Below are 113,320 nucleotides of genomic sequence, written 5' to 3'. Positions count from 1 at the left end.
CGGACCCGCCCGCGCCCACACCGCCCCGCAGTCGCGGCGCCGACACCCGGGCGCTCACCCAGGTGCTCTTCGGCGAGCTGAAGGAGCTCCAGCCGGGCACTCCGGAGCACAACCGTGTGCGCGGGGCGCTCATCGAGGCGAACCTCCCGCTCGTGCGCTACGCGGCCGCCCGCTTCCGCTCCCGCAACGAGCCGATGGAGGACGTGATCCAGGTCGGCACCATCGGGCTCATCAACGCCATCGACCGCTTCGACCCGGACCGGGGCGTGCAGTTCCCGACCTTCGCGATGCCGACGGTCGTCGGCGAGATCAAGCGGTACTTCCGCGACAACGTCCGCACGGTCCACGTACCGCGCCGGCTGCACGAGCTGTGGGTCCAGGTCAACAGCGCGACCGAGGACCTGACGACCGCCTTCGGGCGCACCCCCACCACCGCCGAGATCGCCGAGCGGCTGCGCATCACCGAGGACGAGGTGCTGTCCTGTATCGAGGCCGGACGGTCGTACCACGCCACCTCGCTGGAGGCCGCGCAGGAGGGCGACGGGCTGCCCGGGCTGCTGGACCGGCTGGGCTACGAGGACCCGGCGCTGGACGGCGTGGAGCACCGGGACCTGGTCCGGCATCTGCTGGTGCAGCTCCCCGAACGCGAGCAGAGAATCCTGCTCCTGCGCTACTACAGCAACCTCACCCAATCGCAAATCAGTGCGGAACTCGGGGTCTCCCAGATGCACGTTTCGCGGCTACTCGCGCGTAGCTTCCAGCGGCTGCGTTCGGCGAACCGGATCGACGCGTAACCGCAAACAAGAGCGACCCGTAACCGTCCCGAGCGAATCGCTCACCAGGGCGGATCCCGACAGTTCTGCGTTGAAAGACCGTCAGACCCCCTTTATCCAGGGCGGATTCAAGTCTCACATGTCGACATGTCACTACAGCGTGTTGCCGACATGTGACATTCTTCGGGAAGCGCGTTTGCCGTGGCTTCGGCTCCGGTATTCAGGTGAAGGCTGGCGTTCCTCGATCGGAGCGTTCGCCGCGACCGTCCCGCGACCCAAAGGGGGTGGCATGTCCGCAGAACAGGGCAGCTCGAAGGTGCTCACGCTCACGAAGAGCGAGTCCGCGCCCGACGCCGCGCTCGACGATGTTCCGGCCCTTGAGGCCGTTCCGGCACCGGCCGTCCCGGTCGATGACGTCCCGGCCTGGCCGGCCACGGCGAATATCGACACCCGCACCCTCTCCCGCTCCCTGTTCCTGCGGCTCGCCACCCTGGACGAGAACAGTCCCGAGCGCGCGTACGTCCGGGACACCCTCATCGAGCTCAACCTCCCCCTCGTGCGCTACGCGGCGGCCCGTTTCCGCTCGCGCAACGAGCCGATGGAGGACATCGTCCAGGTCGGCACCATCGGCCTGATCAAGGCGATCGACCGCTTCGACTGCGAACGGGGCGTGGAGTTCCCGACGTTCGCGATGCCGACGGTCGTGGGCGAGATCAAGCGGTTCTTCCGCGACACCTCCTGGTCGGTGCGCGTGCCGCGCCGCCTGCAGGAGCTGCGCCTGGCCCTCACCAAGGCCAGCGACGAGCTCTCCCAGAAGCTGGACCGCTCTCCGACCGTCACCGAACTCGCCACCGTGCTGGGCGTCTCCGAGGAGGACGTCGTCGACGGCCTCGCGGTCGGCAACGCGTACACGGCCTCCTCGCTGGACTCCCCGGCCCCGGAGGACGACGGCGGCGAGGGCTCCCTGGCCGACCGGCTCGGCTACGAGGACACCGCCCTTGAGGGCGTCGAGTACCGCGAGTCCCTCAAGCCGCTGCTGGCCAAACTGCCGCCCCGCGAGCGGCGGATCATCATGCTGCGCTTCTTCGCCAACATGACCCAGTCGCAGATCGGCGAGGAGGTCGGCATCTCCCAGATGCACGTCTCCCGGCTGCTGACCCGGACCCTGGCGCAGCTGCGTGAGGGCCTCATCTCCGACTGACCCCTCCCGGCCTCTTCATAATTGACGGAGCGTCATCCACCATGGCCGGATGCTTCGCGCGACATGGTCGACGTGGACGACCTGGACACATGGCCGTCGGTGCGCCCTACTCGGCGCGTCGACGGCCGTCGTCTGCCTGGGCGGGGTACTGGCCGCGTGTGGGAGCGGCGGGAGCGGTGACGGCTACGTCGCCACGGGGGCGGCGGGAGGACCGCCCCGTGTCTCCGGTACGGCTGTCGCGCCGACGGGCGAGGTGACGCTGGTGCCGCTCGACGGGCCGGAGAGCAGCGGCGTCGGCGGCAGCGGTGAAGGGGGCGGTTCCGGCGATTCCCCCGGGCGGGACGGGAGCCGGGCGCCGGCACCCGCTCAGGGAACAGACCGCGAAGGGACGGAGAGTCCTGCCCGCCTCCCGAGCGGCACCCACAGCCCCGCGGCCACGCCGTCCGGTCCGGCCGCCCCGCCCAGCGGTTCACCCGCCCCCTCGACATCAGCGCCCGCGACATCCGCGCCCGCGAACCTCACCGTGAGCGACCCCGAACGGGAGCCCACCGACAAGCGCTGGTGCGAGAAGGTGACCCTCGACTTCCACAACGCGGGCGGCACAGCCGTGCGCTCCGGCACCGTCACCTTCGGCACCCACGTCATCGGCGCGCTCGGCATCGACTGGGCGACGGTCGAGTCCACGGAGGAACTCCCGGCGCCGATCGAAGCCGGGGCACGCAGGGAGAAGACCTGGACGGTGTGCGTGGACGCCTGGCGGGTGCCGCTGGGCATGCACATCGAGACGCGGGACGCCACCGTCCGATGGAAGTGACCCGGGAGTGAACCCGGAAGCGGGCCCGGCAGTGACTACTTGAGCGCCAGCCAGGCCACCGCCGCCACGATCACCACGGCGGCGATCACGCCGACGATCAGACCGATGCGCGGGCCCGAGGAGGCCTGCTGCTGCCGACCGCCCTGCGGGCCCTCGTCGACGAACGCGCGGAACATCTGGGTGCTGCCTGCGGGGTCGTGGTTGCCCTGGGGGCCCTGGGTGTTAGCCATGGCCTGAGACCCTAGCGAATCCGCCCGTTCGGCCCAAGTGGGGGCTCCCGCCCTGCACAGGGGGTCACAGGACCCACCCCACCTGCACATTTACGGTCGCAATACTTGCCTTTGCCAAGTTTTTGCGGCACGCCGAGCCCGTTCGTTTGCCTGTAGCAACCAATAACTCCTATGGTTGCCCTAAGCAACAAACGACGGAGGTGTGATGGCCCAGCAGGCGCAGTACGAGGAGCTGGTGCGCCAGTTCAGCGCCTTCGGCGCCGTGAAACGGGAGATGGGACGGACGCTGCCGTCCGACTGCCCCTCCGGTTCCGCCGCCGTACTGACGTTGCTGGCCCGCCACGGGGAGATGCGCATGAGCAAGCTCGCGGAGCTGCTCGCCGTGGACATGTCGGTCACCAGCCGCCATGTCGCCCACGTCGCCGAGCGCGGCTGGATCGAGCGCTCCCCCGACCCGGCGGACAAACGAAGCCGCATCCTCCGCCTCACCCCGGCCGGTGAGGGCCGGGTGCGGGAGATGTCCCGGCGGACCACGCAGCTGCTCGCCGAGCGGCTGAGCGACTGGACCGACGACGACGTCGCCGAACTCACCCGGCTCATGGCCCGGCTCAGGGCCAGCTTTGACGACTGCCGTACACCCGCGATCACCCAGTAGAAGCCTGTAAGAGAAGGAAGCCCATGGCAACGACCACACCAGCCGGTGTGCGGGCCCACGCCAAGCACTCGGGAGGCGCCCCCGCCGACGGCGCCCCGATGTCGCACCGGCAGATCCTGGAAGCGCTGACCGGGCTGCTGCTCGGCATGTTCGTCGCGATCCTGTCGTCGACGATCGTCTCCAACGCCCTGCCCGACATCATCAAGGACCTCGGCGGCGGCCAGAGCGCCTACACCTGGGTGGTCACCGCGTCGCTGCTGGCGATGACCGCGTCCACCCCGCTGTGGGGCAAGCTCGCCGACCTGTTCTCCAAGAAGCTGCTGGTCCAGCTGGCCCTCGTCATCTACGTCCTCGGTTCGGCGGCGGCCGGTCTGTCGCAGAACGCCGGCACGCTGATCACCTTCCGCGCGGTCCAGGGCATAGGCATGGGCGGTCTGTCCGCGCTGGCCCAGATCATCATGGCGGCGATGATCGCCCCGCGTGAGCGCGGCCGCTACAACGGCTACCTCGGCGCCACCTTCGCCACCGCCATGGTCGGCGGCCCGCTCATCGGCGGTGTCATCACCGACACCGACTGGCTCGGCTGGCGCTGGTGCTTCTACGTCGGCGTGCCCTTCGCCGTCATCGCCCTGATCGTGCTCCAGCGCACCCTGCACCTGCCGGTCGCCAGGCGGAAGGTCAAGGTCGACTGGGCGGGCGCCTTCTTCATCACCGCCGCGGTCTGCCTGCTGCTGATCTGGGTGACCTTCGCCGGTGACAAGTACGACTGGCTGTCCTGGCAGACGTACGCGATGACCGGCGGCGCGCTCGCCCTGCTGCTCGTCTTCGTGCTCGTCGAGACCCGGGCGAGCGAGCCGATCATCCCGCTGCGCCTGTTCCGCAACCGCACCATCACCCTCGCCTCGCTGGCCTCCCTCTTCGTCGGCGTCGCGATGTTCTCGGGCACCATCTTCTTCAGCCAGTACTTCCAGCTGGCCCGCGACAAGTCGCCGACCATGTCCGGCGTCATGACCATCCCGATGATCCTCGGCCTGTTCGTGTCGTCGACCGTCTCCGGCCAGGTCATCACCCGCACCGGACGCTGGAAGGCATGGCTGATCTCCGGCGGTGTCCTGGTCACCGCGGGCCTCGGCCTGCTGGGCACGATCCGCTACGACACCGAGTACTGGAAGGTCGGCGTCTTCATGGCGCTGCTGGGCCTCGGCATCGGCATGATGATGCAGAACCTGGTGCTCGCCACGCAGAACCAGGTGGCCCCGAGCGACCTGGGCGCCGCCAGCTCGGTGGTGAACTTCTTCCGCTCCCTCGGCGGTGCCATGGGCGTCTCGGCCCTGGGCGCGGTCCTCAGTCACCGGATCACGCACTACGCCGAGGAGGGCCTGACCAAGCTCGGCGTGCAGGGCTCGTCGGGCCACGGGGAGATCCCCGACCTCGACGCGCTGCCGGCTCCGGTGCGCACCGTCATCGAGAGCGCGTACGGCCACGGCGTCGCGGACGTCTTCCTGTACGCCGCGCCGATCGCCTTCCTCGCCCTCCTGTTCGCCCTGTTCATCAAGGAGGTCCCGTTGAAGACGAAGGGCGCCCTGGCCCAGGCCGCCGAGTCCGCGACTCCGCAGGCGCCGGAGGCTGCCGGGGCTGCCGCGCAGGCCGCCGCGCAGGAGCGGGTCCCGAGCTGGGCCGCCGCGTCCTCCGACACCGAGGCCGCTCCCGACGGCACCCAGAGGCTCGCCGCCGTGGCCACGGTGGCCCGTCCCGAGGAGACCACCGGTTCGTCCGGCGGCGTCCCGGTCCGCGGCTTCGTGCGGGGCGCCGAGAGTGCGCCCGTGCCGCAGGCGGCGGTCACGCTGATCTCGCTCGCCGGTCGGCAGCTCGGCCGCTCGGTGGCGCGGGCCGACGGGTCGTACGCCGTCGACGCCCCCGGCGCGGGGTCGTACGTCCTGATCGCCTCCGCCGACGGCTTCCAGCCGCAGGCCTCCACGGTCGTCGTCAACGGCGACGAGCCGGTGTCGTACGACGTCCTGCTCAGCGGTACGAGTGGCCTGACCGGTGTGGTGCGGGCCGCGCAGAACGCGCTGCCGGTGAAGGACGCGATGGTGATCGTCACCGACGTCCGCGGGGATCTGCTGGCCACCGCCGCCACCGGTGAACAGGGCGAGTTCGGCTTCGCCGAGCTGGTGCCGGGTGCCGTGACCGTCGCGGTGAACGCCGCCGGGTTCCGGCCGCGCGCCCTGCCCGTCGAGATCGGCGGCACCGGGGTCACCCGGATCGAGGTCGACCTCGAGTCGGGCGCCCAGGTCCAGGGCGTGGTCCGGGCACCGTACGGCGCGCTGGCCGACGCCCGCGTGAGCCTGGTCGACGCGGCGGGCAACGTCGTGGGCACCGCCACCACCGGCGCGGACGGGGCGTACGCCTTCACCGACCTGGACAGCGGCGAGTACACGGTCATCGCGACCGGTTACCCGCCGGTGGCGACGGCTCTGACGGTGACCGGCCGCGGCGTCGACGACCACGACATCGAACTCGCCCACCCCGGCGAGTAGCAGAACCCCGGCCCGTGGCGGGCGGCGCGCTCTGAGCGGAGGTGCGCCCGGCCACGGGCCGGTCTCTTTACGACCAATTTGTAAGTATTCGCAGGGAGTTGGACGGGATGGGACTGACCGCGAGGATCCGCACCCGGGACGGATGGGCCGTGTCGCACGCGGTCGTCACGGTGACCGACATGACCGGAACGCAGGTGCTGCGGGCGGAGGCGGACGCGGAGGGGGCCGTACGGGACGCCGATCCCCTGCCCCCGGGCGCGTACACCGTCATCGTCACCGCCGTCGGCTACGCGCCCGCCGCCGCGAGCGCGATCGTCACGGCGAGCGGACGGGCCGAGGTCGGCACGGTGACGCTGGCCCGGCAGGGCGGCACGGAACTGCCGCCACCGGGGCCCTGGACCATCGCCCCGGCGCACTCCAGCGTGGGCGCCGTCGCCCAGCACCTGGGCATCTCCAGCGTGCACGGCCGTTTCACCCACTTCTCCGGCACCATCGAGATCGCACCGGACGACGTCACCAAGTCCCGGGTGGAGGCGGCGATCCGGGCCGACTCGATCGACACGGGCAACGGCATGCGGGACGGGCATCTGAAGTCGCCGGACTTCCTGGATGTGGAGCAGTACCCCGAGATCACCTATCGGTCGACGGGGGTGACGGCGGCCGCGGGTCCGGACCGCTGGACGGTGCACGGCGAGCTGGGCATGCACGGTGTCGTACGGCCGGTGGACCTGGACCTGTCCTACCTCGGTACGGGGGCCGACCCGTGGGGCGGCACGCGGGCGGCGTTCCGGGCCACGGCGGAACTCCGTCGGGACGACTTCGCCATGAACTACAACCAGGTGGTGCAGGCGGGGATCGCGGCCATCGGTACGACACTGAAGGTGGAGCTCGACATCCAGGCGGTGCAAGGGGAATCGCTGCCCTCGGGCCTCTAGGCTGAGGCCATGGCACCGAACATCGCGACGAACACCCGAGTCTCGCTCGAAGAGTTGCTGGACTTCGTACGGCCCCGTCACCGGGCCATCCTGCTCACCCGGCGGGCGGACGGGAGCCCGCAGGCCTCGCCGCTGACCTGCGGGGTCGACGACTCGGGGCGGATCGTGGTCTCCACGTATCCCGAGCGGGCCAAGACGCGGAACGCGAAGCGGGATCCTCGGGTGAGTGTCCTGGTCATCAGCGATGACTGGAACGGGCCCTGGGTGCAGATCGAGGGTTCCGCGGAGGTGATCGACTCGCCGGAGTCCGTGGAGCCGCTCGTGGAGTACTACCGGAACATCGCCGGGGAGCATCCGGACTGGGACGAGTACCGGGCGGCGATGCTGAAGCAGGGGAAGTCGATCATTCGGGTCACGCCGGAGAAGTGGGGGCCGGTGGCCACCGGCGGCTTCCCGGCCCGCCTGGTGTCCGAGGACTAGTCACCGCCCGCCCAGCACCACTCGACGGACGGAGTCCGGCGCAGCGCTCCGAAGCCTGCCAAGCAGTGCGAGGAGCGCAGAAGGAAGGGGCCCGGGCGGCGATGCTGAAGCAGGGGAAGTCGATCATTCGGGTCACGCCGGAGAAGTGGGGGCCGGTGGCCACCGGCGGCTTCCCGGCCCGCCTGGTGTCCGAGGACTAGTCACCGCCCGCCCAGCACCACTCGACGGACGGAATCCGGCGCAGCGCTCCGAAGCCTGCCAAGCAGTGCGAGGAGCGCAGAAGGAAGGGGCCCGGGCGGCGATGCTGAAGCAGGGGAAGTCGATCATTCGGGTCACGCCGGAGAAGTGGGGGCCGGTGGCCACCGGTGGGTTTCCTTCGCGGCTTGTCGAGGGGGACGCCTGAGAGCTCGGGGCATACGGTTGTCGGGCGGCTGCGGGTGATCTGTGGTTTCTCGCGCCCACGCGGCGGAGCCGCATATCGATGCGGTCCCGCGCCCCTACGGGGCGCGCATCGCCTCGATGCCCGCCACCAGTAGGTCCAGGGCGAACTCGAAGTCCCGTCCCCACATCTCCTCGACCGTGTCGCCGCCTCGGGCCGCCATGAGTTCCGAGGCGTCCTGGACGATGTCGTCGGTGTCGGGAGCCTGCGAGACGGTGCTCATGGCGTGCTGGAAGTAGTCGTCCGGGGTCATGCCGAAGGCCGCGCTGCGGGTGATGAAGTGGCCCTCCATCGTGCCGAAGCCGTACACGAACTGGAAGACGGCGGAGATGGCGGCCACCAGACCGTGCGCCGGCAGGCCGGTTTCGCGGATGACGCGCTGGACGACCCGGGAGAAGGCGAGGCTGTTCGGACCGATGTTGACGTAGGTGCCGATCAGCGGCGACAGCCAAGGGTGGCGGACCAGCAGGTCACGGTAGCCGCGGGCCAGCGCGCGCAGTTGGTCGCGCCAGTCCTCGTCGGCCTCCGGATCGGGCAGGGTCAGTTCGCCGAACGCCGCGTCGAGGGCGAGTTCGAGGAGGTCGTCCTTGGTGTCGACGTACCAGTAGACGGACATCGCGGTCACGTTCAACTCGGCGGCCAGCCGCCGCATGGAGAACTTGGCCAGCCCGTCGGCGTCCAGCAGCCGAACGGTCACCGCGGTGATCCGGTCCCGGTCGAGCCCGGAGGGCTGTCCCCCACCACGCCCGCCCCGCCGCTCCTTGCCCTCCAACCAGACACTGGTCCGGGCGGACTGACGGGCTGCCCTGGCCATGGCGCACCTTCCTCGACTCCGTGAACTGATCAAGATGCTAGGCGGCAACGTCCCTCAGGGGCGCGGGGCTGCATCGATATGCGGCTCCGCCGCGTGGGCGCGATCAACCACGACGGACCCGCAGCCGCACACCGAGAGAGCCACCCGAGCTCTTAGGCCAACTCTGCCCGCTCAGCCCGCCGCAGCAACGCCCCCGCGACCAACCCCCCGGCCAACACAGCCCCCGCCCCCACCAACTGACTGGTCTCCAGCCCGGAGGCAAACGCCTCCGTGATCCGCACCCTCTCCGCATCCGATCCCGCCGCGGCCAACGCCCCCGGCAGGGACACCGCGGCGACCGGAATCAACGCCGCGAACCGCGAGTTCAGCACAGCGCCCAGCACCGCGACGCCCAGCCCCTGCCCGAACTCCGCCACGGTGCCGTTGATGCCCGCGCCGACCCCGGCCTTCTCCGGCGGAATCGCGCTCATGATCGCGTGCGCCATGGCGGGGCTGGCGATCGCGGCGCCCGCGCCGATCAGCACCAGGCCCAGCAGCGTGCCCGGGTACCCGTGCTCGGTGAGCGTGGCGATCGAGACGAGGCCGGCGGACATCGCCGTCATGCCCAGCCCTATGGAGAAGGGAGTTCCGAGCCTGCCCGACCACCTGGCCGACAGTCCGGTGAAGTTCAGGGCCACGATCATCAACGCGAGCGGCGCCGTGCGCAGCCCCGCCTCCAGCGGGCCGTAGCCGAGCACGAACTGCATGTGCTGGGTGAGCAGGAAGAGCGACCCGCCCATCCCGAAGGTGATCAGCACCGCCCCGGCCACCGCTCCCGTGAAACGGCGGTTCGTGAAGAAGTGCATGTCGAGCATGGGGTACGGGATCCGGCTCTCCCAGTACGCGAAGCCGGCCAGCACCACGACCGCGACGGCCGCCGACGCCAGCACACGGCCGGACGTCCAGCCGTGCTCGGGTCCGGAGATGATCGCGAAGACCAGGGAGGACATCCCGATCGTGGAGAGCAGGGCGCCGAACAGGTCGGGGCGGTCGCCCTGCGGGTTCTTGGACTCGGGGACCAGGATCACGACCGCGACCAGGGCGAGCGCGGCGACCGGCAGGTTGATGAGGAAGATCGCGCCCCACCAGAAGTGGTTCAGCATGAAGCCGCCGAGGAGGGGGCCGGCCGCGAAGCCCAGCGAGTTCACCGCCGCCCAGATCCCGATCGCCTTCGGCTGCTCCTCCGGCGAGAAGATCTGCATCGCCACGGCGAGCGTGGTGGTCATCAGCAACGCCCCGCCGACGCCCATCCCGGCCCGCGCCGCGATCAGCTGGCCGGTGGACTCCGCGAGGCCCGCGACCAGCGAGCCCACGCCGAACAGCACCAGTCCGGCGGCCAGCATCTTCTTGCGGCCGTAGCGGTCGGCCGCGCTGCCCGCGGTGAGCAGGAGCCCCGACTGCACCAGCGAGTACGCGTTGATCATCCACTGGATGTCCGAGGTCGCGGCGCCGAGTTCGCTGGTCAGCGAGGGGATCGCCACGTTCAGGATCGTGTTGTCGAGCAGCACGGTGAGCTGGGCGAGACAGATGACGCCGAGTATCAGCCAGCGCTGGGGATGGCCCTGGGAGACGGTGACGGAGGCGGGAGCGGTCATGCCGTACACCGTAGAACAGTTCCCATACGCTGTACAACGCGCTTTCCGGCCGTAGACAGCGGGAAGGGCCCGCGACAGGAGGAAGGGCGGCGACCCGAGCGGTCACCGCCCTTCCTCATCCAGCCTCAAGACCTACGTCAGCTGCTCGCCTTCTGCGTGAGGTCGTAGAAGGTGGCCGAACCGACCGTCACCTTCTTGAAGTTGGCCTCGACCCACGAGGTGATCTGCGAGGACGTACCGCTGCTGCTGCCGCCCATGCCGCCACCGGAGCCGCTGGAGATGAAGTAGTGGATCTTGCCATCCGCCACGTACTCCTTGAACTGCGCCAGCGTCGGGGACGGGTCGGTGCCGTTGAAGCCGCCGATCGCCATGACCGGGGCGCCGGTGGAGAGCTGGTAGCTCGCGGCGTTCTGGGCGCCGATGGCCGCGGCGGCCCAGGTGTAGTCGTCGACGTCGGTCTCCAGCAGCTTCTTGGCCTCGTCGCTGACGCTGGCGCCGTTGAGCAGACCGCCCACGCCGCCACCGCCGCCCATGCCGCCTTCGCCCCTCTGACCACCGCCGGGCATGCCGCCCTGCTGGCCCTGGCCCTGGCCCTGGCCCTGGCCCTGGCCCTGCTGGCGGGGCATGCCGCCACCGGGGAAGCCGTTGCCGTTCTGCTGGTTCTGGCCGCCCTGCTGGTTGTTCTGACCCTGCTGACCCTGCTGCCCCTGCTGGTTCTGCTGGTTCCGGCCGGGCATGCCGCCCCCGCCGGGGCCGCCCATGCCGCCACCGCCACCGCCACCGGGGCCGCCGCCACGGCCGCCCGCGACCGCGGGGCCGGCGGTGACGATCGAGCCGGTGTGGCCCTCGCTCAGCGTGGTGAGGGTGTACGCGGTCGGACCGGCCAGTGCCGCGGCGAGGCCCAAACCGACGACTCCCATGGTCAGTTGGCGTCCCAGCTTCGAGGCGAAGATCAGGCCCAGCGCGGCGGCCAGACCGCCGACCAGTACGACCCACTTCAGCCAGGGCAGATAGTCGGAGGAGCGGTTGAGCAGGACGTAGCCCCAGGCCGCGGTGGCCGTCATCGCGGCCGCCAGGGACAGCGACGCCCACATCTTGCCGCGCTCCTCCCAGAGCTTGGCCGCGCCCATGCCGATCAGCGGGGCGATGTAGGGGGCGAGGGCCACCGTGTAGTACTCGTGGAAGATGCCCTGCATGTAGCTGAAGACCAGCATGGTCGTGATCAGCGCGCCGCCCCAGACCAGGAACGAACCACGCGTCACCGACGTCCGCTTGGCCTTGCGCGTGGCCACCAGGCCCGCGATCAGCAGGATCAGCGCGGCCGGGATCAGCCAGGAGATCTGGCCGCCGATGCTGGAGCTGAACAGGCGGTCCCAGCCGGTCTCGCCCCAGTTGCCGCCACCGTTGCCACCGCCGCCGCCGACGCTGCCGGTCTCCTCGCCGTTGAGCCGGCCGAGGCCGTTGTAGCCGAAGGTCAGCTCCAGGAAGGAGTCGTTCTGAGAGCCGCCGATGTAGGGGCGGGAGGAGGCGGGCCACAGTTCGACGATCGCGACCCACCAGCCGCCGGAGACGACCAGTGCGAGCGTCGCCGCGGCCAGCTGTCCGAAGCGCTTCTTCACCGACACCGGCGCGCAGACCGCGTACACGATCGCCAGCGGCGGCAGGATCAGGAAGGCCTGCAGCGTCTTGGCGAGGAAGGCGAAGCCGATCGCGACACCGGCCCACACCAGCCACTTCGTACGGCCGTCCTCCAGAGCGCGGACCACGAAGTAGCAGGCCACGGCCATCAGCAGGGCCAGCATCGCGTCCGGGTTGTTGAACCGGAACATCAGCGCCGCGACGGGGGTGAGCGCGAGCACCGTGCCCGCGATCAGGCCGGCCACGGGGCTGAACCGGCGGCGTACGGAGGCGTAGACGACGGCGACCGTGCCGACGCCCATCAGGACCTCGGGCAGGAGGATCGCCCACGAGTGGAGGCCGAAGAGCCGCACCGACAGGGCCATCGGCCACAGCGCGGCCGGGGGCTTGTCGACGGTGATGGCGTTGGCCGCGTCCAGCGAGCCGAAGAAGAAGGCCTTCCAGGACTGGCTGCCGGCCTGGACGGCCGCCGAGTAGAAGGAGTTGGCGTAGCCGGAGGCGCTCAGGTTGTAGAGGTAGAGCAGGAGTGTGGCGAGCAGCAGGCCGAGGATGGCCGGGCGCGCCCAGCGCGGGTCCTCGGGGCGGCCGCGCCACAGCCGCCGTACGAAGGGCTGCTTGGGTTCACCGGCGTCGGGAACCGGGGCGGCGGGCGGGGGTGTCGGGGGCCGGTCCCAGGGGTCGGGACTCGCCTCTCTGTCGTGCGCGGTCTGGTCGTAGTGGGTCGTCATCGGGAGTCCCTCGAGTCGGTGTCGTGCGGGCGCACCGGCTGCGGCTGCATGGTGGCGTCCCGCCAGCTGCCGTCCGCGGCTTCACCGGCGCGGAACTGAGCGGTTTCGTACGGGTACTGGGGCGCGCGCTGGGCCACCGGACGCTGCGGGAGCGGGCCGTGGTGGCCGGAGGGCGCTGCGGAGACCGTGGAGTAGGTCCGCGAGGACGGGCTGGGGGCCGGGGCGTGCGGCGGGTGGTGCGAGGCGACCACCGTCGAACCGGTGTCGCCGTCGCTGTGGTCCGGGAACACCCACGCCCGGAAGAGCAGGAAGCGCAGCACCGTCGCGGCGAGGTTGGCGGCGATGAGGACCGCCAGTTCGGTGGAGTGCGCGGGGCTGCTGCCGGCCGCGTTCAGGGCGGCGAGCGAACCGCTGGTCAGGGCGAGGCCGATGCCGAAGACGACCAGGCCCTGCGCCTGGTGCCGTACGGCGCCGCTCCGGCCGCGCACCCCGAAGGTCAGGCGCCGGTTGGCCGCCGTGTTGGCGATCGCGGAGACCAGCAGGGCGAGCGCGTTGGCGATCTGCGAGCCGGTGAACACCCGGAAGCCGCTGTACAGCAGCAGGTAGAACAGGGTGGACAGGCCGCCGACGACGCAGAAGCCGACGAGCTGGCGGGCCAGGCCCTTGGGTACGTCCTTGATCTCGCGGTCGCGCGGGTCGTCGCCGAAGGGGCGGGTGAGCCGGTCCAGCGGGAGCGCACCGCCGGCCAGCGCCTTGCCGACCCGCCACACGCCCTTGAGGTCGTCGGTCGCCGTCTTCACGATGTGGACCGCGGAGTCCGGGTCGTCGACCCAGTCGACCGGCACCTCGTGGATCCGCAGTCCCGCGCGCTCGGCGAGCACCAGCATCTCCGTGTCGAAGAACCAGCCGGTGTCCTCCACCAGCGGCAGCAGCACCTGGGCCACGTCCCGGCGGATCGCCTTGAAGCCGCACTGGGCGTCGGAGAAGCGGGCCTGGAGCGAGCCGCGGAGGATGAGGTTGTAGGCGCGGCTGATGAACTCCCGCTTGGGTCCGCGTACGACGCGGGAGGTGCGGGCGAGCCGGGAGCCGATCGCCAGGTCCGAGTGACCGGAGATCAGCGGCGCCACCAGCGGCAGCAGGGCGTTGAGGTCGGTGGACAGGTCCACGTCCATGTAGGCGAGGACCGGGGAGTCCGAGGCGGACCAGACGGTCCGCAGCGCCCGGCCGCGGCCCTTCTGCTCCAGCCGGAAGGACTTGACCTCCGGTATCTCCGCCTCCAGCCGCGACGCCACCTGGGGGGTGGTGTCCGTCGACGCGTTGTCCGCGATCGTGATGCGGAACGCGTACGGGAAGGTGCGCTTGAGGTGATCATGCAGTCTCAGCACACACGGCTGGAGGTCCTTCTCCTCGTTGTAGACGGGGATCACTACGTCCAGGACAGGCGTACCGGCGTCGCCGGCCGGGAGGTGCTCCCGCGCCGGCAGGGTGCCGGGAGAAGAGTCGGTTCGCATGACACCGACTTTTGTCAGGCGCCCTGTTCCGCCGATGTGGTGACGCTGTGCTGTGCCTGTGAGTGCTGTTGCCAGCTCATTTCGGGGCTCGGCGGCGCGGGGAGCGCCGGCAGATGCACCGTGAAGACGGTGCGCCCGGGCACGCTGTCGACGGTCACGGCGCCGCCGTGCGCGGTCGCCACGGCCTGCACGATGGCCAGGCCGAGACCGGTCGAGCCGGAGGCACGCGAGCGCGAGGAGTCGCCGCGCGCGAACCGTTCGAAGACGTGCGGGAGCAGATCGGCCGGGATGCCCTGGCCGTTGTCCTCGACGTCCACGCACATCCATGGGCCGCGCCGCTGAACACGGGCAGTGACCGTCGTCCCGGGCGGGGTGTGGTTGCGGGCGTTGCCGAGCAGGTTGACGAGGACCTGTTGCAGCCGGGCCGCGTCCGCCGACACGAGCGCGGGCTCGTCCGGCAGGTCGAGGCGCCAGTTGTGATCCATGCCGGCCGCGCGGGCGTCGCTGATGGTGTCCACGACGAGCGGGATCAGGTCGGTCTGCTCGAACTGGAGCGGACGTCCGGCGTCGAGCCGGGCGAGCAGCAGCAGATCCTCCACGAGCAGCGTCATCCGGCCCGCCTCGGACTCGATACGGCCGAGCGCGTGCCGGGTGTCCGGCCCGACCTCTTCTCTGCCGCGTCTGGTCAGCTCGGCGTATCCGCGGATGGAGGCGAGGGGGGTGCGCAGCTCATGGCTGGCGTCGGCCACGAACTGCCGTACCCGCATCTCGCTCTGCTGGCGGGAGTGCAGGGCGGCGTGGACGTGGTCCAGCATGCGGTTCAGCGCGGCGCCGACCCGGCCGACCTCGGTGTGCGGGTCGGTCTCGGACTCGGGGACGCGCTCGCTGAGGTTGACCTCGCCGGTGTGGAGGGGGAGTTCGGAGACGCGGGTGGCGGTGGCCGCGACTCGGCGGAGGGGGCGGGTGGCTACGCCGACTATGACGGTGCCGGCGATGCCTGCGGCTACCAGGGCGGCGGCGGTGACGCTGGCTTCGATGAGCATCAGGGTGTTGAGGGTGCTGCTGACGTCCTTGGTGGGGATGGCGACGTAGTAGCTGCGGGTGCGGTCGGCGCTGGTCCGGTACAAGACGCGGTATTCGCCGAGGCTGCCCAGGTCGACGGTGTGCTGCTCGTCGTCCTGAGCGACCTTGTTGAGCGCCGCTTCCTGAGCGTCGGTGAGGTCGTTGGCCTCCATCCCGAAGTCGCCGGCGGCGGTGCTGTCGTTCGTCTTCTGCCCGACCTTGGCCTCGGTGATGACGCCGTTCCGGACCAAGGCGATGACCGTGCCGGACGACCCCGGGCCGCCTGCGCGCTTGGCGAACTCGCCGAGGTCGAAGGTCTGGGCGGCATTGTCAGGCTCGTCGTTCTTGTTGGGGTCACTCTTGTCGGGCTCGGCGCCGGGAGGCTTGCCTGCGGCCCGGTTGCCGACCTCGGTGAGCTGGGTGCCCAGTTGTTCGTACAGGTGCGAACGCAGCGCGAGCGTCGTCACCGTACCGATCACGGCGCACACGACAGCGATCAGCACCAGGGACGCGACGACGAGCCGCGCTCGCAGGGTGCGCGGCTGACCCGCTCGTCTCTTCTGCGTACGCGGTCGTCGTCGCCCGCTCATGACGCCGCGGGCTTGATCAGGTAACCGGCGCCACGCCGGGTGTGGATCATCGGCTCGCGACCGGCGTCGATCTTCCGGCGCAGGTAGGAGATGTACAGCTCGACGACATTGGCCTGCCCGCCGAAGTCGTACGACCACACGCGGTCGAGTATCTGGGCCTTGCTGAGCACGCGCCGCGGGTTGCGCATCAGGAAGCGCAGCAGTTCGAACTCGGTGGCGGTGAGGTGGATGTTCTCCCCGGCCCGCGAGACTTCGTGGCTGTCCTCGTCAAGCGTCAGGTCCCCGACGACCAGCACGGAGTCCGACCGCCGGTCGGCGGCACCGGAACGCCGGATGAGCCCACGCAGCCGGGCGACGACCTCCTCCAGGCTGAACGGCTTGGTGACGTAGTCGTCGCCACCGGCCGTGAGCCCGGCGATACGATCCTCGACCGCGTCCTTGGCCGTCAGGAACAGCACGGGCACGTCCGGCAGGTCCCGCCGCAGCCGCCCGAGGACGGCCAGCCCGTCCATGTCCGGCAGCATCATGTCCAGGACGACGGCGTCTGGCCGGAACTCACGCGCGGCCTGAACGGCACCCTGGCCGTCCCCCGCGCTGCGGATCTGCCAGCCCTCATAGCGAAGGGCCATCGACAGAAGTTCGGTGATCGACAGCTCGTCGTCCACCACAAGCACTCGGACGGGGCTCCCGTCCGGCCTCAGCAGTTCGGTGCGCCCCTGGGGCGAGGTCGTGGTCATGCTGGAAACTTTGTCTGAGTCCTCTGAGAACACGCTTTCTGCAACCTGTGATTTTCCTAAGAAACGCACAGGAGACTCTCAGGGGACGCTTGGGTCGACACCAGAGACCTGCGGGTCCGCGAGGACCCCAGAAGCCCTCTCACCCGGAAACCCGCAGGTCATTGGCGCGTCAGTGGTGGTGGCCGTGCCGACCGAGGGTCTTGACGGGGGTCGCGCCGGGGCGGGTCCACTGCGGCACGGGGCGGCTGGTCGGGCCCCAGGTGGCGTTCCCGTCCGCGTCCGAGCGCCAGGACCAGCACGGGCTGCCCCCCTCGGGCCAGTCCTCGGGCCAACCCTCGGGATTGTCCTCCCATGCCTCGCCGCGGCCGTAGGGCGTCATGTCGAGCAGGCCGAGGGACCCGTTGACCCGCTCGTTGCCACGGCCCGTCGTGGAGTAGGTGAGGAAGGCGCGGTCGCCGTCGCGCAGGAAGCAGGTGAGGTAACCCATCTCGCCGCCGACCGGCGCGTCCACGTCGAGCACCGAGTACCAGGGCTGGGTGTAGCCCATGAACTCGACATAGGCGGCCACCTCGTCCCAGGGGCCCGTGGTCAGGACGGCGAACGACACGCCACGGGCGTTGAGGTAGACGGCGTCCTGCAGATGCCAGGCCGTGGTGGTGCAGCCCTCGCACTGCCCCTGGTGCGGCGCGCCGTCGTACCACATGTGCTGGTAGACCACGAGCTCGTCGCGCCCCTGGAACAGGTCCAGGAACGGAACCGGGCCGTCGGCTCCGACGACCTCGACCGCCCCGTCGAACTCCACCATCGGCAGCCGACGGCGGGCCGCGGCGATGGCGTCGCCCTCGCGCGTGTGGGCCTTCTCGCGGATCAGCAGCTCGTCACGGGCGGTCTGCCAGGTGGCCAGGTCGACCACGGGTGGGCGGCCGGGCAGCGCGGTGGTCGGGTCGTCCGGCGTGGTCGTCATGGTGTCCTCCGTGATGTCTCGGGGCGGGCAGCGCCGTATGACGTCATGCGCGTCCCACGACACTCACCGGAACAGACTCCCGACCCGGCCGGAACTCATCGCTGCCGCGACTGATCAGTGGGCCGATCCCCATCGATCGGCCCACACCTCACCTCACCTCACCTCACCTCACCGCTGGACACCGTCCGGAGAGAGGAGCTCGCAGGACCCGGCGGTCAGGGTGCTCGCCCGCTCGAACCCACTGCTGTGCTCAACCCTGGCGATGTGCAGCGAGTAGCGCTCGTACCAGTGGGCACGCCCGTGCGCCTTGGCCGCGCGATGCTCCACGTGGCTTGACCAGTTCGCCCATCCGCTGGGCGGTCGCACCGTATCCGCCGTCGCCCTCTGTGCGTACGGAGGTGAACACCACGGCGTAGTACGGAGGTTCGTGAGCAGGAACAGGGACGACAGGTGCAATGCGGTGATCGCTCATGTCACCTACGGTCCGTTCCCGCACCCCACGGCGTCCAGGTTCCTTGCCGAAAGGGATCCCGGAGGGATCCAACTCTTTACCGTCCCCGTCCCCGTCCCCGCCCCTCCCGTCGGTCTCCCGGATCAGAACAAGCTGTCCTGTGCGCTCACCTCATGCTTGAACTCCCTTACGGGCAAGGTGAGTTCACCCCCTGCCACGAGTCCCTCGACAGCATTCAGCTCCCACCCCCGCATCAACCGCGTATCCAGCACGACGACCCCACCCCCGGCCGCCAGATGCAGATCCGGCCCCGCAGCCGCCACCAACCGCCCGCTCACCACCCCGCCCGCGACCAGCTCGGTCACCTCCCCCACCGCGTCCGGCAGCTCCGCGAGCCCGAACACCCCGGCGTGATCGACCGGTTGGCAGGGCTCACGGTCGAGTGACTCCGGCCAGCCGGGGAGGGCCACGGCCCGGGCGTGCAGGTCCTCCACGTCGGCGGCCCGCTCCGCCGCCGACGCCGGCAGCGCGGAGCGCACCGCCCGCTTGTGTGCGTACGGGATCCGGTCCGGCACCCGCAGGGCCGCGCGCAACAGCTCCTCGGCGCGCCGGGCCGCCATCAGTGGGCCGACGCCCAGCCAGGTGAAGCAGACGGCGCCCTGTTCCAGCAGCCGTGCCGAGCCGCGCTCAAGGCCGGTGATGCCGACTTTCACCATCCCGGGCCCGAACCACGCCAGATATACGTGGTACGGCCGGGGATCGTCCGCGATCGTGTCGGCCGCCACCGAGTGCGCCCGGTCCAGCCGCGCGCACTCCTCGCACCGCGCCCCCGTACTCCGCCCCGGCACGACCGCCCGTACCGGGCACGCATGCCCCCGTGCTCCCACGCATGTCCGCACGCCCCCTTCCGCGACCCCGAAGGCCACCCGTTTCCCCCAGGTCAGCGCGGAGCGCCGACCGCCGTCCCACGCCAGCTCGGGGCCGTCCGCGGACCACCGCAGCCCCTTGCATCTCCATGCCTGTGCCATCGCTCTTCGAGACTAGAGGCAGGCACTGACAACGGCGGTTCGGCGACTGGGGGCGCCGGTTCCGCAACCGACCTCGACGCCCCGACCTCGACGCCCCGACCTCAGCGGCCGGCCTCAGCGGCGGCGGGCTCGGGATCCCCGGTCACGACAACCACGTCGGACGCGGCGTCGGACGCCACCACGGACGCCACCACGGCCGTACGCCGTCGACCGCGCCCCGCCAGTCGGCACCCCCAACAATCCGCATGTCCGTCCCGCGCGGTCAGATCGCGCGACCCCATACGCCACTGACCGCGAGTCCGGACGCCCGGCGGCTTGCCCCAACCGGACAGGTGCAGGGCCCAGGTGACGAGGACGCTCGCCGCCAGGATCCCCAGCCCGCCCACCATCAGCGCAGCCGAAACCACACATGTCCCCGCCCCCAGCACAGCGGCGCCGACGCTCGCGATCGCGGTTCCGGTCCACCCCGCGACCGTGTGCCCCTCGTCATACTGACTCACGTGCCCACCTCCCGAGCATTTCGAGCATTCGGAGCATTCGGAGAATCTCTCACCTCGTGAGAAGTTTAGGCACTAAATCTCTCACAAGCTAAGGTAATCAGGAAGATGCAAGCCAAGCCGCGCCCCACCGCCACCCCGGCCCAGGCGCTGGAGGCGATGGACTCCCTCATCGCGGCCCACCTGCTCGGCCAGCAGGAAATGGCCCAGCGGCTGGGCCTGAACATCACCGACCTGCTCTGTTTCGCCTGCGTGCTGAAAGCCGGCGAGAACCTGCTCACGGCGGGCGACCTCGCGGAACACGCCCACGTCACGACCGGCGCGATGACCGGCATCCTCAACCGCCTGGAACGTGCCGGCTTCATCACCCGCCGCCCGGACCCGACCGACCGTCGCCGCGTCCGCGTGGCCGCCGTCCCAGCCGCGGTCACCCGGGTCGAGGAGCTCTACGGCCCCTACTACGCCCGCCTCAACGCCCTCTTCGCCGACTACTCCGCCGACGAGATCTCCGTACTCACGGACTGGTTCACCCGTACGACAGGGCTCGCGCAGGCCTACATCGACGAACTCCGCGACCAGGACAAGGCCTGATCAGCGACGGGCGTCGTACGCCGCCCGTGCCCGCTCGACCTCGGGCAGACGGGCGGACCACTCGGAGAGCGCGGCGAACAACGGCGCGAGGCTACGGCCGAGTTCGCTGATCTCGTACTCCACGCGGGGCGGCACTTCGGGGTGGTACGTGCGCACGACCAGGCCGTCCCGCTCCAGCTGCCGCAGTCGCTGGGTCAGCACCTTCGGTGTGATCGTGGCGATCCGGCGCTCCAGTTCGACGAAGCGCTGCCGGCCGTACTCGTGGAGCGCCCACAGGATCGGGGTGGTCCAGCGGCTGAAGACGATGTCGACGACGGGGGCGACCGGGCAGGCGTTCTCGGGATCGCCGCCGCGCGGGGCCCGCTTCTCCGACTTCCCTATGTCCTCGGTCACAACTACCCCCGTCTGCCAATACTTTCCTCTAGGTACCTACTACCTCCAGAACAGTAGCGTCGCCGTGCGAGACGAGAGCGAAAGACGAGATACGAGATCCGAGATCCGAGATCCGAACCTCGGCACCTCGGCACCTCGGAACCTCGGAAACCTCGGAACCGAACGGAGACCGATGATGATCGTGGTGACCGGAGCAACCGGCAATGTGGGACGGCCACTTGTGCGGGCCCTCGTCGAAGCGGGCGAGCAGGTGACGGCGGTCTCCCGCCGGATCTCCGCGCGGGACGTGCCGGAGGGGACCCGCCACCACCCGGCCGACCTCACCGAACCCGAACGCCTGGCACCCGCGCTCGACGGGGCCAAGGCCCTGTTCCTGCTGACCTCCGGCGACTTCATGGCGGCCGGCGGTGGCCTCGGGGCCGTCCTGGAGGTCGTACGGGGATCCGGCGTACGGCGTGTGGTCCTGCTGTCGTCCCAAGGGGTCGGCACCGGGGAGCACCCCTCGTTCCTGGAGGACGCCGTCAAGGCATCGGGCCTGGAGTGGACGGTGTTGCGCCCGGGTGGCTTCCACTCCAACGCCCTCCAGTGGGCCGACCTGATCCGCACCCGGCGGGAGGTGGCCGCCCCTTTCGGCGACGTGGCCCTGCCGACCGTCGACCCGGTCGACATCGCGGAGGTCGCGGCGTTGGCGCTGCGCGGGCCGGGCCACGACGGCGAGGTCTACGAACTGACCGGCCCCGCGCCCGTCTCGCCCCGGCAGCAGACGGCCGCGATCGAGGACGCCCTGGGTGAGGCCGTCCGGTTCGTCGAACTGACCCGCGCTGAGGCCCGGGAGCGGATGCTGGGGTTCATGCCCGAGCCGGTCGTGGAGAGCACGCTCGACATGCTCGGGGCTCCGGCGGCCGCGTTGCGACGGGTGAGCCCGGACGTGGAGCGCGTCCTCGGGCGGCCGGGCCGTGCGTTCGCGGACTGGGCCGGACGCAATGTCAGTGCCTACGCATAGCCTGCGGAGCAGTGCTGGACGGGGGCCGCGGAGTCGAGCTGGGCGCTGCCCCGACCTCCCATGGTGGAGCCTGCCCCACCTTCGGTCCGGTAGGTCACTCCATCGCTCCGACGTGCGGACAACGGCATCGTTGGCCTCAGTTGATCCCGGCTGAAATCCCGGCTGAGGCGCGGTCCGCACCGGCTGAAGCCCCGTCGAGACCGGCTGAAGCCCGACTGAGGCCCTGCTGAAGCCGTGCCGGGATGAGCTGAATCCGTCAGAGGTTCAGGTCAGCCCGGAAGGAAGCCGCCATGGAGTCGCAGCGCCCGTCGACGCCGGGCCCGTCGACACCGGGCCCCTTCTCCTCCTTCGCCCGGTTCGTGGTGTGCGGCGGCGGTGTCGGGCTCCTCTCCAGCGCAGCCGTCCCGCTGCTGGCCGCGGTGATGCCCTGGGCGCTCGCCAACGCCTTGATCACCGTCGCCGCCACCCTCCTGTGCACCGAGTTGCACGCCCTGTTCACCTTCGGCACCGGACGGCGCCCCGGCTGGCGGCAGCACCTGCAGTCCTCGGGGTCGGCCGTCGCCGCGTACCTGGCGACGACCGCCGCGATGCTCGTACTGCACGCCGTACGGCCGTCGCCCACCATGCTCCGCGAGCAGGCCGTCTACCTCACCGCCTCCGGGCTGGCCGGCATCGGCCGGTTCCTGGTCCTGCGGCTGTTCGTGTTCGCGGAGCGGAAGAAAGAGGCTGCCACGGCGAACGCCGGGCACCTCCCGGCCGCGACCCCGGCCCCAGCCCCCGTCCCGACGAACCTCGCGCACCCGGCGATCACGGCGACCCCAGCTCGGTCCCGCGGCCCCCTCTCCCTCGCCACCCGCGCCGCCGGAACCCTCGGCACCGACCCCCAGCGCTCCACGTACTCCCCGATGGTCCCGTCCGTCGCATAGCTGCTGTCCCTCAGATGCAGCGCGTCGAGAGTGCGCGAGGCGGATCACGGGCTGCCCGCAACCACCCCTGTCATCAAGGCCGTTCGTCTCCCCGCACGCCTCCGAGATACTCCTCCACCCGGCCCATCGGCCACACCTCACCGATCTTGTGCCGGATGTCGAAGAGGTTCGCCGCGTGCACGTCCGGATCCCGGTCACCCACCGCCTCCTCCACGACAACCGGGACGAACCCGTGCTGCATCGCGTCGAGCGCGGTGGCGCGCACGCAACCGCTCGTCGACAGCCCGCCGATGAGGAGCGTGTCGATGCGGTTGGCGGTGAGGTACGCCGCCAGGGACGTACCGAAGAAGGCGCTCGGGTACTGCTTCGTGACCGTCAACTCGGCTGCCGTCGGGGCCAGTCCGTCGATGAAGTCGCCGTACGGACTGCCCTCGGCGAACACCTTCAGCGTCGGCACCTTGCGGAAGAAGACGCCGCCGTCGCCGCCGTCGGGCCGGAACCGCACCCGCGTGACGACCACGGGGATGCCCGCTCGGCGGGCGCCCGCCAGCAGCTCCTTCATCGCCTCCACGGCCGGTTCGACCCCGGCATAGAGAGGGGAGTCGGGGTCCACGTAGGCCCGGGCGGGGTCCACCAGGAGCAGGGCCGGGGAGGTGCCGGGGGTGAGCCGGCCGCCCAAGCCGACCTGCTCGTAGTCGTCCTCGCGCTGCTGTAACCCGCTCATGCCCGCCGGCACTTCATCAGCGGCTGGATGCGCGTGCCGAAGTTCTCGATGCCCTCCAGGAAGTCGTCGAAGACCAGCATGATCCCCTTGGTGCCGTCGACTTCGGCGACCTCGTCGAGCATCTTCGCGACACTCTCGTACGACCCCACGAGCGTGCCCATGTTGAAGTTCACCGCGCCCTCGGGCAGCACGATGGTGCGGGCGGTCGAGGAGTCGTCGGCGGTCGTGTCCGAGGCGGACTCCCCGGCCATGTACGCCAGTGCCGCGCGGTCGGCGTTGTCGTGGTAGTCGCGCCACTTGGCCTGGGCGGCCTCGTCGGTCTCGTCCGCGATGACCATGAAGAGGGAGAGCGCGCCCACGTCCCGGCCGGTCTCCCGCGCCGCCTCCACCAGCGTGGCGGTGCTGTCCGAGAAGGCGAGCGGGGTGTTGACGCCGCTGCCGAGGATGAAGTTGTAGTCGGCGTGCTCGGCGGCGAACCGCATGCCCGTGCTGCTCTGGCCCGCGGCAACGATGTCGATGTGCCCGTTCGCCGGGCGCGGCGACAGCACGCAGTCGTCCATCTCGTAGAACTCGCCCTTGAAGTCGCTGACGCCCTCGCGCCACAGCTCCTTCATCACGGTGACGTACTCGACGGCCCGGGCGTAGCGGTTGCCGAAGTGCTCGTCGCCGGGCCACAGGCCCATCTGGGAGTACTCGCCGGGCGCCCAGCCGGTGACGATGTTGACGCCGAAGCGGCCGGGGGCGATCGAGTCGACCGTCGTGGCCATGCGGGCGACGATCGCCGGGGGCAGGACGAGGATGGGCGTGGAGGCGTACAGCTTGATCCGCTCGGTGACCGCGGCCAGGCCCGCCATCAGCGTGAACGACTCCAGACAGTGGTCCCAGAACTCGGTGTCGCCCCCGAACCCCTTCAGCTTGATCATCGACAGCGCGAAGTCGAGACCGTGCTCCTCGGCCTTCTGCACGATGGCCTTGTTGAGCTCGAAGGTCGGCAGGTACTGCGGGGAACTCTTCGATATGAGCCAGCCGTTGTTGCCGATGGGGATGAAGACACCGATGTCCATGCCGCTCCTCAAGGGGGTCGGGGGTCCCGGGTGATGCTAAGCCGTCGGTATCAACTCGACGTTAGGCCTCGGCTGTTGGCGTCCTGTCGACCGGCCGGGTGAGAGGCGTGAGGATCTTGCGAACCATCGAATCGGTTACGGCGGTGACGGTAAGGTCCCCGACATGAACGCTCGGCTGGCACTGCTCGGCACAGTGGCCCCCGGTGTCGCGGAAAGCGAGGTCTTCCGGCTGGCCCTGCAGCATGCGGTGGGCGAGCTGGGCGCCTTGGGCGGCATGATCCATCTCCGCGGCCCGATGTCCGCGCTGCGCCTGGTGTCGACGGCCGGGCTCCCCGCGGCCCTCACCCGCGACTGGGAGATCATCGACCAGGAAGGTCCGCTGGCCCCTGCCCGTGCACTGCACGAGGGCAGTGGGGTGTGGGTACCGCTGAAGCCGACCGAGCAGGCCACAGTCACCCTTTGCCCGAATGCCCTGAGCATCCAGGATGTCCTGAGTACTTCGCATGCCCCGAGCACCCCGCATGCCCCGAGCACCCCGCATGCCCTGAGCACTCCGCACACCCCGGACGCCGAGTGGCCCGGCACCGGCCTCGCCGCCTTACCGATGTACAGCGGCAACCGCACCACCGGCGCGCTCAGCGTCCTGATGGGCGACGGCGGCGAACCGGCCCCCGAACACTGGGAGTTCCTTCGGGCGGTGATCGCGTGGGCGCAGGACCGTATGGTCCACGCACGGCCACCGACGGGTCCCTCGCAGCTGGACGCGCCGAGCAGCGAGCGCGTGCGCCAGGCGCTGAAGGAGGTCAGCGTCGGCTCCTGGGACTGGAACATCCGCACCGGCGACCTGATCTGGGACGAGGCGGCTTTGGGGCTCTACGGCACCCGGCCGCAGGACTTCACCGGCAAGGTCGACGACTGGATGCGGTGCGTCCACCCCGACGACCTCGCGCCGACACTGGCGGCGGCGGACCGGGCGATCCGAGAGGGCGGCGTCTTCGAGGCCGAGTACCGGGTACGGAAACTGGACGGCGGCTGGGGCTGGACCCAGGCCCGCGGCAGGGCGACGTACGACGACCATGGCGAGCCCCTCCGGATGATCGGCGTGGGCTGGGACAGCGACGAGCCCCGTTCCGCCCGGGACGCGCTCGGCCGGGCCCTGCGCCACATGAGCGACGGCTTCCTCGCGGTGGACGACGACTGGCGGATCACCTTCGCCAACCTGGAGGCGGAACGCACCCTGGGCTACTCCGAGGAGGAGCTCTTCGGATGCCTGCTGTGGGACCTGCCCACCGCACAGCAGGTGCCCGGCCTGGAGATCCGCTGCCGGCAGGCCGCGGCCGCGGAGAAGTCGGTCGGTTTCGACGTACGGCTGCCGAACGGGCGCCTGTGCCACCTGCGGCTGGTGCCGGGCCCCGACGGCCGCACCATCTACTTCACGGACGTCACCGAGAAGCGGCGCCTGGAGGAGGACCGCCGCTCAGCCGAGCACGCGGCCGCCGAACGGGCGGCGCGGATAGGGGAGTTGACGGCCGCGCTCGCCAAGGCGACGACCTCGAAGGACGTGGTGGACGCGGTCGCCCGCCGGGTGCTGCCCCCGTTCGAGGCGACGGGACTGGTGGTGCAGACGGTGGAGTGCGACCGCCTGCACACCGTGGGCTCGGTCGGCTACCCGGAGGACATCCTCGCGCTACTGGACGGCCGCGAACGCACGGAACCCAGCCCGCTCTGGGACGCGATAGTGGCCGGCGCCCCGCTGTTCCTCTCCTCCCCCCGCGAGTTCGCCGCCCGCTACCCCGAACTCGCGGACCTCCCGGCCCGCGCCGGCAAGCAGGCCTGGGCATTGCTCCCCCTGACGGCCTCGGGCCACACCTTCGGCATCTGCGCGGTCACCTTCGACCACCCCCGCCGCCTCACCGACGAGGAACGCACCCTTCTCACCGCGACCAGCGCCCTGGTGGCCCAGGCCCTGGACCGGGCCCGCCTCTTCGACGCCGAGCACACCCGGTCCCGCGAACTCCAGCGCAGCCTGCTCCCTCGCGACCTGCCCACCGTCCCCGCCTGCACGGCAGCGGCCCGCTACCTGCCCGCCGGCCAGGGCATGGACGTGGGCGGCGACTGGTACGACATCATCCCGCTGTCGGGCGGCCAGGTGGCCCTCGTCGTCGGCGACGTCATGGGCCACGGCCTGCCGGAGGCCGCGACGATGGGCCGCCTGCGCACGGCGCTCCACACCCTGGCCGACCTCGAACTGCCCCCCGACGAGATCATGAGCCACCTCAACGACATCGTCGGCGCCATGGGCGAGGAGTCGTACGTGACGTGTCTGTACGCGCTGTACGACCCCACGACACGCGTCTGCTCCATAGCGAGGGCGGGCCACCCGCCGCCCGCCCTGCTCCACCCCGACGGCACCGTACTGTTCCCGGCCCTGGCGGCCGATCCGCCCCTGGGCGCGGCGGAACCCCCCTTCGAGACGACCGAGATCCCGGTCCCCGAAGGCAGCGTGCTGGCCCTGTACACCGACGGCCTGGTCGAGTCGTCGAAGCGCGAGATGGACGAGGGCATGGCGGCCCTCGCCGAAGTCCTGCGGACCTCGCACGCGGACGGCACCGCGAAGGACCTGGAGCACCTCTGCGAGCGGGTCACCTCCGCCCTCCTCCCCGCCGACCAGCAGGCGGCCGACGACGCGGCCTTCCTCCTGGCCCGCCTGCACGCCCTGCCCTCCTCCCGCATCGCCTCCTGGCCCCTCCCCGACGACCCCCGGGCAGCCGGCCAAGCCCGCAGCCTGATCCGCGACCAGCTGGCGGCCTGGGGCCTCCAGGCCCTGACCCCCACCACCGAACTCCTGGCCAGCGAACTCATAGGCAACGTCATCCGCCACGCCAAGGGCCCCCTGCGCCTACGGCTCCTCCACGGCGCCGACCTGATCTGCGAGGTCTTCGACGGCAGCCTGACGATGCCACGCATCCGCCGGGCGACGGACACCGACGAAGGGGGCCGGGGCCTGCAACTGGTCACCGCGCTCTCCCAGCGCTGGGGGACGCGCTACACCCCCACGGGCAAGTGCATCTGGACGGAACAGCCCCTCCGCACGACGCCGGACCCGACCGACGACGAACGGCCGTCCGACCACGCGCTGGAGCGGATGTTCCTGGGCCTGGCGGGCCTGGGGGAGGACTTCGACGGCGACTTGGACGCGCTGGCGTTCGGGGAGCAGGAGCTCTAGGTACGACGGCGGAGAGGCCCTGGACCACTCCAGGGCCCCGGTGACTAGGAACCGTCGGCGCGCACGGCGTAGACGTACCGCTTGCCGGTGTATTCGCTGACGTTCCAGATCACGGACTCGGCGAAGGCCCAGCCGGACGCCCCGCTGCTGTGGTAGCTGAGGTCCTCACAACCGATGGCCAGGTCACAGACGACGCTCGCGGTCGAGGCTCCGGACGTGAAGGTGCGCAGGGTGCCCTTGGTGGACGGTCCGGCGCTGGCCGCGAGGTAGTGCTTGCTGTTGCGGGAGACAACGCCCTGGATCTTCTGCTGGGCGACGGTCACGGCCTCCTTGGCGGTGAGCGAGCCCGGGTGCCGGTCGGTGTAGTCGAGCTCCCAACGGACCACCTTGGGCGTGGTGGTGGGCGCGCCCGTGCCGTTGAAGGTGCCGTCGGTGTAGCTGACGGTGCCGGAGAGGGAGTACTCGCTGACGACGAAGCTGTCCGGCGTGCTGGCGCGGTCGAGGCCGATGGTCGTGTAGCGCAGGTACTTCCCGGCGTTGTCGTAGGCGTGGCTCTGCGGCAGGACGTACTGGTAGCCGTAGCCGTAGTACGCGCCGTCGGTGTGCAGACCGCACACGTCCTTCTCACCGGTGGCGACCGTGAAAAGGGTGTTCAGGTCGAAGACCCGCAGCCCCTTGTACGTGTCGACGACGTACAGCAGGTTGCCGTACCACATGATCCCGCCCGCGTGCTTGCGGATGGGGTTGAAGGAGTACTCGCCGGTGCTGGTCCTGACGGGCTCGACGAGCAACACATGCCGATACGTCGGCGCGGTGGGGGTGTTGTAGTCGACGAAGGTGAGCCGCAGGCCCTTGTCGAGCGCGTACTCGTCCGCGTCCTCACCGTCGGGGTTCGTCTCGAAGTACCAGGAGACGAGAACGACCTTGTTGCTGCCGCCCTCCGGGTAGAGCCCGTTGCCGTAGGCGTCGGCGCTGGTGGTGACGCCCTGCGGAATCCAGTAGTCGACCGCCTGGTCGTCGGGGTCGAAGGCGAAGCCGGCCTGAAACGCCTCGGCCGTACTGGGGGCGCTGGTGAGCCGGGTGGCGCTGCGGTTGGTGTCGGCGAGGACGGCGGTCGCGTCCACCTCGGTGAGCTTGGTCGCCAACCCGGCGGTGAGGGCGGCGAATTCGCCGTGGCTGTTGGAGGAGCGGCTGGCGAGCGAGAACTGGCCGGCGTCAATGGTGGCCGCGTGGGCGGGAGTCGCGAGCACAGTGCCGGCGGCTGCGGCGAAGGGGGCGGCGGCTATGCCCTTGGTGATCGTTCTTCGTGACATGGTCATGCGCGGAAGCTATGGGGAGCCGAACACATGACACAAATACGTTTGTTCGCAAGCAGGTGGGGAGGACCCGAACACGGGGCGTCATCGGGCCCGCACCGCCGCTTGTGATCGCCGTGCGCTGAACGCCCGTCACCGGGGTGCCGTGCAGGCGGCGCATATGCCGCTCCGCAAGAACTCGGAGGACGGGCTGAAGAGGGTCGCCGACCCGTCGGCGACGCTCAGGCCCCCGACCCGGACGAGCCGGCCGCGCAGGTGATCAAGGTGGCGGGCCACACCAGCCGTCTTCAAGTGGTCCCCACGCAGTCCTCCCCGCTCGCGAGGTCCGCGACATCGCGCCGCCCCGTCATGCTTGGGTGAAGCTCAGGGCAAAGGCGCCGACGTCATCTACTCCAAGCGCCTCGGCTCGGCGAAGACCCGCCCCTGCATTCGCCTCGACGGCGATGCGCGAGTCCCGGGGCGCGAGTCACTTCGCATCGTCCGCCCCGACCAGCAGGGCTACGTCCTCCTCTGTGCATACTCCGCACTCAGCAACGGCTTCGGTTCCTTCCGCAGCTTCGGCGCAAAGGTCGTCATCACGGACGGACGCGGCTCCACCGTCACCGTCCCACTCTTCGAGAACACCAAGACCCGCTACCGGGTGGCCATCGCCCTCGTCGACTTCACCGCGCCCGACGGAGCAGCGATCCACCACATCGAGGCCTACAGCGCCCGCATGACCGAACGCCGCCCCGTCCTCCACCCGGACGGAACCATCGCGATGAACGCGGGACCAGTGGAGTTCAAGAGACGCTGACGGCCCAGAAACACCAGCACTCGCAGATCGCCATCACGTCGGAGGTGTACGCCGAAGCGGCCGAGGAAGATGTGCGCGCCGCCGCGTCCTTCGGGCTACTTCGATACGTCCTCGACGCTGAGGGAGTAGTCGACCCCGAGAGAGAAATCGCCGGACTCACCCCGGATCAACAGGGTGTGTTGCCCGGGGTCCAACGGCTGCATCTGAACCCACAGCCCACAACCGGTAGCCGTGAACGTTCCTGCGGATTGGGTGACAGGGTTGTCCGCAGCGCCCCGCACGGAGATCGTCACCCCCCGGTGTTCTTCCGGGTCGAGTTCCTTACCGTCCAGCACCGCGGTCCCCTCGGCCGCATCCATGAAGGCCGCGCAGTCCGAGGGCTCCCCTAATGAGGTTCACCAAGGGGAACGCGAGAGGCACTCCACCGGGGATGCTGCACGACCGCTTGACCTGCCCGCCGAAGGAGCCCGCCAAGAACCAGACGTCTGGTGCCTGGTTGCGCCCGCACGAGCTCCCATCCTGATCGGCGACGGGATTCGTCCCCTCCGGCTCCGAGGCCGCCCAGGTCCACCACCGGCGCTGCAGATCCTCGGAGGAGAGGCGCTCCTGTGCCGATGACGCCGCTGGAGAAGCAGAAGCCGTTTTATGCTCCGTTGCCGTTGATTCTGTGTTCTCGGCACCGCACCCCACGATCGCGGCGAACAGCACCCCCGTGACCACTGCTCTTCCAGCCTTGACCTTCATGAACGCCCCTCCCAGACGTCGCACGGATCCCTCGACTCCCCTGTCGATGTGCGACATGCGTGGACACCCTAGCGGCGGGCTCGGTGGCACTCGGGCTTCAGCCGGTTGCTGTACTTCGCTGCTGTAAGGCCCCAGAAACGCAAGGAGCCCCGGATCTCTCCGGGCTCCTTGCCTGTGTGCACTCGGCAGGATTCGAACCTGCAACCTTCTGATCCGTAGGATCGGGCAGGCGGTTGGGAGAGGGCTCCGCCTTCCTCCGGGCTGATCGCTGGTGGTCGTGATCAACGGTCTCTGTGTGCCGTCGTTGCCGTCAGGGTTGCCGTCATGGTCGAGCTTTGGGGTGTCCGGGCAAGGGTGCCCTTGCTCCTGCTGGACCCGGGCACTGCACGGGAGTCCCACGGCGAGACACTTCCGACCGACCCGCGGCTGCTTCATGTGCGGGTCGAAGTTCTCCTCGATGAAGATCAGCAGAAGCATCACAGAGCGATTCGGCCCTGATGCGGCTGTGACCAGCGACGATGAGGTCCGGGCGGGCATGATGGCCAAGTCCGCCGAGTTCGCCGCTCAGGGGAACCGGGTGTACCTACCAATTGCGGAGTGATCTTCTGGCCGGCTGAGTGTCCCCCGACATACGCGGGGGACACTCAGCTCGTTTGCATGCTGTCATCGCATGGCGTGGGTGCCAGACAGGACGGCCACGGACCAGTGCACATCGGTGCCGTCGACCTTTACGGACAGGTGCTTCCGCTCGTTGGGCGCGGTGTACACACGGCCGATGGTGACAGGACCCCCACACGCGATCTTGGAAGGATCTGAATCCTTGGGCCCGTACTGAATCGTCACGGTGCCCTTGCCCTTGCAGCGAGCGTGGATGGTGTAGACGTTTTCGGACGGTGTGAACGCGGGCAAAGCGCGACTGTCCGTGCCTTTGGTCACCGGAAGAAGGAAGTCGGGCTTCTCCGGTAGAGCCAGGGCGTCCTCTGATGCCTGCTTGGCGTTCGCCGCCGCAGTGCTCGGGGGCGAAGACGCCGAGGCCTTCGAGTTGACATCGCCATCATTAGCGGCGCACGCCGAGAGCAGGAGGGCGAGCAGGACCGGCGCGGCAAGATGTCGGCGCACGCGATGACTCCTTAGGTGGTTGGGATGCGCCTGGTGCCGCCGATCACGACAAGGCGCACAACTGTGGTGTAACCATCACTTGTGGATGTGCCAGCCCTCGCGGTACGGAGCCCATACGTTCATGTACTGCTTGTCGCCGATCCGGCAGTTGCTGTACTGCATCGCTACGTAGCCGTACACGTTCTCCTTCATGATGCCGTAGTCGCCCTTGACGGTTGAGTGGGCCTTCACTTTGCCGCCGGCTTCGACACCGAGCTCAGACGTCCAGCTCTTACTGACGTTGCCGTTGACCTCGACTTCCAGTTTGCCGAGCCACATCACCTTGACCGAGCCGCTGACGGTGATGGACGCACCCACGGTCGTTGTACCCGACTTCTTTGACGTGAACTTGAAGTCGATTGAGTGGTTCAAATCGTTCTTCACGAAGGTCGCGTACTTGACCGACATCGTGTTCTTAGTGTTCTTGGTGATGTCCACGAACTGGCCCGGCTCGCAAGCCGCTGCGTCGGGGTACAGCTCGTCGCCGGGCTTGCCCGGATATTCAAGCTCGGGAAGGGTGGTTTCCTCGGTCTCGCCCGGAATCGGGACGTCCTCCTCCAGTGCTTCACCACTGTCCGACCCGGTTACGGCGCCTGCGCTCGGATCGCTGGTCAAGCTTCCAGGTTCGACAGGCGCATCGTCTGTGACGACGGGCGGCGCCACTTGGCTGGTCCCGGTGGTCGACTCATCGGCCGCCAACGCTGGCGCGGTAGTCGCCATCAGGAGCAGCCCGGTAACGCCGACAAGCACGCTAGATCGTCTCCGCATGAATCCCCCTCAGGTGCGTCAACTATGTGAAGGTCGGTTGACGTTGAGGTGAAGCACATCATGTGCATGATCGACAGGAAAAGGGAGTTGAGCAACATCTGAGGAATGACCTGATGGGCAGTCAAAAACGCGTGCGGAACGGCAATGACACAGATGAAGACGGAGGCGTCTTGGTTCCTTGAGGGCGCAGGTGTCACTGTGGGCAGTCGGCTGACGAGGCGGCCACGGTTCACCGTCGTTTCCTTTCTTGGTGCCGTCGTGGTCGCGTCCTCGGGTGTCCCGTGCAGGCGGCCCTTGCTCGTGTTGGGCACTTCCTGCCCTGTGGCACTCCACACGGAGCGGGCGGTCTGGGTACCGTCAAGGGGAGAAGCCTCGACGGATGGAGCACGATGCCTCGCCGCCTGTTGGACCGCCGGCGCCTTACCGATAGGGGGGCGCGCTGATGCTGGAAGAAGCCGAAGAGATCGGCGACCGCGTACGCCGCGCCCGACTGCGTCTCGGCATGACTCAGGCTGATCTCGCTGCCGCCCTGGGCAAGACCCAGGGCTGGGTGTCCAAGATGGAACGCGGACACATCGAGCTGGATCGCGTCGGCCTGCTCAACCTGATCGCCTCGGAGCTGCACGTCCACCCGAACGACTTGATCGGACGGCCGTACAACAGCTCTCCGGCCGAGAACCAGTGGCAGGTCTCTGCCGCAGCGATCATGCGCGAACTGCGCCGCTACGACCTCGCTCCCGTCTTCGACGGGACACCCCGGCCCGCTCGTCAGCTGTGGCAGGAAACCACTCGGCTGCACCGCCTGCGCGATGCTGCGGCCAACACGGCCATCATGGAGGTACTCCCCGACCTCTTCCGTGAGACGCGCGCCCTGGCCGAAGTCGCCACGGGCCACGAGCGGGAAGAGGCGTACGCGATCTATGCGGTGTGCTGCAAGTTCGCTCACACGTCCGCGCACGCCCTGGGTCACCCTGAGCTGGTCGCCATGGCATGTGAACGGGCCGCTTGGTCCGCGCGGCTGTCGGGCGACCCGGTCATGCCTGCCGTCGCCGACTGGATGCGCGTGTGGGACATGTGGGCCACGGCGGACTGGGATGACGCCATTGCCCTGTCTGACCGAGCGCTCCGAAGCGTGCAGCAGGAATACGACCGCGGTGAGCCGCTGGCCGTGCGGGCGTGGGGGTCCCTGCAACTGCGTGCGGCTGTCTCGGCTGCGCGGGGTGGTCGCAAGGCCGAAGCGAAAGACCGGATCAAGCACGCGCGGGCTGCCGCCAAGCGGATGGTGGAGACCGTCGGCCCTCCGGTCTACGACCGCCACAGCCTCACCTTCTCGCCGGGCAACGTGCAGATCCACGCGATCAGCGTCGCCCTGGAGATGCACGAGCAACGCGAGGCGCTGTCGATAAACCGGCGCACGAGCAAGGAAGTGATCGAGTCGCTTCCCAACTCTCGTCAGGGACACCACCACATGGACCTGGCTCGGGCCTGGCTGTGGGACGGGAACCGCGACAAGGCGCTGAAGGAACTGGAGAAGGCCGAGCGCATCGCCCCCCAGCTCGTACGCAACCACCCCATCGCCCGGTCAACCCTGCGCAGCATCGTGTACGCCGAGCGGGCGAGCACCCGCGAGAAGCTGCGCCGCATGTCAAACCGCTTCCACCTCGACGGGTGAGGGTCGTATTCCTGCGGTTCATATTCAGCCCTGGAGATATTCCTAGCTTCGGGGCATGGCCGAACGAACCGCGAAGCAACTTCCCGCTCGTGGCGCTGAGTTAAGCGCTGGCGCCCCGTTCCACCCCCGCCTCGGCGACCTGGCACTCGACCTCGCCAAGGGCGGGAAGATCGGCGTATGCGTCGCCCTGCCGAGCGACACCTCGGCGTCGTACCACCTGCGCCCGCCGGGCGGGGGAGAAGACTGGCATGCCAAGTCGGACGGGACCACCCTGCGCCCCGTGCCGGTCCCGGTCACGCACGTCACGCCCATGCGGCGAGACGCCATCTACGACCACCGCGCCCAGCAGGCAGCGCTGCCCGTAACCGTCCACTACAAAGACGGCGGCGCCTGCGAGACGGTGCTCGTGCTCACCCCGGCGCAGGTTGAGCTGTACTCCATCCAGTTCACACAGCTCATTGCCGCGAGGGAATCGGCACGGGAGCACTCGCGGTGAGCCCGGCCCTGCTGACGCTCGTCCCGCCGGCCTCTGCACGTGCCCCGCTGCGGTCGCCCATAGCCTTCCGCTGCGAGGCGACCGCCCACGACCTCAGCGGTTCCCGCGAGTTCCTGCTCGCCACCTACCGTGGCCGCTCCCCGCGCCTCGCCACCCGCTGGCTCCGCGCGGAAGCTCACCGCCTCGCCGGGCTGCTGTCCCCGGCCCCTGATGCCGTGTTCCTCCAAGACGCGCCCCTCACAGCCGCTGGCCCGGACGTTCCTCGCCCTGACGTGGACCTGCGCGCGTGGGCCGACGACGACCGCGCCTACGAGTACGCGTTGCGCTCCCTCGCCACGGGCCGGGCGTTCGTGATCACCGTGACGGACTGCGACGCCCGCTACTCCCTCCGGGTGTATCCGTTGCCCACCCGCCGACCAGCGCCCCCGCAAGCTCCCGTCCCCGCCCGGTGCCCACATCACTCCCCGGCGGGGACGGGCCGCCATCGAAGACCTCGAGGGCGGCGCGCGTTCCGATGACTCCCGCCCCGCGCTTTTCCTGGTTCCCCCCAGCGCGGGGGCGGGTCCCTCACCGACCGCTCAAGCACACCCGCCGCTCTGCGGCGCAGTCCTGCCCATCTACCGAGGGGAAGACGCGGTGACCACCTATCCCGTATCGCCGAACACCGTGCTCGCCAACGCGCTCACAAGTGCGGAAGACCTGCTCAGGCCGTACATCGTCAACGCGGAGCCCGAGCGGATCGTGTTCGTGGTGGGAACGCAGATCAACGGAGCCCCGCACATCGGAACGTCCCTGGTCCAGTCGCTCACGTTCGCCACGGCGGCCCGCATCCGAGACCGGTTCGGCGTCCCGGCCGTTGTGCAGTTCGGTGCCCTCGACAACGCCCCGTACGCCCTCGTCACCGACAAGGAGAGCGGTCACCGCTACCAGCGCGCCTACGCTCACGCCCTCGGCGCGGCCGGTATCGCCGAGCAGATCGACAAGCTCTACCGACCGCTGTTCACCGCGCTCTCCGAGCGGCTGAAGCTGCCGTTCTCGGTCGAGACGTACTCCCAGCAGCAAGCGGCCCAGCACTTCCGGCGCACCTGGCTGCGCGTGCTGCCCCGCATGAACGCTGCCCGCTGGTACCTGTCCCCGTCGTCCGGCGTGCCCCATGTCCGCGTCCCCTGCCCGCGTCCCGGCTGCGGGTGGGCCGAGAAGTACGCCGAGCGCACCCGTGTACGTGACGACGGCTTCGAGCGGGCAACGGTCTCGGCCGTGTGCCTCCACCATGGCGAGTACGAGGTGGTCATCGAACCGGCGGACGGCGGCTACTTGGACCTGGCCACGCTCTACCGGAACCTGGTCAAGGAACTGATGATCAGCGGGGCAGCCGGCACGCTGTACGTCATGGTCAAGGGCAGCGACTGGATGCCTGGATGCATCCTCGTCGACGGTGCCCTACAGGCGGTCGGCCTCACCCGCGGGCAGTTGCCCGCCCGGCTGTTCTGCCCCCAGGTAGTCACGGATACGGGCGCGAAGCTGTCCAAGTCCCTCATCCGCGAGGGGCGCGCGCCCTTGCCGGACGGTGTGGCCCCCTGGATGCTCGACACCCGAGAGTGGCCCGGCTCGTTGGGTGAGTACGTCGACCGCTTGCTCGGTCTGGCTGACGTGTTACTCGCCGACCCTCGCCACTTCTTCCGCTCGTACTCGGCCGGTGAACTCGGCCGGCTCATGACCACTGCAACTGCTAGGAGCGTTCCCGCCCCATGACGGAAACTGCCGCCGCGCGCGTCCGCGAACTGAACCTCTACCGCCGGTACTTCGATCTCGTCGCCGCTGGTCAGAAGACGGTCGAGGTGCGGGTGAAGTACCCCCACCTCGAAGACTTGGCCGCCGGAGACGTCATCCGCTTCCGCATCAAGGGCACGGACGAGACCTGTGACGTCCTGGTGAAGAGGGTCACGGAGTACAAGACGTTCGAGGAACTGCTCGACGGGGAGGGCCCGGCGAACGTCAACCCGGCCTCCTCCCGCGAGCAGCAGCTCGCCAATATCCGCGAGATCTACCCGGCGGAGAAGGAAGCGCTCGGCGCGCTCGCCATCGAAATCGCGCTCCTGCCGGAGTAAGCCTGCCGTGCCGCCCTCGCTCCCCGAGAGGGCGATGCGGCTTCCCCGGGCGCCTGCCACTTGCGACCGTCCCGCGAGTGGCGGGCGCCCACAACAAACGACCGGACCACCCCCTCAGCCTGGACAGCAATCCGGGGTGGTCCGGTCTCGGAAGCCCTGTTCAGGACCCCGGTGCCGATGGTACCGGGGTGGTTGGCGTGCTCGAATGCGCGTGCGACTACAACCCCTGCTCTGAAATGGCGAGTTAGGGAGGATGCCTGTTGCCGTTCGATCGATGGATGCCCGGTTCTGAGCTGAGCCAGCGAAAGTCAGCCACGGTGGTGGGTGCGCCGACTGAGCACCCGTCACGTGTGCTTCCAGCAACCACGACCGGCCTCAACCACGCTTCTTCCATGCGTCACGGGCCGTACTTCGATCCGGTCTGGGCGTTGCCGACGGAGGTTGGGCGCTGGGCTCGGGCTGCGGCTCTGTGGGTCATGTGGTCTGGAGCGGTGGGCGGTTGGGTGGCGTGGCCGTGCTTGGTGGGTGTCGGCCTGGTCCTGGTGCTCGGACTGGTCGGGTTGCTTCCTGGTCTGTCTGTCCGCCTTGGTGGTGTCGCGCGCTGAGCGGGTGGGGGCCGCCGGAGCGGTGGCGGAGACATGGAGCGGCGGCGGCCCGTGGCCGCCAGCGCGCGCGGGCCGCCGTAGGCGGGCCGCCTTGATCCAGTAAAGAAACTCTGAACAGCTCCGCTGCGCTGGGCCCGTGGCCGGTTGCAGCGCCATGCGCTGTCCCCGTCTTCCCATCCGTTCCGCAGCTTCAATGCCCTTATGAACACTTGCAGCCGCATTTTCGCCTATTTGATCTGCGAGTCTGCGGAATTTACCCACAGGCTGGGGGCCGCATAGTTCCGGATGAGTGAAGCGCGATGAGCGGGCCACCTCTATCAAGTGACCCAGGCCACAAAGAGGAGTGTCACACGGACGGAGTTTTTGGCACCTGTAGCAAGTGAGTACGGGAGTCCGACCAGAGATGGAGAAGTGTCGTGGATCACAGAAATGGGGGTCACACCGATGCGGATTTCGGCACCCCTATAGGCGATCCAGGATGGGCCGAGCCGCGCAACATAGCACCGAAGTGCCGGTTACCCAAACCGGCGATTCTCCGGACTATTGATGCTCCTGGTCGACAGCTGGAAGGACGAGTGGCGTGCGCGCGCAGAATCGCGATTTCCCGCCTGCGGGGACGCTGACGAAATCGAAGGACGGATTCAGCCCGTCCGACGGGAGCGCGGCGCCGCAAGCCTCGTACGTGTCCAGTCCGGCCGGTAGACCTGTCGCAACAGCCGCGATGACGGCTTGCCGGGCGGTACGGGCAAGCCCAGATCCGGTGGCACATGGCCGCTGGGCAAGCCTTCGGGCAAGCCCCCGGCGGTTGGGTGAGGACCACACGAAACAACGGCACGCCAGTGAACGGGGAGAGATGACCGAGCAGATACCCAGCACAGGAAAGGAGCTGATCGAGATTCACAACCGGGAGTCGGTGGAGATGGCCGCACTGGTCCGCGAGATGACGGCCACAGTGGCAAGGCTCGGCCGTGAAGCGAGGGAAATGCGAGAAGAAGTCACGCGGCTCAGGAACGTGGCTGCTGCTGCGCCTTCTTCAACTCCTCGACCTCCCGGCGCAGTTCCTGATGCTCGGCGCTGAGCGCTCTGATCTCGTCGCGCAACGCGGTGAGCATGTCGGCGAGGGAGGGATCGGCGACGTTCGAGCTGCCGGCCTTCCCCTCACCGGAGTCACCGAAAGGAATCTTCTCGCCGGACGGCCAGACACGGGAGGAGCTGTCGGCAGCCTCCTCGGCAGGGGCCCCGGTCGAGTTCCGGAGGTACCAGGCCGGCGCGGTGTAGTCGACACCCGTGCCCTCGAAGTCACTGACGAAGCTGCCCCGGCCCTGGATGGTGTAGATCAGCCCTTCCTCCCGGAGCACCCCGAGTGCGCTGCGGGCGGTCATGTTCGCCACCCCGAAGCGCTCCTGCAACTCGCGGTAGGAGGGGAGCTGTTCGCCCGGCTTATAGCGGCCCGCCTTGATCTCGCGCCGGAGCTCGTCGGCCGCGTGCTGATAGGGCGGCCGACGGTCGGGCTTAGCAGAGCTAGCAGGCGTCATAGCTATCAGGGTAGCGAGATCTAGCTGCCCTAGCACACCCATCTGGCATACGCACACCTATAACCCAACCCACCTAGCACCCTCTACTCACTTGACACTGCTAGGTGAGCGAGGTTCTATTGATCACGCCCCGCCACCTGGCGGAGCACCTAGCGAAAGGACGTAACACCCATGGCTCGTATCCGTGTTGGCCTGCTCCCGTCCACGTCGTTCATGGTCGGCAACATGGCGGTTCCGAAGTACTCGGACGCCGAGAAGACCCAGTTCGCGACCGACCGTGAGACCGGCGCGAAGCTGTTCACGGTCACTCTCTTCCTCATGGAGGAGGACCGGGCGGAGGCCATGAAGGTCACCGTTCCGGAGACCGGTCTCCCCAACGGCCTCAAGCCCGGCGTGCCGGTCATCCCGGTGGAGCTGTTCGCCACCCCGTGGGCCCGGATCTTCAACGGGTCGCTCTCGGATGGCATCGCGTACCGCGCGGACCGTCTCGACCTGGTCGGCGGCTCGGCCCCGGCCGCTGAGACCGCGTGAGCGGCACCGACTTCTTCCGCACTGGCCGCGACACCCAGCTTCACAGTGTCGCGGCGGTGTGGGAGAGCGCGGGCTTTCCACCCACATCGGCTCTTCGTCATGCGGAGATCTGCCTGACGCTCGCCGGTCACGACGACAGGGTTCGCCTCGTCGCGGCGATGTGGGCGAACCACGGCTTTCCGCCTGCTGACGCGGTGCAGCGCGCGGAAATCTGTCTGATCCTCGCTGCGCCAACACCCTCAGCAGGCACCCGGAACCGGAATCGAAAGAAGGAAGCGAAGTGACCTTGAGCGACGTGAGTGAGGTGATGGGCTACGCCCCCGTTCTGGTCGGGGTGGGTCTGGCTGGCATCGCCGTGTGGGCGCTGGTGTGGGTGATCCGCTACCTGCGGGCCGACGCCATGACCCGGCAGTCGATTCGGCAGGCCGTTCGGGTTCGGCGGACCTGGAAGCGGCTCGCGCTGATGCTGGGCCTGTCGGCCACGGACAAGATGCCGACCGCCATGGCGTCGCTGGCGAACACGGACGGCAAGCCGATCAAGCCGCGCGTCCTGGTCCCGGCCCTGAAGGTCACGCATGACGCGTACGGGGTGATCGCGCGGGCGGGCTGCCTGCCAGGCGTCGGTCTGGCGGAGTTCCAGAAGGCCGCCCCCTACCTGGCGGACGCCTGGCGTATGACCCGTGTGTCAGCGCTGCCGGGGGACAGGCCCGGACAGGTCGTGTTGCGCGGGGTGCGCGTGGACCCGCTGATCACGCCGACGGTTCATGTGCCCACCGGACGCCCTCCGGAGGAGTACGCGAAGTGGGAGCTGGGGGTGGACGAGTACGGCATGCCCGTCTTCGTGCCCCTCAAGGAAGTGCCCGGGGTGGCGGTCGGCGGTCTGCCGGGCTTCGGGAAGACCTCGTGCGTGAACCGGCTGGTATGTGACTGGGCGCCCTCGCCGGCCGTTCAGTTCGTCTTCTTCGACGGGAAGGTCTCCCACGCCTACGAGGGCGACTACGCCGACCTCGTACACCGGGCGTTCGCCTTTTGCGGAGACGACCTGGAGGAAGCGAACAAGCTGTTCAAGGAGCTGGTGGAGCTGCGTCGCGCCCGCTCCGCGAACATCCGCAGCGTGCTGGGCAGGAAGAACATGTGGCACGTCGGCCCCTCGGCTGACTGGCCACTGGTCGTCATCGTCATCGACGAGGCCCACACCTACTTCCGCGACCACAAGGGCTCCGATCCGGTCACCAAGCGGCTGGCCGCGCTCGCGGCGGACAACGCCCGCCTCGTGGAGGACCTGGTCAAGAAGGGACGCTCAGTCGGCTTCCTGACCCTGCTCACCACGCAGAAGACCACCGGGGACGCCATCCCCACCTTCATCCGCGATGTCTGCCCGGTCGGCCTGTCCTTCGCGCAGAAGACCGCCGACGCCGCCGTGGCCGCCCTCGGCGACGACATCCGGGAGTGGCCCGACGCGAGCCCGGTCAACCTCCAAGACCCCGCGTACGTCGGTGTCGCGGTCATGTCCCAGCACGGCCGCCCCGGCTTCATCCGCATCCGTACCCCCTACGTCGGCGACGAGGACGCCGCCCACGTCGCCGCAGAAACCGGCCACCTGGTGCGTCACCCGGCCCGGCTCCTGGAGGACCTGACCGGACAGGACGTCGTGGACCTCACCAAGAACGACCCTGAGCCCCCGTCCATGGCGGCCTGACATGCGCCGCGTCGTGAGGATCTACATCCAGCACATGCGCAAGGCGATCACTGGCGGGGACCTCGACCGTGCCGGTCGGATCGGCATCGCCGCGTACCGCGTCGCGAACACCCACGACCGCCGAGTCCTGGAGACCTACCTCGGCCCGAACGCAGCTCACACGGCCGGCCTCACCCCGAAGCCCTGACCCAATCCCACCCAGCTTCCCCGCCGACACCGCGAAAGGAGGTGAACCCCCATGAGTGAGGACCGGATCACCCAGCGCACCGTGACCGTGGTCATGGGCATCATCGCCCTCCTGGCGTTCGTCTTCTCCTTCGGCAACGTCTGGGCCCTGGCCCTGCGCCTGGGCGTCCCCGCCCCCATCGCACCGTTGATCGCCCCCATGGTCGACCTGTCCGTGGTCGGGCTCCTGGTGGCCCTGCGCTACCTGTCCCTGCGCGGCGTCCCGCCCGAGCAGATGAAGGCGGCCACCCGGCTGATGCACGTCTCCGGCCTGCTGACCCTGGCCCTCAACATCGCCGAACCCGTCGTCGCCGGACACTACGGCCGCGCCGCCATCGACGCCGTGGCACCCCTGCTCCTCCTCGGCTGGGGAGCAGTTGGCCCACAGCTCCTCCGCTCGTTCCACGCGGTCGCCGCCCATGCAGCCGAACCGGCGCCCGCCACCGAGACGGAAGCGGCCCAAGAGCCCGCCCCGGCCCCCGCCGAGCCCGCGCACGTCGCAGCGACTGCCCCGCCAGTCGCGCCGGTACCGACCCCGGCCCCGGTCGCTCCGCTCACCGCTGCGGCTCCGGCCGGGCCTGCGGTCAAGGTCCCCGCACCGCTGCTGACCGAAGCACGGTCCATCGCGGCATCGCATTACGCCGAGCACGGAGAAACGATCACTCCGGCCCAGCTCAAGATGCGGCTCGGCATCGGTCTGCCCATGGCCACGGCCCTGCACGCCGCCCTGTAGAGCCGCGCTCTCCCCGCCGACCTTCCGGCACTTCCCACCCTCGCCCACTCCTGGGCCCGACCTGCCATGCCTGCGGGCAGCAGCCCGAGCGCTGATCGCTGCTGCCCGCAGGTCCCACCCTCACGCCAGAAGGGAGACCCCGCCACCCATGCGCCACCCCCTCGACCTGCGCCACGTGATCAGCCCCGGCCTGCGGGACCTGATCGAACTGGCCAACACCCACGACTTCGACCGCGTCACCGAACAGGTCCGCGACCTGCACGGCTGCACCAGCCCCGTCAACCTCCACGGCTGGTCAGTCACCACCGACCAGACCACCAAGCAAGTGGTCCGCTCCTACCGCTCCGAAGACGAGCCTTCCGGTCGCCTCCTGACCACCTGCGGCAACCGCCGCTCCTCCCGCTGCCCCGCCTGCTCCCGCGTCTACGCCGCCGACACCTACCACCTCATCAAGGCCGGACTGTCCGGCGGCAAGAACGTCGCCGAAACCGTCCGCGACCACCCCCGTGCCTTCGTCACCCTCACCGCCCCCTCGTTCGGCCCCGTCCACAACCGCAAGACCGACAGCACGGGCAAGGCCCGCTCCTGCGGCTGCGGCGCCCACCACGCCGAGGACGACCCGGCGTTGGGCACTCCGCTCGACCCGGCCACGTACGACTACACCGGCGCCGTGCTCTGGAACGCCCACGCCGGACAGCTCTGGGCACGCTTCACCACCTACCTGCGCCGCGCCTTGGCCGAACACCTCGGAATGACGCAGAAGGCACTCAACGCCGCCCTGCGCGTCTCCTTCGCCAAGGTCGCCGAGTACCAGAAGCGCGGCCTGGTCCACTTCCACGCCGTGATCCGCTTCGACGGACCCGACGGCCACACCACCGAGCCCCCGCCCTGGGCCACCTTCGACGCCCTGGGCGCCGCCGTGCGCCTGGCCGTCAAGCGCGCCCGCCTCACCATCGCCTCCGACGCCATCGGCGAACGCGTCATCGCCTGGGGCCGCCGGTTCAAGGTCGACCCCATCACCGCCTTGGGCAATGGCGAACTCACCGACGCCCGGGTTGCCGAGTACACAGACGCCAAGGTCGCCGGATACATCGCCAAGTACGCCACCAAGAACGCCGAAGGCACTGGCACCGTAGACCGCACCCTGATGTGCCGCCCCTGCGCCGGACGCGGCTACGTACACGGCCCGGACGGCTTCCACGACCGGTGCGCCAACTGTGACGGCACCGGGCAAGCCGAACCCATCAAGGCCCTGCCCGTGCAACAGCACGTACGCCAGATGATCCGCACGGCATGGGACCTCGGCCACCTCCCCGAGTTCGCCCACCTCAAGCTCTGGAAGTGGGCTCACATGCTCGGCTTCCGCGGCCACTTCTCCACCAAATCCCGCGCCTACTCCACCACCCTCGGCGCCCTTCGCGACGTACGCCGAGCCTGGCGCCTCGCCCAAGCCGAAGCCGTCCGCGCACGCGCCGGCCACCCCACCACCGACGAGACCACCACCCTCGTCACTGCCTCCTCGTGGACCTACCTAAGCAGCGGCTACCGCCCGGGTGAGGAACTCCTCGCCGCCCAGGTCCGCCACGACATCGCCAACACCCAACGCCTCAAGCACGAAGGGCTGGTGCCTGCATGACGACTGCCGTGCTCACCGTGGACCAGGTCGCCGAGCGTCTCGGCATCAGCCGCTGGAAGGTCCACGACCTGATCCGCTCGCGCGAACTCGCCTCCTTCAAGATCGGCCGCTGCCGCCGTATCAGCGAATCCGCCGTGCACGCCTACATATCCCTCCAGACCGAACAGGAAGCTGCCTGATGGCCACGCCGAAGAAGAACGCCAACAACGAGGGCACCATCTACCAGCGCAAGGACGGCCGTTGGGAGGGCAGTGCGTACGTCCTGACGACGGACGGCACGTACAAGCGGCGCAGCGTCTACGGCAAGACCTGGGACGAGGCGCACGAGAAGCTGACCAAGCTCAAGGCCGACTCCCTCAACGGCCTGCCCATCGCCACCAACAAGATGACGATCGCCGAGTACCTGGCGTACTGGCTGACGAACGTGGCCAAGGGAAAGGTCCGCCGGACGACCTACGTCAACTACGAATCCCTCGTCCGCAACTACGTCACCACGGAGTTCGGCAAGAAGAAGCTGGTCCGGCTCACCGCTCGCGACATCCGCGCCTTCCTCGCGAAGACGGCGGTCACCTGCCAGTGCTGCGCGCAGGGCAAGGACAAGAAGCGGCCGGAGCACAAGCGGCGCTGCTGCGCCCTCCGGAAGTGCTGCAAGAAGCTCCCGTCTGACCGGACCGTGCGCTTCCTGCTGGTGATCCTGCGTGCCGCCCTCCAGCACGCCGTACGCGAAGACGAGTTGCCCCGCAACGTGGCCCGGAACGTGGAGCTGAGCATGGGAACCAAGCGCGAGATCGAACCGCTCACCGCCAAGGAGGGGCGTCAGCTCCTGGCGGCGGCTCGGGACAACCGGCTGTGGGCCGCGTACGAACTGGCGGTCCGTATCGGCCTCCGGCGTGGTGAGCTGCTGGGGCTGCGCTGGTCGGACGTGGACCTTCACGAAGGCGTTCTCACTGTTCGGCAGGCCCTACAGCGAGTCGGCGGTGAACTGCTGATCGTCGCACCGAAGACTCAGCGCTCGGCTCGTCGCGTGGCCCTGCCGGCCGAGTGCGTGACCGCGCTCCGTGCCCAGCGCGCGCAGCAGATCGCCGACCGGAATGCGGCTGGTGCCAACTGGAAGGGGACGGGTCAGGGCCTCGTCTTCACCACCAAGAACGGGACCCCCATCGAGCCGCGCAACCTGAACCGCTCCTTCGAGGTTCTGTGCATCCGCGCCGGCGTCCGCAAGGTCCGCTTTCACGACCTGCGCCACACCTGCGCTTCGCTCCTCCACGAACAGGGCGCCGATGCCCGCATGATCATGGAAGTCCTCGGTCACAGCTCGATCCGCGTGACCATGGACATCTACACCTTCGTGCGGCTCGACTCCCAACGCTCCGCCTTCGACCGCGTGGGCGAGGCTCTCCGAGATCACGGTGGCAACGACCCGGGCGACGACGGGAGTCCTGCGAAGCCGAAGCCCTGAGTGCGCACGGTCTAGCTCCCCTACCCCAGTGATAAATCGAGGAGCTCCCGCCGACTCGGCAGGAGCTCCTCTTTGTTGTACTGCCTATGCGTCAGGCAGTGATCCGCTCGATGGTCTCCACTCGGGAAGCTCGGATCCTGAGCGTCACCACCGTGTCGCCGTGGCCGTCGACCTCATAGAAGTCGATGAACTCCCCAATAGTGGTGTACGCAGTGGCCTCGACCTCGCGCTCGCCTCCGAAGCCCTTGTTGATCACATACTTGTCCATCGTGATCAGCCCTTCGATCGCTTCGGGTCGTTGCCCGGCGGAACCGTGTTCTGCTCCCGCACCTGGCCGTTCCTGCCCCGGACCCTCAGTTCACCGCCACCGTCGTTGGCCAGGATTTCCTTGGCGCGCTCGACAGCTGCAGCCTGGGTAGGCAGAACGGCACTCGCCCTGTCGGCTCCGGGCCTCGTCACGGCCCAGCCGTCGTCGCGCGGCGATACATCCCGAGTATTGGGTCGCCCTGTCATCACACATCCGTTTCCGCGGAGGGACGCACGAGATGCCCTCTTGGAGTATCCAAGCGAGGGCGATAGGGTCCCAAGGCGCGACCAACGCATCAGGCCCCATGCCATGCGCCCAACCTCAAGTTGGGCCCCAGCTGGGGCCTGCTTTGGTTTGGCGGATCAAGTGAAGCACCACAGACGCCCCGTCAGCAAGCAAGGAACCCCTACATATACGGGGGTGTCAGCGAAATGCCACAACATCTTGTGCCTGACAGAGAGCTCAACACCAGACTACCGGCACCCACTGACAGTCCGGAGTCCCCGACAGGGACGATCCGACCGCGAAGCCCCCGGCACACCCGCACGCCGTCGATCGCGGAAGTCGAGGATCGGGCCTGGCGGCCGAGGACAGGATGGCGCCCCGCCGAGGACAGGGGCCGGCCCGCTAGACACCCACCATCCGCACTCCGGCATGACGGTCATGATCAAGGTCGACGGCTCCACGAATCCGAGGCGGAGGCGGTTGCCGTCAAACACTGCTGTCAAGGCATAAAGCAAAGGCCCTGTGGATCACTCCACAGGGCCTTTGACGTGCTGTGCACTCGGCAGGATTCGAACCTGCAACCTTCTGATCCGTAGTCAGATGCTCTATCCGTTAAGCTACGAGTGCTTGTTCTGTTTTCCCGCCGCTCCCGGCCCTTCCGGCCCGCTCGCGGCGACAGGAAGAACATTACATGACTGCCGCCGCCATGTGAAATCCGTTTGCCGCACCCCTTGTGACCTGCGGAAATGCCCCAAACTGCCCCTCTTCGGCCGCATGGCGTCGCACCGCCGAACGAACGAAACCAACGAAGCCCCGGTCCAGTGACCGGGGCTTCGTGATCAGGCGCGGAGGCGGAGGGATTTGAACCCTCGATGGGCTTTAAGGCCCAAACCGCATTAGCAGTGCGGCGCCATAGACCGGACTAGGCGACGCCTCCAGCACAGCCGCTCGCGCGAGCGCGAGTGGTGCGTGCAGATGATGACACAGTCGAGCGTGGTGTCACCAATCGGCTCCCACGGTACTAGGCAGGGAGGCCGCAGGGCAAAGCCCTTCCCGGCGTGCGTCGGGAGACTTCGGGCCGGTGGGGCGGTGCGCAACATCCGGGGGCGTACGGCGTTAGTCAGGTCATGTTGCAGGCCAACCGTTCCGCCCCGGCCCGGCGCCTTCGCCGGGTTCTCCTCGTCGCCGTCGGCTCCCTCGCGGCCGTCGGCTCCACCGCCGTCGTGCCCGCCTCCGCGCACGCCCAGGCCGCGCCCCTTCCCCTCGCGCCCCCGGCCCTGAAGGACCTGGGCCGCTCCGGCGATCACCTCACCGTCACCGTCCGCAACACCGTCCGCAACACCGGCGGCAGCGGCGGCGGCACCGGTGGCGGTGATCGGACCTATTCGCTGTCCTGCCATCCGGCGGGCGGCGATCACCCCGACGCCCACGGCGCCTGTGCCGCGCTCGACCGCGGTACTCGGTGGGGCAGGGACGTCTTCGCGCCCCCGTCGCAGGACGGTTTCTGCACCATGCAGTACGGCGGGCCGGCCACCGCGCATGTCACCGGGACCTGGGCCGGGCGCCCCGTCGACGCTCGGTACGACCGCAGTGACGGGTGCCAGATCGCCCGCTGGGACCGGCTCGTGCCGCTCCTTCCCGACCTGCGGGCGGAAGGGCAGCGGTCGTAGGACGGGGATGAGGGCTGCTGTGCGGTCGGCGGACCCGCGTTTCGTCATCGGTCGCACAGACTTTCCATACCGGACGCACCGAGTCCGTAAAACTCCCGCGAAGGTCTCGCAAAAGCTGGAGGGAAGCCGAAGGGGAGCTGGGGGGACGTCTACACAGGCGGTCATACGTTCTGGGTCACTTCGTCGTGCGACCTCTCTCTCATCCGGCGTCGCGAGCGCAACCCCAGCCCTTAGACTCCCTCGCGTGACACGCTGCGGGCCGGTTGGCAAGATGGCTTGAGCGGTCGGCAAGGTGCGGTAACAGGGAGGAAGCGTCTCGTGAGCAGCAGGCCATCCCGAGGCGCTGCTCGCCTCGCAGCCATACTCGACGCGCTTCCCGACGCATTGGTGCTGGTCAACGCCAATGGGACCGTCGTCAACGCCAACACCATCGCCCTGGAGACCTTCGAGGCACCGGGGACCGCTCTGGTCGGTCGCGGGCTGCTCGATCTGCTGCCCCACTTCGACTCCAAGCTGATCCCGGGGTCCATGCGGCGGCCCGAACACATGGATCCGCAGGGGCGGACCAAGCCGACCCGGATGATGGCCCGGCGGACCGACGGGAGCGAGTTCCCGGTCGAGGTCACGTCCGCGAATCTCGAGAACGGCCAGCAGGCCTACGACGGCTACGGCTACACGGGTGACGAGCTGCTCATGCTCGTCGTGCGGGATCTCTCCGGGACCGTCGACACCGAGGCGGAGCTGGCGCGTTCGCAGCGGCAGACCGAGATGATCCTGCGGGCCGCGTCGGAAGGTGTCGTGGGGACCGACACCGACGGGCGGATCGTCCTCGTCAATCCGGCCGCCGCTCAGATACTGGGTTATCGGGCCAGCGAGCTCGGTGGGCGTGAGCTGCACACGCTCGCCGTGCACTCCCGTGCCGACGGGTCCCCCTTCCCGTACGAGGAGTCTCCGCTCGCCGACACCCTGCGCTCGGGGCGCAAGCACCGGGTGCGTGGGCAGGTGCTGTGGTCCAAGGGCGGGGACAAGGTGTCCGTCGACCTGACGACCGCGCCCGTCCGCGACGGCGACCAGCTCGTCGGTGCCGTGATGACCTTCAGCGACCGGCGGCCCTACGACGCCCTCGCCGAGGAGAAGGCGGCAGAGGACGAGCGGCACGCTCAGGAACTGGAGCGGCTCGCCGAGGAGCACGCCTCCGAGCTGACCGCCCTGCGGCAGAAGCACGTGGCCGAACTCGAGGAGCTCAAGGAGCGGCACGAGGAGGAGCTCGCCGCGGGCGAGGAGCGGTACGCCGCGCTCGGGGAGCGGGAGAAGGACCGGTACGAGGCGCTTGCGGGCCGGCATGAGCAGTTGCTGACGCTGCTCGCGCGTTCGCTGCGGGGTCCGCTCGACGAACTCCGTCGTGAGCTGGCCGCACTCGCCGCGGACGACGCGGGGCAGTTGTGGCCCGAGGCCAACCAGGTGCTGCATCACCTGTCGGCCGGTTATTCGCGCATCACGACGCTGATCGACAACGTCCTCGGGTACCAGCGGCTCGACTCGGGCGGCGAGGGGGTCACCCGTACGAAGGTGATGCTCGACGCCGTCGTCGCCGCGGGTGTCGACGGGGCCGTCGAGCTCATCGGGCCGGGGCGGGTGCAGTTCGCCGTGCACGCGCCGCCCATCGAGGCCGAGGTCGACCCGCAGCGCCTCGCCACGGCACTCGCGCATCTCGTCGCGGATGTCGCCGGCGTCGACGCGACCGGCAACTCGCCCGTGTCGGCGGGCGGTTACATGGACAACACCGTCGTCGTCGCGGCGGCGCAGCGCGGCGAGGTCGTACGGATCGAGGTGCGTGGGCCGTACACCGGGGGAGACCCGGTGCACGAGCCGATCGTGCGCGGGATCGTGCGGGCTCACGGCGGTGTGCTCCAGACGCACGAGGTGCCGGGGATGAGCGGCAGTGCGTACGTCCTCGAAGTGCCGATCGGCGGTGGGGCCGGGGCCGTTCCCGCAGCTCCCGTCGAGGCCGCCCCCGCTGAGGCCGGTGACGGGGCCGAGGGTGCCGCCGAGGACGGCGAGCAGGGTGCCGGGGGCGGTCGGCGGCGGGCCCGGCGGTCCTCCGTCGACGCCTTCCTGGAGAGCGATACGCCCGGCGCCGAGGCCGAGGCCTCCGACGCCGAGGGCGCGGCGCCCACCGGACGGCGGCGCAGGCGCGCGGCCCCGCCTGCGCTGGAGCTCGCGCAGGGTGCGGGGGACGCCGGCGCCGAGGCCTCCGGCGGTACCGGGCGGCGACGCGGGCGACCGGCCGAGAGCGGTGACGGTGGCGAGGGCGGCCTGCACGGCCAGGACGGCCAGGACGGTCGGCACGGTGTCGCCGAGGGAGCCGTCGTCATGGCCGGCGAGCACGCTGCGGGGACCGCGGCCGCCGGGAACGGGCTCGGCGGGACCGTACCCCCGCAAGGTGTGCCCGCACCCAGTGGGCGACGTGCCCGGCGGGACGGCGGAGAGCAGCACGCGCTGCCGCCCGCGTTGCCTGCGGGCGGTGACGCCGCTCAGCCGGGTTCCGAGGCCGGTACGGCCGGTACGGGTGAGGGTCCTCAGCCGTCCGGGCGTCGGCGGCGTGCCCTGGCCGCGGCGGCCGAGCGTGGTGCCGCGCAGGCGCAGGCGCAGGAGGCGGGGCCCCGTCAGGTGTTCGCGCTGCCGCCCGCCGCGGCGGACCGGACTGCCGCCGCCGACGGTGTGGACGCTGTGGACGGTGTGGAGGGGCAGGGCGGCGCGGAGCCGACTCCGGCGCCGGGTTCGGCTCCGGGTTCGTCTCCGGGTTCGTCTCCGACCACGGGTGCGGGGGCGGATGCGGGTGCGGCCATGACTCCGGCTTCGCCTGTGGCTCCTGGGCAGATGCCGGGTGCGGTTCCGGTTCCGGTTCCGGGGCAGGTGCCGGCTCCTGTGCAGGGTCAGGCCCCGGGCCAGGCCCAGGTTCCGGGCCAGGCCCAGATTCCGGGTCAGGCCCAGATTCCGGGCCAGGTCCAGATTCCGGGCCAGGTCCAGGTTCCCGGCCAGGGAACCCCCGGTGACGTTCCCGTCGACGAAGGCCGGCACGATGCCGTGCCGCACGACCAGTCCGAGGATCACACCCCGCCGCAGCCGCATCCGACCAGCGCGCCGACCGGACGTCGTCGCCGGGCCATGGGCCAGCCGGCGGAAGCCGCCGGGGCGCCGGCGCAGAGCGTGCCCGTGCAGGGCGCTGCGGGGCAGGCGGCTCCGGCTGTTCCAGGGCAAGCGGCTCCGGGCCGGCCGGTTCCGGTGCAGCAGGGTCAGCCCCAGCCGGTACCTGGCCACCCCGCCCCCGCGCAGCCGGTGCCTGGCCAGCCCCTCCCCACCGAGGCAGCCCCGACGCAGGGCACCCCGGCCCCCCAGCCGTGGCCCGCTGCCGACGACACCTCCGGTGCCGGGACAGCCGTACCGGCGAACGTCGCTGCGGCGACCCCCGCGCCCCCGCACGCGGCCGGCGCTCCCGTCCCGCCGCAGGGCGCCGCCACCCCCGTACCGCCGAATCCGAACGCCCCCCAGCAGGCGCAGCCCCAGCCCGCCCCCGGTACGCCTGCTCCGGGCACCCCGCTGCCTCCCGAGGCGGCCGCGGCGGCCCAGGCCACCCAGCAGCAGCGTGCGGCGCAGCCTCTGCCTGCCGAAGCCGCCGCCGCTCCCGGCGCCCCCGTCGACCCGAACTCGACGCAGGGGCGGGCGATCAGTGTGCGGACGTTGGGGCAGGGGGTGCCCTTCACGCGGCAGGCGGCGCAGGTGCAGCAGCCGTCGGCGACGCCTCCCCCGCATCAGACCAACGGGGGACGGCGCCGCAAGCTGGGTACGCCGCCCGATCCCGCCACCCGGACCGGCGCGGCGGCGGAGCAGGCGGCACGGCCGCATCCGCAGGCCGAGCAGCCGACGCCCGCGCAGCCGGTTCCCTCCCCGGCGCCGCAGCCGTCGCTCGGCGGGCAGCCCCAGCCGTCGCAGGCCGGGCAGTCGCGGCTGGCGCCGATGACCGAGGGCGCCGGGCGGTCGTACGCCATAGGCGCGCCGGACGAGAACGCCGCCGAGGGGCCCGAGCCGTTGGACGGGCCGGGCGGCGCCATCGAGGTCGCCGACACGCCGCGCCCGCAGCCGATGGACGACGAGTTGCCGCCGGAGCCGCTCGACAACCCGCGGCGGCTGCTGGTGTGGCCGGCGCCGGACGTGACGACCCAGCAGGCGCTGAGCGACCGCGGCTACCGGCCCGTCATCGTGCACTCTCGCGAGGAGGTCGACGCGCAGATCGCGGCGTTCCCGGCCGCGCTGTTCGTCGACCCGCTGACCGGGCCGATCACGCGGACCGCGCTGCAGTCGCTGCGGCAGGCGGCGGTGGCCGCCGAGGTGCCGGTGATGGTGACGGCGGGGCTCGGACAGGCCTCGCGGGAGGCGGCGTACGGCGCCGATCCCGCCGTACTGCTGAAGGCGCTCGCGCCCCGGGACACCGAGCAGCACCCGCCGCGCGTCCTGCTCATCGAGGAGCACGCCGAGATCGCGCTGGCGTTGACCGCGACGCTGGAGCGGCGCGGGATGCAGGTGGCGCGGGCCGCGAGTGATGCCGACGCGGTGGCGCTGGCGGGCGACTTCCGGCCGAACCTGGTCGTGATGGACCTGATGCAGGTGCATCGGCGCCGGGCCGGGATCGTGGACTGGCTGCGTGCGAACGGGCAGCTCAACCGCACCCCGCTCGTCGTCTACACGGCCGCCGTCGACCAGGCCGACCTGCCGCGGCTGGCCTCCGGCGAGACCGTGCTGTTCCTCGCCGAGCGGTCCACCAGCGGTGAGGTGCAGTCCCGGATCGTGGACCTGCTGTCGCGGATCGGGACCAACTGACGACGCACGTCGTTGACGCGGTACCGGCTGGCGTACGTCAGCGCGCGATGAGCCTGCGCGCCGCCTCCTTGACCGAGGCGCGCAGGCGGTCCCGGTCGTCGTCCTCGCCGCCCACCAGGATGCGGCTCATCTGCGGCACGACGGTGGCCCAGTTGGCCATCGCGACCAGTAGGAACAGCAGGTCCTGGGGCGGGATCGCGTCGGTGATCACGCCGCGCTCCTGGCCGTCCCGGACCGCGGCGACCTTGTGGGCGTAGTGCTCCTGGCGCTCGGTCTCGTCGGGCAGTTCGGTGCTGCCGTACTGGATGCCCTCCCCGTAGAGGAGGCGCAGCAGTTCGGGGTGGGCGGCGTGGTAGTCCATCAGCCGGTCCAGCCAGCCCTCGATGTCTTCCGGGTTGGAGGGGGCGTGAGTCCTACGGCGGTGAAGGTGCCGTACCTCAGTGAAGTACTCGGCGGCCGGGACGAACCCATCTCGTCCCGGCCGCCGTATACCTGTCAGAGCTGGGTGACGTCCAGGCCGCCCTCGGCGTACTGCCTGCGCAGCACCTTCTTGTCGAACTTGCCGACGCTCGTCTTCGGCACCGCCGGGATGACCGTCCAGCGCTCCGGGAGCTGCCACTTGGCGATCTTGCCCTCGTCGGCGAGGAAGGCGCGCAGGGTCTCGAAGTCGGCGGTGGCGCCCTCCTTGAGGACGACCGTGGCCAACGGACGCTCGCCCCACTTGTCGTCGGGGACGGCGACGACGGCGGCCTCGGCTACGTCCGGGTGGGACATCAGCGCGTTCTCCAGCTCGACCGAGGAGATCCACTCGCCGCCGGACTTGATGACGTCCTTGGCGCGGTCGGTGAGGGTGAGGAAGCCGTCGGGGGAGATGGTGCCGACGTCGCCGGTCTTCAGCCAGCCGTCCTCGCTGAACTTGTCGGCGGGGCGCAGCAGTTCGGCGTCGGGGCCGTTGTAGTAGGCACCGGCGATCCAGGGGCCGCGCACCTCCAGCTCGCCGGCCGACTCGCCGTCCCAGGGGATGCGTTCGCCGCCGGGGCCGGTGAGGCGGGCCTCGACGCTCGTCGGGAAACGGCCCTGGGTGAGGCGGTACGCGAACTCCTCGGCCGTGCCGACCGCGTGGGCCGGCGGGCGGGCGACCGTGCCGAGCGGTGAGGTCTCCGTCATGCCCCAGGCGTGGCAGACCCGCATGCCCAGCTTGTCGAACGCCTCCATGAGCGAGGGCGGGCAGGCCGAGCCGCCGATCGTGACCTGGCCGAGGGTGGAGACGTCCCGCGGCTTCGCGGTGAGCTCGGCGAGCAGGCCCTGCCAGATGGTGGGCACGGCGGCCGCGTGGGTCGGCTTCTCGCCCTCGATCATCTCGGCGAGGGGGGCGGGCTGGAGGAAGCGGTCCGGCATCAGCATGTTGACGCCGGTCATGAAGGTGGCGTGCGGCAGGCCCCAGGCGTTGACGTGGAACTGCGGGACCACGATCAGCGACGTGTCCTGGTCCGTCAGGCCCATCGACTGGGTCATGTTGACCTGCATGGAGTGCAGGTAGACGGAGCGGTGGGAGTAGAGGACGCCCTTCGGGTCCCCGGTCGTCCCGGAGGTGTAGCACATGGAGGCGGCCTGACGCTCGTCCAGCTCCGGCCAGTCGTACGTGGTCGGCTTGCCGGCGATCAGTTCCTCGTACTCGTGCACCTGCACGGACGCGCCCGCCAGAGCGGAACGGTCACCCGGCCCCGACACGACCACATGCTCGACCGTCCTGAGGTGCGGCAGCAGCGGGGCGAGGAGGGGGAGGAGCGAACCGTTGGCGATGACCACCCGGTCGGCCGCGTGGTTGACGATCCAGGCCAGTTGCTCGGCCGGGAGGCGGAGGTTGAGGGTGTGCAGGATCGCGCCCATGGAGGGGATCGCGAAGTACGCCTCGACGTGCTCGGCGTTGTTCCACATCAGTGTGCCCAAAACATCGTCCTCACGTACTCCCAAATCGTCGCGGAGTGCGTGAGCCAGCTGGGCGGCTCGGTTGCCGATCTCGGCAAAGCTACGGCGGTGCGGTTCGGGCTCGCCGGTCCACGTGGTGACCTGCGACGAACCGTGGATCTGTCGGCCGTGCTCCAGAATTCGCGAGATCAGCAGCGGTACATCTTGCATTGTGCCGTACACCGGTGGGCCTCCCCATTGAGTTACGCGGCGGTAGTACCTGGCCGCGATTCTCGGGGCATACCACTCGGTATGTCACTACCTCGGGGGAATCTGTTCCCACGTGTCCGGACGTGTCCAGAGTTCGGCAGCGAGCCACAGGCCAGCCGTGACGGTACCGAACGGCCTTCGGCAGATGTGGGCCGGCTTCGGTAGTTGTCGCGTGCGCGCTCGAACGCTCCCGGTGGGTACTTCTTGGGGTTCTCGTTGGCGTCCATGATCAAGCGGGTGAGCGCGCCCTCGATCGTGTCGTACTCCCCTTTCAGCTTGGCCTGCGCCTGCTTGGCGAGGGCCCGCTCGTCGATCTGTGGCTCGTCGGTGCCCTCGGCGGGTGGCGCGGTGTCGATGCCGGGTGCGGCTTCGCGCATGAGCCACTCTGTGACCTCGCGCTCTACGTCCGCGCGAGGAATCCAGATGCCGTCGCATGCGGTGCTGCCGGACTGCGCACGCAGCGTGCAGCGTGCAGCGTGCAGCGTGCAGCGGTAGGCGTGTCCGGGCTTGTTGATGTACTTGCCGCCGGTGGTCGTGTGCCGGTGGTCATGCTGGTGCCGCCTCGGCATTGACCGTGCCGCGGGAGGCCGGTGAGTTCGTAGAGGGTGTCCATCTGGTGGGGCGGCATCCTGTGGTCGACCGTCTCGAAGGTCGACGAGCGCGGGTTCGCCTCCATTGAAGTGCAGGCCGGCACCTTCGACACCTACCTCGAACACCGCCGGCTGTTCGAGACGCTGAGCGCCGAGGCAATCGACCAACTCGACATAGCCCGCAACCTGGTCGACTACGCACAGTCGCTGCCGGGCGGCGACACCGGCATCGAGTACGACACCCACCTCTCGGGTGTGAAGCGGTCGCGCAGCTTCAGCAAGCACGATCAGCCGAGCGTTCGCGAACTGCTCGACAAGCTCGCCGCCGTCGACAACGGGTTCGAGTGGCGCATCCGCTGCGACCGCGGCCCCGAGACCGGCCACCGGCGCAAGCTGCTCGAACTCGGATACCCGCGCATCACCCGCGGCGAGGCCGACGTCGTGCTCACCCACCCCGGACCCGTGCTCACCTACGAACGCCCCCGAGGACGCGACCACCCTCGCCAACGTGTGGCAGGCCCGCGGCGCCTCGGACAACAGCAACCAGGCCGCCGCAAGCAAGCCCCTGCTGTCCGACCTCCGCATCGATGAGCAGGCCCTCGCCGACGGCTGGCCGCGCCTCGACGCCACGAGCGATCACTCAAGCGTGGACGACGCCGAAACCCTCGGCCAACGCGCGCGCCGAGGCCGCCGCCGCACGCACGCCCCAGGTGATTCCCGCGGTGACCGTGCGCCTCGACCAGGACGTCACCCCGACCTGCTCGGCCGCACGATCCGCTTGCGCATCCGCGACCTGCTCAACCCCGACGGCTACGACACCCGGCACCGCGTCGTCGGCATCTCCGTCACACCGCCCACCCGCGACCAAGGCGAAACCGCAACCCTGACTTTGGAGGCCGCCGCCTGATGGCTACCGTCCCGAACGACCTGCTCGACCGCATCCGCGACCTCGAACGCAAGGTGCGCGAGATCGCCGGCCGCGCGCAAACCCGCCCCGCCCTCGACGAGATCCGCGACGGCGGATGTGCGCATGGCCGGACTCGCCGCGAACGGCCCCGTCATCGCCGAGTGGGCCCGCACCCTGACCGGCTACCCGGGCGTGGTCGTGATGGTCACCAACCCGGTGGACATCTTCGCCCGCTACTTCGCCGATCTGTCCGGCGCGCGCCGCCAACCCCGATGAAGCCGTGTGGTTCCTGTGGAGTGAAACCGACCACCAATTCGTCACGCTCAGTTGGTGCCCGGACGAACGGGCCAATGGCGACGCATGCGGGCTGTACGCCGAGCATCCGTGGCCACACTCCTGGGGCGCGGTTGATCCCACGGTGAAAGCATTGAAGGCAGACGTCACCGCTAACCCGGAACGATGGAGTTTGCCCCGCAGGTACTAGCCGTCCTCACCCCGCCCGGAGACCACGGGCAGGGCGGGCGGATTGCGAATACGTGTCGAACCTGGGGCGCAAGCGTGAAGGCCCGACATTCCTGCCGCTAACCGGCACGAACATCAAGTCAGAAAAGGCCCAGTCTCAAATCCCAGTCAAATCCCTTCAGGCCCGAGCGATCTTGTGCGTAGGGTCATGCATGACCGGAAGGCGCGACTCCGGACCAGAGTCCGCCTGCCAAGCAAGAAGAATCGGGGATTCTCCAAAATGAAGCGCGTCATATCGAGCACGCTGTCCGCCGCCCTCCTCAGTGGCGCCCTCATAATGGGTGCGGGTACCGCGTCAGCCGCCACACAGTCGCAGCCTGTCGCCAAGGCTCCGACGGCCCACATTATGGTCGACCCGATCGGAGAACAGCGGTCGATGTGCACGGTCTACCACAGCAAGACTGCCTGCGCCTCACTTCTGCACAACAACAAGATGACCAAGATCGTCAAGAACTGCCTGGTCAAGGCCGCAATTGGCGGGGCAGCTGCGTTGGTCGTCGGCAAGTTCATCAGTAAGGACGCGGCCAAGGACATTGCCGGCAAGGTCGTCGTCGCAGGGGCGGCGGCCTGCCTTTCGTCCTTCGCGTAAAGCTAGGAGCACACCAATGACGGCCAAGATTCTTGTCACGCTCGCCTGGGCCGCCGTGCTCGTAGGAGCGAACAAACTACTCGCCGGCACCGAATGGGCTCAGTACGTGGCCACATTCGTTCTAGGCGGCGCCTACGTCCTGCTGATAAACAAAGTCAGCAAGCCCCCTGCGCGGAACGATCAAAACTAAAGGGTCGTTTTCAAATGAGTCTTGCACAAAGCAGGAATGACGCGGGCCGCTCTGCCCTTTAGAGCCACTGACATGAATGGACGTCTACACCTGTAGCAGAGCAGGCAAGCAGCCCCAGCTGGACGCCATGCGCCTGCCCCGCCCGGAAGCCCCGGGCGGGGCTTCGTCGTCTCCTCCGCCCTGCGCCTGCCCTCCCACGCGACACGGCGCCCAACAGACTGGGGCCCCGGTGTCCATGGGCATGGACACCGGGGCCCCTTGCCCCTCACTCGCGTTTCCGCAGGTCAAGCCGCGAGTGTTTTAGGCACGCCGCTCCACATCAGGGTCGCGACCCGCTCGTCGCCGGCCACACCCAGGTCCTCGCGCAGAGCGTGCGCCAGCTGCGCCGCACGCGCACCGACCTCCGCGAAGGAACAGCGGTGCGGCTCGGCCTCTCCGGTCCAGGTGATGACCTGCGATGAGCCGTAGATCGTCGACCCGTGGGTCAGGATTCTCGAGATCAGCAGCGGTACGTCCTGCATCGTGCTCAGCACGGCGTCCTCCCGGGGGCGACATTGCCTACGCGGCAGTAAGAGCTGCGCAGATTCTGCGCGCATACCGCGCGGTATGTCACTAGGGGGGCGATCGATCATGTCACGTTGCGTTCATGGGGCGTGACGATAACGAGGGAGGCGGGTTCGCCCTGAGCCACGCCTAGCGGACCAGCCCCAGCTCAGGATCCTCGCGCAGCTTCCCGAGCGCTCGGGACACCGCCGACTTCACCGTGCCGACGGAGACCCCGAGCACCTCGGCCGTCTGGACCTCGCTGAGATCCTCGTAGTACCGCAGGACGACCATCGCCCGCTGCCGCGCCGGCAGCCGCATGATCGCGCGCCACATCGCGTCGTGCAGCGCCTGCTTCTCCGCCGGGTCGTCGTGGCCGGGGGTGGGCTCCGGCTCGGGCAGTTCGTCGCAGGCGAACTCGTCGACCTTGCGCTTGCGCCACTGCGACGTCCGCGTGTTCAGCAGCGCCCTGCGCACATAGCCGTCGAGCGCGCGATGGTCCTCGATGCGCTCCCAGGCGACGTAGGTCTTGGTGAGCGCGGTCTGCAGCAGGTCCTCCGCGTCGCTCGGGTTCGCGGTCAGCGAGCGGGCGGTACGCAACAGCACCGGCTGGCGGGCCCGCACGTACGAGGCGAAGGAGGGATACGTCGCATTCGGCAGGGACCGCGTCGCGGCGTCGGAAGCGCTGGTGCAGACGGGTGTGGTCATGGCTCCACGCTATGAGCGGCCCCTGCTCCAGCGGATCGGCCGCAGGTGCCGAAGCGACGTCCGCCTCAGGTTGTAGGGGTGGTGCTGACTCCACCTCCTGAAGGTGGACGAGCGGGGGACGGATACTGCGGGATTACCCCTGGGGGTCACCCGTCGGCAGCAAGGACCAGACCCGACGTCGGCACGCCCGTACCCGCCGTCACCAGCACCCGCCCGGCCCCGGATATCTGGTTCACGGACGTCCCCCGCACCTGCCTCACCCCCTCCGCGATGCCGTTCATCCCGTGCAGATACGCCTCCCCCAGCTGCCCCCCGTGCGTGTTGAGCGGCAGCCGCTCCTCGGCCACGAAGGCCCCGGCCTCCCCCTTTCCGCAGAACCCGAACTCCTCCAACTGCATCAGCACGAAAGGAGTGAAGTGGTCGTACAGGATGCCCACGTCGATCTCCCCCGGCCCCAGCCCCGCCGTCCGCCACAGCTGCCGCGCCACCACGGCCATCTCCGGCAGACCGGTGAGGTCGTCCCGGTAGAAGCTCGTCATCTGCTCCTGCCCTCGGCCGGCGCCCTGGGCCGCCGCCGCTATGACGGCCGGGGGGCGGGGCAGGTCACGGGCCCGTTCGACGGACGTGACGACGAGTGCCTGGCCGCCGTCCGTCTCCTGGCAGCAGTCCAGCAGCCGCAGCGGCTCGACGATCCAGCGCGAGGCCGCGTGGTCGGCGAGGGTGATGGGTCTGCCGTGGAAGTACGCGGCCGGGTTGGTCGCCGCGTACTTGCGGTCGACGACGGCCACATGCCCGAACACCTCCGGCGTCAGCCCGTACGTATGCAGATACCGCTGGGCCGCCATCGCCACCCACGATGCGGGCGTGAGCAGCCCGAACGGCAGCGACCAGCCGAGCGCCGCACCCTCCGCCGACGGCTCCCGATGCCGCACCCCCGACCCGAAGCGCCGCCCCGACCGCTCGTTGAACGCGCGATAGCAGACCACCACCTCCGCGACGCCCGTCGCGACGGCGAGCGCCGCCTGCTGGACGGTCGCGCAGGCCGCGCCGCCGCCGTAGTGGACCCGGGAGAAGAAGGACAGCTCACCCATCCCGCAGGCCTGGGCCACGGTGATCTCCGGGCTGGTGTCCATCGTGAACGTCACCATCCCGTCCACGTCCCCGGGCGTCAGCCCCGCGTCGTCCAGCGCGGCCCGCACCGCCTCCACGGCCAGCCGGAGCTCACTGCGCCCCGAGTCCTTGGAGAACTCGGTGGCCCCGACACCGACAATCGCCGCCCGACCGGCGAGGGCGTCCCGCGCGCGAACGCTCATGCCGGGCCCTCCGACGACGCGGTGACCGCAGCCCCGGCCGGGACGGTCACCGTCACCGTGCCGGTCACGTGTCTGCCGATGCCGTTCGCGCCGACCACCCGTACCGTCACCGTGTCGCCGTCGACCTCCTCGACCGTGCCCGTCAACACCATCGCGTCTCCGGGGTAGTTGGGCGCCCCGAGTCGTATGGCCACCTTGCGCAGTACGGCCGTCGGTCCGAAGTGGTCGGTGATGTAGCGGCCGACCAGGCCATTGGTCGTGAGGATGTTCATGAAGATGTCGGGAGCGCCCTTCTGGCGGGCCAACTCGGCGTCGTGGTGCACGTCCTGGTAGTCGCGCGAGGCGATGGCCCCCGCGACGATCAGGGTGCGGGTGATCGGGACCTCCAGCGGCGGCAGTTCGTCACCGGCCTTGATACGGTTCCCCGCCACGCCCTCACCGGCCCTCATGCGACAACCTCCCCGAGGTGCTGGGACTCCTGAGCGCGCCAGACCGGCAGCACCAACCCCTCGTCGTGCTCCTGGAATTCGAGCCGCACCGGCAGCCCGATCCGCACCTTGTCGTACGGCACCCCCACCACGTTGCCGATCATCCGCACGCCCTCGGCCAGTTCGATCAGGCCGACCGCGTAGGGCGGGTCGAAGGCGGGGAACGGCGGGTGGTGCATCACGACGTACGAATAGACAGTCCCCTCGCCGCTCGCCTCGACCTTGTCCCACTCCAGGCCGCCGCAGGCGTTGCAGCCGGGCAGCCAGGGGTGGCGCAGGGTGCCGCAGCCGGTGCAGCGCTGAATGAGCAGGCTGTGCCGCTGGACGCCCTCCCAGAAGGCGGCGTTGTCACGGTTGACCACGGGGCGGGGGCGAGCGGGCTTGTTGCGTGGCCCCGACTGACCGGAGTGACGTGACTGACCGGACTGGCCGGCCAGACGTGACTGACCGGCGGGGCCTGACTGACCGGCGGGACGTGGCTGACCGGCGGGACGTATGGGTGCGTACTTGAGGATGCGGAAGCGGTGGGTGCCCGCCAGGTCGGTGCCGACGCGGATGTCCATGCGGGTCGTGACGAAGTACCCCGTGCCGAGCTTCGTCGTCTTCCTCTCCGACACCGACTCGATCACCGAGTCGAAGGTGATCTCGTCCCCGGGCCGCAGGGGCCGTAGATACTCCTGCTCGCAGTCGGTGGCGACCACCGAGGTGCAGCCCGCCTCGTCGAGCAGGCCGAGCAGCTCCTCGTACGCGTGCGCGCGGCCCGTATGGCCGGAGAGGCCGCTCATGGTCCACACCTGGAGCATGGTGGGCGGAGCGATGGCGTCCGGTCCCGAGTACGCCGGGTTGGTGTCGCCCATGGCCTCGCACCAGTGCCGGATCATGGGCGCGTTGACGGCGTCCTTGCCCGCACGCGACACAGCGGCGCGCTGCCCCTCGTAGGCCTTCAGCCGCGTCTCGAACTCCTCGCGCGCTTCCGCTTCATGGCTCACCACGGGCTCGTAGCCCACCGTCGCCCCCTCGTCCTCATCGCCCCACGGCGCATCGCACTGACGAAGATTTCTGACTGTCCGTCAGATGTGCAGCACTGTCAAGGCCGCAGCGGGCCGTCACAGGTCACCAGAAGGCCGTCGGAGGTCACCGGAAGGCCGCGAAAAGGCCAGGAGGGACACGGAAAGCCAGGAGGAACACGGAAAACGCCTGCGCGGCGGCACCGAAGTACCGCCGCGCAGACGCGTTGCACCCCACAGCACACCCCACAGATCCGAGAGGGCCGGCGCCTGAGCACCGGGGCGCCGGCCCCCTCAGCTCACCACCAGAGCGGAGTGAAGTTGACGGCCGTGTTGTCGTTGCCCTGGTTGACGGCCGTGAACGCCGAGCCGTTGACCTGGGCCGTGTTGCTCTGGTTCGAGGCACCGGAGCCGGTCGCCTGCTGCTGTGTGGTGGACGAGGTGCCGTAGTTGTCGCCGCCGACCCCGCTGCCGATGAGGCCCTGGGCGGCGTTCGTGACGGCCACGCTGGATCCGTCGTCCGCGAAGGCGCCGCTGTCCGCCGTCGCGACGCCGGTGAACAGTACGGCGGCGAGCGGGAGTGCGGAGACGGCTGCGATGACGCGGGCGGTACGGATGCTTGCCATGTTGTTCCTCCAGAACAGGTGCGCCCAGGCTCCCCAGCCGGACGCATAGGTAGTGCATGAAGTACTGCTTCTTCCAAGGCAGTTGGCCGACCACCCTGGAGCTGTGCACGACGTCGCGAGTTCAGAGTTGCCCACCGAATCCCCGGCGAACCACCCCGGAAGCGCCCATTCGCCCTGAAGCGTGATGACAAGTCGATAAACCCTTTCGCCACTTCTAGCCGCCCAAGACGGGCGGTACGGACAGCACCGCCTCAAGCCCCACAAGGGGCGAAAGGTTCCAGCAGTCCGCGGCGAACCCCCGCCGAACCGGCGAGTCGCCCGGCGAGTCGTCCGGCGAGTCGTCCGTCGGGTCACACCCCTCCCCCCTTTCTTTCTTCGAACATTCGTACGAACATAGAGTCATGGCCACCACCGACCGGCAGGCCACGACTCTGGCCCTCGCACACGCCCTGTCAGCCGCCGAACGCGGACTGGCCGTCATCCCCCTGTCCCGGACGAAGCTCCCGGCCCTGCGCTCCCCGCACCGCGACGACCCCGGCCCCGCCCCCTGCCACGGCGAGTGCGGCCGCTTCGGGCACGGGGTCTACGACGCCTCCACCGACCCCGCCCGCATCCGCGAACTCTTCGCGGCCGCCCCCTGGGCCACGGGCTACGGCATCGCGTGCGGCCTGCCGCCGCACCACCTGATCGGCATCGACCTCGACACCAAATCCGGTACGGACTCCTCGGCCGCCCTGCGCGAACTGGCGCTGCGCCACCTGTTCACGATTCCGCCCACGGTGGTCGTCCTGACCCCCAGCGGCGGCCGCCACCTCTGGCTGACCGGCCCGCCCGACGTCGTCGTCCCCAACTCGGCGGGCCGCCTCGCACCCGGCATCGACATCCGCGGCGCCGGCGGCTACCTCGTCGGCCCCGGCTCCCGCACCGACCACGGCGTCTACAGCACCGCCCCCGGCACCTCCCACATCACCCCCGCGCCCTGTCCGCGCGCCCTCCTGCGCCTTCTGCTCCCTCCGCCCCGCACGCACCACCCCACGCCCCCGTCGACCGGCGGTCACGGGCAAGGACTCGTCCAGTTCGTGCTCGCCGCCCACGAGGGCCAGCGCAACACCCGCCTGTTCTGGGCCGCCTGCCGCGCCTACGAGGACGGCATCGGCCCCGCCCTCACCGACCCCCTCGTCGAGGCGGCCCTCAACACCGGCCTGACCGAGCGCGAGGCCCGCGCGACGATCGCGTCGGCTGCGCGGATGACGGCGCACCGGCCCTGACGGGCGCGCCCGGGGTCCGGCACGCCCGACGGGGTGCCCGGGCCTCTCAGGCGCCGACAGGACAACCGAGGCTCGCAGGCGCCTGACAGACCTTGAAACGCACGGGAGCCAGATGCACCACCGCCCTGGAGTGCCGACCATGTCGCTGACCCGCGTCGTCCTCACGTCCGGCCGCTCGCTCGACCTCTCCGAGCTGCGGTTCTCCTCGACGTACGGCGGAATGCTGGAGGGCTACCCGTGCAAGCCGGTCAACGACATGAAGATCAAGGGCCTCCTCCGCGCCGCGGAGCACGCCCACCCCGCCGTGCCGGTGCACCTCGTTCCGCCGCCGCGCGAGTATCCCGACCAGTACGCGGGCGCGTTCGGCCCGGTCGAGGTGCTGCCGTGGGTGGCCTGCGTGGGCGCCTTCCACTCCACGGCCCTCGACCGCGACCGCGACCCGGTCCTGTATCGCTCCGCCCTCACGATCATCTGGTTCCAGCCCACCGCACGCGTGCCGTCCGGCTGCGACGCGGAGGAGGCACTGCGGGAAGTCGAGTGGGAGGGGCTGGCTCGGGACTACGAGCTCTGGACGGACTGCGAACTCCAGACGGGACTACGAGCTCCAGACGACCCTACGAGCCCCAGACCGGGCCTACCGCCTGGAACGGGACTACGACCTCTGGCCCCACGCCCCTCCAACGACAGCCGTGGCGGAGAAATCGACTTGCCCCGAGGGGGAACCCGTCTGCCAGGGTCGGCCGATGAGCATTTCCCGACGTGACCTGATGCGCTGGCAGTCCGATCTCACCTGGGCGTTGTTCGAGTACCACCTCGAACGGCTCCGCCCCGAGGACTTCCTGTGGGAACCGGGGCCGCACTGCTGGACGGTGCGTCCGGCAGCCGACGGCACCTGGGTACCGGACTGGGCGGACACCGAGCCCGATCCCGTCCCCGTGCCGACCATCGCCTGGGTGAGCTGGCACATCGGCTGGTGGTGGAGCGTGGCCACCGACCATCTGCGGGGCCGCCCGCCCCGGGAGCGGACCGACGTCACCTGGCCCGACGACGGGATGGCGACCGTCGCCTGGCTTCGGGACCTGCGTGCGGACTGGCTGGCCGCGCTGGAACGGCTCGACGACACGGACCTGGACGCCACGGCGCCGTTCCCCTGGCCGAACGACCCGCAGTACACCGTCGCCCACATGATCGGCTGGGTGAACGCCGAACTGATGAAGAACGTCGCGGAGATCGGGCAGTTGAGGCTGCTACGGGCGCAGCAGCCGGGACACTGATCCGTCGCCGCCGACGCCGCACCGGTGGGTGTGTCCCGGCAAGATGTCCGGCTTGGCAATCAGCACCAAAATGGTCTCTATCTGCTTGCTTTGCGCTGGATCGGAGACGCCATGCAGGTTCTCAAGCTTGAGCAGAAGCGCTCGCTGTCCCGCCTTGAGGCGGCCGATCAGCTCGATGCGCTCGCGACCGCACTGCGGGAAGGCGGGGATGCCGAACTGGAACTCGCCCCTTGGAAGCTGAGCCTGCCGATACCGGACGACCTTCGCGGCGAGATCGAGGTCGAGGTCAGTGACGGAGAGATCGAGCTGGAGATCGAGTTCAAGTGGCCGACCGCTCCAGGCCCAGCGAAGGCCGGAGGCAGCCGGAAGAACACGGCCGCCGGTCCCCCCGGGCGAACCCGCACCGGCGGAGGCAGAACCTCGAAGCGGACTACCGCGACGAAGTCGTGAGCCACACCAAAGCCCGCCTTCATGCTGTTGCCCGGCATACATGACGTGCCCAGCATGCGAACCGCTTCGGCCACTCCACGCGGCCCGACTGCAAGAAGGGGCGCCCGAAAATCCGGGCCCCCCTTCTCACCTGGCCTTATGCCGCCTGACAAGCGGTGGGTGTGGGATTTGAACCCACGGTGACTCGCGCCACGACGGTTTTCAAGACCGTTCCCTTAGGCCGCTCGGGCAACCCACCTGCGCACCGCCCACCAGGGGCGGAGCGGGTACAGCGTACCGGGCGCGGACGCCGCTCGGGGTACGTGGTCCACACGGGGTCCACTTGCCCTGCTCTCGGCCGCCAGTGATCAGCACACCGTCCACGGCCTCACGCCAGCATAGGGAAAGCACCGTACTCGCGGCGCTGGCACAGAGCAGGACTCCTCAGCGGCGCCGCCATGATCTTTCTCGTGGAGCACGACCTTCTGATCCGTAGGATCGGGCACCCCGTTGGGCTGGGACTTTACTTACATTCGCGCTGGTCACTGACCGTCGTGATCGTCAACCTCGGTGTGCTGTCGTTGCCGTCAATGCTGCCGTCAAACGGATCACGCCCAGACCCACTAACCCGGGCGGGCTGTGGAGCTGCCTGAGCGTGGCACGACGGGCCCGCCTGGTCTCGCCCCACGCTGGCCCCAGCCCGAACAGGTGGATAAGGACCGGGTCTGCGCCCCAGCCAGGGAATGCAGGAGTGCGCTGGCAACTGAATTGATTGGTGGTTGGAGGGCGGGCTGCCCATCAATGAACCGGCTGATTGGGTCAGGTCGACATCGACCTGACCTCGACGAAAGCCGGTCCGCCATTTCCGTCTCGCAGGCACTCCGCCCCATCTCCGGATCGCCGCCGTCCACCCGCTTGCTGGCACAGCGCTCACGTGGCCGAGTTGCTCGGCGGCTGGATCTCCTCGTCCCGTTCGTCCTCACCTTGGTCAGTGGGCTCTGGGGGATCCGGCGGCAGGGATCGTTGTGGATGGACGAGGCAGTCACATACGACATGGCCCACCGGCCACTGTCAGTGTTGTGGGCGACATTGGGTCATGCCGACGCCGTTCACGGTTTGTACTACCTGTTGATGCACGGCGTGTTCCGACTGTGGGAGGGCGGTGTCGTCGCCCTCCGGCTGCCGTCCGTAGTCGCTATGGCGTGTGCCGCGGCCGGGGTTGCCGCCATCGGCCGGCGGCTGGTTGGGCCGAGCTGCGGCTTATTGGCTGGCGTCGTGTTCACCCTCCTGCCAGTGGTTCAGCGCTATACGCAGGAGGGACGCTCCTACGCCCTCGTGACGGCACTGGTGGTCGCTGCCACCTGGGCTCTACTGAGAGCCTGCACGCGTCCCCGTTTCGCCGCATGGGTGGGATACGGACTGTTGACCTCTCTGGCGATTCTGTTGCACGAATTCGCCATTCTCGCTTTGGCCGCGCACGGTGTGACGCTGCTCGTCGCTCACGTGCCGCGTGCTGTGACCCGGGCTTGGGGAACAGTGGCCGCTTGTTCTGTCATGCTCGCCGCTCCACTGATGTTGTTGAGCATGCGGCAGGCACAGCAGGTCGCTTGGATCGAAGTGTCCTTTGCAAGCGATGTGGCCGGGTTCGCGCTGTTGGCCGTCGTCGGACTCGTCTGCGCGGCGCTGCTGACCCGGCTCGGCATGAGTGGACCTCGTGTACAGCCCGCGGCGTTGGACCTGCCGTCGCTCAGTCTGCCCCTGCTGCTGGTCCCGCCCGCGCTGCTCCTGCTGGCGTCCACGGTGAAGCCCCTCTATGTCGATCGGTACGTGCTGTATGCCCAGGCCGGGCTGGCTCTGTTGGCAGGTACGGCGCTGGAGGCGCTGTGGGGGGCGCTGCATCGTCGCCGCGAAATCATCCTTGTAACGGTGGTCGCCGCAGCTCTGGCAGTGGAGGTGCCAGCCGTTTCGCACCTGCGGAGTCCGGCCAGCCGCGCTGACGATGTCACGGCTATCTCACATGCGTTGGAGCAGGCTGCCAGGCTCGGTGACGGGGTGCTCTTTGTCCCCGGAAGTCGGCGGGTGTGGGCACTGCAACGAACTCCCAGGTCACTCGGGCTCACTGACCTCTCCGTGGCTTCATCCCCTCATGCCTCGCGCACTCTCTATGGCGCTGAAGCACCTCCCGAAGAGCTCCGACAGCGCATGTTGCATGCGTCACGCATTGTGGTGCTGCGTGAACCGGCGCGCGAGGCTGCTGAGTCAACTGAGGGGGAGCGTGTCAAACAGCGCCTGTTGAAACGGTGGTTCACACCGTGCAGCAGCCGAGCCCTGGGCACAGCCCGCATCGAGGTACACGTGCGCAAGGGGAAGTGCTGACCGACGGCTCCGCACGACCAGCCGCAGCAGCAGAGTCACACCGGCCCCGGGAGGGAATCATCAGCCAGCAGACGGAACGGAGTTCATCCTCCGCTGACAGCACTGGGACCGTCGTGCTTCGACCGTCACCACGTCACCGGCGTCTTGCCCTACGCCGACTCGCGCCGATGGGAATTCCCTTCGCAGCTTCTCTGGTCGTGGGAATGTGGGGAATTGACCGCCAGAACAGCATGTGGCGAGACGAGTCCGTTACGTACCAGGTGGCGCATCGGTCACTGAGCGACATCTGGACGCTGCTCGGGCACATTGATGCTGTGCACGGCTTGTACTACCTCGTCATGCACGTGGTCTTCAGCATGTGGGACGGAGGACTCGTCGCCCTTCGGGCGCCTTCGGTAGTGGCAGTGTCGATGGCCGCGGCCGGAGTAGGGGCGCTCGGGGCCCGTTTAGCCGGCTATCGGGTCGGTACCCTCGCCGGGCTGGTCTCTGCGGTGTTGCCGATGGTGCAGCAGTACGCTCAGGAGGGGCGCTCGTACGCGTTGGTGTACGCAGTAGTCGTCTGGTCAACGTACTTCGTCGTCCGCGCGTTGGCCCAACCGAAGAGTCGTTGGTGGTGGAGCTATGCCGGGGCTCTGATCCTGGCCTGTTGGCTCCATGAGTTCGCCGCGCTGGCCATGGTCGCGCATGGGGTAGCACTGTGGTTGCTGCACGCGACGCGTACGGTCTGGCATCGATGGTCCGCCTGTGGTGTCGGGGTACTCGTGGCAACTATCCCGCTGGCCGTGGTGAGCGCTGGACAATCCGAACGGCAACTGGGTTGGCTAGGTCGCCCGAGCCTCACGTCGTGGTGGCACTACGCCGCGATCTCAGGAGCCGGGTTGCTCCTTGCATGGGTGCTTCGGCGGGCACGTGCGACTCAAGACTCAGATGCCTCACGCCGCGTGCTGATTGTCTTCTCCGCCTCGTTGCTGGTCGTCCCATCCGGCTTGCTGATGACGGTGTCTCTAGTGAAGCCGTGGTATGTCGACCGCTACGTCATCTACACCATGGCGGGGCTGGCGCTACTTGTAGGGGCTGGACTGGACCTAGCGATCAGTCGGCGGCATCTGTTCTCTCGGCTTTGGCAGGTAGGTGTTGCCATTGTGGCGGTTGCAGCGGCATTGGCGATCCTGGTGCCGTGGTCCCTTCTTATGCGGACGCCGGAGAGCCGCAAGGACGATGTTGTCGCCATTGCAGAGGCCGTGGATCGTAGCGCAGCCGAAGGAGACGGAGTCCTGTTCATGCCGTCGCGGCGCCGCGAGTGGCTGCTGTCGCACCCCTCGGTGTACCAGCGGCTGAATGACTTGGCACTCGCTCAATCCCCTGCGGCCTCCGGCACGTTGCAAGGAACCGAGGACAGTGCAGCTGGGATCCGTCGGCAGATGCTGGCCTCTGGCCGGATCCTCGCGCTGATGGACCCCGCAGGCCAGCCCCTCGATCCGTATCCGCAGGAGGTGGTGAAGCGGAAGACGCTCAAGGACGACTTCCAGGTCTGCGAACGCACGCAGCTTCGGGGTGCTCAACTCGTGGTGTACGCCCGTCCCGGCAAGTGCGGGAAGGCGTGACTCCGTGGGTATGGGAGAAGAACCGAGTGGGCCCCGCCGTCGGACAAGGTGTTCTGCCCAAGCGACCTGTACAGGGATACCCTGCCGGCAGAACGCAGGGCACCTGTGCAGCGCCACACACCGACAGACAGGCGGGATGACGAAGTGGCCGGACGATTTATCGTGATTGCCCTGTTCGGGTGGGCCCTGGTCGGCACAGTGCTGGCCTTCGTGCTGAGCAGTCGACTGATCTCGAAGTTCGCGGAGTCAGCGCGCGCTCTACCGGACGATGTGGGCAACGACGTGCGTCAGCAGCGAAGTCGCCAACTATCACGCGAGATTGCCCCAGCTCGTAGGGTCCTGACTTCGGCACTCGTGTGCCTGCTCGCCGCGATCGCGATCACACTGCTGACCTGAGTGGGAGCGCATGCCGTGGGTGTCGGCTCACGGCATGCCCTTTTCCTCGATCACTTCGTTGACATGGTCGAGGTACTTGGTGCGGGCCTCCGCGAGCTTGTCAAAATATGCATCGTGCTGCTTGATAGCCTGATTCTGCAGTTTCGTCTCGGCCTCGAACAACGCACTCACCAGGTTCACGTGGCTCTTGCACTGAACATCCGCGACCGCTACCGCCTTTTCAGTGGATGAGGCGTCTTCCGATTCCTTCTTCCACCAGCGAGGGTCACCAATCGCCTCATCAGGCGTCCCGTATACGTATCCCTGACTCTTCATGCATTCAGACCACCGGCGGGTGATCCGCAGGACACCCGGATCCTTCTTCGCCGCGGTAAGTAGTTCTGAACTCAGCCGGTTGAAGAGGTGATAATCGGCGCTTACGCCACCGCGTTCTAGAACATTATTGGCCTTGTAGCCGCAACCGCTCTTCTCTTTGTATGCCGCCTGCATTCCGTCGCGGTCAAGATGCTTGTCGCGCTCATCGCGCTGCTGTTGGACATCTTGATTCCCAGAGAGGATGGCCGAGTTCGCATGGTAGCCAAATTCTCGCGCCACCTGCACTTCAATAACGCCATATCGGCGCCGATTCTTTATCTCATCTACCCGCGAGGGGTAGTGCAACATATTCCATTCCTGGCCGCGCTTCTCCATGCATTCCCCGATGAGGAAGTCGCGAGCCTTCGCTACTGTGTAGTTTTCCTGTTGGGTGAGCTCGTACTTGTCGAACGGCAGGACCAGGTCGAGCACTTCCCTGGTCGGTTTGGGCGCCCCTGCCTGCTGAAATGCTGCATCGGTAGGGCCTTCGGACGTGCAACCCGCCGTGAGCGTGAGACAGCCGAGCAGCAGGGCTGCATATCTCTTCTTCATCGAACACCTTGCGCGTGATCCGATAGCTGGCCTCAAGGGAGCGGGTGGTGCCGACAAAACGTCTGCACCACCCGTGGCATGCGATTAGCGGAAGTCCACGCAGCTGGCCTTGTTGTCGAAGCCGTTGTTGCTGAAATCCGAGTCGACGGAGTTCGGCCTCGCGAAGTACTGGTCACCGGAGCAGCCGTTGTCCTGCCACAGCACAACGTCGCTGCCCGTCTGGTTCTTCATCGAGCTGGCGCCGTTGTCGACGAGGCTGCTGGTGCCATTCCAGTAGGTGTTGTTGAGGTACCGGTCGTCACCGGAGAAGTTCTTGCTGGAGCCGCCGTAGCTGTCGTGCTGGAAGAGCCAGAAGTAGGTGGCCTGGACACCGGTCTCGCTGGCGTTGGCCGTCTGGGCGACACCCATCAGTGCCGCGCCGGCGAGCGCAACGGAGCTGAGACCAGCGATTATCGCTTTGCGCATTTGATTCTCCCGTTTTGATTGGCATCGGTCAGCGACCGCGCGCTGGCACAATGCGAAATGCATGCACCTTGCCCGTAGAACGAGCAATTGCGAGGTCTTTTCTTGCCGCCAACAATCCAATGCGAATGTCGCGATCACGTCAATGATCTATGGCTCAGATGGCTAAATCCGATAAGCAGGCCCAGCTGGATCAATGAGTCTGACTGGATGCGTGATCAGCGCATATATGACGGAATTACACATTCCGGATTACTGCGTTCCGGATCATCGTTGGCCAGATGAGGCGCTTGAGCAGCATGGGGCGAGCGAGCTGACGGCGACATAGGTGGCGATCCCAAGGTCGTGGTCAGGCGGGGACTGACGGACAGCGAACAGCTGTCACGGGTGCTCTCGGTTGAAGTACCACATGATCCAGATACTCAGCCCGCTCGCGACGAGAACTACAAGCAGGATCGTCAGAGCCTGCATGCGGCGAGCAGTCCGCGCGATTTCCGCCGCGGCACGGTCATGCTCGGTGATGCTGGCCATGAGGAAGTCGGCTTCGAGATCATTAAGGATCTCGGCAGGACGATTCTCTGGCGTCGCGAACTCTGTACGTGCCGCACTCAGGAGTATGCCTCGGTACAGGGCGCCGGGGTCCTCCCCGAGCACTTTCCAGGTCTGAGCCGCCTCGGTCAGTCGCCGATGGAGGTGCAGCCGCTCACGCTCCTCGTCCACCCAGCGTTTCAGCCGCGGCCATGCCGTGATCAGTGCTTCGTGGGCGAGCTCCACGCTGTCATCATCGACCGTCAACAACCTTGCTGCGATGAGCTGTTCCAAGACCTCCGCATGGACTTCGTTGGTCTGGAGCTCCGTCCGAGAAACTGGGCGCCGCGTGTCCGGGGCCCCTTCTCCCGGAGACACCAATCTGAGAAGCATGGCGCGAGCAGCGCTCGCCTGTTCCGGCCCGAGGCCAGTGAACACCCCCTCGGCTGTGTGCGCGACAGCCCCTCGAATGCCGCCGATCGCCTGGTAGGCAGCCAGGGTCAGGCGCCTTCCCGTACGACGCCGCCACAGCTCAAGCAACGTATGCGACATCAGCGGCAGCCCACCTGGTTCGTCCGTGACCTCCTCAAGGAGCTGATCAGTCACCATGCGTTCCACGAGGAGTCCAGCCTGTTGCGCCGGCCGGACAATCGCCTCACGCAATCGTTCCGGTGGCATCGACGAGATGAGCAAATGAGCCCTGTTCACCGCATCAGCCAGGCCCTGGTGGTCTGCGCAGTGCCCATAGAAGTCGGCCCGTACCGCGATGAGGACGCGCAGTTGGTTACGCGTCTTCTGTGCAGTCAGCAGCAGGTCGATGAACTCGACACGCTCCTGGGGGCTATGGCAAAGGGTGAAAATTTCCTCAAACTGGTCCACCAACAGGACAGTGTCGCGCCCTTCCTGGTCAGGTAGAGCTAGGAGAGAGCGAAGCGCGTGCACCGGGTCTGGCCCAGGGGTACAGATTCGAATGGCCCCCGGCTGTAAGCCATCTGCAGCACGCTGGAGTTGAGATACAAGACCCGCTCGCAGCAGCGAAGACTTACCACTGCCAGAGGCACCCACCAGGGCAACGACCCGGTGCTGGGCGATCAGATGGGCCAACCGCTCGACTTCGGGCGTGCGTCCGAAGAAGAGGTGTCGATCATCCGCGCCATAGCGGGTGAGTCCTCGGTACGGCGCTTCGCCGTCATCGTCATCTGCACTCTGCCCTGCGTGGGCGTCTGCTGCTGCCTGCCAGCGCCGGGCCCACTCGCCCTCGTCTCCGCCACACGCATGGACGTACGCGAGCGTAACGGGCAGGGTGGGGAGTTTGCGTCCTGCTGCTGCCTCGGACAATGTGGGCGCAGAGTAGCCAGCACGATGGGCTAGCTCTCGATACGTGGGACTTCCGGCCTCGGCTCTGAGCTGGCGCAGCTCATAGGCCAACCGCTGAACTGGTCCGTCGACATGATCAAGAGCCTTCTCCCGGCGCCCCACGTCACTCCACTCCCCTTATCGGCGCCTGCGGCGCCTTCACGGCAGACGCTTATGTCAACACACTCAATGACAAGTAGGCGCCAGCGATCGAGATACTGTCATCTTGACGCGAATAGCGTGCTGAGCTCCGGCCTGGTCTGAGATGCTGGACGCATCGCGTGAGAGGGGCGGCGTTCATGCAATGGAAGACCCATGGCGAGCGGCAGATCTACACCAACAAGTGGGTGAATCTGTGCTTGGTCGACGTCCAGCAGCCGGATGGACGCAGGTGGGAGTACCACGTTGTTCGTCTCCGGCACCTGGCCGTGGCTGCGGTGGTCAATGACCGAAAAGAGGTCCTGCTGATGTGGCGGCACCGCTTCATCACGGACTCGTGGGCCTGGGAGTTGCCCATGGGCCTCGTCGAGGAGGGCGAGACCCCGGAGGAGGCAGCGGCACGTGAAGTGCTGGAGGAGACGGGCTGGCGCCCGGGCCCCATCAAGCCCCTGATCTACGCCGAGCCGGCCAACGGGATCACCGACTCCCAGCACCACGTTTTCCGGATGGACGGCGCGACCTACGCCGGTCCGCCCACGGAGAAGAACGAGTCGGACCGCATCGAGTGGGTTCCTCTCTCAGAGGTGCGGGGCATGATCGACCGCCAGGAGGTCGTGAGCAGTGGTTCGCTGGTCGGTCTGCTGTACCTGCTCATGGATGAAGCGATCCGCTGACTGGCGGGAGGAGTGCCCGTAGTCGTGCCTCGAGGCCAGGGCTACGGGCTCCTGCCGATGTGGAGCCAACTGGTCGTAGAACTCCCGGAGATGGCCTGAGACTCGCTCGGAGGCTACTGCCGATGCTGGCTCCAGAGCTTGGGTGGCGGTGTTGCACGCCTGGTCGAGCTTGCCTTGATCCAGCTGCGTACGGGCAAGCCAGAACGAGTGGAATGCCCGGCCGCGCTGGTTGGTGTGGGCCTCTCGTCGTAACGCTTCCGCGATCAGGGGTTCGGCGGTGGCTGCTTCGCCCAGTCGGCCGTGGGCGATGCCCGTGTCCACGATCAGCTTCGTCTCGTCGAAGTACGCCACCCAGGACGGGTCCGGGTCGCTCGCCCGAATCCGCTCGAAATGGCAGTGCGCCTCCCCGATTGCCTGGTGTGTGGAGTCCCGGTTGCCAAGGGTGGCGTGAGCGAAGGCTTCGCGCATCGACAGCATCGACAGGACCCGCGGTGTGGTGTCGACGGCCGAGCGGGCCTGGTCCTGGGCGGCCGTCACGAAGGCCAGCGAGTCAGCGGGCTTGTCCTGGTACGTGCCCTGCAAGCTCATGCAGGCAAGGACGTTGGCCATGAATTGGCGGTCGTCGATCTCCTTGGCCAGTTGCAGGGCCTCGGTGAAGTACGCACGGGCTTGGTTGTACTGGCGGGCGTCGAAGTAGGTCCAGCCGGTGAGTCGTGCCAGCTCGGCGGCGATTCCGTACAGGCTCTTCTGGATGGACGGCGGCCGGTTTTCCTTTAAGAGACCGACGAGGTGGCGCAGTTGTCCGACGATGGCCGGCCGTAGTGCCTCCCCTCCGTGCTGGTCGTCTCGTCGCCAGTAGTCCTCAATAGAGGAGCGGAAGGCTTCAAGCGTGGCTGCGTTCAGGCTCGTTCGTGTGGCCAGCGCCAGGATGCTGTCCACATCGGGGCCAGGTAGGGCCGCGGGAGTCTGCGACTCAGGCTCCGGCTCCTGCGGCGCCTCTCGCTCGGTGACCACGAGGGCTTGAGGTGTCTCCCACACTCGACGGGCAAGCCCAGCATGTGTCCTGGGATGCGCAAACCATCTGCGATGCGCTCGATGACGTCCATGTGTTGCAACTGACGCTGCCCGGCGATGACTTCGCCGACTCGGCTGGGAGTCAGCTCACAGCGTCTGGCGATCATGGATGGGTAGATGCCCGCCTTGATCTTCACCAGCCGGAAGACTCGGGCGAAGTCCCGCACTCGACACGCGTCGATCATCTCGGGATCGGTGAGCAGCCTGGCTGGCAGTTCCTGCGGCCGGTCTGCGTCGGGCATCGGCAAGCTCCCACACTGCGAGGGCTACGCAACGTCGCTGGTTCTCTACTTGCCGCGATGTTACCCAAGTTGGGTAATCAGCCTGACCTTTTGGCAAGGGCCCTGGGATCGCGATGCTCCTTTCCATGGCGAGCAACCAGCAGACCAGACCAGGCATCGGTGCACTGGCGAAGGACAGTGCCCGAGACCGGATCGGCGTCGTCATGGGTGAGGTCGGCGGTCGGGTGCAGATAAGGCCGATCGGCGGCGGCACGGAATGGGATGCCATGCCGGACAACGTGGTGACGCCGACTGCGCGGGAGGAACTCAGCGCACGCCTGGCCATCGGGAACCGCAACAGTCGGAATGGACTGTGATGCGCACAATCGGCCGGTACGCAGGAGTCCTGTTCGTCATCGTGATCAGCGCCTCGTGCGGCCTGGTGATCGGCATGGCTCTCGCCATGGGCCAGTAGACGGGTCGCCCCGGACGGGTGCCAACTCCCCGGTTCCCTCTGCCCCGTTCGGGGCGGCCATCCAACCCACGCAGCGCCACAGACAAGGAGTATTCGCATGACGGCAACGGCGAAGGATCTGAAGACCGGTCGCGCGGTGGCTGGTGAGGAGTTGTTCGAGAGCCTCGCCCACTTCGTGGTCGTTCACAACGGGCAGTCGCGCGAGCGTGCCGAGCGGATCGCGGATCAGGCGGTCGCCTTCCTGGTCACCGCTGCCACGGCCACCGTCCCCATGGTCCCGTCGGACGACGTGGACCTCGGCCTGCACGCGCTCATCCTGCACACGAAGGAATACGCGAAGCTGTGCGAGCGGTACGCGGGCCGCTTCCTGCACCACAACCCGAAGCCGGGCGGCGGGCCCCGCGACCCGGAGAAGGTGATCACGTCGGCACGCGCCATGAAGGCGGCCGGGTTCATGGTCTTCGACGACCTGTGGACCATGGACGGCACGAACCTCGCGCAGTGCGACTCGGACTGCGGCCGACCGTACGGTCAGGACTTCCAGGACTAGCACAGGACAACAGCGGCGCGGCCGGCCTCGACTCGTGGTCGGCCGCGTTCGCCCGGAAGGAGAACAGACGTTGTCCGGGTCACCCCCTGAACTGCCGATCGTGGTGCTCGATGCGCTCATGCCCACAGCCCAACGTTTGGTCCTCAACCGCCGAGGCTCCATGGTCTGGGAGGTGGAGAGCCATCGGGGTCACTACGCCGGGAAGGTCGGCTATCCGATCGAGGCCACGGCCGACTGGTCCGCCCAACCCTGGACTGCCCTCGCGCCCGCACGCGAAGGGGCCGTGCTGCTTCGCCTCGGCCTGGTCGACCTCGCATACGGCGAATGGGAGCGCGGAACGTGGAACTTCCAGCCGTGGCACGAAGGACCGAACCTGTACCAGCTGTGGGAGCCGTGCCGTAGGCCGGGGTCGTCCATCACACCGCACACCAGCGTGGCGTTGGGTTGCGTCGAGGCACTGGCCGAACTCCACGCCAAGGGCTGGGCGCACGGTGATGTGCAGCCCGCCCACTTCATGTTCCTCGGAGAACGAAGGGAGATGTGTGATGTTGGCCGCGAAGTGCGGGGGCGGTGGGGCGTCCGTTCGGATTCAAGCGAAGCGCACTGGATGCAATCCGACTTCTTCGCCTCGCCGTGGGCCTGGATCTCCCGGTTCGCCCTGTCCGCCGAGTGGGGCGCCAGTTGGTCATGCCTCCCGCCATGCGGGCCGCGCAGAAAGGTTCTTGCCCGCTGGACGGGAGCGTGAGGCCGGAGCCTTCGAACGTGTCCGGTCGGAGCGGTAGACCTGACTCACCAGGCGCGATGGCTGCTAGTTGGCCTGCGCGGGCAAGCCCGGATTCGGCTGACTCTGGATGGCGCGATGACACGGAATAGGCACGGAAGCAAGGCGGGGAGCGGGAAATGACCGAGCATGAAATAGCCGTGCTGGATGCGGAGTTGACCGACGTGTGCGCGGCGGTTGCCCGGTTGGATGCAATGGTGCAGCGGTTGGCGACCGCTATTTCCGCTGCTGAGCCTCCACGATCTCCAGAAGCCGAGTCACCGTCTCCTCAAGCCGCTTGATGTCGGCCTTCATGGCCTTCATGTCCTCGGCGAGGGATTCCGCGCTGAGGCCGGGAGCGTCGCCGGCTGTCTCAGCCTGCTCCTCCTGGTCCTGCTCGCCGGGGGCTGCGTCGGCCGACGCGGTGGCGACGCTGTTGCGGACGAAGCTGCCCCGGCCCTGAACGCTGTAGACCAGCCCTTCGCTCTTGAGTAGCCGTAGCGCGTTCTGCACGGTGCTGCTGGCGATGCCGTAACGGTCCTGGAGGGCTCGAGACGAGGGCAGCTTGTCGCCGGGCTTCAGTCGCCCACTGCTGATCTCCCTGCGCAGGACCTCGGCCGCCTGGACGTAAGGCGGCCGGGAGTCGTCTTCAAGCGGCAGTGTCATGCCCGCAGGATACGGCGCTTACCCCACACGCGATACACCTGCGTCACCCTTGCGGCACGTGTGTAGCGCGTCAGTCGCTGTGCGGATGTTGCGCCTGTAGCGGGTGTCGTGGTTATGTAGTGACGCGGCCGGACCTACCGGCCCAGCTCGAAAGGAAGTGCACCCATGGCTCGTATCCGCGTTGGCCTGCTCCCGTCCGCGTCGTTCATGGTCGGCAACCTGCCCGTGCCGAAGTACGCGGACGCCGAGAAGACCCAGTTCGCCGTGGACCGCGAAACCGGCGCGAAGCTGTTCACGGTCACCCTCTTCTTCATGGAGGACGACCGCGCCGAAGCCCTGAAGATCACCGTCCCGGAGACCGGTCTCCCCAACGGCCTCAAGCCCGGTGTGCCGGTCATGCCGGTGGAGCTGTTCGCCACTCCGTGGGCCCGGATCTTCAACGGATCGCTCTCGGACGGCATCGCCTACCGCGCGGACCGCCTGGACCTGGTCGGCGGGTCCTCCTCGGCCGCTGAGGCAGCGTGAGCAGCACTGCTTTCCGGTCCGGCGTCGAGTGCAGCTACCCACTGCCTCACGCCGGGCCGGATGCCCGGCTCAGTGACTTCCTCATCAACTCGGTGGCGGCCGTGCTCGTCGGCTACGGCTTCCCCCGCCTCGCCGCCCCGGATCGGGCGGCTCTCGAAACGGCCCTCGTGCCCTTCCTCTACAACTCTCAGGAGAGCAGCACATGAAGGACAACGACCCGACGGGAGGGGCCTTCGGCTACGGCGCCCTGGTCGTCGGCGTGGTGCTGGCCGTGCTGGTCGGCTGGTCGGTGTGGTGGGTGGTCCGCTACCTGCGGGCCGATGCCATGACCCGGCAGTCCATCCGCCAGGCCGTGCGGGTACGGCGGACCTGGAAGCGGCTCGCGCAGATGCTGAAGCTGTGCGCCACGGACAAGATGCCGACCGCGCTGGGCTCGCTGGCGAACGCGGACGGCAAGCCCATCAAGCCCCGCATCCTGGTCCCCACGCTGAAGGTCACGCATGACGCGTACGGGGTGATCGCACGGGCGGCCTGCCTGCCCGGGGTCGGCCTGGAGCAGTACCAGAAGGCGGCCCCACATTTGGCGGACGCCTGGCGATGCACGCGCGTGGCGGTCACCCAGGATGAGCCGGGATCGGTTGTCATCCGGGGTGTGCGGCTCGATCCGCTGAAGTTCCCCACCGAACACCGTCCCACGGGCAAGGTGCCGGAGAAGGTGGCCCAGTTGGACCTTGGCGTGGACGAGTACGCACAGCCGGTGTCCGTCGACCTCAGGCATGTGCCCGGAATGGGTGTGGCCGGCCTTCCTGGCAAGGGCAAGACCCAACTGATCAACCGACTTCTGTCGGATTGGGCGCCCGCGCCGTGGGTTCAGTTCGCCTGCGCGGACGGCAAGGTGTCCGCCGCGTACATCATCGCCGCTCTGGCGTTCGTCTTCTCCTTCGGCAATGTCTGGGCCCTGGCCCTGCGCCTGGGCGTCCCCGCCCCTATCGCACCCCTGATCGCCCCCATGGTTGACCTGTCCGTGGTCGGGCTCCTGGTCGCCCTGCGCTACCTCTCCCTGCGGGGCGTCCCGCCTGAGCAGATGAAGGCGGCCACTCGGCTGATGCACTTCTCGGGGCTGCTGACCCTGGCCCTCAACGTCGCCGAACCCATCGTCGCCGGGCACTACGGCCGCGCCGCTGTCGACGCCGTGGCCCCGCTGCTGCTGCTCGGCTGGGGAGCGGTCGGCCCGCAGCTCCTACGCTCCTTCCACGCGGTCGCAAGCGATGCCACCGACCCGGCCCCCGCTGTCGACACGGATCCGGCCGAAGAGCCCGCCGCCTCATCCGTCGAGACGGAACCCGCGCCGACGCCTGCCCCGTCCGTGACGACCGACCCGGCTCCAGCCGCTCCGATCACCACCCCGGCCCCCGCCGCACCTGTGGCTGCCGTGACTGCGCCTGGGATCAAGGTCCCTGAGCCGCTGCTGACGGAAGCACGCTCCATCGCCGCGTCCCACCACGCCGAGCACGGCGAACCCATCACAGCGGCCCAGCTCAAGAGGCGACTCGGCATCGGCCTCTCCATGGCCACCGCCCTCCACGCCGCTCTGTAGGGCCGCGCCCTCCGCCGGCCTCCCCGGCACCTCCCACCCTCGCCCATACGTGGGCCGACCCGTCATGCCTGCGGGCAGCAGCCCGAGCGCACTGTTTGCTGCTGCCCGCAGGTCCCACCCTCGCGCCGGAAAGGAGACTCCGCCACCAATGCGCCGCCCCCTCGACCTGCGGCACGTCATCAGCCCCGGCCTGCGGGACCTGATCGAACTGGCCAACACCCACGACTTCGACCGCGTACAGCAGCAAGTCCGCGACCTGCGCGGCTGCACCAGCCCCATCAACCTCCACGGCTTCACCATCACCACCGACCCGGCCACCAAGGAAGTGGTCCGCTCCTACCACTCCGAAGACGAACCCACCGGACGGCTCCTGACCACCTGCGGCAACCGCCGCGCCTCCCGCTGCCCCGCCTGCTCCCGCGTCTACGCCGCCGACACCTACCACCTGATCAAGGCCGGACTGTCCGGCGGCAAGAACGTCGCCGAAACCGTCCGCGACCACCCCCGCGCCTTCGTCACCCTCACCGCCCCCTCCTTCGGCCCCGTCCACCGCAGCACCGACAGTGCAGGCCAGCCCCGCCGCTGCCGCTGCGGCGCCCAGCACGCCGACAACGACCCGGTTCTGAGCACCCCGCTGGACCCGGCCACGTACGACTACACGGGCGCCGTGCTCTGGAACGCACACGCAGGACAGCTGTGGGCACGCTTCACCACCTACCTGCGCCGCGCCCTGGCCAAGCACTTCGGTATGACCCAGAAGGCGCTGAACGCTGCTCTCCGCGTCTCCTTCGCCAAGGTCGCCGAGTACCAGAAGCGCGGTCTGGTCCACTTCCACGCCGTGATCCGCTTCGACGGACCCGACGGCCACACCACCCCGCCCCCGCCCTGGGCCACCTTCAACGCCCTCCGCGCCGCCGTGGGCCTGGCCGTCGACCGCGCACAGCTCACCATCGAGTCCGACTCCATCGGCGAGCGCGTCATCAGTTGGGGCAAGCGGTTCAAGGTCGACCCCATCTCGGCCCTGGGCAACGGCGAACTCACCGATGCCAAGGTCGCCGGATACGTCGCCAAGTACGCCACCAAGAACGCTGAAGGCGCGGGCACCGTGGACCGCACGCTCATGTGCCGCCCTTGCGCCGGACGTGGCTACGTACGCGGCCCCGACCGCTTCCACGACCGGTGCCCCGACTGCGACGGCACCGGACAGGCCCAACCCATCAAGGCCCTGCCCGTCCAGCAGCACGTACGGCAGATGATCCGCACCGCCTGGGCCCTCGGCCACCTGCCAGAGTTCGCCGAACTCAAGCTCTGGAAGTGGGCCCACATGCTCGGCTTCCGCGGCCACTTCTCCAGCAAATCCCGCGCTTACTCCACCACCCTCGGCGCCCTCCGCGACGTACGCCGCGCCTGGCGCCTCGTCCAGGCCGACGCCGCCCGCGCTCGCGCCGGCCACCCCACCACCCACGAGACCACGCTCGTCACCACCTCCTCCTGGACCTACCTCAGCAGCGGCTACCGCCCCGGAGAAGAACTCCTTGCCGCTCAGGTCCGCCACGACATCGCCCACGTCGAACGCATCAAGTCCGAAGGAGAACCCTGGCTGTGACCACTCCGACCAAGGCCGACAGGCAGACGCTGAAGCTGGTCGATGCGCTGGCTGAGATCGGGGTGTCCCGCGCAGCCTTCTACCGCATGCGCGCTCGGGGCCAGGCGCCCAGGCACCTAAAGCTTCCCAACGGGCAGATCCGCATACGCCGGGCCGACCTCGACGCCTGGTTCGACGCCTGCGAGGTGCAGGAAGCGTGCTGACCTACGACGTTCAGATCTGGGGCATCCGCAAGCGGCCCAACCGCGCGGCTGCCTATCAGCTCCGGTGGCGCGTCGGTCCCCGGCCCTTCTCCAAGAGCTACAAGATCAAGGCTCAGGCTGACGGTCGACGCTCGGAGCTGCTGACCGCGCTGCGCAACCGCGAGCAGTTCGACACGGAAACCGGCCTGCCCGCCTCGGAGGCACAGGCGCTCAACTCCACCACCTGGTACGCCCATACTCGCGCGTACGCGGAGATGAAGTGGCCCGGCGCTTCAGCCAAGCACCGCGCGAGCATCGCCGACACGCTGGCCACCATCACGCCGAAGCTGGTCAAGGACAACCGTGGGGCTCCGGCTCCAAAGGTCCTCCGCATCGCCCTCTACTCGTGGGTCTACCGCTTCATCCTCGGCGACGACGGGACGCTGAAGCCCCGTATCGTCGTCGAGCAGCCGCCCGCTGACATCGTGTCGGCGCTGGACTGGATCAGCCGGAAGTCCGTCGACATCACCGCGCTCAATACGCCCTCGGTGGTGCGCACAGCGCTCGACGCTCTGAAGCTGAAGCAAGACGGCACGGCCGCTGCCGAGAACACGGTGAATCGCAAGCGAACGGTCTTCAGCAACTGCCTCCGGTACGCGGTGGAACGGGAGTTGCTAGCAACCATGCCCCTCGACAAGGTCGACTGGACCCCGCCCGAAACTGACGACGAGATCGACTTCCGGTTCGTCCCCGGCCCCAAGCTGGCGAAGGCGCTGATCGACGCTGTAGGCGAGCAGGGGGCACGCGGACGCCACCTGATGGCGTTCTTCGGCTGCCTCTACTACGCGGCCAACCGCCCTGGGGAGGCGGCCAATCTCCGGGAAGAAGACTTCACCTTGCCCGAAGAGGGCTGGGGAGAAGTGCTGCTGTCCACGAGCACGCCCCGCGTCGGCTCCGGGTGGACCGACACGGGCGAGTCGTTCGATACGCGCGGCCTGAAGAAGCGGGCCCGCAAGGCGACCCGGCCCGTGCCGATTCCCCCCGTCCTCGTGCGCCTGGTCCGCGAGCACATCAAGGAGTTCGGTACCGCTGAAGACGGCCGGCTGTTCCGCGCAGCCCAGGGCGGCGGCCTGCTGTCCAAGGAGTACGGGGAGGCTTGGAAGGCGGCTCGACTCGCAGTGCTGACCGAATCTGAAGCGGCTTCCCCCTGGCTCACGTGCCGTACTCCCTGCGTCACGCGGGCGTCTCACTCTGGCTTGAGTCCGGAGTCTCCCCGGCTGAGGTCGCGCGGCGGGCTGGCCACAGCATCGCTGTCCTCTTCCGCTTCTACGCCAAAGCGATTCACCGGAACCAGCAGTGTTCGAACGAACAGATCGAGCGCGCCCTTGACGCTGCTGACGAGCAGTAACCTCGCCCTTCTACCGAAGTAACAGCGGCGCCGCTCTGCCCGCCCCGGCAGGGTGGCGCCCACGCACGCACCATGGATGTCAGACCCTCGTGGCACAGTCACCGCGAGGTGATGATCCGGTGATCGACGATTTCCCACCCCCAAAGGGCCTGCCCGCATGGGCCCGAGGCAGCACTCCCCGCCACTTCCAAGAGGACCTGCTGTTGCCCTCAAGCGCCCGTCAGCCAGGCTTTCCGAGTCGTGCCGTGATTCAAATGGCTACGGGCGCCGGTAAGACACGTGCCACTCTCGCGACGTACCACCGCTGGCTGTGCGAAGACCAGGGCATGCCTGTCCTGCTGCTCGATGAGGCCCACCGTCTGGTGATCCGAGACGGCAATACCCGAACAGCAGCAGCCTTTCGGCAACTAGCGTCGATTCCGCAGCCCTTGGCTCCGCCCAAGATGATCGCCCTGCCGTTCCAGCCACGCCGGCTTCGCGTCCTGAACGATGACGAGCTGTATGCGAAGTGGATGACGCAGGCTGAGGAGTGGGAGCACACGGGACGTGATCAGAGGCGCACTGAGAGCACCACCGTTCACAGAGTCCGCAACCCTCTCGTACGCAGGGCTGTGCTGAAGCGGTCAAAGGGGCGTTGCGAGAACCCGCGATGCATGAACCCTGAACCCGTCGGCTACACCGACAACGGCGATCCCATCCTGGAGGTCGACCACGTCGTCGAGCACGCGCAAGGCGGCCGGGATCACGGCAGCAACACAATCGCCCTATGCCCCAACTGCCATGCGCTGAAGACTCGGGGCAGGGACCGACATGAACTTGGGGCATTCCTCCAAGAAGTCGCCCAACGGCTCCACCAAGATCCTTCCGCACGCAACCGATAGGCAGCCTGTCAGCGAGCGGTCCAAAACGCCTGGTGGAAGACCTGGCGCGGGCAGCGATCTGGTCCACGCCTGGTCCACACGCACTGATCCACAACGCGACAGGGCCGGATCAAGGTGAGACAGGCCCCATGCAGAAGGGGCGCCTTCATCAAGGGACACCGTTCTGACCAGCACGTCTCTGACCTGCGGAGGCGGTGGGATTCGAACCCACGGTGACGCTTTCACGTCACTACGGTTTTCAAGACCGTTCCCTTAGGCCGCTCGGGCAACCCACCTGCGCACCGCCCACCAGGGGCGGAGCGGGTACAGCGTACCGGCCGCGAGCGTGTCGCGGGGGTCGTGGTCCGTGTGGGGTGCGGTTGCTCCGGTGCCGGGGGGACTGGGCGGGCCGGCAAGGGCGCGCCGTCAGCCGTCGTCGCTCAGGCGGACCCCGTTGACGGCGGTGTCGAAGACCGGCCGGTACTCGTGCCATTGCCCGTCCGGCGCGGAGAGGTAGATCACGTACTGGGTGCCGTCGGAGCTCGCGAAGGCCAGCTCCGCCGCGCGGTACTTCCGTGCTCTGCCGTCGAAGGTGAACTCCCAGTACCCGGCAGGCCGTCCCCGGAAGGTCGTTTCGGCCATCCTCACCCGTTCATAGCCGGGATTGTCGCGGGCGGTCTGTTCCTCTTCCGTCTCACGCCAGTGCCGCAGCGGATCGGTGCCCGCGAACTCGACGACGTTGACGCGCAGGCCCACCAGTTCCGACGGGTCTATGTAGCCCACTTCGCCGCCGGGCAACGTCTTGCGGGTCCAGCCGTCCCGCACGGGCACGGAGATGCCGGTGTCCGGCTTCTCGAGGTGGTAACCGGCGGGCACCGGCGGCACGGTGGGGCTGGGACTGGGACGGGGGCCGGTGGGGGAGGGAGTGGACGCCTCGGAGCCGGACGCGTGCGTGCTCGGATCGCCGGCGCTGTCCTTGAGCCACCACAGTGCGCCGCCCGCCAGACAGGCGGCGAGTGTCACCGCCAGGACCGACCGCATCACCGTACGGCGGCGGTTGCCCTTGCCGTTGCCCTTGCCGCCGGGAGGCGCGAGACCCTCGGCGCGGTCCGGTCGCGTGGGTGCGTCGAGGCGGGCGGTCTGGCGGCCGGTCACCTCGCCCAGGTGGCGTTCGACCTCGTGTACGTCCATGCGCTGTTCGGGATCCTTGACGAGCAGACCCTCGATCACCGGGGTCAGTTCCCCGGCCCTGCGCGAGGGCTCGTACGGATCGGTGGCGATGGCGTACGCCGTCTCGATCGGGGTGTCGCGGCGGAACGGGTCCCGCCCCTCGACCGCCTGGTACAGCGTCGCCCCCAGGGCCCACAGATCACTGGCGGGACCGGTCTCGGGATGCGCGCCCCTGAGCCGTTCGGGGGCCAGGTAGCAGATGGAGCCGATCAACTCGCCGGGCTTGGTCAGCGAGGACGTACCCGCCTCCATGGCGATCCCGAAGTCGGTGAGGACGATCCGCCCGTCGTCGCCGAGCAGAACGTTGGCGGGTTTGACGTCCCGGTGCAGGACCCCGGCGTCATGGGCGGCGCGCAATGCGGCGGCCATGGCCATGCCGATCCGGGCTGCCTCCTCGGGTGGCAACGCACCCCGCCGCTCCAGTACGTCGCTCAGCGTGACCGAGGGGATGTACTCCATGACGATGCACGGCAGGCCCTCGTCATCGACGACGTCGTGCACCACGATCACGTTGGGGTGGGTGATCCGGGCGGCGCTGCGGGCCTCGCGGCGGGTGCGCTCGTAGAGCGTGCGGACCTCGTCGTCCTGCAGGTGCGGTGGGATGTGCAGCTTCTTCACGGCGACGTGGCGGCCGAGCAGTTTGTCCTCGGCACGCCAGACGGTTCCCATACCGCCGCTGCCCACCCGCTCCACCAGCAGGTACCTGCCGGCGACGAGCCGCCCGAGATCGGACACCGCGAGACCGCCCCCTTGTCTGCTTACCATTCGCGGCTCCGCTTCCCATTCGCGAACAGTCGAGGTCGAGAAGGCACCATAGCCCATCCGAACGTGTGGACACCGTCGCCCCCGAACGGCAACTCCCCGCGCGCGCAACGCAATCCACACCCGTTGTCGGCCGCCGAGCAGCTCCCTGGCCGGCCGTCCATGCCGTCGCCTCGGCGAACGACAGTGCGGGCGCCCTCCCGGCGGCGAGGACGCCGGTGCACCGCGTCCTGGTTCCCGCCCATCGGCGCCCTCCCGAAGGCGCCCGCCCCTCCCCAGCACCAGGGCGGCAAACAGGGCAACAAACGAACACGCGCGCGTGCCGTCGGCTCTGGTCGGAGCCGGACGTACGCGCGCGCGTGGCCGTGGTGTCAGCTGTCGCCCGTGCGGGAGCCCAGGGTGAGTTCGACCGTGTGGGACTGGCCGCCGCGTTCGTAGGTGATCGTCACCTTGTCGCCGGGCTTGTGGGTCCAGATCTCGCCGATCAGGGTGGGGCCGGAGTCGATCACCCTGTCGTCGAGCTTGGTGATGACGTCGCCCGGCTTGAGGCCGGCCTTGGCGGCGGGGCCGCCCGCCTCTACGGCGTCCGAGCCGCTGGCGCCCTGTTCGGTGATCTTGGCGCCGTCGGTGGTGTCCTCCAGGGAGACGGAGGCGCCGATCTTGGCGTACACCGGCTTGCCGGTCTTGATCAGCTGCTGGGCGACGTACTTGGCCTGGTTGATCGGGATGGCGAAGCCAAGGCCGATCGAGCCGGACTGGCTGGTGCCGCCCAGGCCGTTGGCGGAGGACTGGATCGCGGAGTTGATGCCGATGACGTTGCCCTGCGCGTCCAGCAGCGGGCCGCCGGAGTTGCCGGGGTTGATCGAGGCGTCCGTCTGCAGGGCGCTCATGTAGGAGGCGTTGCTGCCGGTGCCGTCGCTGGAGGCCACCGGGCGGTTCTTGGCGCTGATGATGCCCGTCGTGACCGTGTTGGAGAGGCCGAAGGGGGCGCCGATCGCGATCGTCGAGTCGCCGACCGCCACGTCGTCGGAGTTGCCCAGCGTCAGCGGCTTGAGGTCCGACGGGGCGTTCTTGAGCTTGATCACCGCCACGTCGTAGCCCTGCGCGTGGCCGACGACCTCGGCGTCGTACTTCTTGCCGTTCGGGAACGTCGCCGTGAGCTTGCCGCCGTCCACCGCGTCGGCCACCACGTGGTTGTTGGTGACGATGTGGCCCTCGGTGTCGAAGACGAAGCCGGTGCCGGTGCCGCCCTCGCCGCTGCTGCTCTCGGCCTCGATGGTGACGGTGCTCGGCAGTGCCTTGGCGGTCACGGACGCGACCGTGCCCGGGTCACGCTTGATGTCGCCACCGCTGTCGGCGGCGGAGACGGTCGTCGAGGAGCTGTTGTCGTCGTTCTTCGCCAGGGTGTAGCCGAGGCCGCCACCGAGGCCGCCCGCGACCAGCGCGGCGATGAGGACCGCGGCGAGCAGTCCGCCGCGCCCGCGGCCGGACTTCGGCGCCGGCTGCTGGTAGGTGGCACCCCAGCCGGAGCCCGCACCGTCACCGGCACCAGAACCGGCACCGGCATCACCGGCGGCACCGCTGTCGGCGTACGGCGGGGTGGGCGGCGGCGGAGGCGGCCAGGAGGCGTCGGGGGCCGAACCCTGGGCGGCGGGCGGCTGGGCGCCGTTCGAAGCCGCTTCGGCGGCGTACGGCTGAGACCCGTTCGCGGCAGCGTCGGCGGCGTACGGCTGCAGGCCGTTCGAGTTCGCCGGGGCGCCGTTCGGCACCGGTGGGAGCGGAGTGGTCGGTGCGGCATCGCCCTCGGGAGCCGGGCGCTCCTGGGGTGCCGAAGCAGCAGGAGCATCCACCGGCACGGGAGGTGCGGACGGGGCCGGGGGTACCGCGGCGCCCTCGTTCTCGGTGCTCACAGCTTCTCTCCTCGATCCACGGCTGTAGTTTTCGGTCGCACTCGGTCACGCCCGTTCACGCCGACCAGTACTCGTCGGCGGTAGGTGCGCTTCAGCTGTGCATGTCTTTTTGTATGCCGTCAGCTTTTCCCACAAGCCGTCAGAGCACCATAAGCGGTGGCTGTGGGCCCACGGCCACTCCTTATACAGGGCACCTACGACTAAACAGGAACAATCCCAGCATCCTCAAGACTGCTCCGGCCGCACGTCTACCCGGCTGCGGTGGGACCATGACGCGGTGACCCACGCACGGCAGCAGCAGATCCAAGTCGTCGCTCATCGCGGAGCCTCCGAAGACGCTCCCGAGCACACCCTGGCCGCGTACAAGAAGGCGATCGAGGACGGTGCGGACGCCCTCGAGTGCGACGTACGCCTCACCGCGGACGGTCATCTCGTCTGTGTCCACGACCGCCGCGTCAACCGTACGTCCAACGGCCGCGGCGCGGTCTCCGCCCTGGAGCTCGCCGAGCTCGCCGCCCTGGACTTCGGCTCCCGCAAGAACCGCGACTCGTGGAAGAACCGGACCGAGGAGCCCGACTGGGAGTTCCGGCCGGAGGACCCCGAGGACACCTCCGTACTCACCCTGGAGCGACTGCTGGAGCTCGTCGCCGACGCGGGGCGGCGCGTGGAGATGGCGATCGAGACCAAGCATCCGACCCGGTGGGCAGGGCAGGTCGAGGAGCGGTTGCTGGTCCTGCTGAAGCGGTTCGGGCTCGACGCGCCCGTCTCGGCCGACGAGTCCCCGGTGCGGGTCATGAGCTTCTCGGCGCGCTCGCTGCATCGCGTGCGTGCCGCCTCGCCGACGCTGCCGACCGTCTATCTGATGCAGTTCGTCTCGCCCAGACTCCGGGACGGACGGTTGCCCGCCGGCGTCGGTATCGCCGGTCCCTCGATCCGGATCGTGCGCAGTCACCCGGCGTATGTGGAGCGCCTGAAGCGGGCCGGCCACCAGGTGCACGTCTGGACCGTGAACGAGCCCCAGGACGTCGACCTCTGCGTCGAACTGGGCGTCGACGCCATCATCACCAACCGCCCGCGCGCGGTGCTGCGCCAGCTCGGCCGCTGACACACGCGCGCGTGGCCGACGTACGACCAAACACGACCAAAAGCGTGGTCGGCGCCCGGACCAGAGCAAGTGGCCCCGGCAAACCGCACACCCGGAAACCCCTAAAACCTCATCAACCTCTGCACAACCTCTTGACCCCGGAGTCCCTTCAGCTCCATCCTCCACTCTCGCTCACACCGTCGAATTCCAGCCATCCCGATTACAGGGAGTGCTCCGGCGCGTTCGGTCCGTATTCGATCGTTGCGAGTGCGTCACCGGACGTTGATTGGCCGGTTTCCGGTACAGGCCAATGGGGCATCCACTCCGTGGCGTGGGGCAAAGGAGGTCTCGGGGGTGGCGTTGGTGGTGGCACAGGAGGTGCCCACGTCGTCGAGCATGGCCGTACCCCATGGCCCTGCGGGCGTGGGGAAGGCGAGACACCGTATGCGCTCGCAGTTGCGCAGGGGTGGCGTGTCGGAATCGGTCATCGACGATGCCGTACTGATTCTTTCCGAACTCTTGAGCAACGCCTGCAAACACGGCCGGCCGCTCGGTGACGCACTGTCCGGGGACGGTGACGTACGGGCCGCCTGGCGCGTGGACGCGGGCGGCAGGCTCACCGTGGAGGTGACGGACGGCGGCGGGCCCACCCGCCCCGCTCCGGCCACACCCTCGGTCACCGCGCACGGCGGCCGCGGGCTGAACATCATCACCGCCCTCGCCGACGACTGGGGCATACGGGACGACCCCCGGGGTGAGGTCACGGTCTGGGTCGTGGTCCACGACGACGTTCATGATCCGGATGCCGGGCACCGCCGCGACGACTTCGCTACGCGCGTCGCAGCGCCGACGGTGGGCGCGATATCCGGCCTCGACTTCGCGGACGCCTTCGACGACCTGGACTGACGGGGCGACCTGACCCGACGGAACGACCTGGTCTGACGGCACGGGTTCCGGCACAGGCACTGCTCCGCCAGAGGCCCTGCTTCCGGCACGACCCGGTGGGTTGTCCACAGGCTCCCGTCGCGCATGGTGGGAACGGCTAGGCTCGCGCCGTACGAGACGAGCCGTAACCGGGAGACACCCACGATGGCCAAGAAGCGACCCCAGACCAAGGCCCGCCCGCAGCTCAGCGATGGAGAGATCCCGGTTGTCGGCGCACGCGAGCCGTGCCCCTGCGGCAGCGACCGTCGCTACAAGGCCTGCCACGGCCGGGCCGCCGCGCACGCGGTGACCGAGCTGGTGCACCGCCCGTTCGAAGGGCTGCCGGGCGAGTGCGACTGGGTGGCACTGCGCGAACTGGTGCCGGCCGCCACCGTCGAGCTGCCCCTGAAGGGCGGCCTCCCCGAGGGCGTCCCGTCCGTCACCCTGGCCACGGTCCTGCCGATGGCCTGGCCGGCCCTGCGCCGCGACGACGGCTCGGTCCTGCTCGGCCTGCAGAACGACACGGCATCGGGCGACATCAGCCGCGACCTCGCCGACACGCTCCAGCAGGCCCTCATCGCACCGCCCGGCACCCCGGTCCAGGGCCGCCGTGCCCCGGCCGACGGTCCGCGGCTGCAGGATCTGCTCGACCCCGAAGGCGCGTTCGAGCCAGTTGTGCACGCGGGCTTCGAGTTCTGGGTGCCGGACGCGGAGAACGCCACCCCGGAGGTGGCCGCCTCCCTGGAGCGGGCCAACGCCGCGGCCATCCCGACCGTGCGGCTGACCGGCGTGGACTCCGCCTACTGGTGCGAGACGCCGGACAAGAACCACCTGCGCTGGGTCATGCCGCACCCCGAGGAGCAGCTTCTGGACGCCCTCGCGCGGCTGCACGCGGCAGGGAAGTCGAACCTCGGCGAAGGCACCCGTCTCGTGGGCTCCTTCCGCGCTCACGGCCTCACCGTGCCGGTCTGGGACCTGCCGAGCGGCGTCGGCGCGGAGGACGTGGAGAAGCCGGCGGCGGAGTTCGCCGAGCGCCTCGCCGCGGCCCTGGCCACCGACGCGCCGCTCACCGCGGACGAGCGGCGCGCGCGTGGCGGCCTGACCAACCGGCAGGTCACGCTCAGCTGACGAGCGCTGCGGAGATCGGGTTCGGCTGAACGGCCGTTCAGCCGAACCGGCTCGCGCGGGAAGGGTGAGTCACCTCACAACTCCCATGCGGAGCAAGGGAATCCGTGACTGGAAAGCCCGGATCGAATTTGCGAACCGCCGATCTCTTGTTACCGTTCCAGTAGCCCGGTTGCTGGTGCATCCCCCGTCGCCAGCAACCGGGTCTTTCCATGTGCGCACTCCTTTACGGAATGACGCCGCCTGTCAACTGCCCGCGGCCCTCTAGGAATTGTCCGGCGAGGAGTTGCTCGCGGAGCGCAGCAGCAGCGGCCCGCTCCCGGCCCGGGACGCGAACTCCGCGACCGCCGTGTAGGCGTCCAGGTTCCCCCGAGTGCGCTCCCGGGGCGTCTCACACGTCCCCGGCTCGTCCTCGGCGCCCCCGCCGCAGCGCATCTGCACCGTGCGGCCACCGGGCCCCATGAGGCTCAGTACGGAGTCCAGCGCGCCGCCGGTCGCGTTGCGGAAGTAGGTGCGCGCCCAGGTCTCGTCGCCCTGCGTGAGGACGCAGGTCTGCGCCTCGACGCCTTCGGGGGAGGTGAGTTCGGGACCGCAGCGGGCGGCGGTGGCAAGGCCCAGGCCGAGCAGCAGCGAGGAGTCGACGGGCTCGGCGGCGGGCGCCTTGGCGTCGGTGGGGCGGGACGGGCGTACGGCACCGTCCTCAGGAGCATGGGGGGAGGGCCGTACGGCCTCACGAGCGGACGTGCGTCCGGCGGCCCGGCTCGCCTCGACGACCTGGCCGGCGGCCGCCCAGGCCAGCGGCAGGGCGACCGCGGCCGCCGCGACGGACGCGAAGGCGATCAGACGGACTCTTCTACGATTCGGCCCGCGGCGATGCGACGACGGTGCCCTATTTCCCCTGGTTTGACGCGGCATACAGCGGAATGTAACGACCGCTCGGGCATGTGCCGTTCCACGCGCGCCGTTCGGCCCTACAACTCGGGCGCGCTCACACCCGTACGAGTGAGGGCCTCAACCACGGCGTCCACCACCGCCTCCACGTCCGGCACCCACGGGGAGGCCGAGCCGGGCAGCGGGGCGCGCTGCCAGGTGATGGGGCCCTGGCCCGTCTCGGACGGGGGAAGGGCGATGTAGCCGCCCTCGCCGTGGAAGCGGAGGGAACCGGGGACGAAGTCCTTGGCGTAGAGCAGTTCGCCCAGCTGCTCCATGGAGTACGGCTTCACCAGGATCGCCCAGCGGGCGGGCGAGGCGACGACCGGGCCGAGGCGCATGCCCATGCGGTCGAGTGCGGTGAGGGCGTGAGCGGCCGGCAGCGCGGGGAGGCTGACCGCGCAGGGTGCCGTGCCGCCGGTGGCGAGGATGATCGGCGCCGCGGGCCGGTTGGTCCACCACCAGCGCACCATGCGCTCGTCGGTGGTGGCCGCGAGGAGGCCGGGGTCGAAGGGGTGGGCGCCGGGCACCGTGCACTCCGGGTCGGGGCAGCCGCAGCGGGCATGCCCCTGCGGGTGCGTCGTCACGCCCGGGAGTACCGGCCAGCGCCATTCCGTCGCGAAGGACAGGGCCGCGCTGATCAATTCAGGCCTCCCGTCGCCGCGCAGGAGCCTGCGTCGCCTTCCGAGGATCTCGCGCATGAGCGCTCGTTCCTTTCCGTTGCACCGCTGGCAACACCGTGGTCACATCACACCATGTGTCGATCACTTCACTGTGCGTACCTGTTGGCGCATCACACCCCCTGCCTTGGGCAAGGGAAACCCCTATGGGCCGAGCGTTGACTGCTTCCGCGGCCACCTCGTCCATACCGCTTCTGTCAAAAGCATGGGCGTGGCGTGGGGTGGCGAAGTCTGGCGTTTAGCGTCGCGCGTATTTCTCTTCGCCTCCGCCGCGGGAGGATGGGGCCGGCCGTCGGTGGCTAAGACGCCCGGGTCCGTCACCAGGTTCCGGGTGGTTGTCAACCACCCCTGGTCTTCACCGAGTACGTACCCATCACGACCGCTGTGACGCTCCGTGGAGCGAAACCAGTCGACCGCAATACCCTGTTCCCTGAGGCAGTTTTAGGCCAACTTTGCCTTTATGCAAGAGGTCTACGCCGAGTGCTCTGGTTACCCACGGACACCAGGAATCCCGGCAGGACAATGCTGGACATCCCCTCACGAGTGCGTGTACATGTGGAGACACTGCTACCGGCGCAGAATGACATGGGGGTTTGCGATGCCTTTGAGCAATACGCACCGGCCGGAAAGCCGGACGCCATGAACGCCCCTCACCCTCCGAAAGTGGCCGGAATCGATTCAACGGTTCCCTCGCCCGCACACACTGTCGCGCCCGCGCCCGCGGCCTCGGGAACCTCAGCGGTCCCGCCACCTCACGCACCAGGGGCGCTGCTTCAGGACCGTCTCGCCGGGTGGGTCTCGGACCTCACGACACTCCACGAGCTCACCGAGCGCCTGGCCCGCACGGACGCACTCGCCGAAGCCCTCCAGGAACTGCTGCGCGCCGGAGCCGCCCTCGTGGGTGCCCGGCGCGGCCTCGTCGTGCTGGAACCGGCCGACGGGCTCGGCCCGGACAAGACGATCGGACTGGGCCTCGCCCGCGCCGACCTCGGCCACCTCGAGACCGTCCCGCGCAGCTCCCTGTCGTTCGGCAGGATCCTCGACGGCCTTCCGGGTGGTGACGGCGAGATCGCCGAGCCCGACCTGTTCGCCGCGGACGGACTCGACCCGCGCCACCGCGAGGTGGCCGCACGCCTCGGCTACGCCGCGAGCTACGCGCTCCCCCTGTCCACCGAGGCCGCCGGCCGTCTCGGCGCCGCCGTGTGGCTGTACGACGAGCCCGCCGAACCGGCCGAACGCCAACGCCACCTCATCGGTCTGTACGCCCGCTACGCCACCGAGCACCTCGCCCGGCTCCTCGAAGTCGAGCGCACACGCGCGTGCATGAAGACGATGGCCGAGGAACTGCTCCCCTCCCGCCTGCCCCGCATGGCCGGCGTGCAGCTCGCCGCGCGGCACCGCACCGGCCCGCGCGGCGGCGGCGACTGGTACGACGCGCTGCCGCTGCCGGACGCCGCGCTCGGCCTGGCGGTCGGCTCGGTGACCGGGTCCGGGCCCAGCGCCATCGCCGCGATGGGACGACTGAGGGCCAGCCTGCGGGCGTACGCCGTCATGGAGGGCGAGGACCCGGTCGCGGTCCTGTCCGACCTGGAACTGCTGCTCAGACTCACCGAGCCGGCCCGCTGCGCCACCGCCCTGTTCGCCTACTGCGAGCCCGCCCTGCGCAAGATCACGCTCGCGGGCGCCGGGCACACCCCGCCGCTGCTGATCGGTGATCGGCGCACGGAGTTCGTGGAGACCTCCGTGTCCGCGCCGCTGGGCATGCTGGCCTGCTGGGAGGCGCCGAGCGTGGAGCTGACGGCGGAAGCCGGAGAGACGGTTCTGCTCTACACCGACGGGCTGCTGCACCGCACCGGCGACCCCACCGACCGGGCGTTCACCCGGCTGCACGCGGCGGCGGCCGGGGTGCCGAGGGCCCTGCGGCACGATCCGGACGCGGTCGTCGACCACGTCCTGCGGACGGTCCTGCCGAACGGGCTGGACCGGGCGGACAGCGAGGAGGACGTGGTGCTGCTGGCGGCTCGGTTCGAGTAGCCGGCCATAACAGGGTCCGAGGTCGTCGGCATAGCAGCTCTCGGTAATGGTCCTTTCCCCCCGGGGCCCCCTTCTGTACGACCGTACGATGGACGGGGTCCAGTGCCGTATCGAGGAGGATGACCGCCGTGGCAGAAGAGCTCTCGGACTCTGTTGATCTTGCTGCTACCGCAGCGGGGCCGGAGACTGCCGAAGAGGAGCCCATCAAGCAGCGCAAGAACGGCCTGTACCCGGGCGTGTCCGACGAGCTCGCCGAGAACATGAAGTCCGGCTGGGCCGACACGGAGCTGCGCGGCCTGGAGCCGATCCCCCAGGCCACCCAGACCGCCGCGCGGCGCGCCGCGCTGTCCGCGCACTTCCCGGGTGAGCGTCTGGTGATTCCCGCGGGCAATCTGAAGACCCGCTCGAACGACACCGAGTACGCCTTCCGGGCGTCGGTCGAGTACGCGTATCTCACTGGCGGCCGGCCCGATGAAAGCGCAGACGGCGTCCTCGTCCTGGAGCCCGTCGCCGACGGGCACAAGGCGACGATCTACCTCCTGCCGCGCTCCGACCGGGAGAACGGCGAGTTCTGGCTGTCCGGCCAGGGCGAGCTGTGGGTCGGCCGCCGGCACTCGCTCACCGAGGCGGAGAAGCTGTACGGCATCCCGGCCGCCGACGTGCGCGAGCTGACGGACAAGCTCCGCGAGGCGACGGGGCCCGTGCGCGTCGTGCGCGGCTACGACGCCGGCATCGAGGCCGCGCTGACCGACAAGGTCACCGCCGAGCGGGACGAGGAGCTGCGGGTCTTCCTGTCCGAGGCGCGGCTGGTCAAGGACGACTTCGAGATCGGCGAGCTGCAGAAGGCCGTCGACTCGACCGTGCGCGGCTTCGAGGACGTCGTGAAGGTCCTCGACAAGGCCGAGGCGACCTCCGAGCGCTACATCGAGGGCACGTTCTTCCTCCGCGCGCGCGTGGAGGGCAACGACGTCGGCTACGGCTCCATCTGCGCGGCCGGTCCGCACGCCTGCACGCTGCACTGGGTGCGCAACGACGGGCCCGTGCGTTCGGGTGATCTGCTGCTGCTCGACGCGGGCGTCGAAACGCACACGTACTACACCGCCGACGTCACGCGGACGCTGCCGATCAACGGCCGGTACAGCGAGATCCAGAAGAAGATCTACGACGCCGTGTACGAGGCGCAGGAGGCCGGTATCGCGGCGGTGAAGCCGGGTGCGAAGTACCGGGACTTCCATGACGCGGCCCAGCGTGTGCTGACCGAACGGCTCGTCGAGTGGGGGCTCGTCAAGGGGCCCGTGGAGCGGGTGCTGGAGCTGGGGCTGCAGCGGCGGTGGACGCTGCACGGGACGGGGCACATGCTCGGCATGGACGTCCATGACTGCTCTGCGGCGCGGACGGAGACGTATGTGGAGGGTGTGCTGGAGCCGGGGATGGTGCTGACCGTCGAGCCCGGGCTGTACTTCCAGGCCGATGACCTCACGGTCCCCGAGGAGTACCGGGGCATTGGGGTGCGGATCGAGGACGACATTCTGGTGACCGAGGACGGGAACCGGAATCTGTCGGCTGGGCTGCCTCGGCGGTCGGACGAGGTTGAGAGCTGGATGGCCGCGCTGAAGGGCTGAACGTCGCATTGTTGGCCGGGGACCGAAGGGGTGTCCGGCCATCGATGCGGTCTGCGGGGTGTGGGGGCTGGTCGCGCCCACGCGGCGGAGCCGCATATCGATCCAGCCCCGCGCCCCTAGGGGGTTGGGGTGGACCTGCATCTGGAACTGGCCGTCGGTGACGGTCGTCGTGCGGGGCTTGAGCGGGCGCTGCGGGATGCCGTGCGGGACGGGCGGCTCACGCCCGGCGAGCGGTTGCCTGCCACTCGGCAGCTCGCCTGTGAGCTCGGGATCTCTCGGAACACCGTGAAGGCGGCGTACGACCAGCTTGTCGCCGAGGGGTATCTCACCGCCCGGCAGGGGTCCGGTACGCGAGTCGCCTCCTTGCCTCCCGTCGGCTCCGAAGCGCCGGAGGCCGTCGCACGCGCGCGTACGCCGGACCCCACTCGCCCCGCGCGTGCGCCGCGTTTCGATCTGCGCCCCGGGAGTCCGGACGTGGGGGCGTTTCCGGCAGCCGCCTGGCTGCGGGCGTTGCGCAGGGCCATCGCCACGGCGCCCTCGCGGGCGTACGACTACGGCGATCCGCGCGGTCGGACGAGCTGCGGACCGCGCTGTCGGGGTATCTGGGGCGGGCGCGTGGGGTGATCGCGCCGCCGGAGCGGATCGTGATCACCTCCGGGTATGTGCAGGGGCCGGCGCTCCTCACGCGCGTGCTGGAGGGCGGCGGCGTCGCCATGGAGGATCCGGGGCTGCCGTTCCATCGCGAGGTGGTGCGGCGGGGCGGGGGCGCCGTCGTGCCCGTGCGGGTGGACGAACGGGGTGTGTGTGCCGAGGAGTTGGGGGACTGCGCGGCCGTTGTCGTCACGCCCGCGCATCAGTACCCGACCGGCGTGACCCTGCACCCGGAGCGGCGCCGGGCGATCGGCGACTGGGCACGCGCGCGTGGAGGGCTGATCGTCGAGGACGACTACGACGGGGAGTTCCGATACGACCGTCAGCCCGTCGGCGCGCTGCAGGGGATGGCGCCGGGGCAGGTGGTGTACCTGGGCACGGCCTCGAAGACTGTCGGGCCCGCGCTGCGGCTCGGCTGGATGGTGCTGCCGCCGCACCTGGTCGACGCCGTGGCCGACGCCAAGCTGCACAGTGACCATCACACCGAGTCCCTCGGCCAGTTGGCGCTCGCCGAGCTGATCGACAGCCACGCGTACGACCGTCATGTGCGTGCCTGCCGGCTGCGGTACCGGCGCCGGGACCAGCTCCTGGATCGGCTGGGGGCGCGTTGGCATGTGCGGGGAATCGCGGCCGGGCTGCACGCGCTGGTGAGGTCGACGACGAGGCGCGGGTGCTGGCGCGGGCGGAGGAGGAGGGGCTCGCGGTGGGGCATCTGGGGGAGCACTGGCATACGCCGGGCGGCGGCGAGGGGCGGCCGCAGGGGCTCGTCGTGGGGTACGGGACGCCTCGGGAGCGGGTGTATCCGCAGGCGTTGGAGGTGCTGGGGAAAGTACTGGGGAAAGTGCCGGAGAGCGGTTGAATCGGGGCAGTGAAAGGGTCGGCGATTGGGCCTGATGAAGGGCCCACAGCTTCCCTGGCGTCGTCTGCGTGACGAACTTCCTCGTACCGCCCGCAGGTCCCCGACGTCTCCTCGCCCTCGCCCAGTTGAGCAACTCTGTCGGGGATGGCGCCTACTACACGACATCGGCCCTGTACTTCACCCAGGTCGTGGGCCTCGCCCCCGCGCGCGTGGGGCTCGGGCTGACCGTCGGGTGGGCCGTCGGCTCGCTGGTCGGGGTTCCGCTGGGGCGGCTCGCCGATCGGCGTGGTCCGCGCGGTACGGCGGTGCTGCTGGCCCTCGCGACGGGGCTCGCGGTGGCGTCCTTCACGGTCGTGCGCGGCTTCGTGCCCTTCGTGCCGGCCGCGTGCGCGTACGCCGCCGCGCAGTCCGGGCTCGGGGCCGCCCGGCAGGCGTTGCTGGCGGGGCTGGTGCCCGCCGGGGAGCGGACCGGGCTGCTCGCGCATCTGCAGGCGACGCTCAACGCCGGGCTCGCGGTGGGTGCGGGGCTGGGCGGGCTGGCGTTGCATGCCGGGACGCGAGCGGCGTATCTCGGGGTGTTCGCGCTGGACGCGGTGAGCTTCGTGGTGTGTGCGGGGCTGTTGACGCGGGTGCCGGCCGTGCGGCCGGGGCCGGTGCGGAAACGTCCCAGCGGCGGCGTCCTGCGCGAACGGCCGTACGCCCTCGTCGCACTCCTCAACACCGTGCTGCTGCTCCGGCTGCCGCTGCTCAGCCTCGTGCTGCCGCTGTGGATCACCCGCAGGACCGACGCGCCCGCCTGGCTGGTCTCCGCGCTGTTCGTGCTCAACACCGGTGCGGTGATGGTCTTCCAGGTCAGGGCGGCGCGCGGCGTCACGGGCCTGGCCACCGCCACGCGCGCGGTGCGGCGTGCGGGCTGGGTGATGCTCGCCGCGTGCGTGGTGTTCGCGCTGTCGGCGGGCGCCTCGCTGTGGGTGGCCGTCGGTTTCCTGGTGGTGGGCGCGGTGCTTCAAGTGGTCGCCGAGATGGGGCAGTCGGCGGGTTCCTGGCAGCTGTCGTTCGACCTGGCTCCGGAGAGTCGCGTCGGCGAGTACCAGGGCCTGTTCGGGACCGGCGTCACGATCGCCCGCACCCTCGGCCCGCTCCTGCTGACGGCCCTGCTCGTGGAGTGGGGGACGCCGGGCTGGCTGCTGCTGGGCGGCGCGATGCCGGCGGCGTCGTACGCGATGGGACCGGCGGCTCGGTGGGCCGCCGGTCGCCGGGCGCGAGAGGCCGTCAGGCGGCCCGTGCTCGTGCCGTGACGGGCAGCGCGTCCAGGAACAGCGCCCCCGCGAGCAGCCCCGCGCTCCCCCGTGGGCTCCACGCGCGCGTGTGCAGGTCGGTGTCGAGGGCGACCAGGGCCGCCGCGCCGGCCTCGGTGGCCGTACCGCCCGCTTCCAGGACCGCGCGGGCGCCCGCCTGGACCTGCCGTAGGCCGAGGGGGCCCGCGGTGTAGAGCAGTTCGGTGTCCTGGAGGGTGGACATCACGGTGAGCAGGGCGTCCAGGCGGGCCTGCTCCTCCGTGGCACCGGCCGAGCGGGCGGTGGCCAGCGCGTCCAGCGCCCGCCGTACGTGCGGGAATCCGGCCCGCGCCTCGCCCCGGGCCCCGGCGGCGCCGTACTTCGCGGACACCGAGGAGCCCCTGGAGGGCCTGCGCGGGGAGCGTTTGTCGGTGTGGGCGGCGATCCGCTTGGCGGTGGCGGCTACGTCCCGCGCCCCGGCCCGGGGGTCGAGCGCGGCTGCGGCGACCAGGAGGCCGAGCGCCCAGAGCGCGCCCCGGTGGCCGCCGCCCGCCAGGTGCACCGAGTGCCCGGTGCACCTGCCGATCGCGCCCAGTTCGCTGCGGAGCCCGGGCGTCGGCTCGCCCGTGCGCCGGGCCGCGGCGGCCATCGCCGTGAGGCCCGGTGCGAGCGCCTTGGCCGACCAGCGCAGCAGGCGGTGGTCCCGGCGGGTAGCGCGGGCGCCGAGGTCGCGCGGGTCGGGCAGGCCCGGCTTGGGAGCCAGGGCCAGCTGCCCGGTCAGCGCGGTCACGGCGGCCCGCGCCAGCGCCTCGTCCTCGCGGCTGCTCATGGCCGTACCCCCTACGAGGAGGCCGAGGCCGACGGGGCGTCGCTGGGCGGGGTGCCCGTCGGGGCACCGCTCGGCGGCGTACCGCCCTCGCCGCCACCGCCGCCGCTGCCCGCGCCGGTTCTCGGCGTCCGGGTCGACGCCGATGGTCAGGAAGCCCTTGTAGCCCTTGGAGGGGTCCTTCTTGTGCACGGCCTTGAGAGTGAGCAGGCCGCTGGAGGCGCCGCCGTCGTAGACCATGTCGTTGTCGAGGGTGGTGTAACTGCCGGAGTGCTTCGAGTAGGGCTCCAGCGTGAAGATCTCCTCGGCGTAGGGGCCTTCGGTGACGCTCGACATCAGCGTCATGCAGTGGCCGGCGCTCTCCGAGGCGGTGGTGGAGGCTGTCGTCGCGGCGTCGGCCGTGGTCGTCGTCGTGCCGGTGTCGGCGAAGGCCGCCTGATAACCGGCGACGGCGAGCCCGCCCGCCGCGACCGTCCCTCCGGTCACCGCGATCGCGCGGCGCCGGGTGATCGACTTGTCCTTGGGGTTTCCCGTCATGACCAGGAAATTAGGGACGCCGTCCGTCAGGAGCATGGGGTGGCGCTGTGTGGGGGCTGTGAGTCCTGAGGAAGCTGAAGTCGGCGGCGCGCACTGGCCGTTTGCGGGTCGGTCACCGGAGAACTCACCGATTGATCCGACCCGTCCAGCGGCCGCACGCGGTGGCGCGCGCTACACCGCCACCAGCGGAGCGTCTTCCCTCCATTTGAGGATCTTGTCGAAGCTCACCACCGCCCCGCCCCGCCCCGGCTTGTTGCCGATCTGGACGTGGTCGGCGAGTTCCGCGATGAGGCAGAGTCCCCGGCCATGCTCGGCGTCGCTGGCCACCGGGCGCGGGGCGCGGGACGGTGCGGCGAAGCCGGGGCCCGAGTCGGTGACCTCGATGTGGCACTTCTCGCCGTCGAGATAGGCCGTGACGCGGTAGGCCTGGGGGGAGCCGTCGGGCGCGGTGTCGCCGCCGTGCTCGACGGCGTTCGCGCAGGCCTCGCTGAGGGCGACGGAGAGGTCGTACGACACATCGGGGTCGACGCCCGCGGTCTCCATGGTGCCGATCAGCAACCGCCGGGCGAGCGGCACGCTCGCGGCTTCCCGCCGCAGATGGAGTGACCACCAGATGCTCATGCTCCAGCCTCCTGGCCGCGGCTCGACATACCGTTACGTATTGCCGCGAGTGCCCCGCTGTAAGCACATCATTGACGTGATGCCGCCCATATGGTCGATGCGCCCACACCGGAATCGGTGTATGTCGGGGCGCCTCACACCAGAGGGTGATCTTCCGGTCGTACGGCCCCTATCGCCTCCTACGTCCTCAACCGCCCGTACGTCATCTTGCGGACCTGCCGTATGGCGGCCATAAGGCCAGTGCGATGATGACCCCGCCATGACTGCCCCCCACCCGCGCACGGCGCGCTCCGGAAGTGATCTCCGGATCCTGCGGGCCGCGGTGTTCGCCGCGGTCTGCGTCGTGCTGGCCGCGGTGGGGCACGTGCTGGGCTCCTGCGCCACGATCCCGCTGTGGACCCTGGGCGCCGGGTTCCTCGGTGTGCTTCTGGTCACGGTGCCGTTCGCGGGACGTGAGCGTTCGCTGCCCGGGATCGCGGTGCTGCTCGCGGTCGGTCAGACCGCCCTGCACACGCTGTTCGGGCTCGGACAGCACGGGGCGAGTGCCGGGGCGGCCACCGGAGCCTCCTCCGTGTCCGGGGCCGCGTCCGACGCCGCGCTCGTGGAGCAGGCGGCGCGGCTCCTCTGCGGTACCGCCGCGGCGGCGATCAGCCCGGCCCAGGCCCAGCGGATCCTCACCGAGGCGCGGATCGGCCCGGCCACCGGGGCGCATGCCTCACACCCGTCGATGGACGCTCTGTCGACCGTCACGGACTCCGCCACCGGCTCCAGCGCTTCGCTGCTGCCGTCCCTGCCCATGGTGCTCGCCCACGTTCTCGCGGCGGTCGTCGCGGGGTGGCTGCTGCGGCGCGGGGACCTGGCCCTGCTGCGGATCGTCGAGATGTCCGCGCTGTCGGCGCATTCGGTCGCCGAGGGGGCGTCCGTACGATCCCTGCGCGGGGCGCTCGCGCTGGTGCGCGCCCTGCGTGCCGGGCTGCCGGGCGCGCCCGAGGCGGGCCCGCGCATCCAGTGCGCCGACTGGTTCGGCCCGTCCGAGCCCCGCACCCTCGCACTCCAGCACACGGTGGTCAGGCGGGGCCCGCCGGCCACCGCACTCGTCCTCGCCGCCTGACACGACGCGACCGCCACTCCACCGAGGTGGGGTTGAGGGACCGCCGTCGTGCGGCACGCGCGTGTGCCCGAGTTTCCGATCGAGGGACAGCTCCTTTCCGCCGTTCCGCTGCTTTCCCGCCCGATCGGGCACCCCTGCGCACGCGTACTCCTCTTCACCACCGGAATCTCGAATCTCACCCACAGTGGAGTGCTCCGAATGAAGGCCTCTCGCATCGCCGCCGCAGGCGCCCTCGCCGGCACGGCCGTGCTCGCCCTGTCCGTCCCCGCCTTCGCCCACGTCAGCGTGCAGCCGGAGGGAACCGCCGCCAAGGGCGGTTACGCGGTCGTCGACTTCAAGGTGCCCAACGAACGCGACAACGCCTCGACCACCAAGCTCGAGGTCACCTTCCCGACCGACCACCCGCTGGCCTCGGCGATGCCTGAGGCGATCAACGGCTGGGACATCAAGGTCACCAAGTCCACGCTGGACAAGCCGATCGAGATGCACGGCGAGAAGATCTCCGAGGCGGTCACCAAGATCACCTGGACGGCCACCGGAGACGGCATCGAGGCGGGCTTCTTCCAGAAGTTCCCGGTCGCCGTCGGCCAGCTCCCCGAGGACGCCGACGAACTGGTCTTCAAGGCGATCCAGACGTACTCCAACAAGGAGGTCGTGCGCTGGATCGAGGTCCCGCAGGACGGCCAGGAGGAGCCGGAGAACCCGGCCCCGGTGCTCGAACTGTCGGCCGCCGAGGACAGCCACCACGGCTCGTCGTCGTCCGACGAGGCCTCCGACTCCGACGACGCCGAGGCCGCCTCCGCGAAGACCTCCGCCGCCGAACCCGCCGACAGCAGTGACACCACCGCCCGCGTCCTGGGCGTGGTCGGCATCGTCGTCGGCGCGCTGGGCGTGGCGTACGGCGTGGTCGCCGGCCGTCGGCGCACCGACGCCTGACGCCCCCTTCGGTTCACGGTGCGCGCCGGGGCACGCCCCCGGTGCGCGCCGGAGCTCTCACTACCGGGACATTTTTTTCTATGTGTAAGAAGACTCGTCATGCGTAAGAAGACCTTCGCCGCGGCCGCACTGCTCGCCGCCGCCACCCTGACCCTCTCCGCCTGCGGCAGCGGCTCCGACAGCAGCGACTCGCCCGTCTCCGTGGTCTCCGAGGACACCGGCTCGGACAAGGCCGCCATCGTCCTCGACAAGCCGTTCGAGAAGCCCGACCTGGTCCTCACCGACACGAACGGCAAGAAGTACGACCTCCGCAAGGAGACCCAGGGCAAGCCGACGTTGATCTACTTCGGCTACACCAACTGCCCCGACGTCTGCCCGCTGACGATGAACAACGTCGCCGTCGCCAAGAAGCAGCTGCCCAAGGCTCAGCAGGACGAGCTGCGCGTGGTGTTCGTCACCACCGACCCGGAGCGCGACACCCCGTCCGCGCTCGGCAAGTGGCTCAAGGGCATCGACCCGCAGGTCGTCGGGCTGACCGGCGACTTCGCCACCATCCAGGCCGGCGCCCGCACCCTCGGCATCACCATCGAGCCGCCGCACAAGGACAAGAACGGCAAGATGGTCTCCACCCACGGCACCCAGGTCGTCGCGTTCTCACCGAAGACCGACGCCGGCTACGTCCTCTACACCGAGGACGCCACCGTCGACGACTACACCAAGGACCTCCCCAAGCTCATCAAGGGGGAGAAGCCGTGAGGCGGTTCGCCCCGGTGACCGTGGTGATGAGCGCAGCCCTCGTCCTGGCGGGCTGCGGCTCCGGCGATTCCAAGGCCGAACTGTCCGTCAGCGGCGCCTACATGCCGCAGCCGGTCTCCGACTCCATGGCGGCCGGCTTTCTGACGGTCACCAACAAGGGCGGTACGAAGGACGAGTTGACCTCCGTCACCAGTGACGTCGGCGAGGTGACCGCCCACGAGACCGTCGGTTCGTCGATGCGGGAGGTCAAGGACATCGATGTCCCCGCGCACGGCCGGCTCGTGTTCAAGAGCGGCGGCAACCACCTGATGTTCGAGAACCTGAAGCGGAAGCCGAAGCAGGGCGAGAAGGTGACCGTGCAGCTCCACTTCGCCGAGTCCGGCACGGTGACGGTCGAGATACCGGTGAAGTCGGCGACGTACAGCCCGAAGACCGGACACTGAGGGAGAGACCGCCTTGACCCAGACCATCGCCCCCCGCGTCCGGACCCTCGTGCTGCTCTCCCGTGCCCGGACCCTGGTGCTGCTCTCGCGTGCCCGGACCCTGGTGCTGCTGCTCCTGGCCGCCACGGGGCTGCTCCTCGCCGGTGCCGGGCCGGTCTCCGCGCACGCCGCGCTGACCGGCAGCGACCCCCAGCAGGGGGCGGTGGTCGACAAGGCCCCGACGCAGGTCTCGCTGACCTTCTCCGAGAAGGTCGCCCTGTCCGACGACTCCCTGCGCGTGCTCGACCCCAAGGGCAAGCGCATCGACCGCGGCGCCCCGGCCAACCTGAGCGGCACGACGTACGCCGTGAAACTCCACAGCGGCCTGCCCGACGGCACGTACACCGTCACCTACCAGGTGGTGTCCGAGGACAGCCATCCCGTCGCCGGCGCCTACACCTTCTCCATCGGCGCCCCCTCCCAGACCACCGTCTCCGTCTCCGGCCAGACGGCGGGCGGCGGGATCGTCGGCGCCCTCTACGGGTTCGGGCGGTACGTGTCGTACGCCGGCTTCATCGTCATGGTCGGCGCCGCCGCCTTCGTGCTCGCCTGCTGGCAGCGCGGGTCGGGGGTGCGGGCGCTGCAGCGGCTCGTCGTCTCCGGCTGGCTGGCGCTGACCGCCGCCACGCTCGGGCTGCTGCTCCTGCGTGGCTCGTACACCAGCACCGGGAAGATCGGCGACCTCTTCGACCTGGACCTGCTCGGACAGGTGCTGCAGACCAAGACGGGTGCGGCGCTGGTCTCCCGGCTGCTGCTGCTCGCCGCTGCGGCGCTGTTCATCGCCGTGCTGTTCGGGGCGTACGACAAGCAGGAGGACGAGGAGAAGCGGGACCTCACCTTCGGGCTCGCGATCGGCGGGACCGTCGTGGCGGCGGGGCTCGCGGCGAGCTGGGCGATGTCCGAGCACGCCTCGACCGGGCTCCAGGCCGGGATCGCGATGCCGGTCGACGTCGTCCACCTGCTGGCCGTCGCGGGCTGGCTCGGCGGGCTCGCCGCGCTGCTCGTGGCGCTCTACCGGGCGCCCGCGGACACACCGCTCGACGCCTCCGCCGTACGACGGTTCTCCCGCGTCGCCTTCGGCAGCGTGCTCGCGCTGGTCGCGACCGGGATCTACCAGTCGTGGCGGCAACTCGGGTCATGGTCGGCGTTCACCGGGACGCGGTACGGGCAGTTGCTGCTGGTCAAGATCGGGCTCGTGGTGCTGCTGGTCGGGATCGCGTGGATCTCGCGGCGGTGGACGGCGCGGCTGACCGAGGCAGTCGTGGTGAAGCCGCGGAAGGCGGAGAGTGCGGCTGAGGGCGGGAAGGGAGCGGTCGAGGACGGGGCGGACACGGCCGAGGGGGAAGCCGGCGAGAACGGGACGGACACAGTCGAGGGCGTCGAGGGCGAGGACAAGGCTGGCGAGGGCGAGGCTGGCGAGGGCGAGCGGGAGCACGCCACCGCGCGGGCCACCACCTCCGCCTCCGACAACCGGGACTCCGCTTCCGCTTCCGCTTCCGGCAAGGAGGGCGCCTCGGCCGCCACCCCCGGCAAGAACGGCGGCGAATCCAAGGCGGGCGACTCCCAGCGCGCCGCCCAGCTCGCCCGGCAGCAGGCCGCGATCGACACGGCACGGCAGAAGCAGCAGCGGGACGCCGACCCGAACCGGTTCGGACTGCGCCGCTCGGTGCTCGCCGAGGCAGGGGTCGCCGTCGTCCTGCTCGCCGTCACCACCATGCTGACGTCGACCGAACCGGGGCGAACGGAAGAGGAGGCCAGGGCGGCCACGTCGGCCTCTTCCGCCGACGCCTCGGCGGCCGGGGCGCTGACCCTGGACATGTCGTTCGACACCGGCGGCGAGGACGGCAAGGGCGTCGTACGGGTCGACCTCGATCCCGCGCGCGTGGGCGGCAACGAGATGCACGTCTACGCGGAGCGGCCCAACGGCCGCGCCTTCGACGTCCCCGAGGTGAAGGTCGCCTTCACCCTTGAGTCCCAGGACATCGGTCCGCTGCCCGTGGTCCCCGACCACATCACCACCGGACACTGGTCGGCGAACGGAGTGCAGATCCCCATGGCGGGCGAGTGGAAGATCGCCGTCACCGTGCGGACCTCCGACATCGACCAGACCACCGTTTCCAAGAACGCGCAGATCGGCTGAACCGCACCATGGCTGACCAGTCCATTCCGGAGGCCCGTCGCCCCGAGAAGGCACTTAATGACGGCGTTTGGGAAAGCGCCTCTCCAGGGGACGGCGCCTCCCCCAAGGAGGGCGTCTCGCGGCGTCGGCTGCTCGGGACCGCCGGTGCCACCGGGCTGGTACTCGGTGCGGCCGGCGGCACCGTGGGATACGCCGCCCGGCCGGCCGAGGCGACACCGCTCGCCTCTCTGGGCGCCGGTCAGGTGATGTTTCACGGGAAACATCAGCCCGGCATCCTCCAGCTGCTCCAGGCGCGCGGCCACGTCGTCGCCTTCGACCTGACGGCGGGCGCGGGCCGCAAGGAAGCCGCGGCATTGCTGCGCCGCTGGTCGGAGACGGCGCGGCGGCTGATGGCGGGCGAGGCGGCCAAGCAGGACGACACGGATGTGGCCCGGGACGCCGGGCCGTCGTCGCTGACGATCACCTTCGGCTTCGGGTACAGCTTCTTCGCGCGGACCAGCCTGGAGAAGCAGCGGCCGGTCTCCCTGGACCCGCTGCCCGACTTCTCCTCCGACCAGCTCGACAAGGCGCGCAGCAACGGCGACCTGTGGGTGCAGATCGGCGCCAACGACGCCCTGGTCGCCTTCCACGCCCTGCGCGCGATCCAGAAGGACGCCGGCCAGGCCGCCAAGGTGCGCTGGCAGATGAACGGCTTCAACCGGTCGCCGGGCGCCACCGCTCATCCGATGACGGCGCGCAACCTGATGGGCCAGATGGACGGCACGCGCAACCCGAAGCCGACGGACGCCGACTTCGACCAGCGCATCTTCGTGCCGGAGTCCGGTTCGAAGGACCCGGCCTGGATGGCGAACGGCTCCTACGCCGTCGTACGCCGTATCCGCATGCTCCTCGACGACTGGGAGCAGCTCTCGGTCAAGGAGCAGGAGGACGTCATCGGGCGCCGCAAGTCCGACGGGGCACCGCTGTCCGGGGGCGCCGAGACGACCGAGATGGACCTGGAGAAGACGGACAAGGCAGGGAACCTGGTCGTTCCCATCAACGCCCACGCGCGCATCACCCGCCCCGACCAGAACGGCGGCGCGGCGATGCTGCGGCGCCCCTTCTCGTACCACGACGGCATCGACGCGGACGGGGTACCCGACGCGGGGCTGCTGTTCATCTGCTGGCAGGCCGACCCCCTGCGCGGCTTCGTCACCGTCCAGCGCAAGCTCGACCGCGGCGACGCGCTGTCGAAGTTCATCCGGCACGAGGCGAGCGGGCTGTTCGCGGTGCCGGGCGGGGCGGCGGAGGGCGAGTACGTGGGGCAGCGGTTGCTGGAAGGGTGACGCCGGGGGCGGGGCAGGCAAGGCTGCTGGGGTGAGCTGGACTTGGGTAGGGGTCAGCCAGGCCGGGCCGGGCTTGGCGCATCCCGTGAGCCGGCGTCCGGATCCCCTTGGTGCGGCCGGGTGAGATATGTCCACCGCGTTTCGCAAGGCCCATTAGGGTGAGGTCATGCCAGCGAGCTATGCCTATCTCGGCCCCGAGGGCACCTTCACCGAGGTCGCCCTGCGCACGCTTCCCGAGGCCGCGACCCGGGAGCTGATCCCGTACGTGTCCGTCCAGTCCGCGCTCGACGCGGTGCGCGTCGGCGAGGCCGAGGCCGCGTTCGTACCGATCGAGAACTCCGTCGAGGGCGGGATCACGACCACGCTCGACGAGCTGGTCGCGGGCAAGCCGTTGATGATCTACCGCGAGGTGCTGCTGTCGATCACCTTCGCGCTGCTGGTCAGGCCCGGCACCAAGCTGTCGGACATCAAGACGGTCTCCGCACACCCGGCCGCCCAGCCGCAGGTGCGCAACTGGCTGAAGAAGAACCTCCCGGACGCCCACTGGGAGTCCGCCGCCTCGAACGCGGACGCCGCGCGCCTGGTCCAGGAGGGCCAGTACGACGCCGCCTTCGCGGGCGAGTTCGCGGCTGCCCGGTACGGCCTGGAGGCCCTGGAGACCGAGATCCACGACGCGGAGAACGCCCAGACACGGTTCGTGCTGGTGGGCCGGCCGGCCCGGCCCGCGGCGCCGACCGGCGCGGACAAGACCTCCGTCGTGCTGTGGCAGCGCGACGACCATCCCGGCGGGCTGCGCGACCTCCTGGGCGAGTTCGCCACGCGCGGCATCAACCTGATGCTGCTGCAGTCCCGGCCCACCGGCGCGGGCATCGGCAACTATTGCTTCTGCATCGACGCCGAGGGGCACATCTCCGACCGTCGGGTGGCCGAGGCGCTGATGGGGCTGAAGCGGATCTGCCTGGAGGTGCGGTTCCTGGGCTCGTATCCGCGCGCGGACATGACGCCGGGAGATGTACGGCCGCCGCGCCTGGGGACGTCGGACGAGGCGTTCGTGTCTGCGGCGGACTGGGTGACGCGGTGCCAGGACGGGCGGTTCTGAGCGGCCCGTGACGAGCGCTTGGGACCGGCCCGGTGGCGGCCGGTTCCGACGGCTCCCGCGCAGGTTTCACGCCAGTACTACCAGCTGATTGTCGTTATCCACAGGCGTTATCCACAGGTACTCTTCTCGACCTGGGGACAAGTCGACAAGCAAGGGTGAGTCTGTCGACAAATCGGTCCCCTGGGGGCCTCGGCGTCCACCCTTGCGCAAGTCACCCTTCGTCCACTCTTTTCCTTTGGGCAATCCTTTGGGGCGACCGCTTTCCACTCGAAAGTGCGGATGGATAGAGTTTGTCCTGGGAATCCTCGACTTGCTCGACACGTTGTGGAGTGATCGATTCCGGCATCCACAGCCCATCCACACACCCTGTGGATAACTCTTCCCCGGCTGGGGATTCCTGTGGACAACGGCGGCCCAAATCCCGTTCTCCACAAGGGAATCGAGTCAACCGGCCGCCTCGCGCCTGCCCCGTTCCAGGGAGTGAGACGCCTTTTATTGACACAGCTCGCAATTCACCCATAACGGCACGTAAGCCATGGTCCGGATAGTGAGTCGTGGGCTGTCACCCCGCCCCGGTAGCCTTGAGCGCGTGATTGACCTTCGCCTGCTCCGTGAGGACCCCGACCGAGTGCGCGCCTCGCAGCGCGCCCGTGGAGAGGACGTCGCGCTCGTCGACGCCCTCCTGTCTGCCGACGAGCGGCGCAGGTCGTCCGGCGTCCGCTTCGACGAGCTGCGTTCCGAGCAGAAGAACCTCGGCAAGCTCATCCCCAAGGCCTCCGGCGACGAGAAGGCCGAGCTGCTGAAGAAGGCGAGCCAGCTGGCCGCCGACGTCAAGGCGGCCGACGCCGAGCAGACCGAGGCCGACGAGGAGACCAAGCGCCTCGCGCTCCAGCTCGGCAACCTCGTGCACCCCGACGTCCCGGTCGGCGGCGAGGAGGACTTCGTCGTCCTGGAGACGCACGGCACCATCCGCGACTTCGGCGCCGAGGGCTTCGAGCCCAAGGACCACCTGGAGCTCGGCGAGGCGCTGGGCGCCATCGACGTCGAGCGCGGCGCCAAGGTGTCCGGCTCGCGCTTCTACTACCTGACCGGCGTCGGCGCCCTGCTGGAACTGGCCCTGGTCAACGCGGCGATCGCCCAGGCCACCGAGGCCGGCTTCACTCCGATGCTCACCCCCGCGCTGGTCCGCCCGCGCGCCATGGAGGGCACCGGCTTCCTCGGCCAGGCCGCGGAGAACGTCTACCACCTGGAGAAGGACGACTACTACCTGGTCGGCACCTCCGAGGTCCCGCTCGCCGCGTACCACATGGACGAGATCCTCGACGCCGAGAAGCTGCCGCTGCGCTACGCGGGCTTCTCGCCCTGCTTCCGCCGCGAGGCCGGAACATACGGCAAGGACACGCGCGGCATCTTCCGCGTGCACCAGTTCGGCAAGGTCGAGATGTTCTCGTACGTCGCCCCCGAGGACGCGGAGAACGAGCACAAGCGGCTCCTGGACTGGGAGAAGCAGTGGCTCACCGGCCTCGAGCTGCCCTTCCAGGTCATCGACGTGGCCTCGGGCGACCTGGGCGCGTCGGCCTCCCGCAAGTTCGACTGCGAGGCGTGGATCCCCACCCAGGGCAAGTACCGCGAGCTGACCTCGGCCTCCAACTGCGACGGCTTCCAGGCGCGCCGGCTGTCCGTCCGCATGCGTGACGGCAAGAAGGTGCAGCCGCTGGCGACGCTCAACGGCACGCTGTGCGCCGTACCGCGCACGATTGTGGCGATCCTGGAGAACCACCAGCAGGCCGACGGCTCCGTCCGGGTCCCCGAGGTGCTGCGCCCGTATCTGGGCGGCCGGGAAGTCCTGGAGCCGGTGGCCAAGTGAGCGAGGCGGCCCCCGAGGCTTCCGGCGAGGTATCCGGGGGCTTCCCGTACAAGCTGATCGCGACCGACCTCGACGGAACGCTCCTGCGCTCCGACGAGTCGGTCTCGCAGCGCACCCGTGACGCCCTCACCGCGGCCACCGCGGCGGGCGCCGCACACATCGTCGTGACGGGCCGCTCGGCTCCGTGGACGCGGCACATCCTCGACGACCTCGGCTACCGGGGCCTCGCGGTGTGCGGCCAGGGAGCACAGGTCTACGACGCCGGCGAGCACCGCCTGCTGACGTCGGTGACCCTGGACCGCCAACTGGCGGGTGTGGCGCTGGCCAAGATCGAGGCGGAGGTCGGGCCGCTGTTCCTGGCGGCGAGCCGCGACGGCCTGGACGGCGCTGTCCTGGTGGGACCCGGCTACGCGGTGACCGGCGCGCTCCCGTCGACTCCGTTCACGGACGCGTCGGATCTGTGGTCCGCCCCGCTGAACAAGATCTACATACAGCATCCGGACCTGTCGGACGACGAGCTGGCAGAGGCCGCCCGCCAGGCCGCCGGCGGCTTCGTCACGGTGGCCATGGCGGGCGAGGGCATCGTCGAGCTGCTGCCGCTTGGCCTGTCCAAGGCCACGGGCCTGTCGCTGGCGACCCGGCGCCTGGGCCTGAAGGCCGCCGACACGATCGCCTTCGGCGACATGCCGAACGACATCCCGATGTTCGCGTGGTCGGCCCGGGGCGTGGCGATGGCCAACGCCCATGAGGAGCTCAGGGCCGTGGCGGACGAGGTGACGTCTTCCAACGAGGAGGACGGGATCGCGGTGGTGCTGGAGCGGTTGCTGGGCTGACTGCGGCCGGCGGTTGCTGGACTGGCGCTGGCCGGCGGTTGCTGGACTGGCGCTGGCCGGCGGCCGCGCGGCTGTCGACCGTCGTAGCTGCGCGGCTGCGAGCAGAGCCGTTCGCTCGCGTAGCTGCGGGCAGTGGTGCCGCTGGGGCGGCACGGGTGGGCGCAGCGGCACCTCGTAGCGCCGAGTTACGCGACCCACCCGCCCGGCCCAGCGCAGGTCGCCCCTTTTGAGAGGCGGAAGTTGGGAAGGCGGCCCACGTCGGCGCAGCGCGCCGCGTGCTCGAAGCGGCCGCCCGGGCAGCTCCCCGTGCGGTACGGACTCTACGGAGGGGTAGCGATTACTCCGGGGTCCGCCGCCGACTGCCCTGTCGGGAGCTCGACGTACTGCCGTGCATGGACATCGTCGAACTCCTCTCCCAGTACGTGGCGCCGAACTCGTCGTCCGGCGGTGTGGACACAACCACTGTGCCTGTACGACGAGTTGGGCGCCACTGATTAAAGCCCTGGTAAGGCGCCGCACGCCCCTTACCGGCGGCGCTCCTCACCGGCGGCGCCACTTGCGTCGGCGCCCCTTGCTGAAGAACCATCCGGCGGGCGGCTCGTCGGAGCGCCACGGCTGCGGCTCGGGCTTCTCGCGGCGCCAGCGGGCGGCCAGCATGCGGGCCCGGGCGGACGGTTCGGACGTCTCGGCGGACCGTATGAAGTCCTCGTCCAGGACGAGGTCGTCCCAGTCGTCTGCCATCCCCGTTCCTCTCAGCCGGCCATTCCCATGTACTCAGTGTGCCCGGACAGCGGTGAAGCCTCCGTCAAGAGCGGGCCCGGTCAGGGGCCCGGCTCTTTACGTCTCACGGACGTGTCACTCTTCCCCGGCGAGCGTCAGCGACCGCAGCTTCTGCCCGGCGTACCAGGTCGCCACCACCGTGACCACGGCCAGCAGCACCGTCGCCGTCGTCAGGCCGACGTCCGACGTCACCATCTCCCCGCCTGCGACCTTCTGCGCCACCGCCAGCGCCCACTGCTGGACGCTCAGCGTGCGCGCCCCCTCCACCAGGGAGCCGAACAGCGCCTCCCAGACGAGCGCGTAGACGAGCCCGAAGACCACGGCGTGCCGGGACACCGTGCCGAGCAGCAGGAAGAGGGCGGCGTAGGCGATGGAGGCGACCAGCGCGGCCACCGTGTAGGCGACGGCGATCTGCTGGCCGTTGCCGTTCAGGATGAACCCGGCGATGAAGGTGGGCAGCGCCGAGAACACCATCGTCACGGCGATCGCCACGATCAGCTTGGTGAAGATGATCGTCGACCGTTTCACCGGCTTGGACAGCAGGTACACCACCGAGCCGTCGTCGATCTCGGGCCCGATCGCGCCCGTGCCGGCGATGACACCGATGATCGGCACCATGGTGGCAAGGGCGAGCCCGCCGAGCAGGTCCGACGCGGTCTGGTCGTCGGCTCCGGCGAGACCGCGCACCACCACGGAGACGGCGATGAGCAGCAGCGGCAGCGCGCCCAGGATGAGGGCCCGGCGGCGGCCGAGCAGGGCCCGGTAGGTGAGTCGGGCGACTGTGGGGTCGTACATCTTTCGGCCTCCTACGCCGCGACGAGATACGAGAAGACGGACTCGAGGGACTCGTCGGACGGCGAGACCGTGAGCAGACGGATGCCGTGGTCGCGCGCCACCCTCGGCAGCAGGGCCGTGAAGCGGCCGAAGTCGACGGCCTGGATGTGCAACACGCCCTCGGCCAGGTCGACCTCGATCCCGGACGTCGACGGGTCGGCGATCAGCGCGGCCGCGAGGGCGCGGTCGTCGCTGGAGCGCACCAGGTAGCGGTGCGGGCGGTCGGTCATCAGGCGGCGGATCTTGCGGAAGTCGCCGCTGGCGGCGTGCCGCCCGGCGACGACGACCTCGATGTGCCAGGCGAGTTGCTCGACCTCTTCGAGGATGTGGGAGGAGAACAGCACCGTGCGGCCCTCGTCGCCCATGCGGCGCAGCAGGTCCATGAGCTGCATGCGCTGGCGCGGGTCCATGCCGTTGAAGGGCTCGTCGAGCAGGAGCAGCGAGGGGGCGTGCACGAGGGCGCTCGCCATCTTCACGCGCTGGCGCATGCCCTTGGAGTACGTGGAGATCTTGCGGTCCTGCGCGTACTCCATCTCGACCGTGGCCAGGGCATTTTGGGCGGCCTTGGCGCCCAGGCCGTGCAACTCGGCGTTGGCGACGACGAATTCGCGGCCGGTGAGGAAGTCGTACATCGCCTCGCGTTCGGGGACGATGCCGATGTGCTTGTAGATCGCCTCGTTGCGCCAGACCGGCTGTCCGTCGAGGGTGACGGTGCCGGTGGAGGGGGCGAGGAAGCCGCCCATCATGTTGATGAGGGTGGACTTTCCGGCGCCGTTGGGGCCGAGGAGGCCGGTGACGCCGGGGCCGATCGTCATGGTGATGTCGTTGACGGCGACCACGTTGCCGAACCAGCGGGAGA

General features: G+C 69.3%; 104 protein-coding genes, 4 tRNA genes and 9 pseudogenes (2 of these 117 only partly in view). 69 read left to right on the top strand and 48 right to left on the bottom strand.

Features of this window, described 5'->3' with window-relative positions; translation table 11 throughout:
- From QQM39_RS23145 to QQM39_RS23135, 3 genes are all read left to right on the top strand, one after another.
- Positions 1–794 carry the 3' portion of an RNA polymerase sigma factor SigF gene (locus tag QQM39_RS23145; protein WP_301999386.1) on the top strand. It extends 73 nt beyond the left edge of the window, so 794 of the gene's 867 nt are visible here — the last part of the coding sequence; the start codon falls outside the window, past its left edge; it ends in the stop codon at positions 792–794.
- Between the two features lie 268 nt (positions 795–1,062).
- Entirely contained in the window at positions 1,063–1,974 is a 912-nt protein-coding gene (locus QQM39_RS23140) for an RNA polymerase sigma factor SigF (RefSeq protein ID WP_301999385.1), read from the top strand.
- 49 nt (positions 1,975–2,023) lie between these two features.
- Complete coding sequence (locus tag QQM39_RS23135) at positions 2,024–2,788, top strand: hypothetical protein (protein WP_301999384.1); 765 nt, start codon at positions 2,024–2,026, stop codon at positions 2,786–2,788.
- Between the two features lie 35 nt (positions 2,789–2,823).
- On the opposite strand, the gene QQM39_RS23130 is transcribed toward QQM39_RS23135, so the two are convergent.
- Positions 2,824–3,018: a hypothetical protein gene (locus QQM39_RS23130; RefSeq protein WP_301999382.1), complete on the bottom strand. Its 195-nt coding sequence runs from the start codon at positions 3,016–3,018 to the stop codon at positions 2,824–2,826.
- 205 nt (positions 3,019–3,223) lie between these two features.
- On the opposite strand from QQM39_RS23130, the gene QQM39_RS23125 reads away from it, so the two are divergent.
- The 6 genes and pseudogenes from QQM39_RS23125 to QQM39_RS23100 form a co-directional block, all read left to right on the top strand.
- Complete coding sequence (locus QQM39_RS23125; protein WP_301999381.1) at positions 3,224–3,673, top strand: MarR family winged helix-turn-helix transcriptional regulator; 450 nt, start codon at positions 3,224–3,226, stop codon at positions 3,671–3,673.
- A 23-nt stretch (positions 3,674–3,696) separates the two neighbouring features.
- The gene (locus QQM39_RS23120) at positions 3,697–6,213 is read left to right on the top strand and encodes an MFS transporter (protein WP_301999380.1); all 2,517 of its coding nucleotides are present in this window, start codon (positions 3,697–3,699) and stop codon (positions 6,211–6,213) included.
- A 107-nt stretch (positions 6,214–6,320) separates the two neighbouring features.
- On the top strand, positions 6,321–7,148 hold the full coding sequence (locus tag QQM39_RS23115; protein WP_301999378.1) for a YceI family protein: 828 nt from the start codon (positions 6,321–6,323) through the stop codon (positions 7,146–7,148).
- Between the two features lie 9 nt (positions 7,149–7,157).
- A complete protein-coding gene (locus QQM39_RS23110) occupies positions 7,158–7,628 on the top strand; it encodes a PPOX class F420-dependent oxidoreductase (RefSeq protein ID WP_301999376.1) in 471 nt (156 codons plus the stop codon).
- A gap of 92 nt (positions 7,629–7,720) precedes the next feature.
- Positions 7,721–7,828, top strand: a pseudogene (locus tag QQM39_RS23105) (PPOX class F420-dependent oxidoreductase); the annotation flags it as partial.
- Positions 7,829–7,920: 92 nt separating this feature from the next.
- Positions 7,921–8,031, top strand: a pseudogene (locus QQM39_RS23100) (PPOX class F420-dependent oxidoreductase); the annotation flags it as partial.
- A 94-nt stretch (positions 8,032–8,125) separates the two neighbouring features.
- On the opposite strand, the gene QQM39_RS23095 reads toward QQM39_RS23100, so the two are convergent.
- From QQM39_RS23095 to QQM39_RS23050, 10 genes are all read right to left on the bottom strand, one after another.
- Complete coding sequence (locus QQM39_RS23095) at positions 8,126–8,881, bottom strand: TetR/AcrR family transcriptional regulator (protein WP_301999375.1); 756 nt, start codon at positions 8,879–8,881, stop codon at positions 8,126–8,128.
- A gap of 152 nt (positions 8,882–9,033) precedes the next feature.
- Entirely contained in the window at positions 9,034–10,515 is a 1,482-nt protein-coding gene (locus tag QQM39_RS23090) for an MFS transporter (RefSeq protein WP_301999374.1), read from the bottom strand.
- 137 nt (positions 10,516–10,652) lie between these two features.
- Positions 10,653–12,881 carry a glycosyltransferase family 39 protein gene (locus QQM39_RS23085; RefSeq protein ID WP_301999373.1) on the bottom strand — a complete coding sequence of 743 codons (2,229 nt, stop codon included), beginning with the start codon at positions 12,879–12,881 and terminating at the stop codon, positions 10,653–10,655.
- Positions 12,878–14,392 carry a bifunctional glycosyltransferase family 2/GtrA family protein gene (locus tag QQM39_RS23080; protein WP_301999371.1) on the bottom strand — a complete coding sequence of 505 codons (1,515 nt, stop codon included), beginning with the start codon at positions 14,390–14,392 and terminating at the stop codon, positions 12,878–12,880. The genes QQM39_RS23085 and QQM39_RS23080 overlap by 4 nt, the downstream gene beginning before the upstream one ends.
- Before the next feature lie 14 nt (positions 14,393–14,406).
- Entirely contained in the window at positions 14,407–16,044 is a 1,638-nt protein-coding gene (locus QQM39_RS23075) for a HAMP domain-containing sensor histidine kinase (protein WP_301999368.1), read from the bottom strand.
- Complete coding sequence (locus tag QQM39_RS23070) at positions 16,041–16,781, bottom strand: response regulator transcription factor (RefSeq protein WP_301999366.1); 741 nt, start codon at positions 16,779–16,781, stop codon at positions 16,041–16,043. Before QQM39_RS23070 ends, QQM39_RS23075 begins: the two co-directional genes overlap by 4 nt.
- Positions 16,782–16,950: 169 nt before the next feature.
- Entirely contained in the window at positions 16,951–17,745 is a 795-nt protein-coding gene (locus tag QQM39_RS23065) for a DUF899 domain-containing protein (RefSeq protein ID WP_301999364.1), read from the bottom strand.
- A gap of 168 nt (positions 17,746–17,913) precedes the next feature.
- Positions 17,914–18,072, bottom strand: a complete 159-nt coding sequence (locus QQM39_RS46255) for a hypothetical protein (protein WP_367669011.1) — start codon at positions 18,070–18,072, stop codon at positions 17,914–17,916.
- Positions 18,073–18,339: 267 nt separating this feature from the next.
- The gene (locus QQM39_RS23055; RefSeq protein WP_301999363.1) at positions 18,340–19,224 is read right to left on the bottom strand and encodes a DUF2797 domain-containing protein; all 885 of its coding nucleotides are present in this window, start codon (positions 19,222–19,224) and stop codon (positions 18,340–18,342) included.
- Positions 19,225–19,325: 101 nt separating this feature from the next.
- Positions 19,326–19,724: an HGxxPAAW family protein gene (locus tag QQM39_RS23050; RefSeq protein WP_301999361.1), complete on the bottom strand. Its 399-nt coding sequence runs from the start codon at positions 19,722–19,724 to the stop codon at positions 19,326–19,328.
- 105 nt (positions 19,725–19,829) lie between these two features.
- Between QQM39_RS23050 and QQM39_RS23045 the strand changes: the two genes are divergently transcribed.
- Positions 19,830–20,312 carry a MarR family transcriptional regulator gene (locus tag QQM39_RS23045; RefSeq protein WP_301999359.1) on the top strand — a complete coding sequence of 161 codons (483 nt, stop codon included), beginning with the start codon at positions 19,830–19,832 and terminating at the stop codon, positions 20,310–20,312.
- On the opposite strand, the gene QQM39_RS23040 is transcribed toward QQM39_RS23045, so the two are convergent.
- A complete protein-coding gene (locus tag QQM39_RS23040; RefSeq protein WP_301999357.1) occupies positions 20,313–20,705 on the bottom strand; it encodes a helix-turn-helix domain-containing protein in 393 nt (130 codons plus the stop codon).
- A gap of 175 nt (positions 20,706–20,880) precedes the next feature.
- Here QQM39_RS23040 and QQM39_RS23035 point away from each other — a divergent pair, with 175 nt between their 5' ends.
- Positions 20,881–21,708 (top strand): NAD(P)H-binding protein, encoded by an 828-nt coding sequence (locus QQM39_RS23035; protein ID WP_302003691.1) that lies wholly within the window; start codon positions 20,881–20,883, stop codon positions 21,706–21,708.
- A 290-nt stretch (positions 21,709–21,998) separates the two neighbouring features.
- Complete coding sequence (locus tag QQM39_RS23030; protein WP_301999355.1) at positions 21,999–22,634, top strand: GtrA family protein; 636 nt, start codon at positions 21,999–22,001, stop codon at positions 22,632–22,634.
- Positions 22,635–22,707: 73 nt separating this feature from the next.
- On the opposite strand, the gene QQM39_RS23025 is transcribed toward QQM39_RS23030, so the two are convergent.
- Entirely contained in the window at positions 22,708–23,358 is a 651-nt protein-coding gene (locus QQM39_RS23025) for an isochorismatase family protein (RefSeq protein WP_301999354.1), read from the bottom strand.
- Positions 23,355–24,422 (bottom strand): pyrimidine utilization protein A, encoded by a 1,068-nt coding sequence (gene rutA, locus QQM39_RS23020; protein ID WP_301999352.1) that lies wholly within the window; start codon positions 24,420–24,422, stop codon positions 23,355–23,357. Before rutA ends, QQM39_RS23025 begins: the two co-directional genes overlap by 4 nt.
- Before the next feature lie 163 nt (positions 24,423–24,585).
- Between rutA and QQM39_RS23015 the strand changes: the two genes are divergently transcribed.
- Positions 24,586–27,648 (top strand): SpoIIE family protein phosphatase, encoded by a 3,063-nt coding sequence (locus tag QQM39_RS23015; protein WP_301999350.1) that lies wholly within the window; start codon positions 24,586–24,588, stop codon positions 27,646–27,648.
- Between the two features lie 44 nt (positions 27,649–27,692).
- On the opposite strand, the gene QQM39_RS23010 is transcribed toward QQM39_RS23015, so the two are convergent.
- A complete protein-coding gene (locus QQM39_RS23010; RefSeq protein WP_301999348.1) occupies positions 27,693–28,967 on the bottom strand; it encodes a hypothetical protein in 1,275 nt (424 codons plus the stop codon).
- A 349-nt stretch (positions 28,968–29,316) separates the two neighbouring features.
- On the opposite strand from QQM39_RS23010, the gene QQM39_RS23005 reads away from it, so the two are divergent.
- Together QQM39_RS23005 and QQM39_RS23000 are read left to right on the top strand one after the other, a co-directional pair.
- Entirely contained in the window at positions 29,317–29,760 is a 444-nt protein-coding gene (locus tag QQM39_RS23005) for a hypothetical protein (protein WP_301999346.1), read from the top strand.
- Positions 29,761–30,867: 1,107 nt separating this feature from the next.
- A pseudogene (locus QQM39_RS23000) lies at positions 30,868–31,105 on the top strand (phosphomethylpyrimidine synthase ThiC); the annotation flags it as partial.
- A gap of 62 nt (positions 31,106–31,167) precedes the next feature.
- On the opposite strand, the gene QQM39_RS22995 reads toward QQM39_RS23000, so the two are convergent.
- Together QQM39_RS22995 and QQM39_RS22990 are read right to left on the bottom strand one after the other, a co-directional pair.
- Complete coding sequence (locus QQM39_RS22995) at positions 31,168–31,623, bottom strand: hypothetical protein (protein WP_301999344.1); 456 nt, start codon at positions 31,621–31,623, stop codon at positions 31,168–31,170.
- Between the two features lie 75 nt (positions 31,624–31,698).
- The gene (locus tag QQM39_RS22990; protein ID WP_301999343.1) at positions 31,699–32,412 is read right to left on the bottom strand and encodes a hypothetical protein; all 714 of its coding nucleotides are present in this window, start codon (positions 32,410–32,412) and stop codon (positions 31,699–31,701) included.
- 460 nt (positions 32,413–32,872) lie between these two features.
- Between QQM39_RS22990 and QQM39_RS22985 the strand changes: the two genes are divergently transcribed.
- The 5 genes from QQM39_RS22985 to QQM39_RS22965 all read left to right on the top strand — a co-directional run bounded on the left by QQM39_RS22985 (position 32,873) and on the right by QQM39_RS22965 (position 36,706).
- Positions 32,873–34,102 (top strand): helix-turn-helix domain-containing protein, encoded by a 1,230-nt coding sequence (locus QQM39_RS22985; RefSeq protein ID WP_301999342.1) that lies wholly within the window; start codon positions 32,873–32,875, stop codon positions 34,100–34,102.
- Between the two features lie 55 nt (positions 34,103–34,157).
- Positions 34,158–34,598 (top strand): hypothetical protein, encoded by a 441-nt coding sequence (locus tag QQM39_RS22980; RefSeq protein ID WP_301999340.1) that lies wholly within the window; start codon positions 34,158–34,160, stop codon positions 34,596–34,598.
- Positions 34,595–35,116 (top strand): hypothetical protein, encoded by a 522-nt coding sequence (locus QQM39_RS22975; protein WP_301999339.1) that lies wholly within the window; start codon positions 34,595–34,597, stop codon positions 35,114–35,116. Before QQM39_RS22980 ends, QQM39_RS22975 begins: the two co-directional genes overlap by 4 nt.
- Before the next feature lie 118 nt (positions 35,117–35,234).
- Positions 35,235–36,350, top strand: a complete 1,116-nt coding sequence (locus QQM39_RS22970) for a hypothetical protein (RefSeq protein WP_301999337.1) — start codon at positions 35,235–35,237, stop codon at positions 36,348–36,350.
- On the top strand, positions 36,347–36,706 hold the full coding sequence (locus QQM39_RS22965) for an ASCH domain-containing protein (protein ID WP_301999335.1): 360 nt from the start codon (positions 36,347–36,349) through the stop codon (positions 36,704–36,706). The genes QQM39_RS22970 and QQM39_RS22965 overlap by 4 nt, the downstream gene beginning before the upstream one ends.
- A 1,609-nt stretch (positions 36,707–38,315) precedes the next feature.
- Here QQM39_RS22965 and QQM39_RS22960 read toward each other — a convergent pair.
- Positions 38,316–38,846, bottom strand: a complete 531-nt coding sequence (locus tag QQM39_RS22960) for a GntR family transcriptional regulator (protein ID WP_301999334.1) — start codon at positions 38,844–38,846, stop codon at positions 38,316–38,318.
- A gap of 171 nt (positions 38,847–39,017) precedes the next feature.
- Between QQM39_RS22960 and QQM39_RS22955 the strand changes: the two genes are divergently transcribed.
- The 8 genes from QQM39_RS22955 to QQM39_RS22920 all read left to right on the top strand — a co-directional run bounded on the left by QQM39_RS22955 (position 39,018) and on the right by QQM39_RS22920 (position 45,129).
- Positions 39,018–39,377, top strand: coding sequence for a hypothetical protein (locus tag QQM39_RS22955; RefSeq protein WP_053560283.1), 360 nt, complete (start codon positions 39,018–39,020; stop codon positions 39,375–39,377).
- Positions 39,374–39,661, top strand: coding sequence for a hypothetical protein (locus QQM39_RS22950; RefSeq protein WP_159041099.1), 288 nt, complete (start codon positions 39,374–39,376; stop codon positions 39,659–39,661). Before QQM39_RS22955 ends, QQM39_RS22950 begins: the two co-directional genes overlap by 4 nt.
- Positions 39,662–39,672: 11 nt before the next feature.
- A complete protein-coding gene (locus QQM39_RS22945) occupies positions 39,673–41,076 on the top strand; it encodes an FtsK/SpoIIIE domain-containing protein (protein WP_367669701.1) in 1,404 nt (467 codons plus the stop codon).
- Between the two features lies 1 nt (position 41,077).
- Complete coding sequence (locus QQM39_RS22940) at positions 41,078–41,263, top strand: hypothetical protein (protein WP_301999331.1); 186 nt, start codon at positions 41,078–41,080, stop codon at positions 41,261–41,263.
- Between the two features lie 51 nt (positions 41,264–41,314).
- Positions 41,315–42,034: a DUF2637 domain-containing protein gene (locus QQM39_RS22935; protein ID WP_301999329.1), complete on the top strand. Its 720-nt coding sequence runs from the start codon at positions 41,315–41,317 to the stop codon at positions 42,032–42,034.
- Positions 42,035–42,182: 148 nt separating this feature from the next.
- Complete coding sequence (locus QQM39_RS22930) at positions 42,183–43,670, top strand: replication initiator (RefSeq protein WP_301999327.1); 1,488 nt, start codon at positions 42,183–42,185, stop codon at positions 43,668–43,670.
- Entirely contained in the window at positions 43,667–43,849 is a 183-nt protein-coding gene (locus QQM39_RS22925; RefSeq protein ID WP_053560287.1) for a helix-turn-helix domain-containing protein, read from the top strand. Before QQM39_RS22930 ends, QQM39_RS22925 begins: the two co-directional genes overlap by 4 nt.
- Entirely contained in the window at positions 43,849–45,129 is a 1,281-nt protein-coding gene (locus QQM39_RS22920; protein WP_301999325.1) for a tyrosine recombinase XerC, read from the top strand. Before QQM39_RS22925 ends, QQM39_RS22920 begins: the two co-directional genes overlap by 1 nt.
- 91 nt (positions 45,130–45,220) lie before the next feature.
- Here QQM39_RS22920 and QQM39_RS22915 read toward each other — a convergent pair whose 3' ends face one another.
- From QQM39_RS22915 to QQM39_RS22905, 4 genes are all read right to left on the bottom strand, one after another.
- Positions 45,221–45,397: a hypothetical protein gene (locus QQM39_RS22915; RefSeq protein ID WP_301999324.1), complete on the bottom strand. Its 177-nt coding sequence runs from the start codon at positions 45,395–45,397 to the stop codon at positions 45,221–45,223.
- Between the two features lie 5 nt (positions 45,398–45,402).
- Positions 45,403–45,642 (bottom strand): DUF2188 domain-containing protein, encoded by a 240-nt coding sequence (locus QQM39_RS46250; protein WP_360590197.1) that lies wholly within the window; start codon positions 45,640–45,642, stop codon positions 45,403–45,405.
- A gap of 573 nt (positions 45,643–46,215) precedes the next feature.
- Positions 46,216–46,288, bottom strand: a tRNA-Arg gene (locus QQM39_RS22910).
- Between the two features lie 219 nt (positions 46,289–46,507).
- A tRNA-Ser gene (locus QQM39_RS22905) sits at positions 46,508–46,598 on the bottom strand.
- Positions 46,599–46,788: 190 nt separating this feature from the next.
- Between QQM39_RS22905 and QQM39_RS22900 the strand changes: the two genes are divergently transcribed.
- A complete protein-coding gene (locus tag QQM39_RS22900; RefSeq protein WP_301999322.1) occupies positions 46,789–47,331 on the top strand; it encodes an SSI family serine proteinase inhibitor in 543 nt (180 codons plus the stop codon).
- Between the two features lie 318 nt (positions 47,332–47,649).
- Positions 47,650–52,209, top strand: coding sequence for a PAS domain-containing protein (locus tag QQM39_RS22895; protein ID WP_301999321.1), 4,560 nt, complete (start codon positions 47,650–47,652; stop codon positions 52,207–52,209).
- 37 nt (positions 52,210–52,246) lie between these two features.
- On the opposite strand, the pseudogene QQM39_RS22890 reads toward QQM39_RS22895, so the two are convergent.
- From QQM39_RS22890 to QQM39_RS22880, 3 genes and pseudogenes are all read right to left on the bottom strand, one after another.
- Positions 52,247–52,606 (bottom strand): annotated as a pseudogene (locus tag QQM39_RS22890) (TetR/AcrR family transcriptional regulator); the annotation flags it as partial.
- A gap of 98 nt (positions 52,607–52,704) precedes the next feature.
- On the bottom strand, positions 52,705–54,360 hold the full coding sequence (locus QQM39_RS22885; RefSeq protein WP_301999320.1) for a long-chain fatty acid--CoA ligase: 1,656 nt from the start codon (positions 54,358–54,360) through the stop codon (positions 52,705–52,707).
- Positions 54,361–54,380: 20 nt separating this feature from the next.
- Positions 54,381–54,956, bottom strand: a complete 576-nt coding sequence (locus QQM39_RS22880) for a hypothetical protein (RefSeq protein WP_301999319.1) — start codon at positions 54,954–54,956, stop codon at positions 54,381–54,383.
- A 36-nt stretch (positions 54,957–54,992) separates the two neighbouring features.
- Here QQM39_RS22880 and QQM39_RS22875 point away from each other — a divergent pair, with 36 nt between their 5' ends.
- The 5 genes from QQM39_RS22875 to QQM39_RS22855 all read left to right on the top strand — a co-directional run bounded on the left by QQM39_RS22875 (position 54,993) and on the right by QQM39_RS22855 (position 57,185).
- The gene (locus QQM39_RS22875; protein ID WP_301999317.1) at positions 54,993–55,568 is read left to right on the top strand and encodes a hypothetical protein; all 576 of its coding nucleotides are present in this window, start codon (positions 54,993–54,995) and stop codon (positions 55,566–55,568) included.
- On the top strand, positions 55,486–55,884 hold the full coding sequence (locus QQM39_RS22870; RefSeq protein ID WP_301999315.1) for a hypothetical protein: 399 nt from the start codon (positions 55,486–55,488) through the stop codon (positions 55,882–55,884). The genes QQM39_RS22875 and QQM39_RS22870 overlap by 83 nt, the downstream gene beginning before the upstream one ends.
- Before the next feature lie 123 nt (positions 55,885–56,007).
- Complete coding sequence (locus QQM39_RS22865; RefSeq protein ID WP_301999313.1) at positions 56,008–56,160, top strand: hypothetical protein; 153 nt, start codon at positions 56,008–56,010, stop codon at positions 56,158–56,160.
- 466 nt (positions 56,161–56,626) lie between these two features.
- Positions 56,627–56,995, top strand: a complete 369-nt coding sequence (locus QQM39_RS22860) for a hypothetical protein (protein WP_301999311.1) — start codon at positions 56,627–56,629, stop codon at positions 56,993–56,995.
- 16 nt (positions 56,996–57,011) lie between these two features.
- Positions 57,012–57,185 (top strand): hypothetical protein, encoded by a 174-nt coding sequence (locus QQM39_RS22855; RefSeq protein WP_301999310.1) that lies wholly within the window; start codon positions 57,012–57,014, stop codon positions 57,183–57,185.
- A 311-nt stretch (positions 57,186–57,496) separates the two neighbouring features.
- Here QQM39_RS22855 and QQM39_RS22850 read toward each other — a convergent pair.
- The 6 genes and pseudogenes from QQM39_RS22850 to QQM39_RS22825 form a co-directional block, all read right to left on the bottom strand.
- Positions 57,497–57,706, bottom strand: a pseudogene (locus QQM39_RS22850) (fatty acid--CoA ligase); the annotation flags it as partial.
- Positions 57,707–57,878: 172 nt separating this feature from the next.
- Positions 57,879–58,436, bottom strand: a complete 558-nt coding sequence (locus tag QQM39_RS22845; protein ID WP_301999308.1) for a SigE family RNA polymerase sigma factor — start codon at positions 58,434–58,436, stop codon at positions 57,879–57,881.
- A 146-nt stretch (positions 58,437–58,582) separates the two neighbouring features.
- A complete protein-coding gene (locus QQM39_RS22840; RefSeq protein WP_301999306.1) occupies positions 58,583–59,749 on the bottom strand; it encodes a lipid-transfer protein in 1,167 nt (388 codons plus the stop codon).
- On the bottom strand, positions 59,746–60,165 hold the full coding sequence (locus QQM39_RS22835) for a MaoC family dehydratase (RefSeq protein ID WP_302003689.1): 420 nt from the start codon (positions 60,163–60,165) through the stop codon (positions 59,746–59,748). The genes QQM39_RS22840 and QQM39_RS22835 overlap by 4 nt, the downstream gene beginning before the upstream one ends.
- A 29-nt stretch (positions 60,166–60,194) precedes the next feature.
- The gene (locus QQM39_RS22830; protein WP_301999304.1) at positions 60,195–61,244 is read right to left on the bottom strand and encodes a bifunctional MaoC family dehydratase N-terminal/OB-fold nucleic acid binding domain-containing protein; all 1,050 of its coding nucleotides are present in this window, start codon (positions 61,242–61,244) and stop codon (positions 60,195–60,197) included.
- Between the two features lie 299 nt (positions 61,245–61,543).
- Positions 61,544–61,870, bottom strand: a complete 327-nt coding sequence (locus QQM39_RS22825) for a hypothetical protein (protein ID WP_301999303.1) — start codon at positions 61,868–61,870, stop codon at positions 61,544–61,546.
- A 401-nt stretch (positions 61,871–62,271) separates the two neighbouring features.
- On the opposite strand from QQM39_RS22825, the gene QQM39_RS22820 reads away from it, so the two are divergent.
- The 4 genes and pseudogenes from QQM39_RS22820 to QQM39_RS22805 all read left to right on the top strand — a co-directional run bounded on the left by QQM39_RS22820 (position 62,272) and on the right by QQM39_RS22805 (position 64,862).
- Positions 62,272–63,138: a bifunctional DNA primase/polymerase gene (locus tag QQM39_RS22820; RefSeq protein ID WP_301999301.1), complete on the top strand. Its 867-nt coding sequence runs from the start codon at positions 62,272–62,274 to the stop codon at positions 63,136–63,138.
- Between the two features lie 112 nt (positions 63,139–63,250).
- Positions 63,251–63,706, top strand: a pseudogene (locus tag QQM39_RS22815) (hypothetical protein); the annotation flags it as partial.
- Between the two features lie 175 nt (positions 63,707–63,881).
- Positions 63,882–64,412 carry a DinB family protein gene (locus QQM39_RS22810; RefSeq protein WP_301999299.1) on the top strand — a complete coding sequence of 177 codons (531 nt, stop codon included), beginning with the start codon at positions 63,882–63,884 and terminating at the stop codon, positions 64,410–64,412.
- A 24-nt stretch (positions 64,413–64,436) separates the two neighbouring features.
- A complete protein-coding gene (locus tag QQM39_RS22805; protein WP_301999298.1) occupies positions 64,437–64,862 on the top strand; it encodes an amphi-Trp domain-containing protein in 426 nt (141 codons plus the stop codon).
- A 153-nt stretch (positions 64,863–65,015) separates the two neighbouring features.
- Here QQM39_RS22805 and QQM39_RS22800 read toward each other — a convergent pair.
- Positions 65,016–65,100: transfer RNA gene (locus QQM39_RS22800), tRNA-Ser, on the bottom strand.
- A 770-nt stretch (positions 65,101–65,870) separates the two neighbouring features.
- On the opposite strand from QQM39_RS22800, the gene QQM39_RS22795 reads away from it, so the two are divergent.
- The 3 genes from QQM39_RS22795 to QQM39_RS22785 all read left to right on the top strand — a co-directional run bounded on the left by QQM39_RS22795 (position 65,871) and on the right by QQM39_RS22785 (position 69,217).
- Positions 65,871–67,217, top strand: a complete 1,347-nt coding sequence (locus QQM39_RS22795; protein ID WP_301999296.1) for a glycosyltransferase family 39 protein — start codon at positions 65,871–65,873, stop codon at positions 67,215–67,217.
- Positions 67,218–67,384: 167 nt separating this feature from the next.
- On the top strand, positions 67,385–68,821 hold the full coding sequence (locus QQM39_RS22790) for a glycosyltransferase family 39 protein (protein ID WP_301999294.1): 1,437 nt from the start codon (positions 67,385–67,387) through the stop codon (positions 68,819–68,821).
- A gap of 144 nt (positions 68,822–68,965) precedes the next feature.
- Complete coding sequence (locus QQM39_RS22785) at positions 68,966–69,217, top strand: hypothetical protein (protein WP_301999292.1); 252 nt, start codon at positions 68,966–68,968, stop codon at positions 69,215–69,217.
- Positions 69,218–69,244: 27 nt separating this feature from the next.
- Here QQM39_RS22785 and QQM39_RS22780 read toward each other — a convergent pair whose 3' ends face one another.
- The 3 genes from QQM39_RS22780 to QQM39_RS46245 all read right to left on the bottom strand — a co-directional run bounded on the left by QQM39_RS22780 (position 69,245) and on the right by QQM39_RS46245 (position 72,592).
- Positions 69,245–70,123: a hypothetical protein gene (locus QQM39_RS22780; RefSeq protein ID WP_301999291.1), complete on the bottom strand. Its 879-nt coding sequence runs from the start codon at positions 70,121–70,123 to the stop codon at positions 69,245–69,247.
- An 84-nt stretch (positions 70,124–70,207) separates the two neighbouring features.
- Positions 70,208–70,588 (bottom strand): peptidase inhibitor family I36 protein, encoded by a 381-nt coding sequence (locus QQM39_RS22775; RefSeq protein ID WP_301999289.1) that lies wholly within the window; start codon positions 70,586–70,588, stop codon positions 70,208–70,210.
- Positions 70,589–70,966: 378 nt separating this feature from the next.
- Entirely contained in the window at positions 70,967–72,592 is a 1,626-nt protein-coding gene (locus tag QQM39_RS46245; protein ID WP_367669001.1) for a helix-turn-helix domain-containing protein, read from the bottom strand.
- A gap of 176 nt (positions 72,593–72,768) precedes the next feature.
- On the opposite strand from QQM39_RS46245, the gene QQM39_RS22765 reads away from it, so the two are divergent.
- Positions 72,769–73,302, top strand: a complete 534-nt coding sequence (locus QQM39_RS22765; protein ID WP_301999285.1) for an NUDIX hydrolase — start codon at positions 72,769–72,771, stop codon at positions 73,300–73,302.
- On the opposite strand, the pseudogene QQM39_RS22760 reads toward QQM39_RS22765, so the two are convergent.
- Positions 73,280–74,618 (bottom strand): annotated as a pseudogene (locus QQM39_RS22760) (hypothetical protein). The gene QQM39_RS22765 and the pseudogene QQM39_RS22760 overlap by 23 nt on opposite strands.
- Before the next feature lie 113 nt (positions 74,619–74,731).
- On the opposite strand from QQM39_RS22760, the gene QQM39_RS22755 reads away from it, so the two are divergent.
- The 3 genes from QQM39_RS22755 (at position 74,732) to QQM39_RS22745 (ending at position 76,367) form a co-directional block, all read left to right on the top strand.
- Positions 74,732–74,974, top strand: a complete 243-nt coding sequence (locus tag QQM39_RS22755; protein ID WP_301999283.1) for a hypothetical protein — start codon at positions 74,732–74,734, stop codon at positions 74,972–74,974.
- 195 nt (positions 74,975–75,169) lie between these two features.
- A complete protein-coding gene (locus QQM39_RS22750) occupies positions 75,170–75,622 on the top strand; it encodes a hypothetical protein (RefSeq protein WP_301999282.1) in 453 nt (150 codons plus the stop codon).
- Between the two features lie 70 nt (positions 75,623–75,692).
- The gene (locus QQM39_RS22745) at positions 75,693–76,367 is read left to right on the top strand and encodes a hypothetical protein (RefSeq protein ID WP_301999280.1); all 675 of its coding nucleotides are present in this window, start codon (positions 75,693–75,695) and stop codon (positions 76,365–76,367) included.
- A 252-nt stretch (positions 76,368–76,619) separates the two neighbouring features.
- Here the strand turns inward: QQM39_RS22745 and QQM39_RS22740 are convergent, their stop codons facing one another.
- Positions 76,620–77,048 (bottom strand): GntR family transcriptional regulator, encoded by a 429-nt coding sequence (locus QQM39_RS22740; RefSeq protein ID WP_301999278.1) that lies wholly within the window; start codon positions 77,046–77,048, stop codon positions 76,620–76,622.
- 165 nt (positions 77,049–77,213) lie between these two features.
- Between QQM39_RS22740 and QQM39_RS22735 the strand changes: the two genes are divergently transcribed.
- From QQM39_RS22735 to QQM39_RS46240, 7 genes are all read left to right on the top strand, one after another.
- Positions 77,214–77,573 carry a hypothetical protein gene (locus QQM39_RS22735; protein WP_301999277.1) on the top strand — a complete coding sequence of 120 codons (360 nt, stop codon included), beginning with the start codon at positions 77,214–77,216 and terminating at the stop codon, positions 77,571–77,573.
- Complete coding sequence (locus QQM39_RS22730) at positions 77,570–77,779, top strand: hypothetical protein (protein WP_301999276.1); 210 nt, start codon at positions 77,570–77,572, stop codon at positions 77,777–77,779. Before QQM39_RS22735 ends, QQM39_RS22730 begins: the two co-directional genes overlap by 4 nt.
- Before the next feature lie 689 nt (positions 77,780–78,468).
- Entirely contained in the window at positions 78,469–79,170 is a 702-nt protein-coding gene (locus QQM39_RS22725) for a DUF2637 domain-containing protein (protein WP_302003688.1), read from the top strand.
- A gap of 148 nt (positions 79,171–79,318) precedes the next feature.
- On the top strand, positions 79,319–80,776 hold the full coding sequence (locus QQM39_RS22720; protein ID WP_301999275.1) for a replication initiator: 1,458 nt from the start codon (positions 79,319–79,321) through the stop codon (positions 80,774–80,776).
- Entirely contained in the window at positions 80,773–80,979 is a 207-nt protein-coding gene (locus QQM39_RS22715) for an AlpA family transcriptional regulator (protein WP_301999273.1), read from the top strand. The genes QQM39_RS22720 and QQM39_RS22715 overlap by 4 nt, the downstream gene beginning before the upstream one ends.
- Positions 80,973–82,388, top strand: a complete 1,416-nt coding sequence (locus QQM39_RS22710; protein WP_367668999.1) for a site-specific integrase — start codon at positions 80,973–80,975, stop codon at positions 82,386–82,388. The genes QQM39_RS22715 and QQM39_RS22710 overlap by 7 nt, the downstream gene beginning before the upstream one ends.
- A 232-nt stretch (positions 82,389–82,620) precedes the next feature.
- Positions 82,621–83,247 (top strand): HNH endonuclease, encoded by a 627-nt coding sequence (locus tag QQM39_RS46240; protein WP_367669700.1) that lies wholly within the window; start codon positions 82,621–82,623, stop codon positions 83,245–83,247.
- Between the two features lie 186 nt (positions 83,248–83,433).
- Here the strand turns inward: QQM39_RS46240 and QQM39_RS22705 are convergent.
- The 3 genes from QQM39_RS22705 to QQM39_RS22695 form a co-directional block, all read right to left on the bottom strand.
- A tRNA-Ser gene (locus tag QQM39_RS22705) sits at positions 83,434–83,521 on the bottom strand.
- Positions 83,522–83,652: 131 nt separating this feature from the next.
- Positions 83,653–85,191 carry a serine/threonine-protein kinase gene (locus QQM39_RS22700; protein WP_301999272.1) on the bottom strand — a complete coding sequence of 513 codons (1,539 nt, stop codon included), beginning with the start codon at positions 85,189–85,191 and terminating at the stop codon, positions 83,653–83,655.
- A gap of 398 nt (positions 85,192–85,589) precedes the next feature.
- A complete protein-coding gene (locus QQM39_RS22695; protein ID WP_301999270.1) occupies positions 85,590–87,128 on the bottom strand; it encodes a S1C family serine protease in 1,539 nt (512 codons plus the stop codon).
- Positions 87,129–87,405: 277 nt separating this feature from the next.
- On the opposite strand from QQM39_RS22695, the gene QQM39_RS22690 reads away from it, so the two are divergent.
- The 3 genes from QQM39_RS22690 (at position 87,406) to QQM39_RS22680 (ending at position 90,264) form a co-directional block, all read left to right on the top strand.
- The gene (locus QQM39_RS22690; protein WP_301999269.1) at positions 87,406–88,233 is read left to right on the top strand and encodes a glycerophosphodiester phosphodiesterase; all 828 of its coding nucleotides are present in this window, start codon (positions 87,406–87,408) and stop codon (positions 88,231–88,233) included.
- Between the two features lie 246 nt (positions 88,234–88,479).
- Positions 88,480–89,118 (top strand): ATP-binding protein, encoded by a 639-nt coding sequence (locus QQM39_RS22685; protein WP_301999268.1) that lies wholly within the window; start codon positions 88,480–88,482, stop codon positions 89,116–89,118.
- A 183-nt stretch (positions 89,119–89,301) separates the two neighbouring features.
- Positions 89,302–90,264, top strand: a complete 963-nt coding sequence (locus QQM39_RS22680) for a DUF5926 family protein (RefSeq protein WP_301999266.1) — start codon at positions 89,302–89,304, stop codon at positions 90,262–90,264.
- A gap of 261 nt (positions 90,265–90,525) precedes the next feature.
- On the opposite strand, the gene QQM39_RS22675 is transcribed toward QQM39_RS22680, so the two are convergent.
- Positions 90,526–91,176 carry a hypothetical protein gene (locus QQM39_RS22675; protein WP_301999265.1) on the bottom strand — a complete coding sequence of 217 codons (651 nt, stop codon included), beginning with the start codon at positions 91,174–91,176 and terminating at the stop codon, positions 90,526–90,528.
- 56 nt (positions 91,177–91,232) lie between these two features.
- Complete coding sequence (locus QQM39_RS22670) at positions 91,233–91,892, bottom strand: bifunctional DNA primase/polymerase (protein ID WP_301999263.1); 660 nt, start codon at positions 91,890–91,892, stop codon at positions 91,233–91,235.
- A gap of 501 nt (positions 91,893–92,393) precedes the next feature.
- Between QQM39_RS22670 and QQM39_RS22665 the strand changes: the two genes are divergently transcribed.
- The 4 genes and pseudogenes from QQM39_RS22665 to QQM39_RS22650 all read left to right on the top strand — a co-directional run bounded on the left by QQM39_RS22665 (position 92,394) and on the right by QQM39_RS22650 (position 98,335).
- Positions 92,394–93,905, top strand: coding sequence for a PP2C family protein-serine/threonine phosphatase (locus QQM39_RS22665; RefSeq protein ID WP_301999261.1), 1,512 nt, complete (start codon positions 92,394–92,396; stop codon positions 93,903–93,905).
- 128 nt (positions 93,906–94,033) lie between these two features.
- On the top strand, positions 94,034–95,527 hold the full coding sequence (locus tag QQM39_RS22660; RefSeq protein WP_301999260.1) for an aminopeptidase P family protein: 1,494 nt from the start codon (positions 94,034–94,036) through the stop codon (positions 95,525–95,527).
- 129 nt (positions 95,528–95,656) lie between these two features.
- A pseudogene (locus QQM39_RS22655) lies at positions 95,657–97,037 on the top strand (PLP-dependent aminotransferase family protein).
- Between the two features lie 68 nt (positions 97,038–97,105).
- Complete coding sequence (locus QQM39_RS22650) at positions 97,106–98,335, top strand: MFS transporter (RefSeq protein WP_301999258.1); 1,230 nt, start codon at positions 97,106–97,108, stop codon at positions 98,333–98,335.
- Here QQM39_RS22650 and QQM39_RS22645 read toward each other — a convergent pair.
- From QQM39_RS22645 to QQM39_RS22635, 3 genes and pseudogenes are all read right to left on the bottom strand, one after another.
- Complete coding sequence (locus QQM39_RS22645; protein WP_301999256.1) at positions 98,310–99,143, bottom strand: triphosphoribosyl-dephospho-CoA synthase; 834 nt, start codon at positions 99,141–99,143, stop codon at positions 98,310–98,312. The two genes, QQM39_RS22650 and QQM39_RS22645, sit on opposite strands and share 26 nt — an antisense overlap.
- 11 nt (positions 99,144–99,154) lie before the next feature.
- A pseudogene (locus QQM39_RS22640) lies at positions 99,155–99,677 on the bottom strand (hypothetical protein).
- Between the two features lie 171 nt (positions 99,678–99,848).
- On the bottom strand, positions 99,849–100,298 hold the full coding sequence (locus QQM39_RS22635) for an ATP-binding protein (RefSeq protein ID WP_301999255.1): 450 nt from the start codon (positions 100,296–100,298) through the stop codon (positions 99,849–99,851).
- Between the two features lie 259 nt (positions 100,299–100,557).
- Between QQM39_RS22635 and QQM39_RS22630 the strand changes: the two genes are divergently transcribed.
- The 9 genes from QQM39_RS22630 to QQM39_RS22590 all read left to right on the top strand — a co-directional run bounded on the left by QQM39_RS22630 (position 100,558) and on the right by QQM39_RS22590 (position 110,847).
- Positions 100,558–101,409: a hypothetical protein gene (locus QQM39_RS22630; protein WP_301999254.1), complete on the top strand. Its 852-nt coding sequence runs from the start codon at positions 100,558–100,560 to the stop codon at positions 101,407–101,409.
- Positions 101,410–101,607: 198 nt separating this feature from the next.
- The gene (locus tag QQM39_RS22625; protein WP_301999252.1) at positions 101,608–102,345 is read left to right on the top strand and encodes a YcnI family protein; all 738 of its coding nucleotides are present in this window, start codon (positions 101,608–101,610) and stop codon (positions 102,343–102,345) included.
- A 99-nt stretch (positions 102,346–102,444) separates the two neighbouring features.
- The gene (locus QQM39_RS22620; protein ID WP_301999251.1) at positions 102,445–103,101 is read left to right on the top strand and encodes an SCO family protein; all 657 of its coding nucleotides are present in this window, start codon (positions 102,445–102,447) and stop codon (positions 103,099–103,101) included.
- A 26-nt stretch (positions 103,102–103,127) separates the two neighbouring features.
- Positions 103,128–103,544 (top strand): copper chaperone PCu(A)C, encoded by a 417-nt coding sequence (locus QQM39_RS22615; RefSeq protein WP_302003687.1) that lies wholly within the window; start codon positions 103,128–103,130, stop codon positions 103,542–103,544.
- A gap of 76 nt (positions 103,545–103,620) precedes the next feature.
- Positions 103,621–105,723 carry a copper resistance CopC/CopD family protein gene (locus QQM39_RS22610; RefSeq protein WP_302003686.1) on the top strand — a complete coding sequence of 701 codons (2,103 nt, stop codon included), beginning with the start codon at positions 103,621–103,623 and terminating at the stop codon, positions 105,721–105,723.
- Between the two features lie 8 nt (positions 105,724–105,731).
- A complete protein-coding gene (gene efeB / locus QQM39_RS22605; protein WP_301999250.1) occupies positions 105,732–107,048 on the top strand; it encodes an iron uptake transporter deferrochelatase/peroxidase subunit in 1,317 nt (438 codons plus the stop codon).
- A 166-nt stretch (positions 107,049–107,214) separates the two neighbouring features.
- Positions 107,215–108,147, top strand: coding sequence for a prephenate dehydratase (gene pheA, locus QQM39_RS22600; RefSeq protein WP_301999248.1), 933 nt, complete (start codon positions 107,215–107,217; stop codon positions 108,145–108,147).
- Between the two features lie 589 nt (positions 108,148–108,736).
- Entirely contained in the window at positions 108,737–110,014 is a 1,278-nt protein-coding gene (serS, locus tag QQM39_RS22595; protein WP_301999247.1) for a serine--tRNA ligase, read from the top strand.
- On the top strand, positions 110,011–110,847 hold the full coding sequence (locus tag QQM39_RS22590) for an HAD family hydrolase (RefSeq protein WP_301999245.1): 837 nt from the start codon (positions 110,011–110,013) through the stop codon (positions 110,845–110,847). Before serS ends, QQM39_RS22590 begins: the two co-directional genes overlap by 4 nt.
- Positions 110,848–111,387: 540 nt before the next feature.
- Here QQM39_RS22590 and QQM39_RS22585 read toward each other — a convergent pair.
- From QQM39_RS22585 to QQM39_RS22575, 3 genes are all read right to left on the bottom strand, one after another.
- The gene (locus QQM39_RS22585; protein WP_062708039.1) at positions 111,388–111,588 is read right to left on the bottom strand and encodes a hypothetical protein; all 201 of its coding nucleotides are present in this window, start codon (positions 111,586–111,588) and stop codon (positions 111,388–111,390) included.
- Between the two features lie 114 nt (positions 111,589–111,702).
- A complete protein-coding gene (locus tag QQM39_RS22580; RefSeq protein ID WP_301999241.1) occupies positions 111,703–112,422 on the bottom strand; it encodes an ABC transporter permease subunit in 720 nt (239 codons plus the stop codon).
- A gap of 11 nt (positions 112,423–112,433) precedes the next feature.
- Positions 112,434–113,320, bottom strand: the 3' portion of a protein-coding gene (locus tag QQM39_RS22575; protein ID WP_301999239.1) for an ABC transporter ATP-binding protein. It continues 25 nt past the right edge of the window; the window shows 887 of its 912 coding nt (coding positions 26–912); its start codon lies beyond the right edge, outside the window; its stop codon occupies positions 112,434–112,436.

It is taken from the genome of Streptomyces sp. DT2A-34, assembly GCF_030499515.1.
In the GTDB taxonomy this organism is placed as follows: Bacteria; Actinomycetota; Actinomycetes; order Streptomycetales; family Streptomycetaceae; genus Streptomyces.
Note: the sequence above shows the minus strand (reverse complement) of the source record. Positions and strands in the feature narration are given on the sequence as shown.

Excerpts from the sequence above, each read along its gene's own strand:
- QQM39_RS23110 (WP_301999376.1), top strand. The coding sequence starts at position 7,158 with ATGGCACCGAACATCGCGACGAACACCCGAGTCTCGCTCGAAGAGTTG.
- QQM39_RS46250 (WP_360590197.1), bottom strand. The coding sequence starts at position 45,642 with ATGACAGGGCGACCCAATACTCGGGATGTATCGCCGCGCGACGACGGC.
- QQM39_RS22755 (WP_301999283.1), top strand. The coding sequence starts at position 74,732 with ATGCTCCTTTCCATGGCGAGCAACCAGCAGACCAGACCAGGCATCGGT.
- QQM39_RS22940 (WP_301999331.1), top strand. The coding sequence starts at position 41,078 with ATGCGCCGCGTCGTGAGGATCTACATCCAGCACATGCGCAAGGCGATC.
- QQM39_RS23075 (WP_301999368.1), bottom strand. The coding sequence starts at position 16,044 with ATGAGCGGGCGACGACGACCGCGTACGCAGAAGAGACGAGCGGGTCAG.
- QQM39_RS23130 (WP_301999382.1), bottom strand. The coding sequence starts at position 3,018 with ATGGCTAACACCCAGGGCCCCCAGGGCAACCACGACCCCGCAGGCAGC.
- QQM39_RS22740 (WP_301999278.1), bottom strand. The coding sequence starts at position 77,048 with ATGACACTGCCGCTTGAAGACGACTCCCGGCCGCCTTACGTCCAGGCG.
- QQM39_RS22750 (WP_301999282.1), top strand. The coding sequence starts at position 75,170 with ATGACGGCAACGGCGAAGGATCTGAAGACCGGTCGCGCGGTGGCTGGT.
- QQM39_RS22935 (WP_301999329.1), top strand. The coding sequence starts at position 41,315 with ATGAGTGAGGACCGGATCACCCAGCGCACCGTGACCGTGGTCATGGGC.
- QQM39_RS22965 (WP_301999335.1), top strand. The coding sequence starts at position 36,347 with ATGACGGAAACTGCCGCCGCGCGCGTCCGCGAACTGAACCTCTACCGC.
- QQM39_RS23070 (WP_301999366.1), bottom strand. The coding sequence starts at position 16,781 with ATGACCACGACCTCGCCCCAGGGGCGCACCGAACTGCTGAGGCCGGAC.
- QQM39_RS22795 (WP_301999296.1), top strand. The coding sequence starts at position 65,871 with ATGGACGAGGCAGTCACATACGACATGGCCCACCGGCCACTGTCAGTG.
- rutA (WP_301999352.1), bottom strand. The coding sequence starts at position 24,422 with ATGGACATCGGTGTCTTCATCCCCATCGGCAACAACGGCTGGCTCATA.
- QQM39_RS23055 (WP_301999363.1), bottom strand. The coding sequence starts at position 19,224 with ATGGCACAGGCATGGAGATGCAAGGGGCTGCGGTGGTCCGCGGACGGC.
- QQM39_RS22775 (WP_301999289.1), bottom strand. The coding sequence starts at position 70,588 with ATGCGCAAAGCGATAATCGCTGGTCTCAGCTCCGTTGCGCTCGCCGGC.
- QQM39_RS23035 (WP_302003691.1), top strand. The coding sequence starts at position 20,881 with ATGATCGTGGTGACCGGAGCAACCGGCAATGTGGGACGGCCACTTGTG.
- QQM39_RS22665 (WP_301999261.1), top strand. The coding sequence starts at position 92,394 with ATGCTGGACATCCCCTCACGAGTGCGTGTACATGTGGAGACACTGCTA.
- QQM39_RS23080 (WP_301999371.1), bottom strand. The coding sequence starts at position 14,392 with ATGCGAACCGACTCTTCTCCCGGCACCCTGCCGGCGCGGGAGCACCTC.
- QQM39_RS22980 (WP_301999340.1), top strand. The coding sequence starts at position 34,158 with ATGGCCGAACGAACCGCGAAGCAACTTCCCGCTCGTGGCGCTGAGTTA.
- QQM39_RS22635 (WP_301999255.1), bottom strand. The coding sequence starts at position 100,298 with ATGAGCATCTGGTGGTCACTCCATCTGCGGCGGGAAGCCGCGAGCGTG.
- QQM39_RS22955 (WP_053560283.1), top strand. The coding sequence starts at position 39,018 with ATGGCTCGTATCCGTGTTGGCCTGCTCCCGTCCACGTCGTTCATGGTC.
- QQM39_RS23140 (WP_301999385.1), top strand. The coding sequence starts at position 1,063 with ATGTCCGCAGAACAGGGCAGCTCGAAGGTGCTCACGCTCACGAAGAGC.
- pheA (WP_301999248.1), top strand. The coding sequence starts at position 107,215 with ATGCCAGCGAGCTATGCCTATCTCGGCCCCGAGGGCACCTTCACCGAG.
- QQM39_RS22855 (WP_301999310.1), top strand. The coding sequence starts at position 57,012 with ATGACGGCCAAGATTCTTGTCACGCTCGCCTGGGCCGCCGTGCTCGTA.
- QQM39_RS23030 (WP_301999355.1), top strand. The coding sequence starts at position 21,999 with ATGGAGTCGCAGCGCCCGTCGACGCCGGGCCCGTCGACACCGGGCCCC.
- QQM39_RS23135 (WP_301999384.1), top strand. The coding sequence starts at position 2,024 with ATGCTTCGCGCGACATGGTCGACGTGGACGACCTGGACACATGGCCGT.
- QQM39_RS23045 (WP_301999359.1), top strand. The coding sequence starts at position 19,830 with ATGCAAGCCAAGCCGCGCCCCACCGCCACCCCGGCCCAGGCGCTGGAG.
- QQM39_RS22880 (WP_301999319.1), bottom strand. The coding sequence starts at position 54,956 with ATGCCGAGGCGGCACCAGCATGACCACCGGCACACGACCACCGGCGGC.
- QQM39_RS22585 (WP_062708039.1), bottom strand. The coding sequence starts at position 111,588 with ATGGCAGACGACTGGGACGACCTCGTCCTGGACGAGGACTTCATACGG.
- QQM39_RS22920 (WP_301999325.1), top strand. The coding sequence starts at position 43,849 with ATGGCCACGCCGAAGAAGAACGCCAACAACGAGGGCACCATCTACCAG.
- QQM39_RS23025 (WP_301999354.1), bottom strand. The coding sequence starts at position 23,358 with ATGAGCGGGTTACAGCAGCGCGAGGACGACTACGAGCAGGTCGGCTTG.
- QQM39_RS23095 (WP_301999375.1), bottom strand. The coding sequence starts at position 8,881 with ATGGCCAGGGCAGCCCGTCAGTCCGCCCGGACCAGTGTCTGGTTGGAG.
- QQM39_RS22915 (WP_301999324.1), bottom strand. The coding sequence starts at position 45,397 with ATGGACAAGTATGTGATCAACAAGGGCTTCGGAGGCGAGCGCGAGGTC.
- efeB (WP_301999250.1), top strand. The coding sequence starts at position 105,732 with ATGGCTGACCAGTCCATTCCGGAGGCCCGTCGCCCCGAGAAGGCACTT.
- QQM39_RS22720 (WP_301999275.1), top strand. The coding sequence starts at position 79,319 with ATGCGCCGCCCCCTCGACCTGCGGCACGTCATCAGCCCCGGCCTGCGG.
- QQM39_RS22825 (WP_301999303.1), bottom strand. The coding sequence starts at position 61,870 with ATGGCAAGCATCCGTACCGCCCGCGTCATCGCAGCCGTCTCCGCACTC.
- QQM39_RS22580 (WP_301999241.1), bottom strand. The coding sequence starts at position 112,422 with ATGTACGACCCCACAGTCGCCCGACTCACCTACCGGGCCCTGCTCGGC.
- QQM39_RS22960 (WP_301999334.1), bottom strand. The coding sequence starts at position 38,846 with ATGACGCCTGCTAGCTCTGCTAAGCCCGACCGTCGGCCGCCCTATCAG.
- QQM39_RS23085 (WP_301999373.1), bottom strand. The coding sequence starts at position 12,881 with ATGACGACCCACTACGACCAGACCGCGCACGACAGAGAGGCGAGTCCC.
- QQM39_RS22900 (WP_301999322.1), top strand. The coding sequence starts at position 46,789 with ATGTTGCAGGCCAACCGTTCCGCCCCGGCCCGGCGCCTTCGCCGGGTT.
- QQM39_RS22780 (WP_301999291.1), bottom strand. The coding sequence starts at position 70,123 with ATGAAGAAGAGATATGCAGCCCTGCTGCTCGGCTGTCTCACGCTCACG.
- QQM39_RS22735 (WP_301999277.1), top strand. The coding sequence starts at position 77,214 with ATGGCTCGTATCCGCGTTGGCCTGCTCCCGTCCGCGTCGTTCATGGTC.
- QQM39_RS22930 (WP_301999327.1), top strand. The coding sequence starts at position 42,183 with ATGCGCCACCCCCTCGACCTGCGCCACGTGATCAGCCCCGGCCTGCGG.
- QQM39_RS22625 (WP_301999252.1), top strand. The coding sequence starts at position 101,608 with ATGAAGGCCTCTCGCATCGCCGCCGCAGGCGCCCTCGCCGGCACGGCC.
- QQM39_RS22645 (WP_301999256.1), bottom strand. The coding sequence starts at position 99,143 with ATGAGCAGCCGCGAGGACGAGGCGCTGGCGCGGGCCGCCGTGACCGCG.
- QQM39_RS23065 (WP_301999364.1), bottom strand. The coding sequence starts at position 17,745 with ATGACGACCACGCCGGACGACCCGACCACCGCGCTGCCCGGCCGCCCA.
- QQM39_RS46240 (WP_367669700.1), top strand. The coding sequence starts at position 82,621 with ATGGCTACGGGCGCCGGTAAGACACGTGCCACTCTCGCGACGTACCAC.
- QQM39_RS22925 (WP_053560287.1), top strand. The coding sequence starts at position 43,667 with ATGACGACTGCCGTGCTCACCGTGGACCAGGTCGCCGAGCGTCTCGGC.
- QQM39_RS23090 (WP_301999374.1), bottom strand. The coding sequence starts at position 10,515 with ATGACCGCTCCCGCCTCCGTCACCGTCTCCCAGGGCCATCCCCAGCGC.
- QQM39_RS22630 (WP_301999254.1), top strand. The coding sequence starts at position 100,558 with ATGACTGCCCCCCACCCGCGCACGGCGCGCTCCGGAAGTGATCTCCGG.
- QQM39_RS22810 (WP_301999299.1), top strand. The coding sequence starts at position 63,882 with ATGAGCATTTCCCGACGTGACCTGATGCGCTGGCAGTCCGATCTCACC.
- QQM39_RS22680 (WP_301999266.1), top strand. The coding sequence starts at position 89,302 with ATGGCCAAGAAGCGACCCCAGACCAAGGCCCGCCCGCAGCTCAGCGAT.
- QQM39_RS23120 (WP_301999380.1), top strand. The coding sequence starts at position 3,697 with ATGGCAACGACCACACCAGCCGGTGTGCGGGCCCACGCCAAGCACTCG.
- QQM39_RS22865 (WP_301999313.1), top strand. The coding sequence starts at position 56,008 with ATGGCCGGACTCGCCGCGAACGGCCCCGTCATCGCCGAGTGGGCCCGC.
- QQM39_RS22670 (WP_301999263.1), bottom strand. The coding sequence starts at position 91,892 with ATGCGCGAGATCCTCGGAAGGCGACGCAGGCTCCTGCGCGGCGACGGG.
- QQM39_RS22860 (WP_301999311.1), top strand. The coding sequence starts at position 56,627 with ATGAAGCGCGTCATATCGAGCACGCTGTCCGCCGCCCTCCTCAGTGGC.
- QQM39_RS23125 (WP_301999381.1), top strand. The coding sequence starts at position 3,224 with ATGGCCCAGCAGGCGCAGTACGAGGAGCTGGTGCGCCAGTTCAGCGCC.
- QQM39_RS22840 (WP_301999306.1), bottom strand. The coding sequence starts at position 59,749 with ATGAGCGTTCGCGCGCGGGACGCCCTCGCCGGTCGGGCGGCGATTGTC.
- QQM39_RS22845 (WP_301999308.1), bottom strand. The coding sequence starts at position 58,436 with ATGACCACACCCGTCTGCACCAGCGCTTCCGACGCCGCGACGCGGTCC.
- QQM39_RS22820 (WP_301999301.1), top strand. The coding sequence starts at position 62,272 with ATGGCCACCACCGACCGGCAGGCCACGACTCTGGCCCTCGCACACGCC.
- QQM39_RS22620 (WP_301999251.1), top strand. The coding sequence starts at position 102,445 with ATGCGTAAGAAGACCTTCGCCGCGGCCGCACTGCTCGCCGCCGCCACC.
- QQM39_RS23115 (WP_301999378.1), top strand. The coding sequence starts at position 6,321 with ATGGGACTGACCGCGAGGATCCGCACCCGGGACGGATGGGCCGTGTCG.
- QQM39_RS23010 (WP_301999348.1), bottom strand. The coding sequence starts at position 28,967 with ATGACCATGTCACGAAGAACGATCACCAAGGGCATAGCCGCCGCCCCC.
- QQM39_RS23015 (WP_301999350.1), top strand. The coding sequence starts at position 24,586 with ATGAACGCTCGGCTGGCACTGCTCGGCACAGTGGCCCCCGGTGTCGCG.
- QQM39_RS22675 (WP_301999265.1), bottom strand. The coding sequence starts at position 91,176 with ATGCCGCGTCAAACCAGGGGAAATAGGGCACCGTCGTCGCATCGCCGC.
- QQM39_RS22985 (WP_301999342.1), top strand. The coding sequence starts at position 32,873 with ATGCTGGAAGAAGCCGAAGAGATCGGCGACCGCGTACGCCGCGCCCGA.
- QQM39_RS22615 (WP_302003687.1), top strand. The coding sequence starts at position 103,128 with ATGAGCGCAGCCCTCGTCCTGGCGGGCTGCGGCTCCGGCGATTCCAAG.
- QQM39_RS22765 (WP_301999285.1), top strand. The coding sequence starts at position 72,769 with ATGCAATGGAAGACCCATGGCGAGCGGCAGATCTACACCAACAAGTGG.
- QQM39_RS22790 (WP_301999294.1), top strand. The coding sequence starts at position 67,385 with ATGGGAATTCCCTTCGCAGCTTCTCTGGTCGTGGGAATGTGGGGAATT.